Below are 86,170 nucleotides of genomic sequence, written 5' to 3' on the forward strand. Positions count from 1 at the left end.
AGCGGTGCGCGAGGAAGCGGTGCGCGAGGAAGCGGTGCGCGAGGAAGCGGTGCGCGAGGAAGCGGTGCGCGAGGAAGCGGTGCGCGAGGAAGCGGTAGGACGCGCCACGCAAGGACGTAGGGCGCGAGGACGCGAGGTGGCGGGGCGGCAGGGTCCCGGCTCCTCGACCCCGTCACCCCTTCCCGTGCCGTCCCGGGGACCGCGCCCGGGCCCCTACCGGCCATCGCATCCCGGTCCCTGGCGGCCACCGCATCCCGGCCTCCGCCGGCCACCGCGCCCGGACCCCTTGCCGGCGCACCGCGCCCCGTCCTCGGACTCCCCCGTCCGGGGCGCCCCCTCCCCCGCAGTGGGCGCCCCGGACGGGCTGGGTGATGCCGGGCGGCGTCGGGTGGCAGGCCCCGTCAGGCCCCGTCAGGCCCCGTCACCGCCGCCGGCGAACGTGACGGTCACTCCGCGGCCTGGTTCCATCGACACGAGCAGGGCCGAATCGAAGGCCCGGGCGATCCGTTCCAGCAGGGCGAACGTCGGCATGCATTTTCCGTGTTCCAGCCGGGAAATCGCCGCCTGCGTCAGACCGGAGAGTTCCGCTAGCTGAACCTGCGTCATTCCGGTCCTTCCCCGCCATTCCCGCACAGCTCGACCCAGGGTTTCCTCCAGCCTTTCCTCATGAATTCCCGTGCACTCGACATGCGCCCAGGCCATCCCCCGTTGATGACGCTGCACCTTCACTCCCGGATCGCTCAGTACCGACGAACCTCGGAACGGACATCCCCCGGATGTTAACCCAACCACCCTGCCCCTACTTGCACTTGAGCAACATCTGAGCTTGACCCCACCGACTCCGCCGGGCGCCGCTCCGAGCACCTCCTCCGTGACATATAGCGAGACTGGTATACGCCCCCACACCTCACCCATAAGCCGAGGTCAGAGCGCACGGAACATTCTGTTCCGATTTTCTCCGAGCACCACCCGGCAGGATGTCAATTGATCGCGTTGCGTCGGCATGCCATGGTTGCCGCCAACCAGTGAGGAAAGGAAAACATCCATGAGCAAGTTGCGTACCGCACTGCCCGGAATAGCCATTTCCGGCGTCCTTCTCGCCACCGCGGCCACGCCCGCAATGGCGGATTCCGCGGCCCCCGCCGGGGATTCCTCCCCGTCGGTCGCCGCCGCCGTGACCAAGGCGCAGAAGCTCTCCAAGATGAAGAGCCTCACCGGGGATTCGAACGCCTCGTCGCTGAGGTGGACCGAAGCGCTCGCCCAGCACCGCGGTCACAAGCAGGCGATCGAGAAGTACCGGTTCGACTGGAGCACCAACTACTGCAACTCCTCGCCGGACAGGCTTCCCGGTGGCTACGACTTCAGGTGGGGCTGCTACCGCCACGACTTCGGCTACCGCAACTACAAGGCGCTCGTGGGCAAGCCCGCCTTCAAGCGGGACCACAAGCTGCGCATCGACAAGGCCCTCCTGAGGGACCTGAACACCGCCTGTGGTTACCGCCCCTGGGCCGACCCGTACACGCCCACCCAGCGCAAGAACCTGAAGAAGGCCTGTCTCAAGACCGCCAAGAAGTACTACCAGGCGGTGCGCGCCGCCGGCTGACCGGGGCGGAGCGGGTGCGACGAACGGTCGGCGGGGCACGGAGGTCTTCTCCGTGCCCCGCCGACCGTTCGTTCGCTCCGCAACCACTCGTCCGGATCCTCAGTCCTTCAATCCCTCAGTCCCTCAGTCCCTCAGTCCGGTCGGGTCCGGTCGGCCCGGCCACTCCAGCCGGTCCGGGCCACTCCGGGCCACTCCAGCCGGTGTCCGGGCCACTCCGGGCCAGTCCGGTCACTCCGTCGCGATGGCGTTCAGCACGTTCATCCGCGCCGCCCTGAACGCCGGCACCAGGGCCGCGAACAGACCGACGAAGGCCGAGGCGATGAAGACACCGATGATCGTCGGCCACGGGATGTCGAGGACGTTCAGGCCCTCCAGCGCGAGGAGCCGCTGGGCGGTGGCGCCCCAGCCCATGCCCAGGCCGAGGCCGAGCAGGGCGCCGAAGACCGCGATCACCACGGACTCCAGGCGGATCATGCGGCGCAGCTGGCGGCGGGACAGGCCGATGGCCCGCATGAGGCCGATCTCCCGGGTCCGCTCGACCACCGAGAGGGCGAGCGTGTTGACGACGCCGAGGACCGCCACGATGATCGCCAGGGCGAGCAGGCCGTAGATCATGTTGAGCAGCTGGCCGATCTGGTCCTTCAGCGCCTGCTTGTAGTCGGTCTGGTCGCGCACGGTGTACTCGGGCATGCCGTGCAGGGCCGACTTGAGCGCCTTGTAGGCGGCGTCCTGCTGCCCGTCCTTCGCGGTGGCGAACAGCATCAGGTCGAGCGGCATCCGGTCGGCGGGCACGTACCTGGTCACCGTGGCGATGGAGGCGTACATGGAGCCCTTGTCGATGACGACGTCGTCGCTGGTGATGGCGCGGACCGTCAGCCGGGCCGTCGTACCGTCCTTGAAGTCGACGGCGACCGTGGAGCCGAGCTTGATCCCGTGCCCCTCGGCGAAGTCCTCGTTCACGGACATCGAGTCGGGCCGGTAGGCGTCGGCGAGGTTGCCGGCGACGGTCTCGGTACGCAGGTCCTTGGCGTACGTCGGGTCGGCCGCGTTGATCGTCTCGTCCTTGGAGACCTGACCGTCCGGGGTGGTGAGGGAGGCGTCCAGGATCCGGTACTCGGTGACGCGGGCCAGGCCCGGCGTGTCCTTCACGGCCTTCAGGGCCTGCGGGGTGACGAGCACGCTCTCGTTGTCGCCCTGGATGATGAAGTCCGTACCGACGGTCTTGTCCAGCTGGTCGGTGGCGGACGCCACCATGGAGGAGCCGACGACGGACAGGCAGGCGACCAGGGCCAGCCCGATCATCAGCGCGGCGCCGGTGGCCCCGGTGCGGCGCGGGTTGCGCAGCGCGTTGCGCTCGGCCATCCGGCCGACCGGGCCGAACATCCGCAGCAGGACGGCGCCGAGGACACGGACCAGACCGCCGGCGATCAGCGGGACGACGACCACGAGGCCGATCAGGGTCAGCACCACGCCCAGGCCCAGCCACGCCGAGCCGGCCTTGGCCGTGTCCGAGGTGCCGGCGACGTACAGGCTCCAGCCGCCGGCGACCGTCAGCACCAGGCCGGACACGGCGCGTACGACACCCGCCCTGACGTTGGCCGGGGCGCCCGCCTCGCGCAGCGCGGCCATCGGGGAGATCCGGCCGGCGCGCCGGGCCGGCAGGTAGGCCGCCAGGACGGTGACGACCACGCCCAGGAGCAGGCCGAGTGCCGGAGTCGTCCAGACGACGGTCAGGTCACTGCTGGACAGGTGCATGCCCATGAGGCCCATGAGTTTCATCAGGCCGACGGCCACGCCGATCCCCGCGCCGACGCCGAGGACGGAGCCCACCCCGCCGAGCAGCAGGGCCTCGACGAGCACCGATCGGTTGATCTGCTTGCGCGAGTAGCCGAGGGCGCGCATCAGGCCGATCTCGCGGGTGCGCTGGGCGACCAGCATCGAGAAGGTGTTGACGATCAGGAAGATGCCAACCAGGAAGGCGATCCCGGCGAAGCCGAGCAGCGCGTACTTCATGACGTTCAGGAAGCCGTTGACGTTCTTCTGGTTGGCGGCCGCGACCTCCTTGGACGTCTGGACCTTGAAGGTGCCGCCGAGTCCGGCGGTCACGTTCTTCTTCAGCACGTCGTCGGTGACGCCCTGGGCGGCCATGACGTTGACGTTGGTGTAGACGCCGGTCCGGCCGATCAGGGTCTGCTGGGCGGTTCTGGTGTCCAGGTAGAAGATCGCCGCGCCGGGGTTGGTGACGGTGAAGGCGGCGATGCCGGACACCCGCGCGTGGTGCGTGCCGACGACGGTGATCACACCGATCTCGTCGCCGAGCCGCAGGTGGTGCTTGTCGGCGGTGTCCGCGTCGACCATGACCTGGTCGGGCCCCTTGGGCGCCGCACCGGAGGTGATCTCCATGCTGCGGGCGTCGTTGGTGTTCCAGCTGCCGACGATGGTCGGCGCGCCGCTGGTGGGCGAGAGCTTGTCGAGGTCGTCGTCCACGACGGTCGCCGAGGTCGAGAAGACCGTCCCCTCGGCCTTCAGGACGCCGTCGGCCGCGCGCACCTTGTCGAGCACGGAGGCCGGCATGACCGGCGGCTTGCCGGTGCGGGAGGTGGTCTCCCCGGTGTCGGAGGCGCCCTCGGCGCTGACCGTCACGTCCGCCGACGTGGCCTGGAACAGCTTGTCGAAGGTGGTGGTCATGGTGTCGGTGAACACCAGCGTCCCGCAGACGAAGGCCACCGACAGCAGGACGGCCACGGCCGACAGCGCCATGCGTCCCTTGTGTGCGAAGAAGTTCCGCATCGAGGTCTTCATCACGGTCATGACGTACGCCCCCGCGCGTCGAAGTCCTTCATGCGGTCCAGGACCTGCTCGGCGGTCGGCTGCTGCATCTCGTCGACGATGCGGCCGTCCGCGAGGTACAGGACGCGGTCGGCGTAGGAGGCGGCCACCGGGTCGTGGGTGACCATGACGATGGTCTGCCCGAGTTCGTCCACGGAGCGGCGCAGGAAGCCCAGCACCTCGGCGCCGGCCCGCGAGTCGAGGTTTCCGGTCGGCTCGTCGCCGAAGATGATCTCGGGGCGGGCGGCCAGCGCGCGGGCCACGGCGACGCGCTGCTGCTGGCCGCCGGAGAGCTGGGTGGGCCGGTGCTTGAGCCGGTCGGACAGCCCGACCGTCTCGACGACCTGGTTCAGCCAGGCCTTGTCGGGCTTGCGGCCGGCGATGTCCATGGGCAGCGTGATGTTCTCGATCGCGTTGAGCGTCGGCAGCAGGTTGAAGGCCTGGAAGATGAACCCGATCCGGTCCCGGCGCAGTTGCGTCAGCTTCTTGTCCTTGAGCCCGGTGATCTCGGTCTCGTCCAGATGGATCTGCCCGGACGTCACGGTGTCCAGGCCGGCGAGGCAGTGCATCAGGGTGGATTTGCCGGATCCCGAGGGGCCCATGATCGCGGTGAAGCGGCCACGGGCGATGTCCACGTCGACGTGGTCGAGGGCGACGACGCGGGTCTCCCCGGACCCGTACGCCTTGACGACCTGCCGCGCCCGAGCGGCAACGGCCGTACGCCCTCCAGTGCCCCCGTGCCTGGGAATGGTTACAGCCGAAGTCACGGTAGATCTCCTCAGTCGAAAGCCGGTGGGACGCGCGAGTCGTGCGGCGTCGGTGCTCGGCGCGTCGGTGCGCCGTCGCGTCGGTGCGTCGGTGCGGTGTCAGGTTCTCGGTGGTACGTCTTCGGTGGTACGCCGTCGGTGCTACGCCGTCGGTGTCACGTCTTCGGTGCTGCGCCGTCGGTGCCGAGCCGTCGGTGTCAGGTCTTCGGTGCCACGTCGAAGAGTCTGTCGGCCCGACAGGTGCGGCGCGCTGGTGCTCGGGCCCCTCTTCGAGGGGGGTTAACCCCACCTCCTGCCGGTGGGGTTGCCCGCCTCAGCGACGTAAAGCCAGGTTAAGGAGCCACCCGGGGCCTTCTCGTCCTCCGGCGGTACGAACCCTCCCCGAGCCGTAGTACGGAGATACCCCTAGGGGCTGTCCACCGGGGGGTGGAGTGTCCTCAGGGTCAGGCTCCACCCTCCGGCCCGGTCAGGCTCCACCCTCCCGTCGCGTCAGGGTCAAGTGGGAAGCTGTCCCGCGCGGATAGATGCAAGGGACACGGGACAGCAGGGGAGGGGCATCGGGTGGGCGACACCAGACCCGCGACACGGCCAGCCACGGGACAGGGCACGGACACCGGGAAGCGGGGAGCGGTCGTCGCCGCGCTGATGCTCTCCATGGCACTGGCCGCGCTCGACTCCACCATCGTCTCCACGGCCGTACCGCAGATCGTCGGCGACCTCGGCGGGTTCTCCGTCTTCTCCTGGCTGTTCTCCGGCTATCTCCTCGCCGTCACGGTCACCCTGCCCGTCTACGGCAAGCTCTCCGACACCTTCGGCCGCAAACCCGTGCTGGTGGCCGGAGCCGTCCTCTTCCTGCTCGGCTCGCTGCTGTGCGCGCTCGCCTGGAGCATGGGTGCGCTGATCGCGTTCCGCGTCGTGCAGGGTCTCGGCGGCGGCGCGTTGCAGGGCACGGTGCAGACCCTCGCCGCCGACCTCTACCCGCTGAAGGAACGCCCGAAGATCCAGTCCAAGCTGTCCACGGTGTGGGCGGTGTCCGCGATCGCGGGACCGGCTCTGGGGGGGCTGCTGGCGGCGTACGCCGACTGGCGGTGGATCTTCCTCGTCAACCTGCCCGTCGGGACGGTGGCGCTGTGGCTGATCGTGCGTCATCTGCACGAGCCGCGAAGGGAGTCGGAGGCACGTGCGCGTGTCGACTGGGCGGGCGCGCTGGCGGTGTTCGCGACCGGCGGGGTGCTGCTGACCGCGTTGGTGCAGGGCGGAGTGGCCTGGCCGTGGCTGTCGGCGCCGTCGCTCGCCCTGTTCACCGCGGGCCTCGCCCTGGCCGGCTCGGTCGTGGTCATCGAGCGCCGGGCCGCCGAGCCGATCATCCCCGGCTGGGTGTGGCGCCGCCGTACGATCGCCGCGGTCAACCTCGCGCTGGGCGCGCTGGGCCTGCTGATGGTGGCTCCCACGGTGTTCCTGCCGACGTACGCCCAGGCGGTGCTGGACCTGGACCCGGTGACGGCCGGGTTCGTGCTGTCGGTGTGGACGCTCAGCTGGCCGCTGTCGGCCGCCCTCAGTCAGCACGTGTACCGGCGCATCGGCTTCCGCGACACGGCCCTGCTCGGCATCGGAGCGGCGACGCTGGTCCTGCTCGCCTTCCCGTTCCTGCCGTATCCGGGGGCCGCCTGGCAGCCGACCTCGCTGATGCTGCTGCTCGGCGCGGCCCTCGGCCTGTTCCAGCTGCCGCTGATCGTCGGCGTGCAGTCCACGGTCGGCTGGTCGGAGCGCGGCACCACCACCGCGTCCGTCCTCTTCTGCCGCCAGAGCGGGCAGACGATCGGCGCGGCCGTCTTCGGGGCGGTCGCCAACGCGGTACTGGCCGCCCGGCTGGGCGGCGCCGGCGACCTGGACTCCTTCGCCCGCGACCTGGACGCGGGCGCCGCGGCCGCCGAGGCGACGCGGCACGCGGTCGCGGACGCCGTGCACGCCGTGTACCTGGGCGCGGCCGGCGCCGCCGCACTCGCCTTCCTGGTGCTGCTGTTGGTGGCCCCACGCCGCTTCCCCGTACTCGGCGAACCAGGCGAGCACGGCGAGCGCAGCGACTGATCCCGCCCCGACCCCGGACGCCCACCCCGCACACCGGACGACCGATCCGACGCCCGGCTTCCCGCCGCACGGCACCGGCACCGGCACCGGCACCGAACGGTGACGACGACGGCGACGGCGCGAGGCCGGGGAGGGCCGGATCCTGCGGGCGCGGCGCGCGGTCCGCGAGGGGACCGGGCCGGAGGGGCGCGCCCCTGGGCACCGGAGGACGCGTGGGCCGCGTGGACACCGCGGGACGCAGGGTGCTGAGCGATGCTCAGGGGGCTCAGTGCCCTAATCCACCGGGCGCCCCGTGAGCGTGCTCAGGCTGTCGCGGACGCAGTCGATGTGCGCCTGGACGTCGTCCCACCGCTCGCCGTGCTCACGCAGCACCCCTTCCGTCTCGTGGGCGATGTGCTCCGCACGCGCGCGTGCCTCGGCGAGGATCTCGGCGGCACGCGCGTGTGCCTCCTCCTGGCGTCGGCGGGCGGCTTCCTCGGCGTCGGCGAAGGCCTGCTCGGCCTCGGACAAGGCCGCCTGGGCGCCCGCCACCAGCCGCGCGTGCCGCGCGTCGAGCGCGGCGGCGCGGTCGGCCTCGTCCCGCTCGACGGCGGCCCACCGCTCGGCCAGGTCCTTCTCCCGGTCGGCGAGCAGAGCGGCGGTGCGCCGGCGCATCTCCCGCAGGGCGGCGAGCGCCTCGCCCCGGTTCTCCTTCACCTCCCGCCGGGTGCCGACGCGGATCTCGTCGGCCGCGGCGCGTGCCGCGAGCAGCTTCTGCCGGGCGCGTTCCTCGGCCTCCGCGCGCAGCTCGTCGGCCCGCTCGCGCGCCGCCGCGCGCACCTCCCGGGCGTGCGCCTCGGCCTGCTCGACCTGCTCGCGCGCCGCACGCCGGGCGCGTTCCCGCACGGCTGCCGCCTCCTCCCGCGCGAGCTGGAAGACACGCCGCGCACCCTCCCCGAGAGCTTCGTAGGTCTGGGGCACCAGCCGGCCGACGGCCTCCCGCAGCCGTACGGCCTCGGCCTCCATGTCCTTGGCGAGCACGGTCAGCCGGGCGGCCCGCTCCCAGGCCGCGTCCCGGTCGGCCGAGAGCGCCGCCGTGTACGCGTCGACCTGTTCGGGCCGGTAGGCGCGCCCGCGAACGGTCGTGAACCCGGGTGCTGCCGTCGAAGCGCCGATCACCTGGAACCCCTCTCCACCAGACGGACGCGGAATAGGTGATTTCGCGCATATCCTGATGTATCAGGTGTAAGTAGTCGTAACCCGACACTCCGCGCACAGGTCACGGTCGACCAGACGTGCGAACGGGAAGGCGAGCGGGAAGCGCCGTGCGACCGGGCCGGGCCGTACGAAGGGGCCGGCCCTGCGAGCGGGCCAGACCGTGCGAAAGGGCCGGGCGCGCGAACGGGCCGGGCCATGCGAAAGGGCCGGACCCCGGTCGCACGACCGGGCCCGGCCCTCCCCGCACGCCTCAGCGCAACACACGCCTCAGCGCAACACACGCGTCAGCGCGACGCACGCCTCACAGCAGCCCGTCCCACATCTCCTCCAGCAGCACCGACCACCAGCTCTCCGGCGAACCGAGCGCCGCCGGATCCAGCGCCGCCAACTGCGCCTGGAAGTCCACGGTCCAGCGGCCCGCCTGCTCCTGGTTGAGACCGAACCGCAGCCGCCACATCCGCCCCAGCAGCGCCAGGCAGCGCGCGAACTCCGGCAGCCCGCTGTTCACGAACTGCGGCGGCACGGGCGCCCCGCCCGGCCCCGCCTCCACCGGCACGGCGACGATGTGCGCCGTCCCGTACTGCACACAGATCGCCCTGCCGAAGTCACTGCCCATGACGAGGTACGAGCCCGCGTCCGCCGCCGGCCGCACCCCCCGCTCCGCCGCCAGCTCCGCCAGCGTCGGCACCGGCCGCCCCGGCTGGGCCTGCGCCCAGAAGAACGGACCCAGATCCATCGGCAGACCCGCCACCACCAGCGTGTGCGCCACGACCGGCGGCACACCCTGCCGGCTCACGGCCGCCTGCTCGAACCGGAACACCCCCGGCCCGAACGCCGCGCCCATCTCCTGCGCGATGGCCTCCGGCGGGACCGGCGGCACGGACTGCACCGCCGGCAACGGCGCCCGCACCGGCGCCGGACGCGCGGGACCGTCGGCCACCTGATGCAACTCACCCTGGTGAGCCAGCAGTTGCCGCATCCCCTGCTGCCGGCTCGCGTGGTCCGTGCCGTACGGCGCGATGCTCGTGATCCGCGCCTGCGGCCACTGCTCACGGATCATCCGCGCGCAGTACGCCCCCGGCAGCTCGCACGACTCCAGTTCCGTGTGCAGCTCCAGCACCTGGTCCGGCGGCACGTTCAACGCCCGCAGCTCATGGAAGATCTGCCACTCCGGATGCGGGGTGCCCGGCGCCGAACGCCGGATCAGCTGCTGCTCCGACCCGTCGTGCGCCCGATAGCGCAGCACTGCCTGGTAACCCGGCCCGACGGTCGGCTGCCCCTGCTGGGGGTAGCCGTACGCCGGAGGCTGCCCCGGCACGGGCATCCCCGGCGGCGGCATCGCACCCGGCGGCATCCCACCCGGCATGGGCACGGCGCCCGGAGGCATCGGAGGCCGCGGGGCGCCCGGAGCCGTTCCCGGAGCGCGCTGAGCCGTCCCGGGGGCGCCCGGCACACCGGGGGCGCCGGGCGCGTGCGGCGGCTGAGGCGCGCCGGGACCGCCCGGCCCCGACAGCATCGTGGCGGCCCGGTGCGCGGCACCCTGAGCCCCACCGGCCGACCCGTGCCCCGCCGGCGCAGGAGGCACTCCCGGTACTCCAGGCGAACCCGGAGCACCCGGAGCACCCGGCGGCCGGGGAGCCCCCGGAGGCTGCAGCGCGCCCGGCCCCATCTGGCTCGGGTCGGCGAACATCGTCGCGGCGTGGTGCACCCCACCCGGAGGCGTACCGCCGGGCGAGTTCGGCGGAGCGGGCGGACCCGGCGGGTTCGGACCACCCGGACCACCCGGCGCTCCAGGCGCACCCGGTCCGGCCAGTCCCTCCGGACCCAGGGCCGACACCAACTGCGTAGGCACATATCCACCCGCCGAGGCGCCCGGCGCACCCGGACCCGCCGGCGGCGGAGGCGTCGCGCCCGGCCGCACGCCCGGCGCCCCCGGCGCCCCCGGCGCGCTCGGCGGAGGCGGCGGCGCCCCACCGGCACGACGACGCGGCGGCGGAGCCGCCTTGCTGGTCGCGGCATCGGCGATGTCCCCGGCGTTCGGGGCGAGCGGCCGGGCCGAAGCTCCCGCACCACCCGACGCCTCCGAAGCCTCCGAAGCCTCCGGGGCCTGCGAACCGGCCGGCGGCCACGGAGCACCGGGCGCCTGGGCACCGCCGTAGGACGGCACACCCGGCGGAGGCGTCCCCCGCGGCCCGGCCGGCGGAGGCGGCGTCCCCGGCCCACCCGGAAGCGGCCCACCCGAAACCGGCCCCGCAGCCGGCGCCGGAGCGGACGGTGGCACAGACGCGGACACAGACGGCGCACCACCGCCCGGCACCCCCTGATCGCCCGCGTCCCGCAGCGCCGGCGCGACCGACGTGGGCGGAAGCCCGCTACCGCCCGACATCAACGCCGTCTTGGCGTCCGACACGGACGAGGGCGGCGGCGGCACATCGTCGTCCGCACCGCTCAACGGCGGCGCGAACACCGTCGCCGGCAACGACACCGAACGGTCGTCACCGCCATCACCATTGGTGTCCGTGCCCGTCCAGGGCGTCGCCCCGACAGGCGCGGCGGCCGGCGCTGGCACCCCCGCCTGCGTACGCGGCAGCGACGGATCACCCGACTCCCCCGCCGAACCCACCGAACCCACCGAAGAGGCAGCAACCCCAGAAGACGAAGAAGACGAAGGAGAGGAGAGAGCGGAAGGAGACGAAGAAGACGAAGAAGACGCAGAAGAGGCGGACGACGAACCAGCCCCCTCCCCGACCCCCAACCGATCCGCCGCCTCCTGCAACCACTCCGGCGGCGACAACAGGAACGACGTCTGATTCAGATCCACCCGCGCCGCCGCCGGCACCGGCTCACCCTCCACACGGCCGTACTCCTCCTCGTACCGCCGCACCACCTCACCCACCGGCAACGCCGGCCACAACGTGACCTCACCACTGTCCCGAGCCAGCACCAACCGCTGCCCGCCCCCGTCCGAACGCGGCCCCTCCGCACGATCCTCGGCCCACACCACGAACCCCAGCCCGAACTCCCGCACCCGCACCTCACGATGCTGATACGCCGGAACATCCCCGTTGATCCACTCTTCACCGCGCTCCTGCGCCTGCGCCAACGTCACCATCACCGGATCACTCCCCCACACCCGCGGACGAAACAGAAGAACCGGCGGCAGCGGGAACAACCCGCGCGAAACCACCGTCCACCATCAGATTCGCCACCGTCTCCAACTCCGGAGGCCGCCCCGCCAACCGCGACAGGAACACATCGAAATCCTCACCACACGGCAGCAACAACCGCTCCACCCGCTCCGCCGGCGACCACCCCGGATCCACATCCCGCACATCGTCATACGCGCAGAACCACACCGAACCGACCCGGTCACCCTTCACCTTCACGGCCAGCAGACCCCCCTGCACGAACCCGACCCCCAGATAATCCTTGGTCAGATGATCACGCAGACACTTGTTCACATACACCAGATCATTGACCGCCGCCTCCTCCCGCACCGTGAAGAACGGCTGATCCACCAACAACCCCAATTCCGCGTCCAACGCCGCCCCCACCGGAGCACACCCACCCGCGGCCTTCAAGAACAACCGATACGCACCCGGCAACCGATACCCGAGATCCTCCTCGACCCCCTGCACCTGCTGCTCCGACACCGCCACACCCGACTTCGGCAACCCGAAATGCGCCGGACGCGTCTCCTGCAACGGCCGCGTCCCCCGCTTCCCCTGATCCACCACCGCCGTCGCGATCCCGCCGTGATGCCGCAACAACGCCTTCACCTCGACCGGCACCAACTCCAGCCGCCGCGAACCCACCACGTGATGCCACGTCCACCCATGCGGCGTCGCCACGCTGTCCACCGTGTCCCACAGCTCATGCCCCGACGCCGACAACGCCGCATTCGCCGACACGTAATCCGTCAACCGCAACTCATCGACGCCGAAACCCTCCGGCGGCTCCGCGATCTCCGCAGCCGCCCGCGCATAAGCCGAGAAATCCGGGTAGCCACGCTCATCCACCCGTACCCCCCTCGGGTGACGTGCCGCCCGGACCGGATCCGGAAAATGCACGACCTGCCCGGCATAAGCCGCGTTCGGCGGCACGGCCTGCTGCCCGAGCCGACCTGTCGTCATGGCGGTTGCCCCCTGCGGCACTCTGAACGGACCCCAGCGACCGAATCCGCACCCGGACCCGACCACCACACCCCGTATCCAACTCTCTCCAACGACCCCCCACGCGCGTCAACCACGCGCCAGGCGGTGCCGACACCCTATGCCGTACGACGACACCGGTCACCGGCCCTCCACTTCCGTGACCTGCCGTCACCCCGCCGTGACAGCCAGCCCAAACCCGGGCGTGTCGAACCGCCCCAGCTTTCCCACACGGCACGCCATTTGGCACCCTGAGATCTCCGGGGGGATGCACGGGAGGGGAACAACGATCATGAACGCCACACAAACAGGAGCACACACCCACCGCTCGGGCGACCCCCGCATCGACTGGAGCACCGACGAAACCCCCCACACACCCACCCTCCGCCACCGCCGCGACGGCATCCTCCCCACCATCGCCGCCGCCCTCTCCGTCCGCGGCACCACCCTCACCGGCACCGCCGCCCGCAGCGACCAACCCCCCACCCTCCACCCGCTCGTCCAGGACTTCCTCGACACCCTCCCCAGCGACCGACGCGACCGCTACACCGGCCGCTGCGCCGAAACACTCCTCATCTCCCGCCACATCGCCACCGCCGACGCCACCCGCAGCAAACGCGCCACCCGCAGACCCATGACCAACGGCGAAGCCCGCAAAGCCCTCAAACAGGCCAAACTCACCACCCGCCGCATCCGCGAAGACGGCGACCCCCTCCACGGCAGCTTCGCCACCCCCTGCCGCGCCTGCACCGCCCTCAGCGCCCACTTCGGAGTCCGCATCGTCGACCCCACCACCGACGACAACTGACCCCACACCCCACCGGCACCACCGTTACCCCACGCCGTCGGCACCACCGGCACCACCCACACCACCAAGCCGTGCACCACACCACACCCACCCATGACCCACGAACGAAGGGCAGATGCACCCCGACCGCACCACCACCCGCTTCCCCGTACCCACCGACGCCGCCCTCCGCGCCGCCGGCTGGCAACCCGGACGCTGGGACATCAAACAAGCCGAGATCTGGGCCGACACCCTCCGCGAACACACCTCACCCACCGGCCACCGACACGCCGTATTCCCCGCCGCCGTAGAAGCCTGGGCCGAATTCGGCAACCTCCACATCACCCCCACCGGACCCGGCCGCCAAATCGCCCCCGCCACCCTCCACCTCGACCCCCTCCACGGCCTCCACCACACCCGCACCCTCACCGACCTCAGCCGCGCCCTCGACACCGACGTCAGCCCCCTCGGCACCGAAACCGACAACCACTCCCTCCTCGCCATCGACACCCAAGGCCGCGTCTACGCCCTCGACCACACCGGCGACTGGTACCTCGGCCCCACCATCGACCAAGCCCTCACCGCCCTCATCGCCGGCCACACACCCACCCGACTCACCGCAACCTGACACCCCACACCAACCCCCACCCCCTACACCGCCGGAATCACCGCCGACACCCGAAAACCCCCCGACTCCGTCGGCCCCGACACAAACACCCCACCCAACGCCACCACCCGCTCCCGCATCCCCACCAACCCATTACCCCCCGACGGCAACCGCGCCGACGACGCCGACCCCACCTCCGGCGGCGCCTCGTTCTCCACCTGCATCGCAATCTCCGCCACCCGATGCGCCAACCGCACATACGTCTTCGCACCCGCCGCATGCTTGTGCACGTTCGTCAACGCCTCCTGCACCACCCGATACGCCGTCTGCTCGATCTCCCGCGCATACCCCCGCACCTCCCCCTCCACCGACAGAACCACCACCATCCCCGCAGCCGCCGACTGCCCCACCAACTCCTCCAACTCCTCCAAACACGGCCCCTCCCCCTCCTCCCCCACCCCCGAAACAGCAACCGCCGCCACCCCCACCGCCACCAACGGCACCCCCCGCCCCCCCACACCATCACCACTACGCAACACCCCCAACATCTCCCGCAACTCCGTCAACGCCTGCCGCCCCATATCCCCCACCAAAGCCGCATTACGCACCGCCTTCTCCGGATCCTTGCGCGCCACCGCCTGCAACGCCGCCGCATGCACCACCATCAAACTCACCCGATGCGCCACCACGTCATGCATCTCCCGCGCAATCCGCGTCCGCTCCTCCCCCCGCGCCCACTCCGCCCGCTCCTCAGCCCGCTCCGCCAACAACTGCAACTCCCGCTCAAGACTGTCCGCCCGCTCCCGCAAACTCTCCATCAACCGCCGCCGCGCCCCCACATACAGCCCCAACAACACCGGCGGCGCCGTCAACCCCAACGACGTCGTGATCGCCGCGAACGGAATGAACCAGTCCCCGATCGTCAGACGCCCCTGATCCATCCCCTGCCGCACCCGCACGAACGTCACGATCAACGTCCCCACCAACTGCATTCCCGCCAACGACGCCGTGATCCGCCGCGGCAACTCCGACGCGGCAAGCGTGTACAACCCCACGATCCCCATCAGAAAGCCCATCTGCGCCGGCGTGATGGCGATCGACACCAACACCACCGCGATCGGCCACCGCCGCCGCACCAACAGCACCGAACCCGCGAGCAACCCGAAGACCACCCCCGCCACCGCCGGAATCCCCGCGTCCCGCGCGAAGGGATACCCCTCCCCCGCACACTCCACCGCGGACAGCACCGCAAGACTCCAGTCGAACACCGCACTGCGGCGCCTCACCCACCACCAAGGCCCTCCCCGAGCCAAGGCACGCTCTTCCCCCGTCGTGGTCATACCTCCACCCTACGGGCGCCCGCCCCCCGTTTTCCGGCGAGTTTCACCGACCGCTCCCCACCACACCCCACAACCGAACAACACCGAAACCCCCCGGTATCCCTCGAACTGCTGAACAGCGCCTGTTCGATCCCGGAACCCCACATTCCGGCTGGACGGTATGCGCATGGCACTTTCATCCGGCACGTACACGGACTTCGAGGGACTACGCGAACGAGCGCTCGCCCTGCGACGGGCGGGACTCAGCCGACGGCAGATCCGTGACCGGCTGCGCGTCGACAACAACGACATCCTCAACCGGCTCCTGGAGGGCGAGCCGCCTCCCGAGTGGACCAAGCGCCCGAACGCGAAGGACGACCTCAGGGACAGGGCACGCGAGCTGCGGCGGCAGGGCTGGACCTACGACCAGATCCAGGTGGAACTGGGCTGCTCCAAGAGTTCGATCTCCCTGTGGGTGCGGGATCTGCCGAAGCCCGAGCGAGGGAATCCCAGCGAGCGGGCAAGGGTGGCGGCACGGAAGCGCTGGGAGCATGAGGGTGCGATCCGCGACGCCGAGCGGACGGAAACGAAGGCGGCTGCGGCACGGGAGATCGGTTCGATGACCGACCGCGAGCTGTTCATGGCGGGGGTGGCCCTGTACTGGGCCGAAGGCACCAAGGACAAGACCTACGACCGACGTGAGAGCGTCATCTTCGTCAACAGTGACACCGGAGTCATCGAGTTGTACCTGGCCTGGCTGGAGCTGCTCGGCGTAGCCCGTGAGCGCCTTCGGTTCACCGTGATGATCCACGAGACGGCCGATGTCCCGGGTGCCGAGCAGTACTGGGCGGACCTCGTCCAGGCCGACCGCTCCTCCTTCTACAAGACGACCCTGAAGAAGCACAACCCCAAGACGGTCCGGAAGAACGTCGGCGACTCCTACAGGGGCTGCCTGGCTGTCAGAGTCCTGAAGGGGGCCGACTTGTACCGTCGCATCGAAGGCTGGTGGTCCGGGATGGTGGACTCCGTAGGGCGGGATCATGCTCCTCCCCTCCTCCGGTAGGGTTTGAGGTAGCAATCCGCCGTGGGGTAGCGGCATCCCGCAGGCCTTTGGAGCCTTGAGACGCTGGTTCGAATCCAGCCGGCGGAGCTGCTGGACCGGGCCCTGACAGCACTGTCAGGGCCCGCTCTCATGTCCGCCGGGAAACGCCCCGGTATCCTTCGGATGTCCCACCTCTCCACAGCCGAAGGGCAACTCCGTGAGCGCCATTCGCCCGGCAGCCGTCGTCGTACTCGCAGCGGGTGAGGGCACCCGCATGAAGTCGGCCATACCCAAGGTCCTCCACGAGATCTGCGGCCGCAGCCTCGTGGGTCATGTGCTGGCCGCCGCCCGCGAGCTGGACCCGGAGAACCTGGTCGTCGTGGTCGGGCACGCGCGCGAGAAGGTCACCGCGCACCTCGCCGAGGTCGATGCCGCCGTGCGCACCGCCGTGCAGGAGGAGCAGAACGGCACCGGTCATGCCGTGCGGGTGGGGTTGGAGCGGTTGGGTGGGGGTGTGGACGGGACGGTGGTGGTCGTCTGCGGTGACACTCCGCTTCTCACGGGGGCGACTCTGGCGCAGCTGGTGGCGGCGCATGAGGCGGATGGGAATGCGGTGACCGTGTTGACGGCGGAGGTGCCGGATGCGACGGGGTATGGGCGGATCGTGCGGGACGGTGTTTCGGGTGTGGTGACGGGGATCGTCGAGCACAAGGACGCGTCGGAGGCGGTGCGGGCGATCCGTGAGATCAATTCGGGGGTGTTCGCGTTCGACGGGCAGTTGTTGGCGGAGGCGTTGAAGCAGGTGCGGACGGACAACAGTCAGGGTGAGGAGTACCTGACGGATGTCTTGGGGATTTTGCGTGGGGCGGGTCATCGGGTGGGTGCGTCGGTGGCGGGGGATCATCGTGAGATCGCGGGGATCAACAATCGTGTGCAGTTGAGTGAGGCGGGTCGGATTTTGAACGACCGGTTGTTGACGGCGGCGATGTTGGGTGGTGTGACGGTGGTGGATCCGGCGTCGACGTGGGTGGATGTGTCGGTGACGTTCGGGCAGGACGCGGTGGTTCTTCCGGGTACGCAGTTGTTGGGTGGTACGCGTGTGGGTGAGGGTGCGGTGGTGGGTCCGAATTGCCGGCTGACGGATACGGAGGTGGGTGCGGGGGCGCGGGTGGACAACACGGTGTCGTATGGCTCGTGGATCGGTGCGGGTGCGTCGGTGGGGCCGTTCGCGTACTTGCGTCCGGGTACGCGTCTGGGGGGTGCGGCGAAGATCGGTACGTTTGTGGAGACGAAGAACGCGGTGGTGGGTGAGGGGACGAAGGTGCCGCATCTGTCGTATGTGGGTGATGCGACGATCGGTGACTATTCGAACATCGGTGCGGCCAGTGTGTTTGTGAACTATGACGGTCAGGAGAAGCACCACACGACTGTCGGGTCGCATTGCAAGACGGGTTCGGACAACATGTTTGTGGCTCCTGTCACGGTCGGGGATGGTGCGTACACCGCTGCGGGGTCGGTGATCACGAAGGATGTGCCGCCGGGTTCGTTGGCCGTGGCCCGTGGTCAGCAGCGGAATATCGAGGGTTGGGTGGCTCGTAAGCGTCCGGGGAGTGCGGCGGCGAAGGCTGCGGAGGCGGCTGTCCGGCAGGGTGAGGGTGAGGGCTGACCGGAAGTGAGTGCGTCGTGTACGGCGTACCGTGGTAGGTGCACACCCGCACCCCCACCAGCTGAGACGGCCCCGTCGCGCCCAGTGGCGAGGTCTTGGGACAGTCGGCTGAGACACCTCTGAGGAGACAGTGCTGTGACCGGGATCAAGACGACCGGCGAGAAGAAGATGATGTTCTTCTCCGGCCGCGCCCACCCCGAGCTTGCCGAGGAGGTCGCCCACCAGCTGGGTGTCGGGGTTGTCCCGACGAAGGCCTTCGATTTCGCCAATGGTGAGATCTATGTGCGTTATCAGGAGTCGGCGCGAGGTGCGGACTGCTTTTTGATCCAGAGCCACACGGCTCCGATCAACAAGTGGATCATGGAGCAGTTGATCATGATCGACGCGTTGAAGCGCGCGTCGGCTCGTTCGATCACCGTGATCGTGCCGTTCTACGGCTATGCCCGGCAGGACAAGAAGCACCGCGGGCGTGAGCCGATCTCGGCCCGTCTGATCGCCGACATGATGAAGACGGCCGGTGCGCACCGGATTCTGACCGTGGATCTGCACACGGATCAGATTCAGGGCTTCTTCGACGGTCCGGTGGACCATTTGTTCGCGCTGCCGCTGCTGGCCGACTATGTGGGCAGCAAGGTGGACCGCAACAAGCTGACCGTGGTCTCGCCGGATGCCGGTCGGGTGCGGGTGGCGGACCGCTGGTGCGACCGGTTGGGCGCGCCGCTGGCGATCGTGCACAAGCGGCGTGACAAGGACGTGGCGAACCAGGTGACGGTCCACGAGGTCGTGGGTGAGGTCGAGGGCCGGGTGTGTGTGCTGGTCGACGACATGATCGACACGGGTGGCACGATCTGTGCCGCCGCGGACGCGCTGTTCGCGCACGGTGCGGAGGATGTCATCGTGACGGCGACGCACGGTGTGCTGTCGGGTCCGGCGGCGGATCGTCTGAAGAACTCGAAGGTCAGCGAGTTCATCTTCACGAACACCCTGCCGACGCCGGGTGAGCTGGAGGTGGACAAGATCACGGTGTTGTCGATCGCGCCGACGATCGCGAACGCGGTGCGTGAGGTGTTCGAGGACGGTTCGGTGACGAGCCTCTTCGACGAGCAGTGACGGTCTTCGTCTAGATCGATTTCGTGTACGGCCTTCCCGCTGCGTAAACTGCCAGGGTTGCTCGGCGAGGGAGGCCGTACACGTGTGTGTGCGGTGGTCCGTTATCGACGCGCTCTTCGTAGCAGGCCGATGGTTTGGCCGGGTGACCACCTTTCCCCAGTTCTACGAGGAGTGAACATGGCCGAGGTCAAGCTCGCCGCCGAGTCCCGTACCGAGTTCGGCAAGGGCGCTGCCCGCCGTATCCGTCGTGACAGCAAGGTTCCCGCCGTGGTCTACGGTCACGGTGCCGAGCCGGTGCACATCACGCTGCCGGGTCACGAGCTTCAGCTGGCGCTGCGTACGCCGAACGTTCTGCTGAGCCTGGACATCGACGGCAAGACCCACCTGGCGATCCCGAAGGCTGTGCAGCGGGACGCGATCAAGGGTTTCCTGGACCATGTCGACCTGCTGCTGGTTCGCAGTGGTGAGAAGGTCAGCGTCGAGGTGTACGTGCACACCGAGGGTGAGCTGGCTCCGGGTGCCTACCTGCTCGAGCACGTGCTGAGCACGCTGACGGTCGAGGCCGAGGCCACGCACATCCCCGAGTCGGTCACGGTGTCGATCGAGGGTCTGGAGGCCGGTGCGGCCATCCTCGCGAAGGACATTCCGCTGCCCGAGGGCACCACGCTGGTGATCGACGAGGACGCGGTTGTCCTTCAGGTCCTGGCCGCTCAGGCGGAGGAGGCTTCGGCGGACGCCGAGGCCGAGGCCACCGAGGCCTGATTTTCCCGGATCTCGTTCCGTCGGCCGCCGCTCCCTTCGGGGGGCGGCGGTCTGCGCGTATCAAGGAGACATGGACGTGACGACCGACGCCAATGCGCCCTGGCTGATCGTGGGGCTGGGTAATCCCGGTCCGGAGTACGCCATGAACCGGCACAACGTGGGTTTCATGGTGGCGGATCTGCTGGCCGAGCGGATCGGGGGGAGGTTCAAGCGGGCGGGCAAGGCGCAGGCGCAGGTGGTGGAGGGGCGGCTGGGTGTGCCGGGTGCGGGGGGCCGGCGGGTGGTGCTGGCGAAGCCGATGTCGTTCATGAATGTGTCGGGTGGGCCGGTGGCCGGGTTGCGGGACTTCTACAAGGTGCCGGTGGAGAACGTCGTCGCGGTGCATGACGAGTTGGACATCGACTACGGCGTGCTGCGGTTGAAGCTGGGTGGTGGGGACAACGGGCACAACGGTCTGAAGTCGATGACGAAGGTCATGGGCGCGGGGTATCACCGGGTGCGGTTCGGGATCGGGCGGCCGCCGGGGCGGATGCAGGTGGCGGACTTCGTGTTGAAGGATTTCTCCTCGGCCGAGCGCAAGGAGTTGGGTTACTTCGTGGACCGTGCGGCGGATGCGGTGGAGTGTCTGGTGCTGGAGGGGTTGGAGCGGGCTCAGGGGTCGTACAACTCCTGAGTGTGGGTCGTAGGGCGCTGCGCGCGGGGTGTGGGTCGTAGGGCGCGTGCGTGCGGGGTGTGGGTCGTAGGGCGCGTGGGTGTGAGGTGTGGGTCGTACGGCTCGTGTGTGCGCGGGGTGGGTGGCGGTTTGGTGCGGACAACTGGTGACTTGTCGCCGGCCGAGGTTGACGGTGGTTCGGGTATGGCCAATGATCCCGGCCATGCCTGCCTCCGTCGCTGTCACCTCTCATCGGCGTCCCGTTCGTCGGGGCTCTGTCCGTCGGGGTTCGGTGGTCGTTCTGCGGTGGGTGCGGTTGGCGGGGGTGTGGCTGGTGGTGTGGCTGCTTGTGGTGGCGGGGGTGTGGGGTTCCTGGGGGTCGGCGCAGCATGTGATGCTGACGAAGGGGCGTGAGCGGGGGACGATGGAGGTGGTGCGCTGTGGTGAGGACAGGTGTTCGGGGCCGTACGCGCCGTTGTCGTCGGGGTCGCGGGGCCGTGCGCGGGTGGTCATCGAGAGGTCGGTGGCGGTGCGTGAGGGGCGGACGTACACGGTGGTGATCAAGCCGGGTGGTGACGAGGTCGTGCGGTCGGGTCCTGCGGGGGTGTTGTACGCGTGGGTGCCGATGGGTGGTGCGTTGTTGTTGGCGTCGGTGGTGGTCGCGGGTGGGTTGGGGCGGGTGCGGTGGGGGTGGGTGTTGGCGGGGTCGGGGACGGCGTTGCTGACGGCGGCGTTCCTGGCGGTGTAGGTGAGGGTGCAGGACGTGCGAAGGGCGCCCCCGGTGGTCGGGGGCGCCCTTCGTGTGGTGTGCGGGTCAGCCGGTGTTGCGCAGGCCGGCCGCTACGCCGTTGACGGTGAGGAGGAGGGCGCGGGCGAGGAGGGGGTCGGGTTCCTGGCCGGCGGCCGCGGCGTCGCGCTGGCGCTTGAGGAGGGTGACCTGGAGGTAGGAGATGGGGTCCAGGTAGGCGTCGCGGATGGTGAAGGTCTGCTTGAGGACGGGGGTGGCGTCCAGCAGTTCCCGTTCGCCGGTGATCTTGAGGACTTCGGCGACGGTGAGGGCGTGTTCGGTCTTGATGGTGTCGAAGACGTGGCGCAGGTCGTCGGGGACGAGGGTGTCGACGTAGTGCTGGGCGATCCGCAGGTCGGTCTTGGCGAGGGTCATCTCGACGTTGGAGATGAAGTTGCGGAAGAAGTGCCACTGGCCGTGCATCTCGTCGAGGACGGTGTCGAGGCCGGCTTCGCGCAGGGCCTTGAGTCCGGAGCCGACGCCGTACCAGCCGGGGACGATCTGGCGGGACTGGGTCCAGCCGAAGACCCACGGGATGGCGCGGAGTCCGTCGAGGCCGGCGCCGGAGTCGGGGCGCCGGGAGGGGCGGGAGCCGAGGTGGAGGTCGGCGAGCTGGTCGACGGGGGTGGAGGCGAAGAAGTAGGCGGGGAGGTCGGGGTCTTCGACGAGTCGGCGGTAGGCGGCGTGGGCGGCGTCGCTGACGACGTCCATGGCGGCGTCCCAGCGGGCGAGTGCCTCGTCGGACTGGCGGGGTGAGGTGTGCAGGGCGGAGGCCTGGAGGGTGGCGGCGACGGTGAGTTCCAGGTTCTCGCGGGCCAGTGAGGGGATGAGGTACTTGTCGGAGATGACCTCGCCCTGTTCGGTGACCTTGATCTCGCCTTCGAGGGTGCCCCAGGGCTGGGCGAGGATCGCGTCGTGGGAGGGGCCGCCGCCGCGGCCGACGGTGCCGCCGCGGCCGTGGAAGAGGCGCAGGCGGACGCCGTAGCGGTGGGCGACGTCGCGCAGGCGGCGCTGGGCGCGGTGGATCTCCCACTGGCTGGTGGTGATGCCGCCGAACTTGGAGGAGTCGGAGTAGCCGAGCATGACTTCCTGGACGTCTCCGCGCAGTGCCACCAGGCGGCGGTAGGACGGGTCGGAGAGCATGTCCTCCAGGATGGTGTCGGCGGCCTTGAGTTCGTCGGTGGTTTCCAGGAGGGGGACGATGCCGATCTTGGCCCAGCCGGCGTGCAGGTCGATGAGGCCGGCTTCGCGGGCGAGGACGGCTGCGGCGAAGACGTCGTCGGCGCCCTGGCACATGGAGATGATGTAGGACTCGATGACCTCGGGTCCGAAGACTTCGAGGGCGCGCTTGACGGTGAGGAAGACGCCGAGGGTCTTCTCGCCGGCGGCGTCGACGGGGGCCGGGGTGCCTGCGAGGGGGCGGCGGGAGCGGAGTTCCTTGGCGAGGAGCTTGGTGCGGTACTCGCGGGGCATGTCGGAGTAGCGCCAGGATTCTTCGCCGAGGCGGTCGAACAGCTGGCCGAGGGCGTGGTGGTGGGCGTCGGCGTGTTCGCGGACGTCCATGGTGGCGAGCTGGAGGCCGAAGGCGGCCAGGGTGCGGATGGTGCGGTTCATGCGGCCGTCGGCGAAGAGGCCGCCGCGGTGTTCGCGCAGCGAGGTCTGGATGAGGGTGAGGTCGCTGATGAGTTCGCTGGTGCCGAGGTAGTCGCGGCCGGGCTGGTGGGGGGTGCCCTTGGCGAGGCGCTGCTTGGTGTTCTCGAGCTTCTGCCGGATGCAGGTGGCCTTGAGCCGGTAGGGCTCCTCGGCGTTGAGGCGCTTGTAGCGGGGGCTGATCTCGGGGAGGCGTTCCAGGTCGGTCCTGAGGGAGGTGAGGAGTTCCTCGGTGGCTCCGGTGTAGCGGATGGAGTTGGAGAGGAAGCCGCGGAGTTCGTCGATCGTCTCGAGGGCGTCGTTGATGCCGTGTTCGTGCTGGAGGATCAGGACGTCCCAGGTGACCTGGGGGGTGACGTTGGGGTTGCCGTCGCGGTCGCCGCCGATCCAGGTGCCGAAGGTGAGGGGGCGGGTGTCGGCGGGGACGGTGACGCCGACGCGTTCGAGTTCGGCGGTGAGGTCCTCGAGGACGTCGCCGACGGCTCCGGCGTGGAGTTCGTCGAGGTAGTAGATGGCGTTGCGGGCCTCGTCGGCGGGTTCGGGGCGGACGACGCGGAGTTCGTCGGTCTGCCAGACGAGGTCGATGTTCTCGGCGAGCCGGGTGTCGTGGCGGCGGCGGTCGGCCTCGATGACGGGGGTTTCCAGGAGTGCGGCGATGCGGCGGAGCTTGTTGAGGACGGACCGGCGTGCGGCTTCGGTGGGGTGGGCCGTGAAGACGGGGCGAACGTTGAGGTTGCGGACCGTTTCGCGGATGTGGTCGGGGTCGGCGTCCTTGAGGCGGTCGGCGGTGCGGGCGAGGAGGCCGCCTTCGGCGGCGCGCTTGGCGCGCAGTTCGCGGCCGCGGTGGACCTGCTCGGTGACGTTCGCGAGGTGGAAGTAGGTGGAGAAGGCGCGGACCAGCTTGGCCGCGGTCTCGAGTTCGGTGCCCCGCAGCAGGTCGGCGGCTGCCTCGCCGTCCTCGCGGGTGAGGCGGCGGACCTTCTCGACGAGGTCGAGGAGGTGCGGGCCTTCCTGCCGGACGAGGGTCTCGCCGAGGAGGTCACCCAGTCGGCGGATGTCGGCGCGCAGTTCGGGGCTGCTTGTCGTCTGGTCGTCGGCACTGCTCACAGGTGCGGCTCCTTGCAGTGTTGAAGCTCGTCCGGGAGGGAACTCGGGTGTCAGGCCCCGCGGCGGGGCCGCGTACGGATCTGACTTCCGGGAAGAAAAACAGAGCGGACCGCGCTGTCCGACCGTTTCCAAGGATAGGTGTCGATGCGGACGCGCGGACTCGCGGGCTCTTGCTGCCGGGTGCCGCACTGCCATACTTACGACGCCGTAGGTTACGGGACCGTAGGAAGTGTGGTGCGGTCTCGCGGACCTGGCATCTCTCTCGACCCACGACCCCACAGGGGACGCGCATGACCTCAAGCTCCGATGTGATCGAAGACCCTTCACCGGCGCCGGACGACTCCTCGACACCCTCCGCCACTCTGGGTGGTGAGCAGAAGCGTTCGATCGAGCAGATCTCGTTGCTTCTGTTCATCATCGTGCCGTTCGTGGCCTTGTTGGCGGCGGTGCCGCTGGCATGGGGCTGGGGGGTGAGCTGGCTGGACCTGGGTCTGTTGGTCTTCTTCTACTACCTCGGGTGTCACGGCATCACCATCGGTTTCCACCGGTACTTCACCCATGGTTCCTTCAAGGCGAAGCGGCCTCTGCGGATCGCGTTGGCGATCATGGGGTCGATGGCGGTGGAGGGGCCGCTGGTCCGCTGGGTGGCGGATCACCGTAAGCATCACAAGTTCTCCGACGCGGAGGGCGACCCGCATTCGCCGTGGCGTTTCGGTGAGACGCTGCCGGCGTTGATGAAGGGTCTGTGGTGGGCTCACATCGCCTGGATGTTCGACGAGGAGCAGACTCCGCAGGAGAAGTACGCCCCGGATCTGATCAGGGATCCGGCGTTGCGGGCGATCTCGCGGCAGTTCGTGCTGTGGACGCTGTTGTCGTTGGCGTTGCCGGCGTTGATCGGCGGGCTGGTGACGATGTCGTGGTGGGGGGCGTTCACCGGGTTCTTCTGGGGTTCGCTGGTGCGGGTGGCGTTGCTGCACCACGTGACCTGGTCGATCAACTCGATCTGTCACGCGGTGGGCAAGCGGCCGTTCAAGTCGCGTGACCGGTCCGGCAACGTGTGGTGGCTGGCGGTGCTGTCCTGCGGGGAGTCGTGGCACAACCTGCATCACGCCGATCCGACGTCGGCGCGGCACGGTGTGATGCGCGGGCAGGTGGACTCCTCGGCGCGGTTCATCCGCTGGTTCGAGATGCTGGGGTGGGCGTATGACGTGCGGTGGCCGTCACGCTCGCGTATCGATTCGCGTCGGAACACGGACGGGGACGGCTCCCGGCGCCGGAAGGTGACCGCCGACGCGGCATGATGGACGCCGTGGCGACCGACTCCAGCAGTACCCCGAGCAATGACAAGCCGCGGCGAGTGCGTCGCACCCGGATGACCGGTGCGGAGCGTCGCCAGCAGTTGCTGGAGATCGGTCGCACCCTGTTCGCGGCGAAGGGGTTCGAGGGCACGTCGGTGGAGGAGATCGCGGCGAAGGCCGGGGTGTCCAAGCCGGTGGTGTACGAGCACTTCGGTGGCAAGGAGGGGCTGTACGCGGTGGTGGTGGACCGTGAGATGCGTCGTCTGCTGGACATGGTGACGAGTTCTCTCACGGCGGGTCATCCGCGGGAGCTGTGCGAGCAGGCGGCGTTCGCGCTGCTGGACTACATCGAGGAGTACACGGACGGTTTCCGCATCCTGGTGCGGGACTCGCCGATTCCGCAGTCGACGGGTTCGTTCGCCTCGCTCATCTCGGACATCGCCACGCAGGTGGAGGACATCCTGGGTCGTGAGTTCAAGAGCCGCGGTTTCGATCCGAAGCTGGCGCCGTTGTACGCGCAGGCGCTGGTGGGGATGGTGGCGCTGACCGGTCAGTGGTGGCTGGACGTGCGGCGGCCGAAGAAGGCGGAGGTGGCGGCGCATCTGGTGAATCTGGCGTGGCACGGTCTGGACGGTCTGGAGGCCAGGCCGCATCTGATAGGCCGCCGCAAGAGCTGACGTACGCGCGCGTGCTGCCGTCGCGCGCGCGTGCTGCCGTCGCGCGCGCGTGCTGCCGTACACCTGCCGGTGCCGTACACATGCCGAGGGCCCCCGCTGCGGTTCGCGTGGCGGGGGCCCTCGGCATGTCTGTTCGAGTCGGTGCTCGACGACGTCTCGGCTCAGTGCTTGAAGACGTCCTTGGCCTTCTCCTTGGACTGGCGGGCGTCGCCCTTGGCCTGCTCGGCGCGTCCTTCGGCCTCGAGCCGCTCGTTGCCCACGGTCCGCCCGGCCGCTTCCTTGACCTTGCCCTTGACCTGCTCGGTCTTCGCCTTGGACTTCTGCTCGCCTGCCACGGTGTCTCACTCCCAGTCAGGTTGCCGGTTTCCTGGAGGACCGGGTGACCCGTTACGGGCGGCCCAAACAACGGACCGGGTCCGCTCCCCCGCCCGGGCCGGACGGTGTGGGGGTCTCACCTGCCCTTGCGGGCCACCGTGAACAGGCGGCGGAACGGGAGGACCGTGCCGTAGGGGCGGGGCGGGTAGGCCTGGCGGAGCAGGTCGCGGTATTGGGTGACGAAGGCGGTGCGGGTCTCGGGGTCGTCGGCGAGGGCGGTGAGGACGGGGCGCAGGCCGGTGCCCTTGGCCCAGTCCAGGACGGGGTCCTCACCCGTGAGGACGTGGTGGTACGTCGTCGTCCAGACGTCGGTGTCGCAGCCGAGGCGGGCGAGGTGGTCGAGGTAGGTGGCGGGGGTGTGGACGGAGTCCTCGGGGCGGAGGATGCCGGCGAGGCGGTTCCTCCAGCGGGGGGTGTCGGCGAGTTCGCGCATGAGGGCGTGCAGGGGTGCGTCGAGGGTGTGGGGGACCTGGAAGGCGAGGGTGCCGCCGGGGGCGAGGCCGGCCAGCCAGGCGGGGAAGGCGTCGAGGTGGCCGGGGACCCAGTGGAGGGCGGCGTTGGAGACGATGAGGTCGTAGGTCTCGGTGGGCGTCCAGGTGGTGAGGTCGGCGTGGGTGAAGTCGAGGTGCGGGCCGGCGTGCGCGCGGGCCTCGGCGAGCATCTGGGCGGAGTTGTCGTAGCCGGTGACGTGGGCGGTGGGCCAGCGGCCGGTGAGGACGGTGGTGACGTTGCCGGGGCCGCAGCCGAGGTCGGCGATGCGGGGTGGTTCGCCGGGGAGGTGGGGGACGCGGGCGAGGAGGTCGGTGAAGGGGCGGGCGCGGTGGCCGGCGTGGCGCAGGTACTGGGCGGGGTCCCAGGTGGGATTGGTCATGGGGCGGCCTCCTCGGGCGATGTCCTGGGCGTGTTCGGTGGGTCCACCGTCCCAGCCGATTTACCTTGACGTCAAGAGACTTGATGTCAAGAGACTTCACGTCGACACAACCACTACACTGATCGTCATGGAGGACGAGGTCGATCGGCTGGTCGCAGCGTGGCGCCGGGAGCGCCCGGACCTCGACGTGGAGCCGCTGGAAGTACTGAGCCGGGTGAGCAGGCTGGCCCGGCACCTGGACCGCGCACGCCGCCTGGCGTTCTCCGAGCACCAGCTGGAGCCGTGGGAGTTCGACGTGCTGACCGCGCTCAGGCGCGCCGGGCCGCCGTACCAGCTCTCGCCGGGGCAGTTGCTGACGCAGACCCTGGTCACGTCGGGCACGATGACGAACCGTATCGACCGGCTGGCGAAGAAGGGCCTGGTGGAGCGGCTGCCCGATCCGAGCGACCGGCGCGGTGTGCTGGTCCGGCTGACGGACGGCGGCAAGGACCGCGCCGACCAGGCTCTCGCCGGTCTGCTCGAACAGGAGCGGGCGATCCTCGCCGAGCTGTCCCACGCCCAGCGGGCGGAGCTGGCGGCGCTGCTACGCCAGCTGACCGCCCCGTTCGACAACATCCCCGGTTAGGTCCGCCGGTCCGACACCCGCCCGGCGGGCGAGCGCGACCGCGGCGAGCGTGGAGTGCACGCCCAGCTTGCCGAGGACGTTCTGCATGTGGGTGCGGACGGTGTGCGGGGACAGGAACAGCCGGTCGGCGACCGCCTTGCGCCCCAGCCCGGCGACCATGCAGCGCAGCACCTCGCGCTCCCTCGGGGTGAGGGACTCCACGAGGCGCTCGCTCTCGGTGCGGTGCTTGCGCGCGGCGGTCAGCTCCTTGAGCACGCCCGTGAGCAGGGCGGGAGGCAGATGCGTCTCCTCCCGCAGCACCCCGCGGACGACGGTCAGCAGCCGCGACAGCGAGCAGTCCTTCGCCACCCAGCCGGACGCCCCGGCCTGGAGGGCGAGGGCCGCGCGGCGCGGGTCGTCCTTCTCGGCGAGGACGACGATCCGGACGTGGGGCTGGGTGCCGCGGACGCCGGCGACGAGGGAGAGCCCGTCGACGAGCCCGTCCTCGCCCACCTCCCGCACGGGCACGGCCGGCCGTACGCCGGGCAGGTTCGCGCCCAGGTCGGCGTCGACGAGCAGGACGTCGTAGCGGCGTCCCTCGGCGGCGGCGCGCTCCAGGCTGCGCAGGGCCGCCGGACCGCTGCCGGCCGCGGAGACGTCGACGTCGGGCTCGGCCGCCAGGGCGGCGGCGAGCGACTCGGCGAAGATACGGTGATCGTCGACGACCAGAACTCGGATACGCACCACGAAACCCCCTTCCCCAGGCTCCTTCACGGAGCCGGGGATACCCCAGGCCCGGAGAACGACGACCGGCGCGGGCACGACGCCCGGAGGGGGTGTCCGACCGCACGGCCGCCGCCGTGCAGAGAGTGCTACCCCCACCGCGGGCGTCGTACCCGACTGTCTCGCCCCCTGATCAGCACCGGCCCCCACCGGTGCTGTCGACCAGCGTAGGGCTGCGCGGGGAGAGCGGAAGGCGAATCGCAGAACTGGCCGTCCCGCGCGTTTATGGTGTGCCGCATGTTCCGTCTTGAGGCAGAAGTCGACAGATCCCGACGCGATCTGCTCCGGTCCCGGCTGCGTGACACCAACACGGCGGCCTCGCCCGTCCTGCGCGCGCTGCGCGGTACGCCCGCCGAACGCGAGGCGCCGCTGCACGTGTGGGCGTCGGACGACACCGGCGCGCTGGCCGGCGGCCTGGTCGGCCACACCTGGACGACCTGGCTGCACGTCACCTACCTCTGGGTCGACGAACGTCACCGCGGCACCGGCCTGGGCACCCGCCTGCTCACGGAGGCGGAGCGGCTGGCCCACGACGAACGCGGCTGCCGGCGCTCCCGCGTGGAGACGTGGGACTTCCAGGCGCCGCACTTCTACCGCCGGCGGGGCTACGACGTGGTGTGCGTGATCGAGGACTATCCGCCGGGCGTCACGGAGTACACGCTGACGAAGCGGCTGGGGTGACGGCCTCGGGGCCGTACCGGGTCCGGTCGCTCCCCTCGAAAGCCGTCGGCCCCGCACGGGTGTGCGGGGCCGACGGCGGTGTCCTGACGGTTCAGCCGAGTCGGCGGGCGCCTGCCGACGGGACCGCCTCGAAGACCCGGGGGGCGGTGAAGCCCGCCGCCGCGAAGGCCTCCTCGACCGCCTTGGTGATGGTGTCGACGTCGGCGGCCTCCGCGAGGACGATCGCCGAACCGCCGAAACCGCCGCCGGTCATGCGGGCGCCGAGGGCGCCGGTGGCGAGGGCGGTGTCGACGACGAGGTCCAGTTCGGGGCAGGAGATGCGGAAGTCGTCGCGGAGCGAGGCGTGGCCCTCGACCAGGACGGGGCCGATGGCGCGGGTCTCGCCGGACTCCAGCAGGGACACCACGGTCTCCACCCGCTGGTCCTCGGTCACGACGTGGCGGACGAGCCGGCGGACCTCCTCCTCGTCGCCGAGCCGGTCCAGCGCCGCGTCCAGCTCGGCGTAGGGGATGTCGCGCAGGGCGTCGATGCCCAGCAGGGCGGCGCCCTTCTCGCAGCCGGCCCGGCGCTTGCCGTACTCGCCGTCGCTGTGGGCGTGCTTGACCTGGGTGTCGACGACGAGCAGGCGCATGCCTTCGGCGGCGAGGTCGAAGGGGATCTGCTTCTGCGCGAGGTCGCGGGTGTCGAGGAACAGGGCGTGGCCGGCCTCGCAGCAGGCGGACGCCGTCTGGTCCATGATCCCGGTGGGGGCGCCGACGTAGACGTTCTCGGCGCGCTGGCACAGGCGGGCGAGCTGCCAGCGCTGGAGGCCCAGCTCGAAGAGGTCGTTGAGGGCGAGCGCGACGACGACCTCCAGGGCCGCCGACGAGGACAGGCCCGCGCCCGACGGGACCGTCGAGGTGAGGTGGATGTCGGCGCCGGTGACCGGGTGTCCGGCCTCGCGGAGCGCCCAGACCACGCCGGCCGGGTACGCCGTCCAGGAGCGGTCGGACTCGGGGGTGAGGTCGTCCAGTCGCAGCTCGGCGACGCCGTCCTCGATGTCCGCCGAGTGCAGGCGCAGGACGCCGTCGGTGCGGCGGGAGACCGCGGCGGTCGCCGTGTGCGGCAGCGCGAAGGGCATCACGAAGCCGTCGTTGTAGTCGGTGTGCTCACCGATGAGGTTGACGCGGCCGGGCGCCGCCCAGACGCCCTCGGGCTCGGCCCCGTACAGCTCGGCGAAGCCGGTCCTGACCTGCTGTTCTGCCCCCACTTACCGCTCCTCTGCGATCTTCTGCGTGAACTCCCACGCGTCGGCGACGATACCCGCGAGGTCCGCGCGGGACGGGTTCCAGCCGAGGCGCTCGCGGGCGGTGGCCGCCGAGGCGACCAGGACCGCGGGGTCGCCGCCCCGGCGGGGGGCCGTGACCTCGGGGATCGGGTGGCCGGTGACCTCGCGGACGGTCTCGATGACCTCGCGGACGGAGAAGCCGTTGCCGTTGCCGAGGTTGCAGATGAGGTGCTCGCCGGGGGTGGCGGCCGCCACGGCGAGGAGGTGGGCCTCGGCCAGGTCGGCGACGTGGATGTAGTCGCGGATGCAGGTGCCGTCCGGGGTCGGGTAGTCGTCGCCGAAGACGGAGATCGCCTCGCGGCGGCCCTGCGCGACCTGGAGGACGAGGGGGATGAGGTGCGACTCGGGGTCGTGGCGCTCGCCCTGTGCCCCGTAGGCGCCGGCCACGTTGAAGTAGCGCAGCGACACCGCGCCGAGGCCGTGGGCGGTGGCCTCGCCGGTGATCATGTGGTCGACGGCGAGCTTGGACGCGCCGTAGGGGGAGGTCGGCGCGGTCGGGTCGGTCTCGGTGATGGGGGTGCTGACCGGCTCGCCGTAGGTGGCGGCGGTGGAGGAGAAGACGAGCTTGCGCACGCCGGCCTCGCGCATGGCGCCGAGCAGGGCCATGGTGCCGCCGACGTTGTTCTCCCAGTACTTCTCGGGCTTCACGACGGACTCGCCGACCTGCGAGAACGCGGCGAAGTGGAGCACGGCGTCGAAGGAGTCGTCGAGCCACTTCCCGGCGTCGCGGATGTCGCCCTCGACGAACGTGGCGCCCGCGGGGACGCCCTCGCGGAAGCCGGTGGACAGGTTGTCGAGGACGACGACCTCGTGTCCGGCTTCCAGCAGGTGCTGGGCGACCACGCTGCCGACGTATCCCGCGCCGCCCGTGACCAAGTACTTGCCGCTCATCAACTCGCTACCTCTCGCAGTCGCTTCGCCGCGTGCTCCGGCGGCACGTCGTTGATGAACACGTTCATGCCGGACTCGGAACCCGCGAGGAACTTCAGCTTGCCGGACGTACGGCGGATGGTGAAAAGCTCGAGGTGCAGCGCGAAGTCGTCGCGGTTGACGCCCTCGAACTCCTCCAGCGCGCCGAACGGCGCCTGGTGCCAGCCCGAGATGTACGGCGTAAGGGGCTGGTCCTCCCCGAAGATCCGGTCGAAGCGCCTCAAGAGTTCCAGATAGACCTGGGGGAACTCTGTGCGCGCCTCCTCGTCGAGGCCGAGCAGGTCGGGCACCCGGCGCTTGGGGTAGAGGTGCACCTCGTACGGCCAGTGCGCGGCGTACGGCACGAAGGCGACCCAGTGTTCACCCTCCAGGACGACCCGGTCACCGGCGAATTCACGCTCCAGGACGGCGTCGAAGAGGTTTTCGCCGCCGGTGGCCTCCTTGTGGGCGGCCACCTGGCGCAGCATCAGGGCGGTGCGGGGCGTGGTGAACGGGTAGGCGTAGATCTGCCCGTGCGGGTGACCCAGAGTCACGCCGATCTCGGCACCGCGGTTCTCGAAGCAGAACACCTGTTCCACGGAGGGCAGATGCGACAGCTCGGACGTCCGGTCCGTCCACGCGTCCAGGACCAGTCGCGCCTGCTCCTCGGTGAGGTCGGCGAAGGAGGCGTTGTGGTCGGAGGTGAAGCAGACCACCTCGCAGCGCCCGGCGTCACCGGCCAGCGAGGGGAAGCGGTTCTCGAAGACGACGGCGTCGTACGAGGAGTCCGGGATCTCGCTCAGCCGGTCGCCCTGCGAGGGGCACAGGGGGCACTCGTCGGCCGGCGGGTGGTAGGTGCGCCCCTGGCGGTGCGAGGCGATCGCGACCGAATCGCCGAGGAGCGGGTCCCTTCGTACCTCCGAAGTGGTGACCGTGGGCTCCAGGGGGCGCCGGTCCACCGCGTCGCGCACCGTGTCGTCCCGCAGGTCGTAGTAGATCAGCTCACGACCGTCGGCCAAGCGGGTCGAGGTCTTCTTCACCGCGGCTCTCCATCCGTACACCAACACAGCGAGTCAGTTCCAACAGAACTAAACACATCAAACCACAATCCCCCACGAGAGTCACCACCACAACCAAACAAAGTCCACCAAGCGAAGTGAGCAGTGCATGCGAACCCCCACGTATCTCGCGGCTGAGCTACGCCTTCCGACCAACTGGCTCGACTACACGATCATGGCGATCTACTTCGTGGTCGTCCTGGGCATCGGCTTCGCCGCGCGCCGCTCGGTGAAGACCAGTCTCGACTTCTTCCTCTCCGGCCGCTCCCTGCCCGCCTGGATCACCGGCCTCGCCTTCATCTCGGCGAACCTGGCGGCCACGGAGATCCTCGGCATGGCCGCCAACAGCGCGCAGTACGGCGCGTACACCGTCCACTGGTACTGGATCGGCGCCATCCCGGCCATGGTCTTCCTCGGCCTGGTCATGATGCCCTTCTACTACGGCTCCAAGGTCCGCTCGGTCCCCGAGTTCCTGCTGCTGCGCTTCGACAAGGGCGCCCATCTGCTCAGCTCGGCCCTGTTCGCCTTCGCCGCCATCCTGATCTCCGGCGTGAACCTGTACGCCCTCGCCATCGTCGTCGAGGCGCTGCTGGGCTGGCCGCAGTGGCTGGCGATCGTCGTCGCGGGCTTCTTCGTGCTGGCGTACATCACGCTGGGCGGCCTGTCGTCGGCGATCTACAACGAGGTGCTCCAGTTCTTCGTGATCCTCGCGGCCCTGATCCCGCTGACGGTGCTCGGCCTGAAGAAGGTCGGCGGCTGGGACAGCCTCACGGACTCGCTGACGAAGTCCCACGGTGACGACTTCGTCTCGGCCTGGGGTGGCACCGGCATCGGCAGCGACAACCCGCTGGGCGCGAACTGGCTGACGATCGTCCTCGGCCTCGGCTTCGTCCTCTCCTTCGGCTACTGGACGACGAACTTCGCCGAGGTGCAGCGCGCCCTGTCCGCGAAGAACCTGTCGGCGGCCCAGCGGACCCCGCTGATCGCCGCCTTCCCGAAGATCTTCATCGTCTTCCTGGTGATGATCCCGGGCCTGGTGGCGGCGGTCCTGGTCCCCAAGATCGGCACCGCGGGCTCCGACCTCCAGTACAACGACTCGATCCCGTACCTGATGGAGCAGCTGCTGCCCAACGGCGTCCTGGGCATCGCCGTGACCGGTCTGCTGGCCGCGTTCATGGCGGGCATGGCGGCGAACGTGTCGTCCTTCAACACGGTGTTCACCAACGACATCTGGGCGAAGTACGTGGTGAGGGGCCGCGAGGACGCCTACTACGTCCGCTTCGGCCGGCTCATCACGGCGATCGGTGTCGCGGCGTCGGTCGGCACGGCGTTCCTCGCCTCGTCGTTCTCCAACATCATGAGCTACCTCCAGACCCTGTTCTCCTTCTTCAACGTGCCGATGTTCGTCGTCTTCATCGTCGGCATGTTCTGGAAGCGCGCGTCGAGGAAGTCCGGCTTCTGGGGTCTCCTCGCGGGCACCACGGCCGCGATGGTCAACTACTTCGTCCTCTACAAGCAGGACATCATCGGCATCCCGACCGACCAGGGCGCCAACTTCGTCTCCGCGATCGCGGGCTTCGTCGCGGGCGCGGTGGTGATGGTGGTGGTCTCCCTCTTCACCGCCCCCAAGCCGGCCAAGGAACTCCAGGGCCTCGTCTACGGCACGGTCTCGCCCGGCATGGCCGAGCCGCCCGCCGCCGGCGACGACGCCTGGTACCGCCGGCCGGCGCTGCTGGGCTGGGGCGCGATCATCCTCGCCGCCGCCTGCTACATCCCGTTCTCGATCTCGTTCTAGGCCCGACCGCGGGAGGATGGAAAGACCATGTCCGAGCAATTCGAACCGTCCGAGCGGGCGGAAGCGGCCGAGCGGCTGCGCAAGGCCGGCTACTCCGAGGCCGACGTCCAGCGCGAGGTCTCCGAGCTGGAGGAGAAGTCGGCGACCGCCGCCCGCATCTTCGACCTGCGCCGCATCATCGGCGGCCTGTTCGTCGTGTACGGCGTCATCGTCGCGATCGCGGGCCTCACCGACGGTGACGCGGAGATCGACAAGGCCCAGGGCGTCAACATCAACCTGTGGACGGGCCTGGGCATGCTGGCCCTCGGCATCTTCTTCCTGGTCTGGCTGAAGCTGAGGCCGACGGTCCCGCCCCCACTGCCGCCGGAGACGGCGGAGCGCCGGGACTGAGGGGTCGTCTCGCGTACGGGGCCGGGGTCCGCGTGGGTGGCGGGGTCCGGCCCGGCGCGTGTGCGGGGACGAGGCGGTGCCCGTCCTGTCTACTCGCCGGCGAAGAGGTCGTCGGCGGCGGTGGCATGAACGGCGCGCTGGGACGAGGTGGTGAGCCGGTCGAGGTCGGTGCAGGATCCCACGCGCTCGCGAACGTGGTCGGCCACTTCGATGCCTCGCCGGCAGAGGCGGTTCAGGGTCATCTCGGCAGCGCCTCTACTCTGCCTTCTTCCCGCCCGTCCTCGCGCACCTGCTCCGCGAGTGTGTGCCGCCAGAAGGACTGCATCGCCGGTTCCGCCAGGCAGGAGTCGGCCTGGAAGATCCGGTGCGTGGCCTCGTGGGACGAGCCGACCATCGGCTCTCCTTCCTGTGCGATGTGATCAACGAGCTATGCCGCCGCCAGGTCGCACCACACGTACTTGCCCCGGTGCCCGAACCGGGACAGCGGGTGCCAGCCCCACACGTCGGCGCAGGCCCGGACCAGGGCGGTGCCGCGCCCGTTCTCGGCGTTGGCGAGGTCCGCCAGGTCGTCCGGCGGGTCGGGAGGTGCCGGGTTCGCGTCCCACGCGCCGATCCGCAGGACGCCGTCGGCCCAGCTGATCCGCAGGGCCGCCGGACCCTTGGTGTGCAGTACGGCGTTGGAGACCAGCTCGGAGGCGATCAGCTCCGCGGTGTCCACGAGGTGGATGAGCCCGTACATGGTCAGGATCAGACGCAGGGTGCGACGGCAGATCGGGACGGCTCTGAGGTCGTTGGGCAGGGAGAGGGAGTACTCCCAGGCGCCGGAAGTGGATTCGGGCATGCGTCAGCTCCAGGTGGGGGGCGGGTGAGTGAAGGCGCGGTGGCATTGCCGCGACCGCCATGGCAGGACGGTGCGGTGCGCTTCCGCAGGGTGAACGTCGCATGACCGACGGTAGGGTAGAAATTCCTACCCTTGCAACTGACTCACGTAATCTGACTCCGAACGAGAAGTCCCGGAGAGGCAGTTACTCGGATGACCATGCGGAACCAACCCACGGCCCGCCAGGTTCGCCTGGGTTCCGAACTGCGCAAAGTGCGGGAGGCCGCAGGCAGGACGGCCAAGGAGGTGGCCGCGCTACTCGGCTCGAGTTCGGCCCACATGAGCCAGATCGAGGCCGGGAGTTCCGCGATCAGCGAGGAACGTCTGCGAAGGCTGGCGGCTCACTGTGACTGCACGGACGAGAAGTTGATCGATGCCCTTGTGGCGATGGCGACCGACCGGACACGCGGCTGGTGGGACGACTACCGAGGGGTTCTGCCCCAGGTGAACCTCGATGTGGCCGAGGCTGAGCACCATGCGACATTCCTGCGCGAGGTGGTCATCACCTATGTTCCGGGCCTACTCCAGACCCCCGACTATGCGCGGGCCGTCTTCAGTTACATGCGCCCTGAACTGCCCGAGAGCGAGCTGGCGCCCCGGGTCGAACACCGCATGAGACGACGGTCGGTCATCGAGGGGGACCACCCGACGCCGTACGAAACGATCGTCCATGAGTTCGCCCTGCGCGTGCGGGTGGCAGACCGGCGGACCTCGCTCCGGCAACTTCGATCAATCCTGGACCAGATCGAGCAAAGACATGTTGCGGTACGCGTCATCCCCGTCGATCAGGACGGCTTCGCCGGTGCCGGAGCATCAATGGTGTACGCCGACGGCCCGGTAGCCCAGTTGGACACAGGCCTTCGGGACGCTCCCACCGGCGTGGTCTTCATCGACGCCGTGGCGCAGCTGCAAAAGCTCCGAACACTCCTTCATAGAGTGGAAGATGCGTCGCTCGACCCAGTTGCGTCGAGGGACTTCATCCACCGCCTGACGAAGGAACTGTGAGACACGCAATGGACGACGCCCTGCACTGGCAAAGGTCCACATTCTCCGGAGGAGGCGAAGGAGACACCTGCGTAGAACTCGCCGCCTCCCCCACCCGCATCCACCTCCGCGAGAGCGACACCCCCACCACCACCCTCACCACCACCCCCGCCGCCCTCGCCCAGCTCCTGAAGGGCATACGAGCCGCCGTTCTGTGACATCCAAGGTACTGTGGATGTCATGACGACGGCTCCGTACGAGGACGTGCCCTTCAGCGAGCTGCTGCATCACCCGGCGGCCACCGCGCGGCGGCTCGACGCCGTCCGTGCGCTGCGGCTGCGTCGGCGGGACGCGGGGGACCTGGCCCTGATGCGTGCCGACCAGCTGGAGCGGGACGCCAGCGTGGTGGACTTCACCGCGCGGCTGCTCGCCGGACTGATCCGCACCGACAACCCGGCGACTCTGCGCACGCTGCTGCCCGAGGCCCTGCCGTGGTCGGTGTTCCTGCCCGACGAGGACGTACGGACGATGCTCGCCGAGCTGGCCGAGACCGCTCGCGGGGCAGCCTCACTCGGGAACCTCACGCCCATAGCGTTGCTGCTCACACAGTGGCGGCACACCGCGGAGATCCACGCGGACCCGGAACTGCACGCGGCGCTGACCCGTGAGCCCGAGGGCGACCTCGGCCCGGTGCCGACGCCTGCCCCGGACGCGCCCGCATGAGCCCGAAGCGAGGAGACCGCGCCGCATGGATCACCCACGTGGGCACCGCCCGTCCCAAGGCCACCGAATGACACCGCCCAGTCTCCAGACTCCCGTTGCTGCCCTGCACTGGCAGAAGTCGTCCTTCTCCGGCGGCGGCGAGGGCAACGACTGCCTAGAGCTGGCGTCCTCCCCCACCCGCATCCACCTCCGCGAGAGCGACACCCCCGCCACCACCCTCACCACCACGCCCGCCGCTCTCGCCCAGCTCCTGAGAGGCATACGCGCCGGCGCCCAGTGATCTGGCCCGGGGGACGGTGGGAAGGTCAGGACTCCGGTGCCGGGTCCTCGGTCCGAAGTTCCCGCGTCAGTGGTCCCGCCCGGTCCAGCAGGCCCGTCCTCGCTGCCAGCGCCGCCGCCTCCAGGCGGGAGCCGACGCCCAGTTTCATCAGGACCCGTTGGACGTGGGTGCGGGCGGTGGAGGGGGCGATGCCCATGCCGGCGGCGATCAGGCGGGTGTCCTCGCCGTCGGCCACGCGGACCAGGACCTCCACCTCGCGGGGGGTCAGGAGCCGGAGGAGGCGCTGACCCTCGTCGTCCGGCTGGGCCGCGGGGTTGAGCAGCTCGCTGAAGGCGCCCTGAAGGAGTTGGGGGGCCACCGCCGCCTCGCCGGACCTCGCCTTCATGATCGCCCGCTCCACCCCCTCGATGCGCTCGTCATGGCGTACGTAGCCGCAGGCGCCCGCGGCGAAGGCCGCCGCGATGCCGCGTGGGTTCGGTACCGGGCCGAGGACCAGGACGGCCACCTGGGGCCGCTCCCGCTTGATGCGGACGACCGGGTCGAAGATGCCCGGTTCGGCGGGGGTGGCCGTGCCCAGCAGGCACACCTCGGGTGCCCGGGTGATGACGAGTTCCGCCGCGCCGGCGGCGGGCGCCGCCGCGGCGAGCACCCGGTGCCCCCGCAGTTTCAGCGCCGAGGCCAACGCCTCGGCGAGCAGTCGGTGGTCGTCGACCACCATCAGCCGCACTCCCAACGAGCAACCCCCCAGTCCCCCCATGGATGCCCACACGGACAAACAGGCAAAGCCAGACAACGGCACACGCGCAGACGGACAAAGGGTGCCCCCCGGCACCCCGTCCTTCATGCCCCCGGAAGCTACACGCTTGTTCGACGTCGCGCTCCCCCTACCGGCGAGAAGTGCCCCGGATCGCCGAATTCCCCGCACGCGGAGGTGACGAGCGGTACGTGCGACGGCCCCGCCCCCGGAACAGCTGAACGGGGACGGGGCCGTCGAGGCGGTGGCGCGACGGTCAGCCGCCGGTGCCGAACGCCAGCGCCAGGTACTCCTTGTCGCGTGAGCTGGAGCCGGAGGCGTACACCGCGGACATGTACAGGTGCCCCTGCGCGTAGATGATCTCGGAGTACTCGGGGAGCAGGCTGCTCTCCGCGTCCCGGACCGACTCCGTCGACGGGTTCGCCAGCAGCTTGGTCTGCTTGAACGTGCCGCCGTCGACGCTGACGACCTGTCCGCCCTCGTCGTAGGGCGGGCGCTTGTACGCGATGACGTTCTCGCCGTCCGTGCGCAGCGGCACCAGCGTGTAGCCGTCGCCGGCGTCGGCCCGCTGGCCGGTCTGCTTGCCGGTGGTCAGGTCGAAGGCGACGATCTCGTTGGTCCGGCTGTACTCACCGGTGCCGTCGTGCTCCTCCGTCGGGAGGTACAGCCGGTTCGGGCCGACCGCGATCCCGCTGCACTTCTCCAACTCGGTGATGCCGTCGCAGCGGGCCGCGAACTGCTCGCCCGGCGCGGAGATCCGGGTCAGCAGCTTGCCGGTCTTGTTGTCGAGGGAGAAGAAGTCGGAGATGCCGCTGCCGTCCTGGGCGCTGTCGCCGACGTCGGCGGCCACGACCAGCGGGTCCGTCGACACGACGCTCGCGTACTCGATGCCGGTCGCCATCTTGTACTCGGAGAGCACCTTCCCGGAGGCCGGGTCGATGGTCTGGATGTGCAGCTGGCGCGCGTCGTAGGAACCGCACTTGCGCACCGCGACCAGCTTCGCGCCGCCGCCGTATCCGGCGTCGTAGCAGGTGTCGGCCGCCTTCGGGGACCACAGCAGCTTGCCGGTGGTGATGTCGAAGGCGGAGCCGCCCTCGGTGGCGCCCAGCGCGACGGTGTTCGCGCTGACGGTGACGTTGTCGAAGGTGATCGGGGAGTCGCCGGACGGGACGGTCTTGCGCCACAGCTGCTTGCCCGCGTTGAGGTCGATCGCGGCGACCTCGCTGCAACCGGCCGAGGAGTCCTTGGCGGGCATCTTCGGCTGGAACACCACCGCCGTCCTGCCGTCCGCCGTCATCTTCCGGCTGGCCGTGCACACCGGGCCGGGCAGCTTGATCGTCCAGAGCTTCGTGCCCTTGTCGGGGTCGTAGCCGACGATCTCGGCGACGCCCGACTTCACGTACGCCTTCTCGGTCAGCCAGGAGCCGCTCACGACGACGCTGTCGTCCTTGGCGACCGCGGGCGACGGGATCTGGAAGAGGAGCTTGGAGGCCGGGTCGCCGGGCACCTTCTCCGTGCCGCCGGACGACGTCGTGCCGCCGGTGCCGCCCTTCTCGTCGCCGCCTCCGCCGGTCGTGCCGCCGCTGCTCGCGGTGTCGTCCTTCTTGCCGTCGTCACCGGAGTTCGCGTACCAGACGCCACCGCCGACGATCAGCGCGATCGCGACGACGGCCGAGACGATGATCGCGACCTGGGCGTTGCGTCTGCGGCCGCCGCCGGTGGGCTGCGACGGCATCGGCATGGTGGGCTGACCGGGGTGGCCCGGGTAGCCGGGCGTGGTCGGGTAACCCTGCGGAGCCGGATAGCCCTGCGGAGCCGGGTAGCCGGGTGTGGTCGGCTGACCGGGCTGCCCCGGGTAGCCGTACCCCGGCTGCCCGCCGTGCGGCGCCGGTGGCTGCGGGGCGTAGGGGGCCGGGGCGGGGGCCTGCTGGGCGTACGGGTTCGGCGCGCCGGGCCCGGCCTGGTGACCGGGATAGCCGTAACCGGGGCCGGTCGGCGGCTGGGGCGGCTGGCCGGGCTGGGCCGCCTGCGGATAGCCGTAACCGGGCGCTTGCGCCGGAGGCTGCGGCGGACCCGCGGGGGTCTGCGGGGGCTGGCCCGGATAGCCGTAACCGGCCTGCGGGGCAGGCTGCGGCGGACCCGCGGGGGCCTGAGGGGGCTGGCCCGGATAGCCGTAACCGGCCTGCGGGGCCTTGCTGAGCTGGGGTCCCGCCGGCGGGGCCGCGGGCGCGGCGGGGGGCGGGGGCTGCGGTGCCGCGGCGGGCGGCTGGGGAGCCGGCGTGCCGGAACCGGCCTGCGGCGGGGCGTCCTGCGGCTCCTCGGGAGCACCGGCGGTGTCCTGCGACGGAGGGCCGTCCTGGGGCGGCGTGTCCTGGGGTCGCTGGTCGCCAGGTTGCTGGTCCTGGGGCGCGCCGAAGGCGCCCTGCTGCTGCGGGGGCTGGTCCTCGGGGGTGCCCCGGGGCGGCTGGTTCGGCGGCGGAGGCGGCGGCTGGGTCATGGTGTGGGTACCTCGGGAGAACGCTGGGGAGGACGGGACCGGGGTTGCGGGACCGGTGGGACGCGGGAGGGCCGGGCGGCGGCGACGGCGCCGCGCGCTCCGGCCGGAGTCACTCGCCTCACTTGCCGTAGGCGAGCATCAGCTTCTCCTTCGCGTCGTCGTTGCCCGCGAGCCGGGTGGTGGAGATGTAGAAGCGGCCGTCCGCCCAGGCGAGGTCGCGGGAGAAGAAGCTGTCCTCGAGGTCGATCGTGCTCTCCGGCATCTGGAGCAGCGTCGACGGCGTGTGCGTGGAACCGGCGGTCGGGATCGACACGACCCGGCCGGCCGTGTCGTACGACGGCTCCACGTAGGCGACGAGGTTGCCGCCCTCGACGGTCACCGGCAGCATCGACTCGTCCGCCGGGGACTTCACGCGCCACTTCTCCTTGCCGGTGGCGAGGTCGAGCGCGACGATCTCGTTGGCGCCGGTGGTCGCCTCGGTGGGCAGGTAGAGGGTGTTGGCGTCGGCGGCCGTGCCCTCGCAGCCGGTGAGGTTGCGCTGGAGGATCGCCCAGCCGCACTCGGGGGCGAAGTCCTCGTCGACGCCGACCTGCGAACGGAACGTGCCGTCCGGCTTGAGCGTCGAGATGTTCCAGGCGTTCTTGTCCTTGTTGGTGCTGTAGATGACGAGCGGGTCCATGGAGTACGCGCGCGCCACGGTCCAGCCCTTGTCGAACTTCTGGGTCCACTTGACCTTGCCGGTCGCCGGGTCCAGCTCCTGCACCTCGTCGTGCTCGTTGGCGTCGGTCGCGTCGCAGGAGGCCACGGAGATCAGCTTCGCGCCGCCCGCGAAGGCGCTCGGGAAGCAGGCGTCGCCGTACTTCTTCTTCTCCCACAGCTTCTTGCCGGTGTTCACGTCGTACGCGGTGCCCGACTGCGAACGGCCCACCATCAGCGTGTTGCCCGTGACGGACAGTTCGACGGTGATGGCGCTGTCGAACAGCGCGCCGTCGGCGACCGTGCCCGTCCAGCCCTTGGCCCCGGTGTTGAGGTCGATCTGCTGGAGCTGGTTGCACTTGGCGCGGTCGCTCGCGCCGTTCATGTACGCCACGACGATCTTGTCGGTCGCCGTCTTCTGCGGGGTGACCGCGCAGACCTTCTGCGGCAGGGCGATGGTGTCCCAGGCGGGCTTGCCGTCACCGACGCCGTACCCGACGACCTCCTTGTACGCGGCCTTCACCGCGGTCTTGGAGGTGACCCACATGCCGGGGGCCTCGGCGCCGGAGGCGGGGGCGTCGGGCGCCTCCTTGTACCAGAGCACCTTGGCCTCGCCGCTCTTGCGGTCGGCGTTGAAGTCCTCGGGGTCCTCGCCGCCGTCGCCGCTGCCGTCACCGGGGTTGACGGGGCTGTCGCTCGCCGACGGCTTGCCGTCGTCGCTCGGTCCGGCGACCGGCTTCTTCTCCCCGCCGCCGCCGTCATCGCCGGTGACCGCGAACACCGTCCCGCCGATCACCAGCAGCGCCGCCACCGCGGCCCCGACGACCAGCGCCGGCTTTCCCTTGAACGGGTTGCGGGAACCGGGCTGCGGGGTGCCGGGAGCACCGGGGAACTGGGGCGGCGGGTAGCCGTAGCCGGGCTGCTGCCCGTAGGGACCGACCGGCTGGCCGTACGGTCCCGGCTGCTGCGGCTGCCCGTACGGGCCCGGTGCGCCCGGTGCGCCGTAGGGGCCGCCCGGCTGGGCGTACGGCCCCGGCTGCGGGGGCTGTTGCTGCTGCGGAGGCTGCTGCGGGTAGCCGTAACCCGGGTGCGGAGCCTGCGGCGGCTGGCCGGGCGGGCCCTGCGGCGGCTGGGCCGGCATCTGCGGCGCGCCGAAGCCACCACCCTGCGGCGGCTGGTCCTGCGGTGCTCCGAAACCACCCTGCGGCGGCTGTTGGTTGGGCGGCTGAGTCATCAGCGTCTCCCCCTCGCTCACTGATTTTTAGCCACGCCCTGAGGCTCGTGACGGACCCGGATTCATGCTCAGAAAGTTGTCGGACGGCTCTTTCTATCACCCGGGACCGACAGCGACGGGGCCCGCGTCCACCCCTGTTCCCAAGGGAGGACCGGGCCGTGATGCCGCCGTTACGCGCCTTCACGCCCCCTTCACGCGGCGCGTGCGCCGTCACCGCGCGCCGGGGCGTGTTCACGGTTGCGTGCCCCGCGCCCGCGGAGTCGCCCGCATCCCGCTACCCGCGCGTTTCGGTCACGTCTGCGGGTTCACACCGGTGGGTGCGCGCCGATACAGGTGGGCAACCACCGGCACGCACCCACCGGTTCACTCCGGGCCGGTTCACCCCGGCCGGTTCACCCCGGCCGGTTCACCCCGGCCGGTCAACTTCGGCCGGTTCACCCCGACCGGTCAACTCCGGCCGGTTCACCCCGACCGGTCAACTCCGGCCGGTTCACCCCCGACCGGTTCACGCGTCCTCGGCCAGCTCCAGCCAGCGCATCTCGAGTTCCTCGCGCTCCCCGGCCAACCGGCGCAGCTCGGTGTCGAGTTCGGCGACCTTCCCGAAGTCGGTGGCGTTGTCGGCGATCTGCGCGTGCAGCTTGGCCTCCTTGTCGGAGACGCGGTCCAACTGACGCTCGATCTTCTGGAGTTCCTTCTTCGCGGCGCGCTGGTCGGCGGCGCTCCGCTCCGGCACCGCCTTCTGCGCGGCGGGCACCGCGGCGGCCGCGGCCTCCTCCATGCGCAGGCGGCGCTCCAGGTACTCGTCGATGCCGCGCGGCAGCATGCGCAGGGCGGAGTCGCCGAGGAGGGCGAAGACGCGGTCCGTGGTCCGCTCGACGAAGAAGCGGTCGTGGGAGATGACGATCATCGAGCCGGGCCAGCCGTCGAGGAGGTCCTCCAGCTGGGTGAGGGTCTCGATGTCGAGGTCGTTGGTGGGCTCGTCGAGGAAGAGGACGTTGGGCTCGTCCATCAGCAGCCGCAGGATCTGGAGGCGGCGGCGCTCACCGCCGGACAGGTCGCCGACCGGCGTCCACTGCTTCTCCTTGCCGAAGCCGAACGTCTCGCACAGCTGCCCGGCGGTCATCTCGCGGCCCTTGCCGAGGTCGACGCGCTCGCGCACCTGCTGGACGGCCTCCAGGACGCGCAGGCTCGGGTCGAGTTCGGCGACCTCCTGGGAGAGGTAGGCGAGCTTGACGGTGCGGCCCACGACGACCTTGCCGGCGGCCGGCTGGGCCTCGCCCTCGGTGCGGGCGGCGTCGGCCATGGCGCGCAGCAGGGACGTCTTGCCGGCGCCGTTGACGCCGACGAGGCCGATGCGGTCGCCGGGGCCGAGCTGCCAGGTGACGTGTTCGAGCAGCACCTTGGGGCCGGCCTGGACGGTCACGTCCTCCAGGTCGAAGACGGTTTTGCCGAGGCGCGACGACGCGAACTTCATCAGCTCGCCGCTGTCCCGCGGCGGCGGCACGTCCGCGATCAGCTCGTTGGCGGCCTCGACCCGGAAGCGCGGCTTGGACGTCCGCGCGGGCGCCCCGCGCCGCAGCCAGGCCAGCTCCTTGCGGACCAGGTTCTGCCGCTTGACCTCCTCGGTCGCGGCGATCCGCTCCCGCTCGGCGCGCGCGAAGACGTAGTCGGAGTAGCCGCCCTCGTACTCGTGGACGGCGCCGCGCTGCACGTCCCACATGCGGGTGCACACCTGGTCCAGGAACCAGCGGTCGTGGGTGACGCAGACGAGCGCGGAGCGGCGCTCGCGCAGGTGCTTGGCGAGCCAGGCGATGCCCTCGACGTCGAGGTGGTTGGTCGGCTCGTCCAGGACGATCAGATCCTGCTCGTCGATCAGCAGCTTGGCGAGCGCGATACGGCGCCGCTCACCGCCCGACAGCGGTCCGATGACGGTGTCCAGGCCCTGCGGGAAGCCGGGCAGGTCGAGCCCGCCGAAGAGTCCCGTCAGGACGTCGCGGATCTTGGAGTTGCCGGCCCACTCGTGGTCGGCCATGTCGCGGATGACCTCGTGGCGGACGGTGGCGGCGGGGTCCAGGGAGTCGTGCTGCGTGAGCACGGCCATGCGCAGCCCGCCGGAGTGCGTGACCCGGCCGGTGTCCGCCTCCTCCAGCTTGGCGAGCATACGGATCAGGGTGGTCTTGCCGTCGCCGTTGCGACCCACGACACCGATCCTGTCCCCTTCGGACACGCCGAGCGAGACACCGTCGAGCAGCGCACGGGTTCCGTACACCTTGCTGACGTTCTCGACATTGACCAGGTTGACGGCCATTTTTCTCCTGACAGGGGGATCGGTCAGCCACCCAGCCTAATGGGCGCGGGTCGGTGGCCGACGCCCTCGCGGGTCGGCTCCCCACCGCGGGGAACCGCTTCGTACTCGGCGGGAGGCGCTCAGAGCGCGGTGACGACCGTGGCTCCCGGAGCCGGCCCGGACGCCGTCCGCACGCTCCCGCAGGTGCCGGAGGCCCGCAGCGCCTGCGCGATCCTCTCCGCGGCGTCGGGGTCGCGCGCCAGGAACGCGGTGGTGGGGCCCGAACCCGAGACGAGGCTGGTGAGCGCGCCGGCCTCCTCCCCCGCCGCGAGGGTGCGGGCGAGGTCCGGGAAGAGCGACAGGGTGGCGGGCTGGAGGTCGTTGGAGACGGCGGCCGCGAGCGCGTCGGGGTCGCCCTTGCCGAGGGCGTCGAGGAGCGCGCGCGAGGCGACCGGTTCGGGGAGGTCGCGGCCCTCGGCGAGGCGGTCGAACTCGCGGAACACGGCAGGGGTCGACAGGCCGCGCCCGGCCGTCGCGAACACCCAGTGGAAGGTTCCGCCCACCTCCAGCGCGGTCAGCTGCTCGCCCCGCCCGACACCGAGGGCGGCACCGCCGACCAGGCTGAACGGCACGTCGCTGCCCAACTCGGCGCAGATTTCCAGGAGTTCCTCGCGGGACGCGCCGGTGCCCCAGAGCGTGTCGCAGGCCAGGAGGGCGCCCGCGCCGTCCGCGCTGCCGCCCGCCATGCCGCCCGCGACGGGGATGTCCTTGGCGATGTGCAGATGCACGTCCGGGCTGCGGCCGTGGCGCTCGGCGAGCGCGATCGCCGCGCGCGCGGCCAGGTTGGTGCGGTCCAGGGGGACGTGGGCGGCGTCCGGGCCCTCGCAGGTCACGCGCAGCTCCTGGGCCGGGGCGACGGTGACCTCGTCGTACAGGCCGACCGCCAGGAAGACGTTCGCCAGGTCGTGGAAGCCGTCGGGGCGGGCGGCGCCGACCGCGAGCTGGACGTTGACCTTGGCGGGCACGCGGACGGTGACGCTCACTCGGAGTCCTTCTCGCGCTGTGCGAAAGCCCGCTGACCGGAGTCCTGCTGCACGGGGTCGGGCTGCACGGGGTCGGACTCTTCCGGGTCAAGCTGCACGGGGTCGGGCTGCTCCGGGTCGGGCTGCCTGTGCTCGGCGATCCGCGCGAACTCCTCGACCGTCAGGGCCTCGCCGCGGGCCTGCGGGGAGACACCCGCGGCCACCAGCGCGGCCTCGGCCGCCGCCGCGGAACCGGCCCACCCGGCGAGCGCCGCCCGCAGCGTCTTGCGCCGCTGGGCGAACGCCGCGTCGACGACGGCGAACACCTCGCGCCGGGAAGCGGTCGTCCTGACCGGCTCGGCCCTGCGGACGAGGGAGACGAGGCCGCTGTCGACGTTGGGCGCGGGCCAGAAGACATTGCGGCCGATCGCGCCCGCCCGCCTGACCTCGGCGTACCAGTTGGCCTTCACGGACGGCACGCCGTACACCTTCGAGCCGGGAGCGGCGGCGAGACGGTCGGCCACCTCCGACTGCACCATCACGAGGGTGCGCTCGATGCTCGGGAAGGTACCGAGCATGTGCAGCAGCACGGGCACGGCGACGTTGTACGGCAGGTTCGCCACCAGGGCGGTGGGGGCGGGACCCGGCAGCTCGGTCACGTGCATGGCGTCGGAGTGCACCAGCGCGAAGCGGTCCGCGCGAAGCGGCATGCGGGCGGTGATCGTCGCGGGCAGGGCGCTCGCCAGCACGTCGTCGATCTCCACGGCCGTGACGCGGTCGGCGACCTCCAGCAGCGCGAGGGTGAGGGAACCGAGGCCCGGCCCCACCTCCACGACCACGTCCTCGGGGCGCACCTGCGCGGTGCGGACGATACGGCGGACCGTGTTCGCGTCGATCACGAAGTTCTGGCCACGCTGCTTGGTGGGCCGCACGCCGAGGGCTGCCGCGAGTTCGCGGATGTCGGCGGGGCCCAGGAGGGCGTCGGGGGTGGGGCTCGTCACGGGACAAGGGTACGGGGGCGTGGGGGCGGGGGTGTCCCGGGTGAGCCGGGCGGGGGCGGCGGCGAGTGGGGCGGGGGGGCGACTGCGAGTCGGGCGGAGCGGCGGCGAGTCGGGCGGGGGCGGGTCGCCGGGCGCGGGTGGGCGGTGCGCCGGGCGTGGGTGGGCGGTCACCCGGTGCGGGCGCTGGACGGAGGATCGTGCGGCCCGGCGCTTACGGGGTGCCGCCCGCGCCCACCCGCACCACCTCGCGCGGCCCGGATTGGCGCGGGCCGGGCAGGTGGGCCGGTGGCCGCGGGCTGGGCAGGTGGCCGATGCCCGCAGGCTGGGCGGGCGGGCAGTTGGCCGGTGGCTAGGCACGTGGCCGGTGCCCGCAGAATGGGCGGCGCGCAGGCCGGTGGCCGCAGGCAGGGCACATGGGCAGGTGGCCCGCAGGCTGGGGGCCGTGGGCACTGGGCCGGTGACTGGGCGGGCGGGCCGGTGACCGGTGCCCGGAGGGTGGGCGGGTGGGCCGGTGGCCGCGGGCCGGGCAGGTCGGATCGGTGGCCGGTGCCCGCTGGCTGGGCACGTGGCCGATGGCTGGGCACGTGGCCGGTGCCCGCAGATTGGGCGCGCAGGCCGGTGGCCGCAGGCAGGGCACGGGGACAGGTTGCCCGCAGGCTGGACCGTGGGCAGGTTGCCCGCAGGATGGGCCACGTGGGCCGTGGGCACGTGGTCCGGTGGCCGGTGCCGGTGGCCGCAGGCTGGGCGCGTGGGCCGATGGCCGCGGGTCTGGCGGGCCAGGTCGCCGCAGGCGCCCGGTGGTGGTGTCAGTTCTGGAGCTGAGGGCCGCAGTGGGGCCACGGAGTGGTGCCCCGGCGGGTGTAGAGCTTCTTGGCCCGGAAGGTCTGTTCGGAGGCCGGGGCGTCCTGGGGGCGGCCGGTGCCGCCGAGGCGGTGCCAGGTGTGGGTGTCGAACTGGTAGAGGCCGCCGTAGGTGCCCGAGGGGTCCACGGCGTCCGGGCGGCCGCCGGACTCGCAGGCCGCCAGCGCCTGCCAGTCGAGGTGATCGGCCCCCCGGACCGAGGTCGGCAGGGGCGTCGTACCGACCTTGACGACCTGCGTGCGTGGCTCACGCACGATCTCGGTCCTGACGCGTCTCGGCCTCTGGCGGACGCCGTTGACGGTGCGCAGGCTGTACGTGATCCGCAGCAGCCCCGGCTGACCGGCCCGCGCCACGACCTCCGTGCCCCGGAACAGCGTGGCGTCCTCGGTGCGCCGCACCAGGAACGGGATCGCCTCCTCCCGGACCTCCTTCGCGCCGGTGATCCGCAGGACGGTGATCGTCTGGCCGTCGCGCGGAAAGCTGCCGGGCGCGACGGACGTGGTGTCCTGGCCGCGCAGCGTGATGCCGGCCTCCTCGACGGCCTCGCGCACGGTCGCCGCGTTGGTGCGGACGGTGCGGGCCCGGCCGTCGGCCATGACCGTCACGGCGCGTTCGGTACGGACGTCGAGCGCCAGCCCCTCGCGTCCGATGCGCTGGGAGCGCGAGAGGGAGAGGTACGCGCCCTCCGCCCGCACCCCGAACTCCCTGAGCGCCCCCTCCACGGTGTGGGCCGTCGTCCACACCTCGCGCCGCCGGCCGTCGAGCGTGAGCCGGACGGGCCGGCCGTAGCGCACGGCGATCTCGTCGCCGTTGTCGAGGGCCGTGCCGGGGGCGGGCGCCACCACGTCGTGCGGCCCCACCGGCACGCCCTCCTGCGCGAGCAGCTCGCCCACGTCGTCGGCGAAGGTGTGCAGGGTGCGCGGCTTGCCGTCGACGGTCAGCTCGACCGCCTTGTCCTCGGCGACGAAGGCGGTCGTGCCACCCGCGAGGAACGCGACGACCAGCGCCTGGGGCAGCAGCGGCAGCAGGCGGCGCATCGGGGAGTCCGAGCGCTCGGACTCGCGCGTCCTGCGCCGGCGTGCGGCCCGGCCGTCCGCCTGGCGGGGCAGCGCCGCCTCGGCCGCCTCGGCCGGCACGGGCGGCCGGGGCGCCTCGTAGGCGGGCCGGTACGTGTCCTCGTACCCTCCGGGCGGCGTGTCCTGGTGCCAGGGCGCCGCGTGCACCCCGTACGCCAGGGTCTGCGCGTTGTGGACGTCGACGTAGGTGTCGTCGGCGCCGTGGGCGAGGGGCTCGGGGTGGTGTGCGTACTGCGCGTCCCACAGGTGGTGCACGTTGCTCACGCCGACACGCTCCAGGGGTCCTGGGGTCCGGAGGGGTCCGGATCGGGCCCCCAGAACCTAGCGGAGCGACCGTCACTCTCCAAAGCGACGCGGCTACCGAGAGTGGTGTTCGGGTGGGATGCCGAACACAGGTCCGGGGCGGGTCGATGACCGGGGGCGCTGGTCAGTGACCGAGGCGCGGAGCCGGTCGCCGGCCGAAGGCGCGGACCGGGTCAGTGACCGAGGCCCGAGCCGGTCGCCGGCCGAAGGCGCGGACCGGGTCAGTGACCGAGGCCCGAGCCGGTCGCCGGCCGAAGGCGCGTGGTCAGTAGCCGAAGGCGCGGGCCGTGTTGGCGGCCAGGGCGCCCGCCAGGTCGTCCTCGTCGATGCCGCGTACCGCCGCCATGGCGCGGACCGTGACCGGGACGAGATAGGGGGCGTTGGGTCGTCCGCGGTAGGGCGCCGGGGTGAGGAAGGGCGCGTCGGTCTCGACGAGGACCAGCTCCAGCGGGGCGACGGCGAGGGCGTCGCGCAGGTGCTGGGCGTTCTTGAAGGTGACGTTGCCGGCGAAGGACATGAAGTACCCGGCGCGGGCGCAGGTCTCCGCCATGTCGGCGTCGCCGGAGTAGCAGTGGAAGACCGTCCGCTCCGGGGCGCCCTCCTCCTCGAGCACGCGCAGCACGTCCGCGTGGGCGTCGCGGTCGTGGATGACGAGGGCCTTGCCGTGCCGCTTGGCGATCTCGATGTGGGCGCGGAACGAACGCTCCTGCGCGTCCTTGCCCTCGGGGCCGGTGCGGAAGTAATCCAGCCCCGTCTCGCCGACGCCCTTGACCTGGGGGAGCGCGGCGAGGCGGTCGATCTCGGCGAGCGCCTCGTCGAGCGCCCCGGCGCCTCCGGCCTCGCGCGCCCCCTTGCGGGACCAGCCGTCGGGGTCGCCGTGGACGATGCGGGGGGCCTCGTTGGGGTGCAGGGCCACCGCCGCGTGGACGCTGTCGTACGCCGCCGCCGTCTCGGCCGCCCAGCGGGAGCCGGCGACGTCGCAGCCGACCTGGACGACCGTCGTCACCCCGACCGACGCGGCTTTCGCGAGCCCCTCCCGGACGGTGCCGGACTGCATGTCGAGGTGGGTGTGGGAGTCGGCGACCGGGATCCGCAGGGGGGCCGGGAGCGGCGGCGCCGCGTTCTTGTCGGCGTTCGAAGGCATGCGCCGATCCTACGGAAGGGACACGCCCCCACGTCGGGGGCCGGTGGGCCCCTCGGGCTCAGCTGGCCCGGCGCTGGAAGGGGTGCAGGAGGTCGGACAGGTGCCAGTGGTGCTGCTCGTGGGAGTCCGGGAGTGCCGCGTCCGTCGGGCGCCGTGCCGCGGCCACCGGCGCCTCCACCGGTCCGGCCGGGGGCGCCGGGCGGGGGCGGGCCGCGCTCAGCGCGGAGGAGACCTGGCCGGCCCGCATGATGCGTACGAGATGCCCGTCGCAGTTCTGGCAGGCGGGCCGGCTCAGCGGTGACGGCACGAGCCGTCCGTCCGCCACGTACCGGACGAACTCGTGCCCCTCCCCGTCCCTGTGGTGCTCGATCTCGTACGCCTGTTCCCAGGCGTGCCCGCAGCGCATGCAGGCGAAGGAGTACGACTCCCGCACGACGGGTATCCCCGCACCGCGCGGGCCGGTCCGCCCGGTGTCCGGTCCCGCGATCTGCCCCGCGATCTCGCTGATCTCGCTCATGCCGGCTCCTCTGGTCCACTGGACGCCAGGGACGCACCGTCCCTGGCGTCCAGTGGACCGCTCCGCCGGGGCGCGCGCAGCCGACCTGTCGAGTGTTGGACCCGATTTGGGCGTTCCTTGCCGAAGCGGGACGCGAGGCGACTCGTGGGCTTTGCCGTCGACGACACTTCTTTACCGCCTGGTGGGAATAGCTCCCGGCAGGCGGCCGGGAGCGCCTCTCAGCCCGCGGCGTTCTTCGCCGCGACGACCGCGTCGAAGACCTGCCGTTTGGGCACCCCGGTCTCCGTCGCCACCGCCGCGATCGCCTCCTTGCGGCGCTCGCCGGCCTCCTCGCGCACCCGCACCCGCCGGACCAGTTCGGTCGCGTCCAGTTCGCCGGGGTCGCGCTCGGGCGCCCCGGTGACGACGACGGTGATCTCACCGCGCACGCCCTCCGCGGCCCACTCGGCCAGCTCCCCCAGCGGGCCGCGCCGGACCTCCTCGTACGTCTTGGTCAGTTCGCGGCAGACGGCGGCCCGCCGGTCGGTGCCGAACACCTCGGCCATCGCGGCGAGGGTGTCGTCCAGCCGGTGCGGGGCCTCGAAGTACACGAGGGTGCGGCGCTCCTCGGCGACCTCCCGCAGCCGGGACAGCCGCTCCCCCGCCTTGCGCGGCAGGAAGCCCTCGAAGCAGAAGCGGTCGACGGGCAGGCCGGACAGCGCCAGCGCGGTGAGGACCGCGGACGGGCCGGGTACGGCGGTGACCCGGATGTCCTTCTCCACGGCCGCGGCGACCAGCCGGTAGCCGGGGTCGGAGACGGACGGCATCCCGGCGTCGGTGACGAGGAGCACGCGGGCGCCGCCGAGCAGGTGCTCGACCAGCTCGGGGGTGCGGGCGGACTCGTTGCCCTCGAAGTAGGAGACGACACGCCCCTTGGGCGTCACGCCGAGCGCCTGCGTGAGCCGGCGCAGCCGGCGGGTGTCCTCGGCGGCGATGACGTCGGCGCCGGCCAACTCCTCCGCGAGCCGGGGCGGGGCGTCCGCGATGTCCCCGATGGGGGTGCCGGCAAGGACCAGGGTTCCGGGTGCGACTGTCACGTTTCCATCCTCGCAGGGGAGCGGACACGGGACTCCCACAGCCCTGTTCCCTACGATGGCGCGGTGACCAGTACCGCGTCCTCCACGGACTCCACGGACTACCGGCAGGCCCAGGCACCGCAGGACCGGCGGCCGGGGTGGCCGTCGCGGCTGCGCCGGTTCGGCCATGCGGCGGAGCCGGGCGGTGACGTCCGTGAGCGGCTGGTGCCGCCGTTCGCCGAACCCGGTCCCCGGCTCTGGCAGGCGCTCGGCGTGCCCGCCGGGCTCGCGGACCGGATCACCCGCTGGTCGGGCTGGCTGGGTCCGCTGCTGGTCACGCTGGTGGCGGGCGTGCTGCGGTTCTGGAACCTGGGCAGCCCGAGGAAGGTGATATTCGACGAGACGTACTACGCCAAGGACGCCTGGGCGCTCGTCCACCGCGGCTTCGAGGTCAACTGGGACAAGAACGCCAACGACCTCATCCTCAACAGCGGCGGCCATGTCACGATCCCCACGGACGCGGCGTACGTGGTGCATCCGCCGGTCGGCAAGTTCGTCATCGGGCTGGGCGAGCTGGTCTTCGGGTTCACTCCGTTCGGCTGGCGGTTCATGACGGCGCTGCTGGGGACCCTGTCGGTCTTCCTGCTGTGCCGGATCGGGCGCCGCCTCTTCCGCTCCACGTTCCTCGGCTGTCTGGCGGGCGCGCTGATGGCGGTGGACGGACTGCACTTCGTGATGAGCCGCACCGCGCTGCTCGACGGGGTGCTGATGTTCTTCGTGCTGGCGACGTTCGGCTGCCTGCTCGTCGACCGGGACAAGGCGCGCGCGAGGCTGGCCGCAGCGCTGCCTCCGGACGCGGACGGCCGGTACCGCCCGGACGCGCGCATCGCCGAGACGACGCGGCTGGGCCTGCGCCCGTGGCGCTGGGCGGCGGGCGTGACGCTGGGGCTGGCGATCGGCACGAAGTGGAACGGCCTGTACATCATGGTCGCGTTCTGCCTGATGACGGTGGTGTGGGACGTCGCCGCGCGCCGGGTGGCCGGTGCGCGGCACCCCTACCGGGTGGTGCTGAAGCGGGACACGGGCCTGGCGTTCCTGGCCACCGTGCCGGTCGCGCTGGTCACCTACCTGGTGTCGTGGACGGGCTGGATCCTCTCCTCGGACACCGGCTCGGGCGGCTACTACCGCAACTGGGCGGCCACCGACGGCAAGGGCGGCAGCTGGACCTGGCTGTTCCCGGACTGGCTGCGCAGCCTGTGGCACTACGAGCACGAGGTGTACGAGTTCCACACCCACCTGACCTCGCCGCACACCTACCAGTCCAACCCGTGGAGCTGGCTGGTCCTGGGCCGTCCGGTGTCGTACTTCTACGAGTCCCCGGCGCCCGGCACGGACGGCTGTCCGCTGGACGCGGGGGAGAAGTGCGCGCGGGAGGTCCTGGCGATCGGCACGCCGATGCTGTGGTGGGCGGCCTGCTTCGCGGTGCTGTTCGTGCTGTGGCGCTGGTTCTTCCGCCGCGACTGGCGGGCGGGCGCGATCGCGTGCGGCATCGCGGCCGGCTACCTGCCGTGGTTCCTGTACCAGGAGCGCACGATCTTCCTCTTCTACGCCGTCGTCTTCCTGCCGTTCCTGTGTCTGGCGGTGGCGATGATGGTCGGGGCGCTGGTCGGCCGGCCGGGGTCGAGCGACACCCGGCGCGTGGTGGGCGCGACGGGCGCGGGCGTCCTGGTGCTGCTGATCGCCTGGAACTTCATCTATTTCTGGCCCCTGTACACGGGGACCGCCATCCCGATCGACGACTGGCGTTCACGTATGTGGTTGGACACCTGGGTCTAACGATTCCGGCAACTTCTGCCCCGTAGGCCCCTCTTCCGCTTACTGTGAGCCTGAGGGGGACTTTCTGAACGTGTTCAGAAGTTCGGGAAGAGGTCGACGGGGAGGGTGACCATGCGCAAGGGGGCCAAGGCGGCGATCGTCGGATCGGTGTTCGTCGTCATGGTGGGCGGCGCCGGGTACGGCGCCTTCAACATCGTGCACGCGCTGACCGGCGGCGGCGCACCGGGATCGACCGGGCCCGCGCCCGTGAAGACCGGGCCGCCCAGCGCCGCCGAGGTGAAGGACACCAGCGCCGCGTTCTTCGCGGCCTGGGAGAAGGGGCGGGGGGCGAGCGCGGCGGCCCTCACCAACAACGCCGGGAAGGCGGAGCCGCTGCTCACCTCGTACGGCCGGGCCGCGCACATCACCGGTGTGAGGATCACGCCGGGTGCGCCGGCCGGGGCCACCGTGCCGTTCTCGGTGAAGGCCACGGTGTCCTACGAGGGGAAGTCCGAGCCGCTCGCCTACCGCAGCCGGCTGACCGTGGTGCGCGGGTTGACCACCGGCAGGGCGTTGGTGGACTGGCAGCCGTCGGTCGTCCATCCCGGACTCACGCACATGGACGACACGCTCGTCACGGGCGAGTCGACGACACCGCCGATCGAGGCCGTGGACCGCGACGGCAAGGTCCTGACGAAGCAGCGGTACCCCTCGCTCGGGCCGATCCTGGACGAACTGCGCGCCAAGTACGGCGACAGGGCGGGCGGCACGGCCGGCGTCGAACTGGTGATCCACCACGCGGCCCCCGACTCCGCCGACACCCCGCTGCTGACTCTGTCCGAGGGCAGGGCGGGCCGGCTGCCCACCACGCTGCGGGCGAGCGCGCAGGCGGCCGCCGAAAGGGCGGTCCTGAAGTACGGCGAGTCGTCGGTGGTGGCCGTCCAGCCGAGCAGCGGTGAGGTGCTGGCCGTCGCGAACAACCGCAACGACGGCTGGAACGCGGCCTTCCTCGGGGAAGTGGCGCCCGGCTCCACCATGAAGATCGTCAGCGCCGCCACCCTGATCGACAACGGCATCACCGAAGCGAGCGGCCCCGCCCCCTGCCCGTCCGAAGCGACCTGGCAGAGCCAGACCTTCCACAACATCGAGAAGATGCCCCCGGACGAGGACGCGACCCTCTCCGAGAGCTTCGCGCGCTCCTGCAACACGGCCTTCGTGAAGTACGCGGACGAGGTGAAGGTCGACTCGCTGACCGACGAGGCGAAGGACCGGTTCGGGATCGGCCTCGACTGGCAGACCGGCATCCCCTCCTTCGACGGTTCCGTCCCCGCCTCCGGCGGCCCGGACACCGCGGCCGCCCTGATCGGCCAGGGCCAGGTCCAGATGAACCCGCTGACCATGGCGTCGGTGACGGCGACCGCGACGACGGGCGCCTTCCGGCAGCCGGTCATCGTGCCGCGAAGCCTGGACGACCGGGAACTCGCCCACGCGCGCGGGCTGCCGGCGAGCACGGTGGAGCAGCTCCGCGCCATGATGAACCGCACCGCGACCAGCGGCACCGCCGCCGGTGTGATGTCCGGCCTGAGCGGCCGGATCGGCGCGAAGACCGGCTCCGCGGAGGTCGACGGGAACGCGCGGTCCGACAGCTGGTTCACCGGCTACCGGGGCGATGTGGCCGCCGCGGCCATGGTCCAGGACGGCGGTCACGGCATCGACGCGGCCGGCCCGATCGTGGCGGCCGTCCTGCGGTCGGGCGCCTGAACGCGACCCGTGGGACGTGGCTGACGCCACAGGTGACGTCACCCCACCGGCGGGGACTCTAGGCTGGGCGCCGTCGTTGGTGTCGGTGAGGACGACTCCCGCGGTCGGTGGGGGCGACTCACCCAGCGGACACAGTGGGGCGGGGCGGCCCCCCGTAGAACACGGAGGATCGCGGGCAGTGGGCAAGAGAAGGCGCGTCGCCGAGCGACGGAGCAAGCGGCCGGCCGTGGTCGGCGCCATGGTCGCCGTCGTCGTCGCCGGCGCGGGCCTCGGCGGCTACGCGCTGTACGGCGGCGGCGGCGCGGCGGCGGACGACGGTTCGGCCACGGCGAAGAAGCCGGCGGTCAGGACCGGCCCCCTGTCCGCCACCGAGGTCACCACGGCGGCCCGGGCCTTCCTGACGGCCTGGCAACAGGGCAAGGTCGCCGACGCCGCCGCGGTCACCGACGACCCGGCCGCCGCCACCGCCCTGCTCACCGGCTACACCAAGGACGCCCGCATCACCGGCGCCACGCTCACGGCCGGCACGCGCGCGGGGGACAAGGTCCCCTTCGCCGTGAAGGGCACGGTCGGCTTCGGCAGAACCAGCAAGCCGGTGGCGTACGACAGCGCGCTGACCGTCGTGCGGCGGGCCGAGGACGGCAAGCCGCTCGTCGACTGGCACGCGTCGGTGGTGCACCCCGAGCTGGCCGACGGGGACACCCTGGTGACCGGCGAGGCCGGCGATCCGCCGGTCAAGGCGCTCGACCGCGACGGCGGTGAGCTGACCGCGAAGAAGTACCCCTCGCTGGGCACCGTCCTGGACGGACTGCGCGAGAAGTACGGCAAGAAGGCCGGCGGCACGGCGGGGGTCGAGCTGCGGGTGGTGCGCGGCAAGGCGTCGAAGGCGAAGAAGTCCTCCGACAAGACGCTGCTGGAGCTGAGCGAGGGCACGCCCGGCACCGTCAGGACGACCTTGAGCCCGTCCCTGCAGGCCGCCGCGGAGAAGCAGGTCGCCGGCGCCGCGCGGGCGTCGGTCGTGGTGACCCGCGCCTCCACGGGCGAGATCCTCGCGGTCGCCAACAGCAACCCCCACTTCAACACGGCGTTCCAGGGTTCGCTGGCGCCCGGCTCCACCATGAAGGTCATCACCTCCTCGCTGCTCATCGAGAAGAACCTGGCGTCGGCGGACAAGGCGCATCCGTGCCCGAAGTACTTCACCTACGGCGGCTGGAAGTTCCAGAACGACGACAAGTTCGAGATCAAGGGCGGCACGTTCAAGGCGAGCTTCGCGCGCTCCTGCAACACGGCCTTCATCAGCCAGGCGGGCAAGCTCGACGACGACAGCCTGACCAGGCAGGCCCAGCAGGTCTTCGGCCTCTCGCTGAACAACTGGGCGATCGGCGTGCCGACCTTCGACGGCGCGGTGCCGGTCCAGTCGGCCGCCCAGAAGGCGGCGGAGCTGATCGGTCAGGGCGGGGTGCGGATGAACCCGCTGAACATGGCGTCGGTCGCGGCCACGGTGAAGTCGGGCAGCTTCCACCAGCCGTACCTGGTCGCCCCGTCCGTCGACGGCCGCGCCCTGGCGAAGGCCTCGCGCACGATGTCCTCGGACACCCTGTCGCAGCTGCGGGAGCTGATGAACTACACGGCCGCGTACGGCACGGCCGCCGAGCCGATGGCCGGGCTCGGCCCGGACTACGGCGCCAAGACGGGCTCCGCCGAGGTCGACGGGCAGAAGCAGCCCAACGGCTGGTTCACCGCCTACCGCGGTGACCTGGCGGCGGCGGGTGTGGTCCAGCAGGGCGGCCACGGCAGCGAGTCGGCGGGCCCGATCGTGGCGGCGCTGCTGAAGGCCGGGGGCTGACGGCGCCGTCGAAGGCGGACGACCTGCGGCGCTGCCGGAGGCCGGGAACCGACGGCAACGCTGAAGTCCGGAAGCCGACGGCAACGCTGAAGTCCGGAAGCCGGCGGCAACGCCGGAGGCCGGGAACCCGCGGCAACGCTGAAGGCCGGAAGCCGGCAGGTCAGTTGGGGACGGGCTGGGCCGTGGCCGTGTAGGTGCTGCGCAGGAAGCGCAGGAGGGTCTTGGACTCGAACTGCACGACCGAGACGCCCTGCGAGGAGTGGAACTCGACGATGGCCTGGACCCGTCCGCAGGGCCACACGCGGACCTCTCCGCTGCCGGCCGGGGCGCGCAGGCCCTGTTCGAGGAGGGCGCGGGCGATGGTCCACTCGTGGGTGCCGGGGAGCCCGACCCGGACGGTGCGCGGGTCGTCCTCGGGGTCGTAGCGCAGGACGACGGGCACGGCGGTCTGTTCCTCCTCGACCAGATCCGCGTCCGTGACGATGTGGGCTCGCGCGTACTGCTCGACTACAGACATCGACCGCCCTCTCACGCTGCGTGACCTGTGCGGAATCTGTGCGTCCACTGCCTTACCAATGTCGCATATTTTCCGGGTCCCGCCCTCCCGGACGGGCGTATCTCACCTGTGCGATACACGGGCCTCTCCCTCCGGGCCGCGCGCGGGTTCGCGCACCGACCGACTCGCTGTTGCAAGCCATTCGCATTAAGCCACTATCATCGAACGGTGCACGTACCCGACGGATTCATCAACGCCCCGACCTCCGCCGTGACCGGAGTCGTCGCCGCGGCCGCCATCGCCGTGAGCCTGCGCGGGGCACGCCGCGAACTCGACGAACGCACGGCGCCACTGGCCGGTCTGGTGGCCGCCTTCATCTTCGCCGTACAGATGCTCAACTTCCCCGTCGCGGCCGGAACAAGCGGCCACCTACTCGGCGGCGCGCTGGCGGCGATACTCGTGGGCCCCTTCACCGGGGTCCTGTGCGTGTCCGTGGTCCTGCTGATGCAGGGCATCCTCTTCGCCGACGGCGGCCTGACCGCGCTCGGCGTGAACATCACCGACATGGCGGTCGTGACCACGGTGGTGGCCTACGCCGTCTTCCGCGGGCTGCTGAAGGTGCTGCCGCGCACCCGCCGCTCCCTCACCGCCGCCTCCTTCGTCGCCGCGCTGCTGTCGGTCCCGGCGGCGGCCCTCGCCTTCACGCTGATGTACGCGATCGGCGGCACCACCGACGTGGCCATCGGCAAGGTGGCCACCGCGATGGTCGGCGTGCACGTGCTGATCGGCGTCGGCGAGGCCGCGATCACCGCGCTGACGGTCGGCGCCGTCATCGCCGTACGGCCGGATCTCGTGTACGGGGCGCAGGGGTTGCGGCAGAGGCTCCAGCTGCGGGTGCACGGTGAACTCGTCGACGTGCCCGCCGCCGGACAGGCTGCGCCGCCGGCGCCCGTCGCGGCGCGCACCTCGCGCCGCACGCTGTGGGTGACCGGCCTGGTCACCTCCCTCGTCCTGGCCGGTTTCGTCAGCTTCTACGCCTCCTCGAACCCGGACGGCCTGGAGAAGGTCGCCGCGGACAAGGGCATCGACCAGAAGGCCGAGGAGCACGCCGTCTCCGACTCCCCGCTCGCCGACTACGGCGTCAAGGACGTCACCGACGCCCGGCTGTCCGGCGGACTCGCGGGCGTCATCGGCGTCGGCGTGACCGTCGTCGCGGGCAGCACCGTGTTCTGGGCGGTGCGCCGCCGCCGCGACGCCGACCCGTCGCCGACGGCCGTCGAGAACGTCTGACATGGGCGCCGGGCACGCGCACAGGCTCTACCGGCACGGGCACTCGCCCGTGCACGCCCTGCCCCCGCACACCAAACTCGCCGCCTCGTTCGCCTTCGTCGTGGTCGTGGTCTCGACCCCGCGGGAGGCGATGTGGGCGTTCGGCCTGTACGCCCTCCTGCTCGGCGCCGTCGCCTTCCACGCGCGCGTGCCGGCCGGTTTCCTGCTGAAGCGGCTGCTGATCGAGGTGCCGTTCGTCGCCTTCGCCGTGCTGATGCCGTTCGTCGCCGAGGGCGAGCGGGTGGACGTCCTCGGACTGTCCCTCAGCGTCAACGGACTGTGGGGCGCCTGGAACGTGCTCGCCAAGGGCACCCTCGGCGTCGCCGCCTCCGTCCTGCTCGCCTCCACCACCGAACTGCGCGAACTCCTCCTCGGCCTCCAGCGCCTCAGGCTGCCGCCGCTGCTCGTCCAGATCGCCTCCTTCATGATCCGCTACGGCGACGTCATCGCCGACGAGATGCGGCGCATGAGGATCGCGCGGGAGTCCCGCGGGTTCGAGGCGAGCGGCGTCAAGCACTGGGGCGTCCTCGCCAAGTCCGCGGGCGCCCTGTTCATCCGCTCCTACGAACGCGGGGAGCGCGTGCACCTGGCCATGGTCAGCCGGGGTTACGCCGGTTCCATGCCGGTGATCGACGAGGTGACCGCCTCGCGCGCGCAGTGGTCGCACGCGCTGACCCTGCCGTTCGCCGCCCTCGTCGTCTGCGTGTTGGGATGGGCCCTGTGACTGCTTCCCTCGAGGTCTCGGGCCTCGCCTTCGCCTACCCCGACGGCCACCAGGCGCTGTTCGGCGTGGACTTCTCGATCGGGCGCGGGGAGCGGGTGGCGCTGCTCGGGCCGAACGGCGCCGGCAAGACCACCCTCGTGCTGCACCTCAACGGCATCCTGACCGGCGGCGCCGGCACGGTGACGGTCGCCGGGCTGCCCGTCGGCAAGCGCCACATGGCGGAGATCCGGCGCAGGGTCGGCATCGTCTTCCAGGACCCCGACGACCAGCTGTTCATGCCGACCGTGCGGGAGGACGTGGCGTTCGGCCCCGCGGCGGCCGGGCTGCGGGGCGCGGAGCTGGAGGAGCGCGTGGACCGGGCGCTCGAGCAGGTCGGCATGGCCGGGTTCAAGGAGCGGCCGCCGCACCACCTGTCCTTCGGGCAGCGCCGCCGGGTCGCCGTCGCGACGGTGCTGGCGATGGAGCCGGAGATCCTCGTCCTGGACGAGCCCTCCTCCAACCTCGATCCCGCCTCGCGCCGCGAACTCGCCGACATCCTGCGCTCCCTCGACGTCACCGTCCTCATGGTCACCCACGACCTGCCGTACGCCCTGGAGCTGTGCCCGCGCTCCATGATCCTCAGCGAGGGCGTGATCGCGGCGGACGGGCGCACGGCCGACCTGCTCGCCGACGACGCCCTGATGCGCGCGCACCGCCTGGAGCTGCCGTTCGGCTTCGACCCGCGCTCCGTGACCATGGGCGCGTGACGCCTACGCGCGTGCCCCCTCAGGGGATTCGCCGAAGTCGGTGCACGGGGCGCACCGGGGGCGCCGGGTGCGCCGGGTGTGGCGGTACGCGCACGCCACGCGCTCCAGCCGCGACTACATCGACGTAACGATCCCGCCGGGTGGGCCCGCCCCAGGAATCGTCGCCGCCGCGGGGGCGTTCTCCCACGGTCGTAGGTGAGCCGAGAGGATGTACGCACGTGGATGTGCACGGCACGGTGGCCGCCGGCTTCGAGCCGGTCCGGGAGGCGTTCGCCCGCAACTTCGAGGCGCTCGGGGAGCGGGGAGCGGCCGTCGCCGTCTACCGGGACGGGCGAAAGGTCGTCGACCTGTGGGGCGGCAGCCGGGACGTCGACGGCGGGGCGCCCTGGGAACCGGGCACCGCGCAGATCGTGCGCTCCGCGACGAAGGGCGTCGCCGCCGCCGTACCGCTGATGCTGTGGCAGCGCGGAGAGCTGGACCTGGACGCGCCGGTGGGGGCGTACTGGCCGGAGTTCAAGGCGGCCGGCAAGGACCGGACGCTCGTGCGGGACCTGCTCGCGCACCGCGCGGGCGTGCCCGTGCTGGACCGGCCGCTGACGCCCGCCGAGGCCGCCGACCCCGATCTCGGCGCCGCGGCGGTCGCCGGGCAGGCACCGGTGTGGCGGCCGGGCACGGACCACGGCTACCACGCGCAGACCTACGGCTGGCTGATCGGCGAGCTGGTACGACGGGTCACCGGGCGGCCGATCGGCGCCTGGATCGCCGAGGAGATCGCCGGACCGGCCGGAGCCGACCTGTGGCTCGGCCTGCCGGAGCGCGAGCGGGCGCGCGTGGGACGCGTGGGGCAGACCGAGGCGCCCGCGCAGCCGGGTGCGCTGCGCACGCGGCCCAAGCGCGCGGTCGCCGACGCGTACGCCGACCCCGACTCGCTCACCCGCCGCGCCTTCGCCGCGATCACCCCGCTGCCCGACGAGAACGACCCCGCGTACCGGGCGGCGGCCCTGCCCGCCTCCAACGGCATCGCCACGGCCGACGGACTGGCCCGCTTCTACGCGTCGCTGATCGGCGAGCCCGACGGCGGCCGCCGCCTCTTCGCCCCGGAGACGGTGCGGATCGCGCGCGAGGAGCGGTCGGCCGGGGCGGACCGGGTGCTCGTCGTGAACACCCGCTTCGGCCTCGGCCACATGCTGCACGGCGCCGCCTCGCCGCTGCTGTCCCCCGCCTCCTTCGGCCACCCCGGCCGCGGCGGCCCCCTCGGCTTCGCCGACCCGGAGTCGGGCATCGCCTTCGGCTACGTCACCAACGGCTTCCGCTCCAGCGTGACGGCGGATCCCCGCGCGCAGGCGTTGGTCCGTGCCGTACGGACGGCCACGACCGCCGGCTGACCGCGCGGAAGGGATTCCCCTCCCCCCGCTCACCCGTCCACTCGCTCACACGTGGATCGGGTGCGAGGTCCTCCCCGACGCGTCGTCGATCTCCCTGTGAGCCTTGGTCAGCAGTTGCATGGCGATCTCGTTCAGGGCACGGGCGCCGGCGATCTCCTCGCCGACCCGTGGCTGGTTGGGGTCGACCCGGTGGCGGCTGGCGTGCCCGTGCGCCCGGATCTCGCTCCCGTCGGGCAATCTGACCAGCGCGACCGCCCGGGTCTGCTGATCGTCCTCCTGGAACTGCAGCTCGACATGCCAACCCACTGTGGTGTGCGTCATGACGATCACCTCCGGAACGTCTGCTTCCAGGGTGCTCCTCGACGCGCCCGGCCGCACCCAATCGGCCGGAGCGCGGTGGGGTTCGGTGCTCACCGTCGGCGGTGACGCCGCTGAGCCGCCACCGGACGACGTCGTCGGCGGGCCGCGACGCAGGCGTACTCTCTCGTCGTCCTCACCCCGTGTGCAGCATCAGGCCGATACCCACCATGAGCAGGGCCGCGGCGGCGACGCGCGGGGCGCCGAAACGTTCCTTGAAGAAGATCGCGCCGATCGCCGCGCCGACGATGATCGACGACTCGCGCAGGGCGGAGATCGGGGCCAGTTCGGCCCGGGTCTGGGCCCACAGGACGAGGGTGTAGGCGGTGACCGAGAGCGCCGCGCCCAGGAGGCCGAGGGCGGCGTGGGGGCGGAGGGCGGCCAGGGCCGCGCCGCGTCGGCGGGTGGCGGCGTACAGGGGCAGGACCGTGCCCTGGACCGCCATCAGCCAGGCTGTGTAGCCGAGGGACGAGCCGGACGCGCGGACGCCGAGGCCGTCGACGACCGTGTACGCGGCGATGGTCAGGCCGGTCGCCAGCGCCGCGCCGATCGCCGCCCAGTCGGGGCGCCGTCCGCGCAGGCCCCACAGGGCCACGCCGGTGAGCCCCGCGCAGGACACGGCGATCCCGGCCGCGGCCCAGCCGTCGGGCACCTCGTGCGCGAAGGCGGCGGCCAGGACGGTGACGACGAGGGGCGCCGAGCCGCGCGCGATCGGGTACGCCTGCCCGAAGTCCCCGAGCTGGAACGACCGCATCAGCAGCGCGTAGTAGGCGATGTGGATCACGGCCGAGACCAGCAGGTACGGCCATGCGGCCGCCGCGGGGAACGCCACGAACGGCGCCGCCGCGAGGCCGATGAGCAGCCCGCCGCCCGAGATCAGGGTGAAGCCGGTGAGCTTGTCGGTGATCCGGTGGGCGATCGCGTTCCAGCTGGCGTGCGTGACCGCCGCGAGCAGCACGGCCGCGGTGACCAGTGGCGTCACGCGGTGCGCTCGCGCACGTCCACGATGTCGGCGCCGGCGTGTTCGACGAGCGCCTCGGGCGTCATGGGGAACACGGTGTGCGGGGTTCCGGCCGCCGCCCACACCACGTCATGCGCCAGCAGGTTCCGGTCGGCGAGGACCCGGGTGCGGGTACGGTGCCCGAACGGTGGCACGCCCCCGATGGCGTACCCGGTCGTCTCCCGTACGACGTCGGCGGCGGCCCGCGTCACCTTGTGGGCCCCGAGGTGCTTCCGCACCAGCTCGACGTCGACACGGGACGCCCCGTCCATCAGCACCAGCACCGGCACCCCGTCCGCCGCGAAGATCAGCGACTTGCAGATCCGGCTCGGATCGCACCCGATCGCGGCGGCGGCCTCGGCGGCGGTACGGACCGCGTCGGGGAAGCGGCGGACGCGGGGGTGCAGCTCGGCCAGGCCGAGGGCGTCCAGGGCCGCGGCGAAACGGGGGTGGGCCGCGGAGGTCGTGGCGGTCACGGAGGTGGTGGAGTTCTCGGAGGCCGTGGGGTTCCCGGCGGCCGTGGGGCTTCCGGAGGCCGTGGGGTTCCCGGGCTCGGCGGCGTTCCCGGGCTCGTCGGCGTCAGTGGCGGCTGTCGTCGTCATGCACGGCACGGTAGCGGTGCGCGCGCAGGCCGGGCGAACGGATTGGCCCCGACGCCCGGACACGAGAGGGCCGCACGCGAGAGGGCCCGATACGAGAAGGCCGGACACGAGAAGGCCGGACACGAGAAGGCCGCACGCGAGAAGGCCGGACACGAGAAGGCCGCACGCGAGAAGGCCGGACACGAGAAGGCCGGTGAGGACGCCCCGTCCCCACGGAGCCCTCACCGGCCGTCCCTTCACCGCGCCCGCTCAGCGCGGCGTCATGTGCGGACCAGTTCCCGGTCGTTGTCCGCGTCGGGGTCGGCGTTCCGGGAGTCGAGGGCCCTGAGGCCCTCGCCCTCGACGTCCACGTCGGGCAGCGCCCGGTCCAGCCACTTCGGCAGCCACCAGGCCTTCTCGCCGAGCAGGGCCAGGACGGCCGGGACGATCGCCATGCGGACCACGAACGCGTCGAAGAAGACGGCGATCGCCAGTCCGAAGCCAATCATCTTGATCATCTGCTCGCCGGCGGTGATGAAGCCGCCGAAGACGGCCATCATGATGACCGCGGCGGCGGCCACGACCCGTGAGCTGTGCCGGAACCCGGTGACGATGGCCTGGGCCGGCGTCTCGCCGTGGACGTGAGCCTCCCGTATCCGGGTCACGAGGAACACCTCGTAGTCCATCGCGAGACCGAAGACCACGCCGACCATGAAGATCGGCATCATCGACATGATGGGGCCGGGCTCCTCGACGCCGAGCAGGCCGCCGAGCCAGCCCCACTGGAAGACCGCGACGACGGCGCCGAGCGCGGCGAGCACGCTGAGCAGGAAGCCGAGGGCCGCCTTCAGCGGGACCAGGACGGAGCGGAAGACGACGATGAGGAGGAGGAAGGCCAGGCCCACCACCAGGCCCAGGTAGGGGATCAGCGCCTCGTTGAGCTTCTGCGAGAAGTCGATGTTCATCGCGGTGGTGCCGGTGACCAGGACCTCCGCGCCGGTGTCGGCCTTGATGCCGGTGCCCTCGGCACGGATGGCGTGCACCAGGTCCTCGGTCTGCGCCGAGGACGGCTTGGAGTTCGGTATCACGGTGATCGTCGCGGTGTCGCCGGCCTTGTTGAAGGCGGCCGGAGTGACCGTCACGACGTCCTCGAGGCCCTTGATCCCGGCGGTGACGGTGGAGACCGCCGCCTTCGGGTCGTCGCTCTGCCGGGCGTCGACGACGATCATCAGGGGGCCGTTGAAGCCGGGACCGAAGCCGTCCGACAGCAGGTCGTACGCCCGGCGCTGGGTGGTGGACGTCGGCTGCGAGCCGTCGTCGGGCAGGCCCAGTTCCAGGCCGGTCGCCGGGACGGCGATCGCCCCGAGACCGACCACGCCGAGCAGCAGGACGGCGGCCGGGCGGCGGATGACGAAGCTCGCCCAGCGGGTGCCGAGGCCGGGCTTCGCCGGCGTCCGAGGCTTCTCGGACTCCTTCGGGGAGTCCTGGGGACCGTCCGTCCGCGCGGCCTCGCGGGCGCCGCGCGGCCGGCGCTTCTCGCCCGCCGGACGGATCCTCCGGCCCGCGAAGCCGAGCAGCGCCGGGATCATGGTGAGGGCGATGAGGACGGCCACGACGACCGTGCCGGCCGCGGCGAGGCCCATCTTGGTGAGCATCGGCACGTTGACGACCGCGAGGCCCGCCAGGGCGATCACGACGGTGAGGCCGGCGAAGACCACGGCCGATCCGGCGGTGCCGGCGGCACGGCCCGCCGCCTCCTCACGGTCCCGGCCGTCGGCGAGTTCGCCGCGGTAGCGGGAGACGATGAACAGCGCGTAGTCGATGCCGACGGCGAGGCCGATCATCAGCGCGAGGGTGGAGGTGGTGTCGCCGAGGTCGAGCGCCTTGGCGAGGGCGGTGATGGTGGAGACGCCGATGCCGACGCCGATGACCGCGGTCAGCAGCGGGAGTCCGGCCGCGACCAGCGAGCCCAGGGTGATGACGAGGACGACGGCGGCGATGGCGAGGCCGACGATCTCACCGGCCGCTCCCGGCTCGGCCCCGGCCTGGAGGGCGTCACCGCCGATGTCGACGGTCAGTCCGGTGGCCCGTGCGTCGTCGCCGGCCGCTTCCAGGGCGTCCCTGGTCGCGTCGGCGAGTTCCATGCCGGGGGTGTCGTACTTCACCGACGTGTAGGCGACCGTGCCGTCCTCGCTGACGGCGTCCGTGGTGAACGGGTCGGTGACCGAGACGACCTCGGAGCCGTCGCTCAGTTCCTTGACGGTCTTCGCGACGGTCGCCCGGTTGCCGGCGTCCGTCATCTTCTCGCCCTCGGGCGCCTTGAAGACGATGCGTCCGGTACCGCCGTCGGCGCTGGCGCCGGGGAACCGCTGTTCCAGCAGGTCGAAGGCCTTCTGCGCCTCGGTTCCCGGCATGGAGAAGGAGGTGGTGCCCGGGGTGGGCGCGGAGGCCGCGCCGACGCCCGCGAGCGTCAGCAGGGCGACCCATATCAGGGCGACGAAGTGCCGGCGCCGGAAGGCGAACCGGCCGAGTGTGTAGAGGAACGTGGCCACGGAGGCGTACTCCCGGTCAGGTCGTGGTGCGGGGGTGCCGGGGTTCCGGCACAGGCCCCAGGGGCAGGGTTGACCAACCCGGCGGGGAGGCAGGGGTGATCGGCCCGACGACGAGAGCGGTGACGTCAGGAAGGGCGGACCGCGGGGACGGTCAGGGGGTGGTGGGGACGCCGAGGGCGGGGAGGACCACGGCGTCGATGTACGAGATGAGGAAGGCCTGGGTCGGCGGCTGGTCGTCGAGCATGTTGCGGGCCGCGAACGCCCCGATCATCATGTGCGGCAGGTAACCGATCGCGGGGTTGTCCGCACGGAGTTCCCCACGGTCGATGGCGCGCTGGAGGACCAGGCGGAACTCCGCCATCTCCGGCTCGACCAGATGCTCCCGGAACGCCGTGAGGAGGTCCGGGTCGGCGTGGGTCGCCATGGCCAGAGCCCGCATCAGCGCGGAGTCCTGCTCCATCTGGCAGTCGTCCGAACGCAGCGTGAGCGCGTGCAGGTCGCCCGCGAGCGATCCGGTGTCGACCGAGCCTGCGGCGGGGCCCGGCTTGCCGTGCCGCACCGCCTTGGCCACCAGGTCCGCCTTGCCGCCCCACTGGCGGTAGAGCGTGGCTTTGCTGGAACGGGTGCGGGCGGCGACGGCGTCCATGGTCAGGGCGTCGTAACCGACCTCGCGGAGCAGGTCGAGCACGGCCCCGTACAGCTCGGCCTCGCGCTCGGGTGTGATGCGACTGCGACGCGCCGTTGCGATCTCAGTCATGCGGCTCACCTTCCGACTCCGGCACGGACTCGTCCCGTACACGTTGAAGATACCCCGAGAACATGCGAAACGAAACCGTTTCGTACGTGCCCTGGCTCACGTCTGTCACCACCACATAAGTTGCCCGGCCCCTTGCGCCGGAAAAGCATGGAAACGTGACCTACCTGCGCCTGCCCCACCTCAGCGGTGACCAGTTGTGCTTCGTGGCCGAGGACGACCTCTGGCTGGCCCCGCTCGACGGACCCGGCCGCGCCTGGCGGCTCACCGCCGACCGCACCAAGACCGGCCATCCCCGCTTCTCGCCCGACGGCGGCCGGATCGCCTGCACCAGCTGGCGCAGCCTCGTGCCGGAGATCCACCTGATCCCCGTGGACGGCGGTCCCGGACGGCGGCTGACGTACTGGGGCAGCCCCGACACCCGCGTCTGCGGCTGGACCCCCGACGGCGACATCCTCGCCGTCGCCTCCCACGGCGAACCCTTCTCCTACTTCACCTGGGCCTACAAGGTCTCCCCCGACGGCTCCCCCGGCCGCAAACTGCCCTGGGGCCCGGTCGCCGACCTCCAGAGCGCCGACCTCGACGGCGAACGCCGCACCCTTCTGCTCACCGGCACCCCGCCGCACGAACCGGCCGCCTGGAAGCGGTACCGGGGCGGCGCCACGGGCCGGCTCTGGCTGCACGGACAACGGCTGCTCGCCGACCTCGCGGGCCACCTCGCCGCCCCCATGCTCGTCGGCGGCCGGGTCGCCTTCCTCTCCGACCACGAAGGCGTCGGCAACCTCTACTCCTGCGCCCACGACGGCTCCGACCTGCGCCGGCACACCGACCACGACGCCTTCTACGCCCGCAACGCCGCCAGCGACGGCAGCCGCGTGGTGTACCAGTGCGCCGGGGACCTGTGGATCGTCGACGACCTGTCCCCGGACTCCCGGCCCCGCCGGATCGACGTACGGCTGAGCGGGCCGCGGACGGGGCGGCGGCCGTACCAGATCCCGGCCGCGCAGCACGTGGACGGCGTCTCGGTCGACGAGACGGGGCGGGCGAGCGCCGTCGTCGTGCGCGGCAGCCTGTACTGGCTCACCCACCGCGACGGGCCCGCCCGGACGATCACCGACACACCCGGGGTACGGGTCCGGCTCCCGGAGATGCTCGGCTCGGGCGGGCAGGTCGCCTATGTGACGGACGCGGAGGGCGAGGACGCCGTCGAGATCGCCTACCTGCCGCGCGCGAGCGGCGACCGCGCCCCGCGCCGCCTGGCCTCCGGCGGCCTGGGCCGGGTCCTGGAGATGGTGTCCGACCCGGCGGGAGAACGGCTGGCGATCGCCTCCCACGACGGCCGCCTCCTGCTCGTCACGGTGTCCGACGGGGTGGCGGACGCGGCGGAGGCAGTGGAGGCGGGGGAGGAAGACGGGCCGGCCGCGGAGGAGGCGGAGGCGGACGGACCGGCCGAGGCGGAGGACCCTGGGGAATCGGGCGGTTCGAGCGGTTCGGACGGCTCCGGCAGCTCGGGCGGCTCCGGCAGCTCGGGCGGTTCCAGCAGCTCCAGCAACTCCGACGGCTCCGCCAGTGAGGGCGGCTCCGACGGCGAGGGCGGCTCCAGCGGCCCCGGCGGCCCCGGCGGCTCCAGCGGCCCCGGCGGCCCCGGCGGTGAGGTCGTCGAGCTGGTCCGGTCGGTCAACGGGCCTGTGCGCGATCTCGCGTTCTCGCCGGACGGCGCCTGGCTGACCTGGTCGCATCCGGGGATCGGGCGGTCGCTGCGGCAGATCAGGATGGCCCGGATCCCCGGCCCCGACCAGGGCGACGGGCCGATCGTCGACGTCACGAACGGGCGCTTCGAGGACGAGAACCCGGTCTTCACCCGCGACGGCCGCTATCTCGCCTTCCTCTCCTGGCGCGGCTTCGACCCGGTCTACGACGTCCACACCGGCGACCTCTCCTTCCCCCTCGGCTGCCGCCCGTACCTGGTGCCGCTGAACTCCGCGACCCCGTCGCCCTTCGCCCTCACCCCCGAGGGACGGCCGGCCGCCGGCGGGCTCGACCCGGTGGAGGACGAGGGCGGCGACGGCACGGTCACCGTCGAGGTCGAGGGGCTGGCGAGCCGGGTGACGCCGTTCCCGGTGCCCGCCTCCAAGTACTCGGCGCTGTTCCCGGTCGCGGGCGGCGGCCTGGTCTGGCTGCGCTGGCCGATCTCCGGGGCGCTCGGCGAGACCTTCGCCAACCCGGACGACATGAGCGGGCGGCCGACGCTGGAGTACTTCAACCTCGGCAGGGCGAAGAAGTCCGAACTCGTCGAGCACCTCGACTGGTTCGCGGTCAGCGGGGACGGCAGCCGGCTGGTCGTCGTCGACGAGGGCGAGCTGCGCGCGGTGCCCGCCACCGAGTCCGGGGATGCCGACTCCACGGTCTGGATCGACCTGCGCCGCATCCTGCACGAGGCCGACCCGGGCGCCGAGTGGCGGCAGGCCTACGCGGAGGCGGGCCGGCTCATCCGCGCCCACTTCTGGGATCCGGGGATGTGCGGCATCGACTGGGACGCGGTCCTCGACCAGTACCGGCCCCTGGTCGAACGGGTCGCCTCCCCCGACGAGTTCGCGGACCTGCTGCGGGAGGTGCTCGGCGAACTCGGCACCTCCCACGCCTACGTCACCGCCGCCCGCCGCAACGAGGGCCCGCCCCACTACCAGCGCCGGCAGGGCCTCCTGGGCGCGAACCTGGTGTGCCGGGACGGCCGTTGGACCGTCAAGCGGATCCTGCCCGGCGACTCCTCCGACTCCAAGGCGCGCTCACCGCTGGCCGGGACCGGCATCCGCGAGGGCGCGGTGCTCACCCATGTCGACGGCCGCCCGGTGGACCCGGTCACCGGTCCCTACCCGCTGCTGGCGGGAGCGGGCGGTACGACGGTGGAGCTGACGTTCACCCCCGCCGAGGGCGGGTCCGGGCGGGCCCGGCGGGTCGCCGTCGTCCCCCTCCTGGACGAACGGCCGCTGCGCTACCAGGACTGGGTGGCCAAACGGCGCGAAGTGGTGCGGGAGTTGAGCGGCGGACGGTGCGGCTATCTGCACATCCCCGACATGGGCGGCTCCGGCTGGGCCCAGTTCAACCGCGACCTGCGGATGGAGGTGTCCCGGCCCGCGCTGATCGTGGACGTCCGCGGCAACGCGGGCGGGCACATCAGCGAACTCGTGGTGGAGAAGCTGACCCGCACCATCCTCGGCTGGGACCTCACCCGCGACGCCCAGCCCGTGTCGTACGCCTCCAACGCGCCCCGCGGCCCCGTGGTCGCCCTCGCCGACGAGGCGACCTCCTCCGACGGCGACATGATCACGGCCGCGTTCAAGCTGCTGGGACTCGGGCCGGTGGTGGGGCAGCGGACCTGGGGCGGGGTCGTCGGCATGACCGGACGGCACCGGCTCGGCGACGGGTCGGTCATCACCGTGCCGATGAACGCGGCCTGGTTCGACGGCTACGGGTGGTCCGTGGAGAACCACGGGGTCGCCCCCGACCTGGAGGTGCTGCGGACCCCGCTGGACTGGGCGGAGGGGCGGCACGCGCAGCTCGACGACGCGGTGTCGCTGGCGCTGGCCCTGCTGGAGGCGGAGCCGCCGGCGTCCCCGCCGAGCCTCGCCGACGTGCCCGACCGGTCCCGTCCGCGACTCGCTCCGCGGTTCGCTCCGCGGGGGGACGGGTTGTGACTCACCGCGGGCCGGTGGGGGCTGGTCGCGCAGTTCCCCGCGCCCCTTGAGGAGCTGCACCGCCGCCCACTCAGAGGCGCGGCGAACTGCGCGACCAGCCACCCACTCCCCCCACCCACACAGGGGCGCGGGGAACCGCGCACCCAGCCACCACTCACCCCCACAAGACAACACACCCCCGCCCACACAGGGGCGCGGGGAACCGCGCACCCAGCCCCCACTCACCCGCACCCGACAACGCGCCCCCGCTTGCACAACGAGCGCGGGGTGCCCCCCGGAAACGGGGGGCACCCCTCTGCGCTCAAGCCCAGCGGCCAGCGTTACCGCATCGCCTCGGGGTCGAAGTCCGCGTCGTAGCGGTCCTCCTCGTCCCGGACCGTGCGCTGCGGGTCCTGCTCGCGCTCACGCTCACCACGCTGCCGGCCGCGCTCCTTGGCCTGTTCCCTCGTCTCGTCCATCTTCTGCTTGGCCTTGTCCTGCCACTGCTCGGCCTGGTCCTGGAACTTGTCCTTCATACCCATGTGGGTTCACTCCCGAATGAGGGTGAGGGGGATGGCCCTTGGTCGGGCCTCGACCAGATTCACACGGCAGAACATTCCGCGCATTTCGATCAACTACGCTGCGTAGCGCGCGCCTGTTCGTCGGCCGCGCCCCCCGCCCCGACCAGGCCCGTCCGCATGCCCCGCAGCCGGGGCTCGAACCGCTTCATCTCCCGTTGCCCGACCGTTCCGATGAGCCCCGGCAGGTGTCCGCGGATCCCCTGCATCCCCCGCAGCCACCACTGTCCGTACACGTGCGAGGAGCGCCGCTCGATCCCCGCGACGATCCGGTCCACGGCCGGGCCCAGCGGGTACGTCTTGTTGGACGGCCAGGGCAGCCGCTGCCGCAACTCCCGCATCACGTCCTCCTGGTCGGCGCCGCGCACCATGTCGGTGTCGGTCCAGGAGAGGTAACCGACGCCCACCCGGACGCCCTTGTGGCCGACCTCGGCGCGCAGGCAGTGCGCGTACGCCTCCACGCCCGACTTGGACGCGCAGTACGCCGTCATCATCGGGGCCGGGGTGATCGCCGCGAGGGAGGCGATCTGGAGGAGGTAGCCGCGGCTCTCCGTCAGCGCCGGCAGGAAGGCGCGGGCGGTGACGGCCGAGCCGATGAGGTTGACCTCGATGACCCGGCGCCAGGCGTCCGGGTCGGAGTCGACGAACGGACCGCCGGTGGCGACACCCGCGTTGGCGACCACGAGGTCCACCTTGCCGAAGCGCTCCTTCACCTCCTGGGCGACGCGGGCCATGGCCACGTGGTCGGTGACGTCGGCATACCAGTGGTCGGCGTCGCCGTGCAGCCGTTCCGCGACCCGCTTGAGCGCGTCCGGCTCCAGGCCGACCAGCGCCACGCTCGCCCCGCGCGCGGAGAGCTTGCGCGCGAGGAGTTCACCGACGCCCCGCGCGGCGCCGGTGACGACCGCGACCTGTCCTTCGAGGCTCACCTTGGTCATGCGCCCTCCTTCTTGGCTATGTGGGTGGTGACGAGGTCCCGGATCGCGCCGGTGACCGGCTCGGGCGCCTCCACCGGGATCATGTGGCCGAGGCCGGGCAGCTCCGTGAGGCCGACGCAGACCGGCAGCGCCTCGGCGAGCCGGCGGGCGTGCACGGGCGGCGTCATCCGGTCCGCCGAGCCCACGATCACCGCCGTCGGCACCCGCAACTCCCGTACCGCGTGGTCGAGATCGAGCAGGTCGAGGACGTTCGACCAGGCGTGCCGGACCCGGCGCGGGCAGGCGTGCACGATCCGGGCGCACACCTCCACCATGTGCGGGGCCGAACCGGCGCCCATCGTGGCGTACTTGAGGATCCGGCGGGCGAGCGGCGTGACCGGGCCGAGGGGCGCGCGCGAGCCGAGGATGTGCCCGGTCAGCCAGGTGCGCAGCCGGCCGGGCCGGATCGGTACGACGGTGGACTCGGCGACCAGCCGCGAACTGCCCGTGCTGCACAGCAGGACGGCCGCCGCGTGGGCGCGGAACACGGGACGGGCGGACGCGGCCATGATGGTCATGCCGCCCATGGAGTGCCCGGCGATCACGGCCCGCTCGCCCGGCGCGAGGGTCGCGGTGAGCACGGCCTCCAGGTCGTCGGCGAGCATGTCGACGCTGCACGCGGGGCTGGCCGGGGTACGGCCGTGACCGCGCTGGTCGTAGGCGATGACCCGGTGGTCGGTGGACAGGGCGCGGATCTGCGCCGCCCAGAACGCGGTCGAGCAGGTCCAGCCGTGCGCGAGGACGACCGTCGGGGCGGAGTCCGGGCCGTGCACCTCGACGTGCAGTTCGGTGCCGTCGGCGGAGCGGGCGGTCAGGACGCGGGCGGGCGTGGGCGGGACGTACGGGCCGAGGGCGACGGTGGTCGTCACGCGGTCACCTCCGGCAGCTCGGTGCGGTCCGCGCTCTCCTGGGCGTCCGGGGCGCGCAGGACCTCGTACTCGGCGAGGTCCACCCGCCGGGTCGCGCGGCGGAACTCGCTCGTGGTGCCCGGCCAGATGGTGGTGTTGCGGCCGCCGGCGTCCAGGTACCAGCTGGTGCAGCCGCCGGTGTTCCACACCGTGCGCCTCATACGGTCCTGCACGCGCCGGTTCCAGGCGTGCACGGCGCTCGGGCGAGCGTCCAGGGCCGCCCGGCCGCCGAGGGCGTCCAGCTGACGGAGGTAGTCGGCCAGGTAGTTCAGCTGGGACTCGATCATGAGGATCATGGAGGAGTTCCCGAGGCCGGTGTTGGGGCCGATGATCGTCATCCAGTTGGGGAATCCGGCCGCGGAGGCGCCGCGGAGGGACTCCATGCCGTCCTTCCAGCTCTCCGCGAGGGTCCGCCCGTCGGCGCCGACGACCCGCTCGGCGATCGGCATGTCCGTGACGCGGAAGCCGGTGCCGAAGACGATCGCGTCGGCCTCCGCCTCGCTGCCGTCGGCGGCGACCAGGGTGTTCCCGCGGATCTCCCGCAGGCCGCTCGCCACCACGTCCACGTTCGGGCGGGTGAGCGCCGGGTAGTACTCGCTGGACAGCAGGATCCGCTTGCAGCCGATGCGGTAGTCCGGGGTGAGTTTGGCGCGCAGGGCCGGGTCCTTCACGGCGCGGGCCATGTTCTTCTTGGCGAGCCGCTCGACGAAGCCGAGTTCGTTCGGGCGCTTGGTGAAGGCCTGCACCTGGAGTTCGCGGATGCCCCACAGGAGTCCGCGGCGGGCCTGTGCGGTGATGGGCAGCCGCCTGTGCAGCCAGCGCTCGGCCCCGCTGATGGCCCGGTCCATGCGGGGCATCACCCACGGCGGGGTGCGCTGGAAGAGGGTGAGGCGGCCGACCTCGGGCTGGATGGCGGGCACGATCTGGATGGCCGAGGCGCCCGTGCCGACCATCGCGACGCGCTTGCCGGTGAGGTCGTAGTCGTGGTCCCAGCGCGCGGAGTGGAAGACCTTGCCGGGGAAGGAGTCCAGACCGGGAATCTCGGGGATCTTCGGGTCGGACAGCGGCCCGGTCGCGGAGACGACGACATCGGCCGAGAGCGAGCCCCCGGCCGTCTCGATGTCCCAGCGCAGCCGCTCCGGGTTCCAGGTCATCCGTTCGACCTCGGAGTCGAAGCGGATGTGCGGGCGCAGCCGGTGGACGTCCGCGACGTGCTCCAGATAGGCGCGGATGTGCTCCTGTCCGGAGAAGGCGCGCGGCCAGTCGGGGTTGGGCGCGAAGGAGAAGGAGTACAGGTGGGACGGCACGTCACAGGCGCACCCCGGGTAGCTGTTGTCCCGCCAGGTGCCGCCGACGCCGCTCGCCCGCTCCAGGACGACGAAGTCGGTGATCCCCTCCCGGCGCAGCCGGACCGCGGCCCCCAGGCCGCCGAACCCGGACCCGATCACCGCCACCCGCACATGCTCGTGTTCCGTCATCCCGACGCCTCCTCGCCTCGCGACACTGCGACACCCATGTCATGACTCCGCGCTTCCGCGACCCTGCCAGTGAACACTGGCGCAATCGGAGCGTAGAGCAGCCCCGTACTGATGGGTAGGGGCCGGGGGAGGGAAAGTTACCGTCGGTACGACATAGGCTTCCCGGGTGACCGACAAGCGGGAGTACCGGACGGAGGAGCTGGCCAGGGAGGCCGGCATCACGGTGCGCACCCTGCGCTTCTACCGCGAACGCAAACTGCTCGCGCCGCCCCGGCGCCAGGGCCGTATCGCCTGGTACGACGACCACCACCTGGCCCGCCTGCGCACGATCGCGGCGCTGCTGGAACGCGGCCACACCCTGACCGGCATCGCCGAACTCGCCGACGCCCTCGACCACGGCCGCGACGTCGCCGACCTGCTCGGCGTCGGCGGCCCCACCGAGGAGGAGCCGGTCCGCCTCACCCCGGAGGAACTCGCCGCCCGCTTCGAGGGCCAGGTCACCCCGGACAACCTCGCCGCCGCCCTCGACCTCGGCTACCTGGGCACCGACGGCGACGAGATCGTCCACATCAGCCGCCGCCTGCTGGACGTCTCCGCCGCCCTGGTCCGCGAGGGGATCCCGCTGGCCGAGGTCCTCACCGCGGGCGCCCGCGTCCGCGACCACGCCGACGCCCTCGCCGAACTCTTCACCGCCGTGATCCTCCGTCACGCGGGCGAGGAGGCCCTGCCCCGCCTGCGCCCGCTGGCGCGCAGCGTGGTGGAGGCGGAACTCTCCCTGGCGCTGGACCGGCGGTTGCGGAAGCACCCGTAGGACGCCGGCCACGAGAGCGGGACGACGACGGCAGCGACGACAACGACGACAGTGACCGAAGCGACCGCGGTGACCGCGGTGACCGCGGTGACCGCGGTGACGGATCGCGGCGCCCGGAGCGTCACCGTCCCGGGCCCGCGCGCCTTCGGCGCCCGCGCCCGCACGCCCGTCGTGACATCGCGAACGGCGTCCGTCACGTCGCGTTCGTCACATCGCGAACGTCACCGTGACGGGCGCGTGGTCCGACCATCGCTCCCCGTGGCTGGCAGCCCGTTCCACGACCGCCTTCACGGCCCGCGCCGCGAGCCCGGGGGTGGCCACCGCCAGGTCGATCCTCCACCCCGAGTCGTTGTCGAACGCCCGCCCCCGGTACGACCACCACGTGTACGGGCCCTCCACGTCCGGGTGCAGCCCCCGCACGACGTCGACGTAGCCGCCCGCCTCGGGGGCGAGGACCTGGGTCAGCCAGTCGCGTTCCTCGGGGAGGAAACCGGAGTTCCTGGTGTTGGAGCGCCAGTTCCTCAGGTCGGCCTGCTGGTGGGCGATGTTCCAGTCGCCGCAGACCAGGACCTCACGGCCGTCGGCGGCGGCGCGTTCGCGCAGGCCCTTGAGGTAGGCCGCGAACTCGCCCATGAAGCGGACCTTCTCGTCCTGGCGGTCGGTGCCGACCTCGCCGGACGGGAGGTAGAGGGAGGCGACCGTCACACCCGGCAGGTCGGCCTCGACGTAGCGGCCGCTGGTGTCGAACTCGGTGGACCCGAAGCCGATGCGGACGGCGTCCGGTTCGCGGCGGGTGTAGAGGGAGACGCCGGCGCGGCCCTTGGCGGCGGCGGGGGCGTGGGTGACGTGCCAGCCCTCGGGCGCGCGGACCGTCTCCGGGAGTTGGTGGGGTTCGGCGCGCACCTCCTGGAGGCACAGCACATCGGCGGAGGTGTCGGCGAGCCACTCCACGAAGCCCTTCTTCGCGGCGGCCCGCAGCCCATTCACGTTCACACTGGTCACGGTCAGCACCCGGGCACGATACCGGCACACTGGACCGGGTCCAGATTTTCCACCGACGCCTACCGATGCATGGATGTACCGTGAGCCGCATGAATATACGCCGGGTCCCCTTCGACCACCCCGACGCCGTCAAGCTGAACGACGAGGTCCAGGCCGAGTACCACGAGCGCTACGGCGACGGCGGTGACGCCACCGTACTGGCGCCCGCGGACTTCGATCCGCCGCGCGGCGTGTACCTCATCGCCTATGACGAGCTGGACCGGCCGGTCGCCACCGGCGGTTGGCGCAGCCAGGACGAGAACGGCGAGGGCAACCAGGACGGGGACGCCGAACTCAAGCGGATGTTCGTGGTCAAGGAGGCGCGGGGGCGCGGGCTGGCCCGGCGGATGCTCGCCCTCCTGGAGGAGGACGCCCGCGCGGCCGGCCGGATCCGCATGGTGCTGGAGACCGGCACCGAGCAGCCGGAGGCCATCGCGCTGTACACCTCCAGCGGCTACGAGCCGTGCACCAGGTTCGGCTACTACCGCTGCCACGAGGCCAGCCTCTGCTTCGCCAAGCCCCTCAACTCCTGAGGTAGGCCAGGACCGCCAGCACCCTGCGGTGGGTGTCGTCCGCCGGGGGCAGGTCCAGCTTGGTGAGGATGCCGCCGATGTGCTTGCCGACGGCCGCCTCGGAGACGACCAGGGCCCGCGCTATCGCGCCGTTGGACCTGCCCTCCGCGACCAGCGCCAGGACCTCCCGTTCGCGCGGGGTGAGCCGGGCCAGCGGGTCGCGGCGGCGGCGCAGCAACTGGCGTACGACCTCCGGGTCGACGACCGTGCCGCCCGAGGCGACCTCGGTGAGCGCGTCGACGAACTGCTCGACCTGGCCGACGCGGTCCTTGAGGAGGTAGCCGACTCCGGTGCCGTCGCCGGAGTCGAGGAGCTCGGCGGCGTAGGCGCGCTGGACGTACTGGCTGAGGACGAGGACGGGCAGGCCGGGATGGCCCTGGCCGGTGCGGGCGTCGCGTCCTGGCGGGCCGGGCGGACCGCGCCCACGCGCGCGCTGCGCGAGGCGGCGGTGGACGGGCGGACGCCGCCGTGGGGGCGCCTGGTGTGCGGGGCGGCCCTCCTCCTCACGGCCGCCGCGACCCTCGCGTACGCCCTGGTCACCGATCCGGGCGAGCTGCTGCACCGCAAGACGTACATCGTGCGGCCGATGCTGCTGATCACGGCGACGGCGCTCCTCGCGCCCCTTCTCGTACGGCCGTTGGTGCCCCGGCTGCCGGGCACGACGGGTCTGCTGGTGCGGGCGCACGCCGTCGCCGGGGTCCGGCGCACCGCGGCCGTCGCGGCGCCGGTGCTGGTGACGGTGGCGCTCGCGGGCTCCCTGCTCGGCGCGACGGCCACACTGGACGAGGCCGGGGCGGCGGAGGTGCGGCAGCGGACGGCGGCCGACTTCGTGGTGACGGACGTCGCCGAGGGCGCGCTGGAGGAGCTGCGGCGGGTGCCGGGCGCGGTGGCGTACCCGTCCGCCGCGACCGCCGTGTACGCCTTGGAGGACGGGGTGGCGCTGGTCCGTTCGCCGGCGCGGGCGGTGGCACCGGAGGCGCTCGCGGGGACCGTACGGCTGCCGGTCGTGGCCGGCCGGGCGGCGGACCTGGACGACGGGTCGATCATCGTGAACCAGGAGTGGGCCGAGCACCGGGTGGGGCGGTCGGTGCGGGTGTGGCTCGGGGACGGGACACCGAGGACGCTGCGCGTCGCCGCCGTGCTGGCCACCGGGACCGGCGACAACGGTGCCTACGTCACCGCCGCGAACGCGGGCGGGGCGGACCTCGACCGGGTCGACGTGCGGGTGCGCGCGGGGGCCGATCCGGCGGCGGTCGCGTCCGGGCTGCGGGCGGTCGACGGGGTACGGGTCTGGTCCAGGCAGGAGTGGGTGGGGGCGAGTCACCCCGCCACCGGGCGTACGACCCGGCTCGGCACGCTGCTCGTCCTGGGCATCGCGCTCCTCTACACCGGCATCGCCCTCGCCAACACCCTCGTCATGGGCGCCGCCGAGCGCGGCCGGGACCTGGCGGCGCTGCGGCTGGCCGGGGCGACCGGCGGGCAGGTCCTGCGGTGGGCCGCCGCCGAGGCGCTGACCGTGGTGGCGGTGGGCGCGGTACTGGGGCTGGCGGTGACGGTCGTCGATCTGGCCGGCATGGCGGGCGCGCTGGGCCTGCTGTCGGCGCCGGTGACGGTGGTCGTGCCCTGGGCGCCGCTCGGGTGGACGACGGGGGCCTGCGCACTGGTCGCGGTGACGGCGGCGGTGCTACCGACAGGTCGGGCGCTGCGCAAGTCGCCCGACACGACGGTAACTTGAGGACGACCGGAGCGGCCGCGGGCCCGGCGGCCGTCGTCGTCATCGTCGTCATCGTCATCGTCATCGTCATCGACGACGGGCTGCGCGCGCTGGACCGAACACAGAGGCGGAGGCAGAGGCATGACGGCACAGACCGAGTACGAGACCAAGGCTCTGGACATCGACCCGGCCGAGATGGCGCGGCGCATCGCCGCCGCCGGAGGAACTCACGTGGCGGACCGCGTGATGCGCCGGTACGTGTACGACATCGCACCCGGCGATCCCCACCGCTGGATCCGGCTGCGCGACACCGGCAGCGAGGTGACCCTGTGCGTCAAGGAGATCACCTCCGACGCCGTGGACGGCACGCGGGAGACCGAGACGACCGTGGGCGACTTCGACACCGCCGACGCCCTCCTCGGCAGCCTGGGCTTCACCGCGAAGGCGTACCAGGAGAACCGGCGCTCCTCATGGCTGCTGGACGGAGTCCGGCTGGAGATCGACTCCTGGCCGCTGATTCCGCCGTACCTGGAGATCGAGGGCGACGACGCGGAGGCGGTATGGGCGACGGCCGAGCGCCTCGGCCTGGACCGCGCGGCGCTGACGAGCCAGAACACCACCGCGGTGTACGCCCGCTACGGCATCGACCTGGCTGCCCACCCGCACCTGCGCTTTCCCTCTCGCTGACGACCGGCCGCAAGGCGCTCGCGCGGGCATCGCGCCGGGCTCACCTCAGAAACGCCCGCGCGGGCCTCGCGCCGGGCTCACTTCAGAAACACCCGCACGGGCCTCGCACGGGCTCACTTCAAAAACGCCAGAACCGCCAGGACCCGCCGGTTGGCGTCGTCGGAGACCGGCAGGTCGAGTTTGGCGAAGATGTTCGAGGTGTGCTTGATGACGGACCGCTCGGTGATCACGAGGGCCCCGGCGATCGAGGCGTTGGAGCGGCCCTCGGCCATCAGCGCCAGGACCTCCCGCTCGCGCGGGGTGAGGCGGGCGAGGGAGCCGGTGGGGCCGTTGCTGTCCTTGGCGAACAACTTGGCGACGACGTCGGGGTCCATCGCGGTGCCGCCGGCGGCGACCCGGCGGACGGACTCCACGAACTGGTCGGGGTCGAAGACACGGTCCTTGAGGAGGTAGCCGATGCCTCCGCTGCCGTCGGCGAGCAGCTCACGCGCGTAGAGCTGCTCGACGTACTGGGAGAGGACCAGCACCGGCAGGCCCGGGACCTGCCTGCGGGCCTGGAGGGCGGCCTGGAGGCCCTCGTCGGTGAAGCTGGGCGGGAGGCGTACGTCGACGACCGCGACGTCGGGCCGCTCGTCGACGAGGGCCCGTAAGAGGCTGGGCCCGTTGTCGACGGCGGCCACGATCTCGAAGTCGTACGCCTCCAGCAGCCTCACCAGGCCGTCACGCAGGAGGAAGAGGTCTTCGGCTAGGACAACGCGCAAGGGATCTCCAGGGTCAGGGTGGTGGGTCCGCCCACCGGGCTGTGGACCGCCAGCACTCCGTCGAAGGCGGCGAGGCGGCGCTCGATGCCGCGCAGGCCGGTGCCGCGCGAGGGGTCGGCTCCGCCCTGGCCGTCGTCGCTGACCTGGGCGCGGATCCGGCCGTCGGCGTACCAGAGGTCGACGGCGACGTGGGTCGGGGAGGCGTGCTTGGCGGCGTTGGTGAGGGTCTCGGAGACGGCGAAGTAGAGGGCGGACTCGACGGGGGCGTCGGCGCGGCCGGGCAGGTCGGCGGTGACGGAGACGTCGAGCGGGCTGTCCAGGGCGAGGGCGCGGACGGCGTCGGCGAGACCGCGGTCGGCCAGGACCGGCGGGTGGATGCCGCGGATCAGGTCGCGCAGCTCGGTCAGGGCGCTGGCGGAGGCCTTGCGGGTGTCGGCGAGGATCGCGCGGACCGCCTCCGGGTCCTTGGCGAGGAGCTGCTCGGCGACGCCGAGGTTCATGCCGAGGGCGACGATGCGGGCCTGGGCGCCGTCGTGCAGGTCACGCTCGATGCGGCGCAGTTCCGCGGCGGAGCTGCTGACGACCTCGGAGCGGGTGCGGGTGAGGTGCAGGACCTTGCGGGAGGTCTCGGTGGGGGCGAGGAGGGTGCGGGCGAGCTGGGCGTGGGCACGCATCAGGGCGGGCGCCGAGACCAGGCCGATCAGCAGGGTCGGGATGCCCAGGCCGAGGGCGTACAGCGCGCTCCGGCTGTCGGTCACCTTGACGAACCAGTACCAGTTGTTGCCGCCGTTGCCGCTGATGTCCTCCCACAGCATGGGCATGAGCAGACCGAAGACGCCGAACGCGATCAGGGTCAGCGGCAGCAGGACCAGGGCGATCCCCACGACCGGGTTGACCAGCATCCAGGCCAGGTCCCGCCAGGTCGCCGGGTCGGTGAGGATCCACTGGGTGCGGGCCCACCAGCTCTTGAGACCGCCCTCGCGGGGCGGCTCCGGCAGGTAGGGCTCGGGAATGCCGCCCTCCAGGCGGGCGCCGGCCAGCCGACGGGTGACGTTGACCGTGCCTCGGGCGGCGACCGCGGCCGCCGGGATGAGGAAGAGGCCGATGCCCGCCCCGAGCAGGGAGACCGCCGTGACCAGCAGGGAGAAGAAGAAGACCTCGACGACGGCCAGTCCGGCCAGCGGAAGCCCGGCGACTGCGGTACGCGCGTCCTTGGCGATGTTCATGCCACAACTCCTGAGATCTGGCGGCTCGTTGCCGCCGTACGTGTTACATCCTGGTGCGCCACGTGCCGCCGATCACGGGACCATTGTCCCCTCTCTGGGGGTGTACCTGGGTACCCCCCGGACACCACACAGGGCCATGGGGCGCGACGGCGGCGGCGGGTGGAATGGAAGGCATGACGAGCCGAGAGCGAATCCTCATCCTGGTGGCGGTCGTGGCGACCGCCGTCCTGTGCGTGGTGAACCCGGCCGCCGCGGACGGCCGTTCGGGCCCCGGCGCCGGCGCCGGTACGGCGTCGGCACGGCAGGGCGGGAGCCTGTCCGCGCTGCTGGACGACCTGGTGCCCAGGCAGCTGGCCGACTACCGCATCCCCGGCGCCTCCGTCGTCGTCGTGGATCGCGACGGGCAGACGCTGACCAAGGGATACGGCCTGGCCGACGTGGAGCGCAAGGTGCGCAGCGACCCGCGGCGCACCGGCTACTTCATGGCCTCCGAGGCCAAGCTGTTCACGGCGGTCGCCGTGCTCCAGCAGGTGGAGAAGGGCAAGCTGAACCTGGACGCCGACGTCAACCGGTACCTGACCGCCTTCAAGATCAAGGACAGCTACCCGGGTCACCCGGTGACGGTACGTCATCTCCTCACGCACACCGCCGGGTTCGACACCAGCATCCTCGGCCGCGGCGGCACCTCCCCCGAGCCGGCCGGCGCCCTCGGCGAGAGCCTCGACAAGCACCAGCCGAAGCGGGTACGGCCGCCCGGCGAGGTGGCGAGCTACGACAACTACGGTGTCGCACTCGCCGGTTACCTGGTCGAACGGGTCACCGGGACCCCCTTCGCCACCTACGTCGACCGAGCCGTCCTCAGCCCTCTCGGCATGACCCGCACCACCTTCGCGCGGCCCGACGCCCGCACCACCGACGCCCTCGCCCTCGGCTACCGGCCCGACGGCGGCCGGCAGCGCGCCGAGGACGGCCAGTACGGCGCCTGGACGCCGACCGGCGCCGGCGCCGTCACCACCGCCGCCGACATGGGCCGCCTGATGAGCGCCCTGCTCGACGACGGCGGCCCCGTCCTCACCCGCGCCTCCACCCGCGCCATGCTGCACCGCCAGTTCGCCAACGACCCCCGGCTGCCCGGCATCGGCTACCTGCTGGAGGAGCGCCTGCGGGCCGGAGAGCGCATGTGGGTGAAGGACGGCGACCTGCCCGGCTTCCACGGCAACCTGGCGCTGCTCCCCGCCTCCGGGGTCGGCGTGTACGTCGTCTACAACGGTGACGGCGTCGACGGCAGCGCCTCCTACGCCGGCCAGGAACTGGTCAACCGGGTGGCCGACCGGCTCGGTGACGGCGGCAAGGGCGCCGCTGCCACCCCCTCCGCCACGGCCGACCGGGGCGAGCCCGCGGGCAGGCCCTCGGCCGGCGCCACCGCCCGGCTCACCCAGCAGGGCGAGGCGGCCTCCTCGCCCTACTCCGGCTACTACCGCACCACCCGCACCAGCACCTCCGACCTGACCCGGGTCGCGGCCCTCACCACCTCCGTGCACGTCACCGCCGGCGAGGACGGCTCCCTGACCACGACCGGGCTGGCCCGCGACCCGCGCGTCGGCGAGCAGCACTGGGTGCAGGTCGCACCGGGCGTCTTCCAGGAGCGCGCCGGACAGGACCGGATCGCCTTCCGCGACGACCGGCTGGCCCTGGCCTCCGACCCGACGCAGGTCTTCGAGAAGCTGCCCTGGTACCAGTCGCCGGCCCTGCACCAGCAGGCCCTGCTGGCCGGCCTCGCGGTCCTCGGCGCGGCCCTCCTGCTCCTCCCGCTGGTGGCGTACGTACGACGCCGCAAGGCCAAGGCGCCCGGTGGCCGGCTCGCCTGGACGCTGGCCTGGCTCACCGGCGCCATCCTCGCCACGGCCACGGTGTGCTTCGTCCGGCTCACCGGCGACGGCAACGCCCTCAACCGGACCGTCCTGGTGGGCGACTCGCCGCTGCTGACCCTGATCCCCCACCTGGTCGCCGCCGCGGCAGCCGCCACCGCGCTGCTCCTGATCTGCACGGTGGTGGCCTGGCGCCGGGGCTGGTGGCCGGTGGCCGGACGGGTCACCTACACCTGCCACGCCCTGGCGGCGACGGTCGTGGTCGGCCTGGGCGCGGCCTACGGCCTCCTGCCGTGACGCGGCCCGGCCCCATGCGGGGAGCCCGCCGCCTTCCGGGACGTATCCGGACGGCGGCGGGCTCACCGTGTGACAGCGGGGGGAAGCCGTCATCCGCGGTCCCGCCAGGAACCCGCGGTCCCGTACTCGCCCGGACGCCGACGCCACCACTCGGCCACCGAACGGGTGGCCTCCGTCGACTCGGGACGGGACTGGGTGAAGGCGTACAGCACGAGGGTCAGGGCGGCGAGTTCGGTCATGTCGGGATCGCCGGAGACGACCTCGAAGCGGGGCGCGGGAAGCCCCCCGGGCAACGGCAGCGCGGGCGGGTCGGTGTACACGGCCGGCTCCCCTCTCAGCCCAGGCCCGCGGCCGCGCGGAGCTTGTCGGCGCGGTCGGTGCGCTCCCACGTGAAGTCGGGCAGCTCGCGCCCGAAGTGGCCGTAGGCGGCGGTCTGCGCGTAGATCGGGCGCAGCAGGTCGAGGTCGCGGATGATGGCCGCCGGACGCAGGTCGAAGACCTCGGTGACGGCGTCCTTGATGCGGTCGACGGCCACCCGGGCGGTGCCGAACGTCTCGACGAACAGGCCGACCGGCTCGGCCTTGCCGATCGCGTAGGCGACCTGGAGTTCGCAGCGGTCGGCGAGGCCGGAGGCGACGACGTTCTTCGCGACCCAGCGCATCGCGTACGCCGCCGAACGGTCCACCTTCGACGGGTCCTTGCCGGAGAAGGCACCGCCACCGTGCCGGGCCATCCCCCCGTAGGTGTCGACGATGATCTTCCGCCCGGTCAGGCCGGCGTCCCCGGTCGGACCGCCGATCTCGAACCGGCCGGTCGGGTTGATCAGGACCCGGAAGTCATCGGTGACGAGGTCGACGCCGCTCTCGCGCAGGGCCGCCAACTCGGGCTCGATGACGTGCATCCGGACGTCCGGGGCGAGGAAGGTGTCCAGGTCGACGTCGGCGGCGTGCTGCGCGGACACGACGACCGTGTCCAGCCGGACCGGCCGGCTCCCCTGGTACTCGACGGTGACCTGCGTCTTCCCGTCGGGCCGCAGATAGGGGACGGTGCCGTCCTTGCGCACGGCCGTCAGCCGCCGCGCGAGCCGGTGCGCGAGCGACACCGGCAGCGGCATCAGCTCCGGGGTGTCCCGGCAGGCGTACCCGAACATCAGCCCCTGGTCCCCGGCCCCCTGCGCGTCCAGCGGATCGCCGACGGCGTCGTCGGCGTCCACACCCCGCGCGATGTCCGGCGACTGCTGCCCCAGGGACACGGAGACACCACAGGTGGCCCCGTCGAACCCCTTGACGGAGTGGTCGTACCCGATGTCCAGGATCTCCCGCCGCACGAGCGAGGCCACATCGAAACAGGCCGTGGAGGAAACCTCCCCCGCGAGATGCACCTGCCCCGTGGTGATCAGGGTCTCCACGGCGACCCGCGCGTACGGATCCTGCGCGAGATGAGCGTCGAGGACGGCATCACTGATCCGATCGGCGATCTTGTCGGGATGCCCCTCGGTGACGGATTCGGAGGTGAAGAGATGACGGGTCATGGGTGGGTTGCTCCTGGGTGGATGGGATGGGTGGGTGGAGCAGGGGGCGGGGGGTGGTGTGGGGGCTCCGCTCTGAGGGGGTGGGGCCCTGGGGGGGGCTGGGGTGCGGGGCGAAGCCCCGAGAGGGGTGCAGGGGACGAAGTCCCCGCCGGGGTCCGGGGCGGGAGCCCCGCGACGGCCGGTCTCGACCGACCGAGTCGGGCGGGCGGGTGGGAAAGGACGGGGCCCGGGGCACAGCCCCGCGACGGCCCCTCTCAACCAACCGAGTCGGGCGGGCGGGCGGGAAAGCACGGGGTCCGGGGCACAGCCCCGCGACGGCCCGTCTCGACCAACCGAGTCGGGGGGGGGGGGGGGGGGTGCGCCGGGGCGGGGGGGGGCCCCCCCCCCCCCCCCGCCCCCCCCCCCCCCCCCCCCCCCCCACCCCCCCCCCCCCCCCCCCCCCACACCCCCACCCCCCCCCCCCCCCAACCCCCCCCCCCGGGGCCCCCCCACCCA

76 protein-coding genes and 1 tRNA gene are annotated in these 86,170 nt (G+C 71.8%); 34 read left to right on the forward strand and 43 right to left on the reverse strand.

What is annotated here, in order from left to right; all coding sequences use genetic code 11:
- Positions 1-411: 411 nt before the first annotated feature.
- Entirely contained in the window at positions 412-915 is a 504-nt protein-coding gene (locus ACFYO5_RS36990; protein WP_388717914.1) for a helix-turn-helix domain-containing protein, read from the reverse strand.
- 130 nt (positions 916-1,045) lie between these two features.
- Here ACFYO5_RS36990 and ACFYO5_RS36995 point away from each other — a divergent pair, with 130 nt between their 5' ends.
- Positions 1,046-1,603 (forward strand): phospholipase A2, encoded by a 558-nt coding sequence (locus tag ACFYO5_RS36995; protein ID WP_388717917.1) that lies wholly within the window; start codon positions 1,046-1,048, stop codon positions 1,601-1,603.
- Positions 1,604-1,831: 228 nt separating this feature from the next.
- Here ACFYO5_RS36995 and ACFYO5_RS37000 read toward each other — a convergent pair whose 3' ends face one another.
- The gene (locus ACFYO5_RS37000; protein ID WP_388717920.1) at positions 1,832-4,414 is read right to left on the reverse strand and encodes an ABC transporter permease; all 2,583 of its coding nucleotides are present in this window, start codon (positions 4,412-4,414) and stop codon (positions 1,832-1,834) included.
- Complete coding sequence (locus ACFYO5_RS37005; protein ID WP_356568683.1) at positions 4,411-5,199, reverse strand: ABC transporter ATP-binding protein; 789 nt, start codon at positions 5,197-5,199, stop codon at positions 4,411-4,413. Before ACFYO5_RS37005 ends, ACFYO5_RS37000 begins: the two co-directional genes overlap by 4 nt.
- A 561-nt stretch (positions 5,200-5,760) precedes the next feature.
- Here ACFYO5_RS37005 and ACFYO5_RS37010 point away from each other — a divergent pair.
- Positions 5,761-7,287: an MFS transporter gene (locus ACFYO5_RS37010; protein WP_388717923.1), complete on the forward strand. Its 1,527-nt coding sequence runs from the start codon at positions 5,761-5,763 to the stop codon at positions 7,285-7,287.
- 273 nt (positions 7,288-7,560) lie between these two features.
- Here the strand turns inward: ACFYO5_RS37010 and ACFYO5_RS37015 are convergent, their stop codons facing one another.
- The 3 genes from ACFYO5_RS37015 to ACFYO5_RS37025 all read right to left on the reverse strand — a co-directional run bounded on the left by ACFYO5_RS37015 (position 7,561) and on the right by ACFYO5_RS37025 (position 12,617).
- On the reverse strand, positions 7,561-8,445 hold the full coding sequence (locus ACFYO5_RS37015) for a cellulose-binding protein (RefSeq protein ID WP_388717926.1): 885 nt from the start codon (positions 8,443-8,445) through the stop codon (positions 7,561-7,563).
- Between the two features lie 340 nt (positions 8,446-8,785).
- Positions 8,786-11,596, reverse strand: coding sequence for an SUKH-4 family immunity protein (locus tag ACFYO5_RS37020; protein WP_388718089.1), 2,811 nt, complete (start codon positions 11,594-11,596; stop codon positions 8,786-8,788).
- Between the two features lie 7 nt (positions 11,597-11,603).
- Positions 11,604-12,617 carry an SMI1/KNR4 family protein gene (locus ACFYO5_RS37025; protein WP_388717929.1) on the reverse strand — a complete coding sequence of 338 codons (1,014 nt, stop codon included), beginning with the start codon at positions 12,615-12,617 and terminating at the stop codon, positions 11,604-11,606.
- A gap of 310 nt (positions 12,618-12,927) precedes the next feature.
- On the opposite strand from ACFYO5_RS37025, the gene ACFYO5_RS37030 reads away from it, so the two are divergent.
- Both ACFYO5_RS37030 and ACFYO5_RS37035 read left to right on the forward strand, forming a co-directional pair.
- Positions 12,928-13,443, forward strand: a complete 516-nt coding sequence (locus ACFYO5_RS37030; RefSeq protein WP_388717931.1) for a YwqJ-related putative deaminase — start codon at positions 12,928-12,930, stop codon at positions 13,441-13,443.
- 115 nt (positions 13,444-13,558) lie between these two features.
- A complete protein-coding gene (locus ACFYO5_RS37035; protein WP_388717933.1) occupies positions 13,559-14,050 on the forward strand; it encodes an SUKH-3 domain-containing protein in 492 nt (163 codons plus the stop codon).
- 23 nt (positions 14,051-14,073) lie between these two features.
- Here ACFYO5_RS37035 and ACFYO5_RS37040 read toward each other — a convergent pair whose 3' ends face one another.
- Positions 14,074-15,369 carry a sensor histidine kinase gene (locus ACFYO5_RS37040; protein ID WP_388717936.1) on the reverse strand — a complete coding sequence of 432 codons (1,296 nt, stop codon included), beginning with the start codon at positions 15,367-15,369 and terminating at the stop codon, positions 14,074-14,076.
- 166 nt (positions 15,370-15,535) lie between these two features.
- On the opposite strand from ACFYO5_RS37040, the gene ACFYO5_RS37045 reads away from it, so the two are divergent.
- The 7 genes from ACFYO5_RS37045 (at position 15,536) to ACFYO5_RS37075 (ending at position 21,328) form a co-directional block, all read left to right on the forward strand.
- Positions 15,536-16,411: a hypothetical protein gene (locus ACFYO5_RS37045; protein WP_388717939.1), complete on the forward strand. Its 876-nt coding sequence runs from the start codon at positions 15,536-15,538 to the stop codon at positions 16,409-16,411.
- 15 nt (positions 16,412-16,426) lie between these two features.
- Positions 16,427-16,498 (forward strand) — tRNA-Gln (locus ACFYO5_RS37050).
- Positions 16,499-16,607: 109 nt separating this feature from the next.
- On the forward strand, positions 16,608-18,056 hold the full coding sequence (glmU, locus tag ACFYO5_RS37055; RefSeq protein ID WP_388717941.1) for a bifunctional UDP-N-acetylglucosamine diphosphorylase/glucosamine-1-phosphate N-acetyltransferase GlmU: 1,449 nt from the start codon (positions 16,608-16,610) through the stop codon (positions 18,054-18,056).
- Positions 18,057-18,191: 135 nt separating this feature from the next.
- The gene (locus ACFYO5_RS37060) at positions 18,192-19,166 is read left to right on the forward strand and encodes a ribose-phosphate diphosphokinase (RefSeq protein ID WP_356568700.1); all 975 of its coding nucleotides are present in this window, start codon (positions 18,192-18,194) and stop codon (positions 19,164-19,166) included.
- 177 nt (positions 19,167-19,343) lie between these two features.
- Positions 19,344-19,928, forward strand: coding sequence for a 50S ribosomal protein L25/general stress protein Ctc (locus ACFYO5_RS37065; RefSeq protein ID WP_356568702.1), 585 nt, complete (start codon positions 19,344-19,346; stop codon positions 19,926-19,928).
- Positions 19,929-19,998: 70 nt separating this feature from the next.
- Positions 19,999-20,601, forward strand: coding sequence for an aminoacyl-tRNA hydrolase (pth, locus tag ACFYO5_RS37070; protein WP_388717946.1), 603 nt, complete (start codon positions 19,999-20,001; stop codon positions 20,599-20,601).
- A gap of 190 nt (positions 20,602-20,791) precedes the next feature.
- Positions 20,792-21,328: a hypothetical protein gene (locus ACFYO5_RS37075; RefSeq protein ID WP_388717949.1), complete on the forward strand. Its 537-nt coding sequence runs from the start codon at positions 20,792-20,794 to the stop codon at positions 21,326-21,328.
- 66 nt (positions 21,329-21,394) lie between these two features.
- On the opposite strand, the gene ppc is transcribed toward ACFYO5_RS37075, so the two are convergent.
- Complete coding sequence (ppc, locus tag ACFYO5_RS37080; protein ID WP_356568708.1) at positions 21,395-24,124, reverse strand: phosphoenolpyruvate carboxylase; 2,730 nt, start codon at positions 24,122-24,124, stop codon at positions 21,395-21,397.
- A 290-nt stretch (positions 24,125-24,414) separates the two neighbouring features.
- Between ppc and ACFYO5_RS37085 the strand changes: the two genes are divergently transcribed.
- Entirely contained in the window at positions 24,415-25,425 is a 1,011-nt protein-coding gene (locus tag ACFYO5_RS37085; RefSeq protein WP_388717952.1) for an acyl-CoA desaturase, read from the forward strand.
- Positions 25,422-26,099: a TetR/AcrR family transcriptional regulator gene (locus ACFYO5_RS37090; protein WP_356568712.1), complete on the forward strand. Its 678-nt coding sequence runs from the start codon at positions 25,422-25,424 to the stop codon at positions 26,097-26,099. Before ACFYO5_RS37085 ends, ACFYO5_RS37090 begins: the two co-directional genes overlap by 4 nt.
- A gap of 161 nt (positions 26,100-26,260) precedes the next feature.
- Here the strand turns inward: ACFYO5_RS37090 and ACFYO5_RS37095 are convergent, their stop codons facing one another.
- Positions 26,261-26,434 carry a CsbD family protein gene (locus ACFYO5_RS37095; protein ID WP_356568714.1) on the reverse strand — a complete coding sequence of 58 codons (174 nt, stop codon included), beginning with the start codon at positions 26,432-26,434 and terminating at the stop codon, positions 26,261-26,263.
- A 116-nt stretch (positions 26,435-26,550) separates the two neighbouring features.
- Positions 26,551-27,345 carry a trans-aconitate 2-methyltransferase gene (locus ACFYO5_RS37100; protein WP_388717957.1) on the reverse strand — a complete coding sequence of 265 codons (795 nt, stop codon included), beginning with the start codon at positions 27,343-27,345 and terminating at the stop codon, positions 26,551-26,553.
- A gap of 127 nt (positions 27,346-27,472) precedes the next feature.
- On the opposite strand from ACFYO5_RS37100, the gene tamR reads away from it, so the two are divergent.
- Positions 27,473-27,970 carry a MarR family transcriptional regulator TamR gene (gene tamR, locus ACFYO5_RS37105; protein ID WP_356568718.1) on the forward strand — a complete coding sequence of 166 codons (498 nt, stop codon included), beginning with the start codon at positions 27,473-27,475 and terminating at the stop codon, positions 27,968-27,970.
- Here the strand turns inward: tamR and ACFYO5_RS37110 are convergent.
- Complete coding sequence (locus tag ACFYO5_RS37110) at positions 27,929-28,696, reverse strand: response regulator transcription factor (RefSeq protein ID WP_356568720.1); 768 nt, start codon at positions 28,694-28,696, stop codon at positions 27,929-27,931. The two genes, tamR and ACFYO5_RS37110, sit on opposite strands and share 42 nt — an antisense overlap.
- 261 nt (positions 28,697-28,957) lie before the next feature.
- Here ACFYO5_RS37110 and ACFYO5_RS37115 point away from each other — a divergent pair, with 261 nt between their 5' ends.
- Entirely contained in the window at positions 28,958-29,413 is a 456-nt protein-coding gene (locus tag ACFYO5_RS37115) for a GNAT family N-acetyltransferase (protein WP_356568722.1), read from the forward strand.
- A gap of 91 nt (positions 29,414-29,504) precedes the next feature.
- Here the strand turns inward: ACFYO5_RS37115 and galK are convergent, their stop codons facing one another.
- Genes galK through galT form a run of 3 tightly spaced genes read right to left on the reverse strand, consistent with a single transcriptional unit; the run spans position 29,505 to position 32,689 of the window.
- Positions 29,505-30,662 carry a galactokinase gene (gene galK / locus ACFYO5_RS37120; protein WP_388717962.1) on the reverse strand — a complete coding sequence of 386 codons (1,158 nt, stop codon included), beginning with the start codon at positions 30,660-30,662 and terminating at the stop codon, positions 29,505-29,507.
- Positions 30,663-31,631 carry a UDP-glucose 4-epimerase GalE gene (gene galE, locus ACFYO5_RS37125; RefSeq protein ID WP_356569890.1) on the reverse strand — a complete coding sequence of 323 codons (969 nt, stop codon included), beginning with the start codon at positions 31,629-31,631 and terminating at the stop codon, positions 30,663-30,665.
- Entirely contained in the window at positions 31,631-32,689 is a 1,059-nt protein-coding gene (gene galT / locus ACFYO5_RS37130) for a galactose-1-phosphate uridylyltransferase (protein ID WP_388717966.1), read from the reverse strand. Before galT ends, galE begins: the two co-directional genes overlap by 1 nt.
- A gap of 127 nt (positions 32,690-32,816) precedes the next feature.
- Between galT and ACFYO5_RS37135 the strand changes: the two genes are divergently transcribed.
- Together ACFYO5_RS37135 and ACFYO5_RS37140 are read left to right on the forward strand one after the other, a co-directional pair.
- Positions 32,817-34,502: a sodium:solute symporter family protein gene (locus ACFYO5_RS37135; RefSeq protein WP_388717969.1), complete on the forward strand. Its 1,686-nt coding sequence runs from the start codon at positions 32,817-32,819 to the stop codon at positions 34,500-34,502.
- A gap of 27 nt (positions 34,503-34,529) precedes the next feature.
- Positions 34,530-34,892, forward strand: coding sequence for a hypothetical protein (locus ACFYO5_RS37140; protein ID WP_356569896.1), 363 nt, complete (start codon positions 34,530-34,532; stop codon positions 34,890-34,892).
- An 89-nt stretch (positions 34,893-34,981) separates the two neighbouring features.
- On the opposite strand, the gene ACFYO5_RS37145 is transcribed toward ACFYO5_RS37140, so the two are convergent.
- The 3 genes from ACFYO5_RS37145 to ACFYO5_RS37155 are packed head-to-tail and all read right to left on the reverse strand — an operon-like array spanning position 34,982 to position 35,733.
- Entirely contained in the window at positions 34,982-35,134 is a 153-nt protein-coding gene (locus tag ACFYO5_RS37145; protein WP_388717972.1) for a hypothetical protein, read from the reverse strand.
- On the reverse strand, positions 35,131-35,286 hold the full coding sequence (locus ACFYO5_RS37150; RefSeq protein WP_388717975.1) for a hypothetical protein: 156 nt from the start codon (positions 35,284-35,286) through the stop codon (positions 35,131-35,133). Before ACFYO5_RS37150 ends, ACFYO5_RS37145 begins: the two co-directional genes overlap by 4 nt.
- 33 nt (positions 35,287-35,319) lie before the next feature.
- Complete coding sequence (locus tag ACFYO5_RS37155; RefSeq protein WP_388717978.1) at positions 35,320-35,733, reverse strand: ATP-binding protein; 414 nt, start codon at positions 35,731-35,733, stop codon at positions 35,320-35,322.
- 192 nt (positions 35,734-35,925) lie between these two features.
- On the opposite strand from ACFYO5_RS37155, the gene ACFYO5_RS37160 reads away from it, so the two are divergent.
- The 4 genes from ACFYO5_RS37160 (at position 35,926) to ACFYO5_RS37175 (ending at position 37,759) form a co-directional block, all read left to right on the forward strand.
- Positions 35,926-36,777 carry a helix-turn-helix domain-containing protein gene (locus tag ACFYO5_RS37160; protein ID WP_388717981.1) on the forward strand — a complete coding sequence of 284 codons (852 nt, stop codon included), beginning with the start codon at positions 35,926-35,928 and terminating at the stop codon, positions 36,775-36,777.
- Positions 36,774-36,974, forward strand: a complete 201-nt coding sequence (locus ACFYO5_RS37165) for a DUF397 domain-containing protein (protein ID WP_388717984.1) — start codon at positions 36,774-36,776, stop codon at positions 36,972-36,974. The genes ACFYO5_RS37160 and ACFYO5_RS37165 overlap by 4 nt, the downstream gene beginning before the upstream one ends.
- 22 nt (positions 36,975-36,996) lie before the next feature.
- Entirely contained in the window at positions 36,997-37,479 is a 483-nt protein-coding gene (locus ACFYO5_RS37170) for a hypothetical protein (RefSeq protein WP_388717987.1), read from the forward strand.
- Positions 37,480-37,546: 67 nt separating this feature from the next.
- Complete coding sequence (locus ACFYO5_RS37175; protein WP_388717989.1) at positions 37,547-37,759, forward strand: DUF397 domain-containing protein; 213 nt, start codon at positions 37,547-37,549, stop codon at positions 37,757-37,759.
- A gap of 25 nt (positions 37,760-37,784) precedes the next feature.
- Here ACFYO5_RS37175 and ACFYO5_RS37180 read toward each other — a convergent pair whose 3' ends face one another.
- From ACFYO5_RS37180 to rsmI, 10 genes are all read right to left on the reverse strand, one after another.
- Positions 37,785-38,492, reverse strand: a complete 708-nt coding sequence (locus ACFYO5_RS37180; RefSeq protein WP_388718092.1) for a response regulator transcription factor — start codon at positions 38,490-38,492, stop codon at positions 37,785-37,787.
- Between the two features lie 277 nt (positions 38,493-38,769).
- Positions 38,770-41,010, reverse strand: a complete 2,241-nt coding sequence (locus ACFYO5_RS37185; protein WP_388717992.1) for a PQQ-binding-like beta-propeller repeat protein — start codon at positions 41,008-41,010, stop codon at positions 38,770-38,772.
- 118 nt (positions 41,011-41,128) lie between these two features.
- On the reverse strand, positions 41,129-42,940 hold the full coding sequence (locus ACFYO5_RS37190; RefSeq protein ID WP_388717995.1) for a PQQ-binding-like beta-propeller repeat protein: 1,812 nt from the start codon (positions 42,938-42,940) through the stop codon (positions 41,129-41,131).
- A gap of 505 nt (positions 42,941-43,445) precedes the next feature.
- Complete coding sequence (locus ACFYO5_RS37195) at positions 43,446-45,248, reverse strand: ABC-F family ATP-binding cassette domain-containing protein (RefSeq protein WP_388717998.1); 1,803 nt, start codon at positions 45,246-45,248, stop codon at positions 43,446-43,448.
- A 119-nt stretch (positions 45,249-45,367) separates the two neighbouring features.
- Positions 45,368-46,270 (reverse strand): 4-(cytidine 5'-diphospho)-2-C-methyl-D-erythritol kinase, encoded by a 903-nt coding sequence (locus tag ACFYO5_RS37200; protein WP_388718001.1) that lies wholly within the window; start codon positions 46,268-46,270, stop codon positions 45,368-45,370.
- Positions 46,267-47,250, reverse strand: a complete 984-nt coding sequence (rsmA, locus tag ACFYO5_RS37205; RefSeq protein WP_388718004.1) for a 16S rRNA (adenine(1518)-N(6)/adenine(1519)-N(6))-dimethyltransferase RsmA — start codon at positions 47,248-47,250, stop codon at positions 46,267-46,269. The genes ACFYO5_RS37200 and rsmA overlap by 4 nt, the downstream gene beginning before the upstream one ends.
- A gap of 806 nt (positions 47,251-48,056) precedes the next feature.
- Positions 48,057-49,451 (reverse strand): ubiquitin-like domain-containing protein, encoded by a 1,395-nt coding sequence (locus ACFYO5_RS37210; RefSeq protein ID WP_388718007.1) that lies wholly within the window; start codon positions 49,449-49,451, stop codon positions 48,057-48,059.
- Between the two features lie 304 nt (positions 49,452-49,755).
- Positions 49,756-50,634 carry a TatD family hydrolase gene (locus tag ACFYO5_RS37215; RefSeq protein WP_356569910.1) on the reverse strand — a complete coding sequence of 293 codons (879 nt, stop codon included), beginning with the start codon at positions 50,632-50,634 and terminating at the stop codon, positions 49,756-49,758.
- Between the two features lie 58 nt (positions 50,635-50,692).
- Complete coding sequence (locus ACFYO5_RS37220; protein WP_356569911.1) at positions 50,693-51,151, reverse strand: hypothetical protein; 459 nt, start codon at positions 51,149-51,151, stop codon at positions 50,693-50,695.
- A 218-nt stretch (positions 51,152-51,369) separates the two neighbouring features.
- Entirely contained in the window at positions 51,370-52,227 is an 858-nt protein-coding gene (gene rsmI / locus ACFYO5_RS37225) for a 16S rRNA (cytidine(1402)-2'-O)-methyltransferase (protein WP_388718011.1), read from the reverse strand.
- Between the two features lie 63 nt (positions 52,228-52,290).
- Between rsmI and ACFYO5_RS37230 the strand changes: the two genes are divergently transcribed.
- The 3 genes from ACFYO5_RS37230 (at position 52,291) to ACFYO5_RS37240 (ending at position 57,628) form a co-directional block, all read left to right on the forward strand.
- Positions 52,291-54,042: a dolichyl-phosphate-mannose--protein mannosyltransferase gene (locus ACFYO5_RS37230; RefSeq protein ID WP_388718014.1), complete on the forward strand. Its 1,752-nt coding sequence runs from the start codon at positions 52,291-52,293 to the stop codon at positions 54,040-54,042.
- Between the two features lie 111 nt (positions 54,043-54,153).
- Positions 54,154-55,782, forward strand: coding sequence for a penicillin-binding transpeptidase domain-containing protein (locus tag ACFYO5_RS37235; RefSeq protein WP_388718017.1), 1,629 nt, complete (start codon positions 54,154-54,156; stop codon positions 55,780-55,782).
- 178 nt (positions 55,783-55,960) lie between these two features.
- A complete protein-coding gene (locus tag ACFYO5_RS37240) occupies positions 55,961-57,628 on the forward strand; it encodes a penicillin-binding transpeptidase domain-containing protein (protein WP_388718020.1) in 1,668 nt (555 codons plus the stop codon).
- A gap of 160 nt (positions 57,629-57,788) precedes the next feature.
- On the opposite strand, the gene ACFYO5_RS37245 is transcribed toward ACFYO5_RS37240, so the two are convergent.
- Positions 57,789-58,145, reverse strand: a complete 357-nt coding sequence (locus ACFYO5_RS37245; RefSeq protein WP_388718022.1) for an SsgA family sporulation/cell division regulator — start codon at positions 58,143-58,145, stop codon at positions 57,789-57,791.
- A gap of 207 nt (positions 58,146-58,352) precedes the next feature.
- Between ACFYO5_RS37245 and ACFYO5_RS37250 the strand changes: the two genes are divergently transcribed.
- From ACFYO5_RS37250 to ACFYO5_RS37265, 4 genes are all read left to right on the forward strand, one after another.
- Positions 58,353-59,414: an energy-coupling factor ABC transporter permease gene (locus ACFYO5_RS37250; protein ID WP_388718025.1), complete on the forward strand. Its 1,062-nt coding sequence runs from the start codon at positions 58,353-58,355 to the stop codon at positions 59,412-59,414.
- 1 nt (position 59,415) lies between these two features.
- Complete coding sequence (cbiQ, locus tag ACFYO5_RS37255) at positions 59,416-60,177, forward strand: cobalt ECF transporter T component CbiQ (protein WP_356569918.1); 762 nt, start codon at positions 59,416-59,418, stop codon at positions 60,175-60,177.
- Complete coding sequence (locus ACFYO5_RS37260; protein WP_388718028.1) at positions 60,165-60,923, forward strand: energy-coupling factor ABC transporter ATP-binding protein; 759 nt, start codon at positions 60,165-60,167, stop codon at positions 60,921-60,923. The genes cbiQ and ACFYO5_RS37260 overlap by 13 nt, the downstream gene beginning before the upstream one ends.
- Positions 60,924-61,141: 218 nt before the next feature.
- Positions 61,142-62,308 (forward strand): serine hydrolase domain-containing protein, encoded by a 1,167-nt coding sequence (locus ACFYO5_RS37265; RefSeq protein WP_388718031.1) that lies wholly within the window; start codon positions 61,142-61,144, stop codon positions 62,306-62,308.
- Between the two features lie 45 nt (positions 62,309-62,353).
- Here ACFYO5_RS37265 and ACFYO5_RS37270 read toward each other — a convergent pair whose 3' ends face one another.
- From ACFYO5_RS37270 to ACFYO5_RS37290, 5 genes are all read right to left on the reverse strand, one after another.
- Positions 62,354-62,629, reverse strand: a complete 276-nt coding sequence (locus ACFYO5_RS37270) for a DUF1876 domain-containing protein (RefSeq protein ID WP_388718034.1) — start codon at positions 62,627-62,629, stop codon at positions 62,354-62,356.
- Positions 62,630-62,801: 172 nt separating this feature from the next.
- The gene (locus ACFYO5_RS37275; RefSeq protein WP_388718037.1) at positions 62,802-63,647 is read right to left on the reverse strand and encodes an EamA family transporter; all 846 of its coding nucleotides are present in this window, start codon (positions 63,645-63,647) and stop codon (positions 62,802-62,804) included.
- Positions 63,644-64,267 (reverse strand): YbaK/EbsC family protein, encoded by a 624-nt coding sequence (locus tag ACFYO5_RS37280; RefSeq protein ID WP_388718040.1) that lies wholly within the window; start codon positions 64,265-64,267, stop codon positions 63,644-63,646. Before ACFYO5_RS37280 ends, ACFYO5_RS37275 begins: the two co-directional genes overlap by 4 nt.
- A gap of 260 nt (positions 64,268-64,527) precedes the next feature.
- Positions 64,528-66,798 (reverse strand): MMPL family transporter, encoded by a 2,271-nt coding sequence (locus tag ACFYO5_RS37285; protein ID WP_388718043.1) that lies wholly within the window; start codon positions 66,796-66,798, stop codon positions 64,528-64,530.
- A gap of 151 nt (positions 66,799-66,949) precedes the next feature.
- Positions 66,950-67,555, reverse strand: coding sequence for a TetR/AcrR family transcriptional regulator (locus ACFYO5_RS37290; RefSeq protein ID WP_356569924.1), 606 nt, complete (start codon positions 67,553-67,555; stop codon positions 66,950-66,952).
- Positions 67,556-67,710: 155 nt separating this feature from the next.
- On the opposite strand from ACFYO5_RS37290, the gene ACFYO5_RS37295 reads away from it, so the two are divergent.
- On the forward strand, positions 67,711-71,247 hold the full coding sequence (locus ACFYO5_RS37295; protein WP_388718047.1) for a S41 family peptidase: 3,537 nt from the start codon (positions 67,711-67,713) through the stop codon (positions 71,245-71,247).
- 320 nt (positions 71,248-71,567) lie between these two features.
- Here the strand turns inward: ACFYO5_RS37295 and ACFYO5_RS37300 are convergent, their stop codons facing one another.
- The 4 genes from ACFYO5_RS37300 to ACFYO5_RS37315 form a co-directional block, all read right to left on the reverse strand.
- Positions 71,568-71,768: a hypothetical protein gene (locus ACFYO5_RS37300; RefSeq protein WP_388718049.1), complete on the reverse strand. Its 201-nt coding sequence runs from the start codon at positions 71,766-71,768 to the stop codon at positions 71,568-71,570.
- 89 nt (positions 71,769-71,857) lie between these two features.
- Positions 71,858-72,742 carry an SDR family oxidoreductase gene (locus ACFYO5_RS37305; RefSeq protein WP_356569927.1) on the reverse strand — a complete coding sequence of 295 codons (885 nt, stop codon included), beginning with the start codon at positions 72,740-72,742 and terminating at the stop codon, positions 71,858-71,860.
- Positions 72,739-73,650: an alpha/beta fold hydrolase gene (locus ACFYO5_RS37310; protein ID WP_388718052.1), complete on the reverse strand. Its 912-nt coding sequence runs from the start codon at positions 73,648-73,650 to the stop codon at positions 72,739-72,741. Before ACFYO5_RS37310 ends, ACFYO5_RS37305 begins: the two co-directional genes overlap by 4 nt.
- Positions 73,647-75,167, reverse strand: a complete 1,521-nt coding sequence (locus ACFYO5_RS37315; protein ID WP_388718055.1) for a flavin-containing monooxygenase — start codon at positions 75,165-75,167, stop codon at positions 73,647-73,649. Before ACFYO5_RS37315 ends, ACFYO5_RS37310 begins: the two co-directional genes overlap by 4 nt.
- Before the next feature lie 166 nt (positions 75,168-75,333).
- On the opposite strand from ACFYO5_RS37315, the gene ACFYO5_RS37320 reads away from it, so the two are divergent.
- A complete protein-coding gene (locus ACFYO5_RS37320) occupies positions 75,334-75,978 on the forward strand; it encodes a MerR family transcriptional regulator (RefSeq protein WP_356569930.1) in 645 nt (214 codons plus the stop codon).
- Between the two features lie 207 nt (positions 75,979-76,185).
- Here ACFYO5_RS37320 and ACFYO5_RS37325 read toward each other — a convergent pair whose 3' ends face one another.
- Positions 76,186-77,010, reverse strand: coding sequence for an exodeoxyribonuclease III (locus ACFYO5_RS37325; RefSeq protein WP_356569931.1), 825 nt, complete (start codon positions 77,008-77,010; stop codon positions 76,186-76,188).
- 59 nt (positions 77,011-77,069) lie between these two features.
- Between ACFYO5_RS37325 and ACFYO5_RS37330 the strand changes: the two genes are divergently transcribed.
- The gene (locus ACFYO5_RS37330; protein ID WP_388718059.1) at positions 77,070-77,552 is read left to right on the forward strand and encodes a GNAT family N-acetyltransferase; all 483 of its coding nucleotides are present in this window, start codon (positions 77,070-77,072) and stop codon (positions 77,550-77,552) included.
- Here the strand turns inward: ACFYO5_RS37330 and ACFYO5_RS37335 are convergent.
- On the reverse strand, positions 77,542-78,153 hold the full coding sequence (locus ACFYO5_RS37335) for a LuxR C-terminal-related transcriptional regulator (protein ID WP_388718061.1): 612 nt from the start codon (positions 78,151-78,153) through the stop codon (positions 77,542-77,544). The two genes, ACFYO5_RS37330 and ACFYO5_RS37335, sit on opposite strands and share 11 nt — an antisense overlap.
- A 24-nt stretch (positions 78,154-78,177) precedes the next feature.
- Between ACFYO5_RS37335 and ACFYO5_RS37340 the strand changes: the two genes are divergently transcribed.
- Both ACFYO5_RS37340 and ACFYO5_RS37345 read left to right on the forward strand, forming a co-directional pair.
- Entirely contained in the window at positions 78,178-79,326 is a 1,149-nt protein-coding gene (locus tag ACFYO5_RS37340) for an ABC transporter permease (RefSeq protein WP_388718064.1), read from the forward strand.
- Positions 79,327-79,446: 120 nt separating this feature from the next.
- Entirely contained in the window at positions 79,447-79,992 is a 546-nt protein-coding gene (locus tag ACFYO5_RS37345) for a class IV adenylate cyclase (protein ID WP_388718067.1), read from the forward strand.
- 113 nt (positions 79,993-80,105) lie between these two features.
- Here the strand turns inward: ACFYO5_RS37345 and ACFYO5_RS37350 are convergent, their stop codons facing one another.
- Entirely contained in the window at positions 80,106-80,753 is a 648-nt protein-coding gene (locus ACFYO5_RS37350) for a response regulator transcription factor (protein WP_356569937.1), read from the reverse strand.
- Positions 80,738-81,979, reverse strand: a complete 1,242-nt coding sequence (locus tag ACFYO5_RS37355; protein ID WP_356569938.1) for a sensor histidine kinase — start codon at positions 81,977-81,979, stop codon at positions 80,738-80,740. Before ACFYO5_RS37355 ends, ACFYO5_RS37350 begins: the two co-directional genes overlap by 16 nt.
- Positions 81,980-82,152: 173 nt before the next feature.
- On the opposite strand from ACFYO5_RS37355, the gene ACFYO5_RS37360 reads away from it, so the two are divergent.
- Positions 82,153-84,144, forward strand: coding sequence for a serine hydrolase domain-containing protein (locus ACFYO5_RS37360; protein WP_388718070.1), 1,992 nt, complete (start codon positions 82,153-82,155; stop codon positions 84,142-84,144).
- Positions 84,145-84,233: 89 nt separating this feature from the next.
- Here ACFYO5_RS37360 and ACFYO5_RS37365 read toward each other — a convergent pair whose 3' ends face one another.
- Positions 84,234-84,464 carry an acyl-CoA carboxylase subunit epsilon gene (locus tag ACFYO5_RS37365; RefSeq protein WP_356569940.1) on the reverse strand — a complete coding sequence of 77 codons (231 nt, stop codon included), beginning with the start codon at positions 84,462-84,464 and terminating at the stop codon, positions 84,234-84,236.
- A gap of 14 nt (positions 84,465-84,478) precedes the next feature.
- Positions 84,479-85,675, reverse strand: a complete 1,197-nt coding sequence (metK, locus tag ACFYO5_RS37370; RefSeq protein WP_356569941.1) for a methionine adenosyltransferase — start codon at positions 85,673-85,675, stop codon at positions 84,479-84,481.
- Between the last annotated feature and the right edge of the window lie 495 nt (positions 85,676-86,170).

This window comes from Streptomyces sp. NPDC006259, from assembly GCF_042870975.1.
Taxonomy (GTDB): Bacteria; Actinomycetota; Actinomycetes; order Streptomycetales; family Streptomycetaceae; genus Streptomyces.

Bases quoted from the DNA above. Each gene is read 5' to 3' on its own strand.
- ACFYO5_RS36990 (WP_388717914.1), bottom strand. From the start codon at position 915: ATGGGTGAGGTGTGGGGGCGTATACCAGTCTCGCTATATGTCACGGAG.
- ACFYO5_RS36995 (WP_388717917.1), top strand. From the start codon at position 1,046: ATGAGCAAGTTGCGTACCGCACTGCCCGGAATAGCCATTTCCGGCGTC.
- ACFYO5_RS37000 (WP_388717920.1), bottom strand. From the start codon at position 4,414: ATGACCGTGATGAAGACCTCGATGCGGAACTTCTTCGCACACAAGGGA.
- ACFYO5_RS37020 (WP_388718089.1), bottom strand. From the start codon at position 11,596: ATGGTGACGTTGGCGCAGGCGCAGGAGCGCGGTGAAGAGTGGATCAAC.
- ACFYO5_RS37025 (WP_388717929.1), bottom strand. From the start codon at position 12,617: ATGACGACAGGTCGGCTCGGGCAGCAGGCCGTGCCGCCGAACGCGGCT.
- ACFYO5_RS37030 (WP_388717931.1), top strand. From the start codon at position 12,928: ATGAACGCCACACAAACAGGAGCACACACCCACCGCTCGGGCGACCCC.
- ACFYO5_RS37035 (WP_388717933.1), top strand. From the start codon at position 13,559: ATGCACCCCGACCGCACCACCACCCGCTTCCCCGTACCCACCGACGCC.
- ACFYO5_RS37040 (WP_388717936.1), bottom strand. From the start codon at position 15,369: ATGACCACGACGGGGGAAGAGCGTGCCTTGGCTCGGGGAGGGCCTTGG.
- ACFYO5_RS37045 (WP_388717939.1), top strand. From the start codon at position 15,536: ATGGCACTTTCATCCGGCACGTACACGGACTTCGAGGGACTACGCGAA.
- ACFYO5_RS37065 (WP_356568702.1), top strand. From the start codon at position 19,344: ATGGCCGAGGTCAAGCTCGCCGCCGAGTCCCGTACCGAGTTCGGCAAG.
- pth (WP_388717946.1), top strand. From the start codon at position 19,999: ATGGACGTGACGACCGACGCCAATGCGCCCTGGCTGATCGTGGGGCTG.
- ACFYO5_RS37075 (WP_388717949.1), top strand. From the start codon at position 20,792: ATGATCCCGGCCATGCCTGCCTCCGTCGCTGTCACCTCTCATCGGCGT.
- ACFYO5_RS37085 (WP_388717952.1), top strand. From the start codon at position 24,415: ATGACCTCAAGCTCCGATGTGATCGAAGACCCTTCACCGGCGCCGGAC.
- ACFYO5_RS37090 (WP_356568712.1), top strand. From the start codon at position 25,422: ATGATGGACGCCGTGGCGACCGACTCCAGCAGTACCCCGAGCAATGAC.
- ACFYO5_RS37100 (WP_388717957.1), bottom strand. From the start codon at position 27,345: ATGACCAATCCCACCTGGGACCCCGCCCAGTACCTGCGCCACGCCGGC.
- tamR (WP_356568718.1), top strand. From the start codon at position 27,473: ATGGAGGACGAGGTCGATCGGCTGGTCGCAGCGTGGCGCCGGGAGCGC.
- ACFYO5_RS37115 (WP_356568722.1), top strand. From the start codon at position 28,958: ATGGTGTGCCGCATGTTCCGTCTTGAGGCAGAAGTCGACAGATCCCGA.
- galE (WP_356569890.1), bottom strand. From the start codon at position 31,631: ATGAGCGGCAAGTACTTGGTCACGGGCGGCGCGGGATACGTCGGCAGC.
- ACFYO5_RS37135 (WP_388717969.1), top strand. From the start codon at position 32,817: ATGCGAACCCCCACGTATCTCGCGGCTGAGCTACGCCTTCCGACCAAC.
- ACFYO5_RS37140 (WP_356569896.1), top strand. From the start codon at position 34,530: ATGTCCGAGCAATTCGAACCGTCCGAGCGGGCGGAAGCGGCCGAGCGG.
- ACFYO5_RS37145 (WP_388717972.1), bottom strand. From the start codon at position 35,134: ATGACCCTGAACCGCCTCTGCCGGCGAGGCATCGAAGTGGCCGACCAC.
- ACFYO5_RS37150 (WP_388717975.1), bottom strand. From the start codon at position 35,286: ATGGTCGGCTCGTCCCACGAGGCCACGCACCGGATCTTCCAGGCCGAC.
- ACFYO5_RS37155 (WP_388717978.1), bottom strand. From the start codon at position 35,733: ATGCCCGAATCCACTTCCGGCGCCTGGGAGTACTCCCTCTCCCTGCCC.
- ACFYO5_RS37160 (WP_388717981.1), top strand. From the start codon at position 35,926: ATGACCATGCGGAACCAACCCACGGCCCGCCAGGTTCGCCTGGGTTCC.
- ACFYO5_RS37170 (WP_388717987.1), top strand. From the start codon at position 36,997: ATGACGACGGCTCCGTACGAGGACGTGCCCTTCAGCGAGCTGCTGCAT.
- ACFYO5_RS37175 (WP_388717989.1), top strand. From the start codon at position 37,547: ATGACACCGCCCAGTCTCCAGACTCCCGTTGCTGCCCTGCACTGGCAG.
- ACFYO5_RS37185 (WP_388717992.1), bottom strand. From the start codon at position 41,010: ATGACCCAGCCGCCGCCTCCGCCGCCGAACCAGCCGCCCCGGGGCACC.
- ACFYO5_RS37190 (WP_388717995.1), bottom strand. From the start codon at position 42,940: ATGACTCAGCCGCCCAACCAACAGCCGCCGCAGGGTGGTTTCGGAGCA.
- ACFYO5_RS37195 (WP_388717998.1), bottom strand. From the start codon at position 45,248: ATGGCCGTCAACCTGGTCAATGTCGAGAACGTCAGCAAGGTGTACGGA.
- ACFYO5_RS37215 (WP_356569910.1), bottom strand. From the start codon at position 50,634: ATGCCTTCGAACGCCGACAAGAACGCGGCGCCGCCGCTCCCGGCCCCC.
- ACFYO5_RS37220 (WP_356569911.1), bottom strand. From the start codon at position 51,151: ATGAGCGAGATCAGCGAGATCGCGGGGCAGATCGCGGGACCGGACACC.
- ACFYO5_RS37235 (WP_388718017.1), top strand. From the start codon at position 54,154: ATGCGCAAGGGGGCCAAGGCGGCGATCGTCGGATCGGTGTTCGTCGTC.
- ACFYO5_RS37245 (WP_388718022.1), bottom strand. From the start codon at position 58,145: ATGTCTGTAGTCGAGCAGTACGCGCGAGCCCACATCGTCACGGACGCG.
- cbiQ (WP_356569918.1), top strand. From the start codon at position 59,416: ATGGGCGCCGGGCACGCGCACAGGCTCTACCGGCACGGGCACTCGCCC.
- ACFYO5_RS37260 (WP_388718028.1), top strand. From the start codon at position 60,165: ATGGGCCCTGTGACTGCTTCCCTCGAGGTCTCGGGCCTCGCCTTCGCC.
- ACFYO5_RS37270 (WP_388718034.1), bottom strand. From the start codon at position 62,629: ATGACGCACACCACAGTGGGTTGGCATGTCGAGCTGCAGTTCCAGGAG.
- ACFYO5_RS37280 (WP_388718040.1), bottom strand. From the start codon at position 64,267: ATGACGACGACAGCCGCCACTGACGCCGACGAGCCCGGGAACGCCGCC.
- ACFYO5_RS37290 (WP_356569924.1), bottom strand. From the start codon at position 67,555: ATGACTGAGATCGCAACGGCGCGTCGCAGTCGCATCACACCCGAGCGC.
- ACFYO5_RS37300 (WP_388718049.1), bottom strand. From the start codon at position 71,768: ATGGGTATGAAGGACAAGTTCCAGGACCAGGCCGAGCAGTGGCAGGAC.
- ACFYO5_RS37305 (WP_356569927.1), bottom strand. From the start codon at position 72,742: ATGACCAAGGTGAGCCTCGAAGGACAGGTCGCGGTCGTCACCGGCGCC.
- ACFYO5_RS37315 (WP_388718055.1), bottom strand. From the start codon at position 75,167: ATGACGGAACACGAGCATGTGCGGGTGGCGGTGATCGGGTCCGGGTTC.
- ACFYO5_RS37330 (WP_388718059.1), top strand. From the start codon at position 77,070: ATGAATATACGCCGGGTCCCCTTCGACCACCCCGACGCCGTCAAGCTG.
- ACFYO5_RS37340 (WP_388718064.1), top strand. From the start codon at position 78,178: ATGCTGCTGATCACGGCGACGGCGCTCCTCGCGCCCCTTCTCGTACGG.
- ACFYO5_RS37345 (WP_388718067.1), top strand. From the start codon at position 79,447: ATGACGGCACAGACCGAGTACGAGACCAAGGCTCTGGACATCGACCCG.
- ACFYO5_RS37355 (WP_356569938.1), bottom strand. From the start codon at position 81,979: ATGAACATCGCCAAGGACGCGCGTACCGCAGTCGCCGGGCTTCCGCTG.
- ACFYO5_RS37360 (WP_388718070.1), top strand. From the start codon at position 82,153: ATGACGAGCCGAGAGCGAATCCTCATCCTGGTGGCGGTCGTGGCGACC.
- metK (WP_356569941.1), bottom strand. From the start codon at position 85,675: ATGACCCGTCATCTCTTCACCTCCGAATCCGTCACCGAGGGGCATCCC.